At 54.6% G+C, this 99,627-nt stretch carries 107 protein-coding genes, 2 tRNA genes and 1 pseudogene; 82 read left to right on the plus strand and 28 right to left on the minus strand.

What is annotated here, in order from left to right:
* The 6 genes from FEE96_RS14940 to FEE96_RS14965 all read left to right on the plus strand — a co-directional run.
* A partial coding sequence (locus FEE96_RS14940) for an EF-Tu C-terminal domain-related protein (RefSeq protein ID WP_484237545.1) occupies nt 1-198 on the plus strand: 198 nt, incomplete at its 5' end.
* Nucleotides 199-507: 309 nt separating this feature from the next.
* On the plus strand, nt 508-996 hold the full coding sequence (locus FEE96_RS14945; protein ID WP_138163924.1) for a hypothetical protein: 489 nt from the start codon (nt 508-510) through the stop codon (nt 994-996).
* A 212-nt stretch (nt 997-1,208) separates the two neighbouring features.
* Complete coding sequence (gene rpsJ / locus FEE96_RS14950; RefSeq protein ID WP_127747095.1) at nt 1,209-1,523, plus strand: 30S ribosomal protein S10; 315 nt, start codon at nt 1,209-1,211, stop codon at nt 1,521-1,523.
* Between the two features lie 18 nt (nt 1,524-1,541).
* The gene (gene rplC / locus FEE96_RS14955; protein WP_138163925.1) at nt 1,542-2,267 is read left to right on the plus strand and encodes a 50S ribosomal protein L3; all 726 of its coding nucleotides are present in this window, start codon (nt 1,542-1,544) and stop codon (nt 2,265-2,267) included.
* Entirely contained in the window at nt 2,264-2,881 is a 618-nt protein-coding gene (gene rplD, locus FEE96_RS14960) for a 50S ribosomal protein L4 (protein WP_138163926.1), read from the plus strand. Before rplC ends, rplD begins: the two co-directional genes overlap by 4 nt.
* Nucleotides 2,878-3,174, plus strand: a complete 297-nt coding sequence (locus FEE96_RS14965) for a 50S ribosomal protein L23 (RefSeq protein WP_127747098.1) — start codon at nt 2,878-2,880, stop codon at nt 3,172-3,174. The genes rplD and FEE96_RS14965 overlap by 4 nt, the downstream gene beginning before the upstream one ends.
* Before the next feature lie 153 nt (nt 3,175-3,327).
* Here FEE96_RS14965 and FEE96_RS14970 read toward each other — a convergent pair whose 3' ends face one another.
* Nucleotides 3,328-4,566: a PAS domain-containing protein gene (locus FEE96_RS14970; RefSeq protein WP_138163927.1), complete on the minus strand. Its 1,239-nt coding sequence runs from the start codon at nt 4,564-4,566 to the stop codon at nt 3,328-3,330.
* Between the two features lie 315 nt (nt 4,567-4,881).
* On the opposite strand from FEE96_RS14970, the gene FEE96_RS14975 reads away from it, so the two are divergent.
* From FEE96_RS14975 to FEE96_RS15100, 25 genes are all read left to right on the plus strand, one after another.
* Entirely contained in the window at nt 4,882-5,793 is a 912-nt protein-coding gene (locus tag FEE96_RS14975; RefSeq protein ID WP_138163928.1) for a hypothetical protein, read from the plus strand.
* Between the two features lie 295 nt (nt 5,794-6,088).
* The gene (rplB, locus tag FEE96_RS14980; RefSeq protein ID WP_138163929.1) at nt 6,089-6,931 is read left to right on the plus strand and encodes a 50S ribosomal protein L2; all 843 of its coding nucleotides are present in this window, start codon (nt 6,089-6,091) and stop codon (nt 6,929-6,931) included.
* A 3-nt stretch (nt 6,932-6,934) separates the two neighbouring features.
* The gene (gene rpsS, locus FEE96_RS14985; RefSeq protein ID WP_138163930.1) at nt 6,935-7,213 is read left to right on the plus strand and encodes a 30S ribosomal protein S19; all 279 of its coding nucleotides are present in this window, start codon (nt 6,935-6,937) and stop codon (nt 7,211-7,213) included.
* Between the two features lie 3 nt (nt 7,214-7,216).
* Nucleotides 7,217-7,597: a 50S ribosomal protein L22 gene (gene rplV / locus FEE96_RS14990; protein ID WP_138163931.1), complete on the plus strand. Its 381-nt coding sequence runs from the start codon at nt 7,217-7,219 to the stop codon at nt 7,595-7,597.
* Nucleotides 7,597-8,304: a 30S ribosomal protein S3 gene (rpsC, locus tag FEE96_RS14995; protein WP_138163932.1), complete on the plus strand. Its 708-nt coding sequence runs from the start codon at nt 7,597-7,599 to the stop codon at nt 8,302-8,304. Before rplV ends, rpsC begins: the two co-directional genes overlap by 1 nt.
* Before the next feature lie 14 nt (nt 8,305-8,318).
* On the plus strand, nt 8,319-8,732 hold the full coding sequence (rplP, locus tag FEE96_RS15000; protein WP_138163933.1) for a 50S ribosomal protein L16: 414 nt from the start codon (nt 8,319-8,321) through the stop codon (nt 8,730-8,732).
* Between the two features lie 143 nt (nt 8,733-8,875).
* Complete coding sequence (locus FEE96_RS15005) at nt 8,876-9,217, plus strand: RidA family protein (RefSeq protein WP_138163934.1); 342 nt, start codon at nt 8,876-8,878, stop codon at nt 9,215-9,217.
* Between the two features lie 238 nt (nt 9,218-9,455).
* Nucleotides 9,456-11,855 carry a CHASE3 domain-containing protein gene (locus FEE96_RS15010; protein WP_138163935.1) on the plus strand — a complete coding sequence of 800 codons (2,400 nt, stop codon included), beginning with the start codon at nt 9,456-9,458 and terminating at the stop codon, nt 11,853-11,855.
* Between the two features lie 104 nt (nt 11,856-11,959).
* Nucleotides 11,960-12,580, plus strand: coding sequence for a 2OG-Fe(II) oxygenase family protein (locus FEE96_RS15015; protein WP_138163936.1), 621 nt, complete (start codon nt 11,960-11,962; stop codon nt 12,578-12,580).
* Nucleotides 12,581-14,156: 1,576 nt separating this feature from the next.
* Entirely contained in the window at nt 14,157-14,357 is a 201-nt protein-coding gene (gene rpmC, locus FEE96_RS15025) for a 50S ribosomal protein L29 (protein WP_138163937.1), read from the plus strand.
* A gap of 11 nt (nt 14,358-14,368) precedes the next feature.
* Nucleotides 14,369-14,599, plus strand: coding sequence for a 30S ribosomal protein S17 (gene rpsQ / locus FEE96_RS15030; RefSeq protein WP_113821508.1), 231 nt, complete (start codon nt 14,369-14,371; stop codon nt 14,597-14,599).
* A 99-nt stretch (nt 14,600-14,698) separates the two neighbouring features.
* A complete protein-coding gene (gene rplN, locus FEE96_RS15035) occupies nt 14,699-15,067 on the plus strand; it encodes a 50S ribosomal protein L14 (RefSeq protein WP_138163938.1) in 369 nt (122 codons plus the stop codon).
* Nucleotides 15,068-15,069: 2 nt separating this feature from the next.
* Nucleotides 15,070-15,381, plus strand: coding sequence for a 50S ribosomal protein L24 (gene rplX, locus FEE96_RS15040; protein WP_138163939.1), 312 nt, complete (start codon nt 15,070-15,072; stop codon nt 15,379-15,381).
* Nucleotides 15,374-15,937 carry a 50S ribosomal protein L5 gene (gene rplE / locus FEE96_RS15045; RefSeq protein ID WP_138163940.1) on the plus strand — a complete coding sequence of 188 codons (564 nt, stop codon included), beginning with the start codon at nt 15,374-15,376 and terminating at the stop codon, nt 15,935-15,937. Before rplX ends, rplE begins: the two co-directional genes overlap by 8 nt.
* Before the next feature lie 18 nt (nt 15,938-15,955).
* Complete coding sequence (gene rpsN / locus FEE96_RS15050; RefSeq protein ID WP_138163941.1) at nt 15,956-16,261, plus strand: 30S ribosomal protein S14; 306 nt, start codon at nt 15,956-15,958, stop codon at nt 16,259-16,261.
* A 13-nt stretch (nt 16,262-16,274) separates the two neighbouring features.
* Complete coding sequence (gene rpsH, locus FEE96_RS15055; RefSeq protein ID WP_138163942.1) at nt 16,275-16,667, plus strand: 30S ribosomal protein S8; 393 nt, start codon at nt 16,275-16,277, stop codon at nt 16,665-16,667.
* Nucleotides 16,668-16,679: 12 nt separating this feature from the next.
* Nucleotides 16,680-17,213, plus strand: a complete 534-nt coding sequence (gene rplF / locus FEE96_RS15060) for a 50S ribosomal protein L6 (protein ID WP_138163943.1) — start codon at nt 16,680-16,682, stop codon at nt 17,211-17,213.
* 11 nt (nt 17,214-17,224) lie between these two features.
* On the plus strand, nt 17,225-17,584 hold the full coding sequence (gene rplR, locus FEE96_RS15065; RefSeq protein WP_138163944.1) for a 50S ribosomal protein L18: 360 nt from the start codon (nt 17,225-17,227) through the stop codon (nt 17,582-17,584).
* Between the two features lie 112 nt (nt 17,585-17,696).
* Nucleotides 17,697-18,272: a 30S ribosomal protein S5 gene (gene rpsE / locus FEE96_RS15070; protein ID WP_138163945.1), complete on the plus strand. Its 576-nt coding sequence runs from the start codon at nt 17,697-17,699 to the stop codon at nt 18,270-18,272.
* A gap of 12 nt (nt 18,273-18,284) precedes the next feature.
* Complete coding sequence (gene rpmD, locus FEE96_RS15075; RefSeq protein WP_138163946.1) at nt 18,285-18,473, plus strand: 50S ribosomal protein L30; 189 nt, start codon at nt 18,285-18,287, stop codon at nt 18,471-18,473.
* Nucleotides 18,474-18,617: 144 nt separating this feature from the next.
* Entirely contained in the window at nt 18,618-19,226 is a 609-nt protein-coding gene (locus FEE96_RS15080) for a 2-hydroxychromene-2-carboxylate isomerase (RefSeq protein ID WP_138163947.1), read from the plus strand.
* A gap of 58 nt (nt 19,227-19,284) precedes the next feature.
* The gene (locus FEE96_RS15085) at nt 19,285-19,704 is read left to right on the plus strand and encodes an MAPEG family protein (RefSeq protein ID WP_158980065.1); all 420 of its coding nucleotides are present in this window, start codon (nt 19,285-19,287) and stop codon (nt 19,702-19,704) included.
* 167 nt (nt 19,705-19,871) lie between these two features.
* Nucleotides 19,872-20,087, plus strand: a complete 216-nt coding sequence (locus tag FEE96_RS15090) for a DUF1127 domain-containing protein (RefSeq protein WP_212744775.1) — start codon at nt 19,872-19,874, stop codon at nt 20,085-20,087.
* 249 nt (nt 20,088-20,336) lie between these two features.
* Nucleotides 20,337-20,552: a DUF1127 domain-containing protein gene (locus tag FEE96_RS15095; RefSeq protein WP_138163950.1), complete on the plus strand. Its 216-nt coding sequence runs from the start codon at nt 20,337-20,339 to the stop codon at nt 20,550-20,552.
* Between the two features lie 162 nt (nt 20,553-20,714).
* Nucleotides 20,715-21,713: a Gfo/Idh/MocA family protein gene (locus FEE96_RS15100; protein ID WP_138163951.1), complete on the plus strand. Its 999-nt coding sequence runs from the start codon at nt 20,715-20,717 to the stop codon at nt 21,711-21,713.
* A 1,001-nt stretch (nt 21,714-22,714) separates the two neighbouring features.
* Here FEE96_RS15100 and FEE96_RS15105 read toward each other — a convergent pair.
* A complete protein-coding gene (locus FEE96_RS15105) occupies nt 22,715-23,191 on the minus strand; it encodes an SMI1/KNR4 family protein (protein WP_138163952.1) in 477 nt (158 codons plus the stop codon).
* A 232-nt stretch (nt 23,192-23,423) separates the two neighbouring features.
* Here FEE96_RS15105 and rplO point away from each other — a divergent pair, with 232 nt between their 5' ends.
* From rplO to FEE96_RS15205, 20 genes are all read left to right on the plus strand, one after another.
* Nucleotides 23,424-23,897 carry a 50S ribosomal protein L15 gene (gene rplO / locus FEE96_RS15110; RefSeq protein WP_138163953.1) on the plus strand — a complete coding sequence of 158 codons (474 nt, stop codon included), beginning with the start codon at nt 23,424-23,426 and terminating at the stop codon, nt 23,895-23,897.
* A gap of 112 nt (nt 23,898-24,009) precedes the next feature.
* Nucleotides 24,010-25,374, plus strand: a complete 1,365-nt coding sequence (gene secY, locus FEE96_RS15115) for a preprotein translocase subunit SecY (RefSeq protein ID WP_138163954.1) — start codon at nt 24,010-24,012, stop codon at nt 25,372-25,374.
* Nucleotides 25,371-26,012: an adenylate kinase gene (locus tag FEE96_RS15120; protein ID WP_138163955.1), complete on the plus strand. Its 642-nt coding sequence runs from the start codon at nt 25,371-25,373 to the stop codon at nt 26,010-26,012. Before secY ends, FEE96_RS15120 begins: the two co-directional genes overlap by 4 nt.
* A 74-nt stretch (nt 26,013-26,086) precedes the next feature.
* Complete coding sequence (locus FEE96_RS15125; RefSeq protein WP_138163956.1) at nt 26,087-26,467, plus strand: hypothetical protein; 381 nt, start codon at nt 26,087-26,089, stop codon at nt 26,465-26,467.
* Nucleotides 26,468-26,638: 171 nt separating this feature from the next.
* A complete protein-coding gene (locus FEE96_RS15130; protein ID WP_138163957.1) occupies nt 26,639-27,193 on the plus strand; it encodes a hypothetical protein in 555 nt (184 codons plus the stop codon).
* A gap of 508 nt (nt 27,194-27,701) precedes the next feature.
* The gene (gene rpsM, locus FEE96_RS15135) at nt 27,702-28,070 is read left to right on the plus strand and encodes a 30S ribosomal protein S13 (protein ID WP_138163958.1); all 369 of its coding nucleotides are present in this window, start codon (nt 27,702-27,704) and stop codon (nt 28,068-28,070) included.
* A 15-nt stretch (nt 28,071-28,085) separates the two neighbouring features.
* A complete protein-coding gene (rpsK, locus tag FEE96_RS15140; protein ID WP_138163959.1) occupies nt 28,086-28,475 on the plus strand; it encodes a 30S ribosomal protein S11 in 390 nt (129 codons plus the stop codon).
* Between the two features lie 117 nt (nt 28,476-28,592).
* Nucleotides 28,593-29,609: a DNA-directed RNA polymerase subunit alpha gene (locus tag FEE96_RS15145; protein ID WP_138163960.1), complete on the plus strand. Its 1,017-nt coding sequence runs from the start codon at nt 28,593-28,595 to the stop codon at nt 29,607-29,609.
* Nucleotides 29,610-29,756: 147 nt separating this feature from the next.
* The gene (gene rplQ / locus FEE96_RS15150) at nt 29,757-30,179 is read left to right on the plus strand and encodes a 50S ribosomal protein L17 (protein ID WP_138163961.1); all 423 of its coding nucleotides are present in this window, start codon (nt 29,757-29,759) and stop codon (nt 30,177-30,179) included.
* 440 nt (nt 30,180-30,619) lie between these two features.
* Nucleotides 30,620-31,438, plus strand: coding sequence for a GFA family protein (locus tag FEE96_RS15155; protein ID WP_425467325.1), 819 nt, complete (start codon nt 30,620-30,622; stop codon nt 31,436-31,438).
* Between the two features lie 188 nt (nt 31,439-31,626).
* On the plus strand, nt 31,627-33,012 hold the full coding sequence (locus tag FEE96_RS15160; protein ID WP_138163963.1) for a trypsin-like peptidase domain-containing protein: 1,386 nt from the start codon (nt 31,627-31,629) through the stop codon (nt 33,010-33,012).
* Nucleotides 33,013-33,014: 2 nt separating this feature from the next.
* Nucleotides 33,015-34,328 carry a replication-associated recombination protein A gene (locus tag FEE96_RS15165; protein ID WP_138163964.1) on the plus strand — a complete coding sequence of 438 codons (1,314 nt, stop codon included), beginning with the start codon at nt 33,015-33,017 and terminating at the stop codon, nt 34,326-34,328.
* Between the two features lie 114 nt (nt 34,329-34,442).
* Nucleotides 34,443-34,823 carry a fluoride efflux transporter CrcB gene (gene crcB / locus FEE96_RS15170; RefSeq protein WP_138163965.1) on the plus strand — a complete coding sequence of 127 codons (381 nt, stop codon included), beginning with the start codon at nt 34,443-34,445 and terminating at the stop codon, nt 34,821-34,823.
* Nucleotides 34,820-35,863: an RluA family pseudouridine synthase gene (locus FEE96_RS15175; RefSeq protein ID WP_138163966.1), complete on the plus strand. Its 1,044-nt coding sequence runs from the start codon at nt 34,820-34,822 to the stop codon at nt 35,861-35,863. The genes crcB and FEE96_RS15175 overlap by 4 nt, the downstream gene beginning before the upstream one ends.
* A complete protein-coding gene (locus FEE96_RS15180; RefSeq protein WP_138163967.1) occupies nt 35,860-36,528 on the plus strand; it encodes an HAD-IA family hydrolase in 669 nt (222 codons plus the stop codon). The genes FEE96_RS15175 and FEE96_RS15180 overlap by 4 nt, the downstream gene beginning before the upstream one ends.
* Before the next feature lie 3 nt (nt 36,529-36,531).
* Nucleotides 36,532-37,236 (plus strand): ATP12 family chaperone protein, encoded by a 705-nt coding sequence (locus tag FEE96_RS15185; RefSeq protein ID WP_138163968.1) that lies wholly within the window; start codon nt 36,532-36,534, stop codon nt 37,234-37,236.
* Between the two features lie 233 nt (nt 37,237-37,469).
* Nucleotides 37,470-38,486: an amino acid ABC transporter substrate-binding protein gene (locus FEE96_RS15190; RefSeq protein ID WP_138163969.1), complete on the plus strand. Its 1,017-nt coding sequence runs from the start codon at nt 37,470-37,472 to the stop codon at nt 38,484-38,486.
* Nucleotides 38,487-38,613: 127 nt separating this feature from the next.
* Entirely contained in the window at nt 38,614-39,882 is a 1,269-nt protein-coding gene (locus FEE96_RS15195; protein WP_138163970.1) for an amino acid ABC transporter permease, read from the plus strand.
* Nucleotide 39,883: 1 nt separating this feature from the next.
* The gene (locus FEE96_RS15200; protein ID WP_138163971.1) at nt 39,884-41,191 is read left to right on the plus strand and encodes an amino acid ABC transporter permease; all 1,308 of its coding nucleotides are present in this window, start codon (nt 39,884-39,886) and stop codon (nt 41,189-41,191) included.
* Nucleotides 41,192-41,203: 12 nt separating this feature from the next.
* On the plus strand, nt 41,204-41,995 hold the full coding sequence (locus FEE96_RS15205) for an amino acid ABC transporter ATP-binding protein (protein WP_138163972.1): 792 nt from the start codon (nt 41,204-41,206) through the stop codon (nt 41,993-41,995).
* Nucleotides 41,996-42,057: 62 nt separating this feature from the next.
* Here FEE96_RS15205 and FEE96_RS15210 read toward each other — a convergent pair whose 3' ends face one another.
* The 5 genes from FEE96_RS15210 to argB form a co-directional block, all read right to left on the minus strand.
* Nucleotides 42,058-42,486 carry a GNAT family N-acetyltransferase gene (locus FEE96_RS15210; protein WP_138163973.1) on the minus strand — a complete coding sequence of 143 codons (429 nt, stop codon included), beginning with the start codon at nt 42,484-42,486 and terminating at the stop codon, nt 42,058-42,060.
* 222 nt (nt 42,487-42,708) lie between these two features.
* A complete protein-coding gene (locus FEE96_RS15215; protein ID WP_138163974.1) occupies nt 42,709-43,206 on the minus strand; it encodes a SixA phosphatase family protein in 498 nt (165 codons plus the stop codon).
* Nucleotides 43,203-43,850, minus strand: a complete 648-nt coding sequence (locus tag FEE96_RS15220; protein ID WP_138163975.1) for a ferredoxin — start codon at nt 43,848-43,850, stop codon at nt 43,203-43,205. Before FEE96_RS15220 ends, FEE96_RS15215 begins: the two co-directional genes overlap by 4 nt.
* Nucleotides 43,847-44,641: a sterol desaturase family protein gene (locus FEE96_RS15225; RefSeq protein WP_138164031.1), complete on the minus strand. Its 795-nt coding sequence runs from the start codon at nt 44,639-44,641 to the stop codon at nt 43,847-43,849. Before FEE96_RS15225 ends, FEE96_RS15220 begins: the two co-directional genes overlap by 4 nt.
* Nucleotides 44,642-44,742: 101 nt before the next feature.
* Nucleotides 44,743-45,606: an acetylglutamate kinase gene (argB, locus tag FEE96_RS15230; RefSeq protein ID WP_138163976.1), complete on the minus strand. Its 864-nt coding sequence runs from the start codon at nt 45,604-45,606 to the stop codon at nt 44,743-44,745.
* Nucleotides 45,607-45,726: 120 nt separating this feature from the next.
* On the opposite strand from argB, the gene FEE96_RS15235 reads away from it, so the two are divergent.
* Nucleotides 45,727-46,455 carry an SDR family NAD(P)-dependent oxidoreductase gene (locus FEE96_RS15235; protein ID WP_138163977.1) on the plus strand — a complete coding sequence of 243 codons (729 nt, stop codon included), beginning with the start codon at nt 45,727-45,729 and terminating at the stop codon, nt 46,453-46,455.
* Nucleotides 46,456-46,520: 65 nt separating this feature from the next.
* On the plus strand, nt 46,521-47,165 hold the full coding sequence (locus tag FEE96_RS15240) for a hypothetical protein (protein WP_138163978.1): 645 nt from the start codon (nt 46,521-46,523) through the stop codon (nt 47,163-47,165).
* Between the two features lie 96 nt (nt 47,166-47,261).
* Here the strand turns inward: FEE96_RS15240 and FEE96_RS15245 are convergent, their stop codons facing one another.
* The 7 genes from FEE96_RS15245 to ttcA all read right to left on the minus strand — a co-directional run bounded on the left by FEE96_RS15245 (nt 47,262) and on the right by ttcA (nt 54,933).
* Nucleotides 47,262-48,662, minus strand: coding sequence for a PepSY-associated TM helix domain-containing protein (locus tag FEE96_RS15245; protein ID WP_138163979.1), 1,401 nt, complete (start codon nt 48,660-48,662; stop codon nt 47,262-47,264).
* 77 nt (nt 48,663-48,739) lie between these two features.
* Nucleotides 48,740-49,057, minus strand: coding sequence for a DUF2946 family protein (locus FEE96_RS15250; protein WP_171021729.1), 318 nt, complete (start codon nt 49,055-49,057; stop codon nt 48,740-48,742).
* 42 nt (nt 49,058-49,099) lie between these two features.
* Nucleotides 49,100-49,750: a ribosome biogenesis GTP-binding protein YihA/YsxC gene (gene yihA, locus FEE96_RS15255; protein WP_138163980.1), complete on the minus strand. Its 651-nt coding sequence runs from the start codon at nt 49,748-49,750 to the stop codon at nt 49,100-49,102.
* Nucleotides 49,750-50,487 carry an MOSC domain-containing protein gene (locus FEE96_RS15260; protein WP_138163981.1) on the minus strand — a complete coding sequence of 246 codons (738 nt, stop codon included), beginning with the start codon at nt 50,485-50,487 and terminating at the stop codon, nt 49,750-49,752. Before FEE96_RS15260 ends, yihA begins: the two co-directional genes overlap by 1 nt.
* A complete protein-coding gene (gene yidC / locus FEE96_RS15265; RefSeq protein WP_138163982.1) occupies nt 50,484-52,298 on the minus strand; it encodes a membrane protein insertase YidC in 1,815 nt (604 codons plus the stop codon). Before yidC ends, FEE96_RS15260 begins: the two co-directional genes overlap by 4 nt.
* 123 nt (nt 52,299-52,421) lie before the next feature.
* The gene (locus FEE96_RS15270) at nt 52,422-53,939 is read right to left on the minus strand and encodes a putative bifunctional diguanylate cyclase/phosphodiesterase (RefSeq protein ID WP_246079465.1); all 1,518 of its coding nucleotides are present in this window, start codon (nt 53,937-53,939) and stop codon (nt 52,422-52,424) included.
* 97 nt (nt 53,940-54,036) lie between these two features.
* The gene (gene ttcA / locus FEE96_RS15275) at nt 54,037-54,933 is read right to left on the minus strand and encodes a tRNA 2-thiocytidine(32) synthetase TtcA (RefSeq protein WP_138163984.1); all 897 of its coding nucleotides are present in this window, start codon (nt 54,931-54,933) and stop codon (nt 54,037-54,039) included.
* Nucleotides 54,934-55,124: 191 nt separating this feature from the next.
* Here ttcA and FEE96_RS15280 point away from each other — a divergent pair, with 191 nt between their 5' ends.
* Together FEE96_RS15280 and FEE96_RS15285 are read left to right on the plus strand one after the other, a co-directional pair.
* Nucleotides 55,125-55,616, plus strand: coding sequence for a plastocyanin/azurin family copper-binding protein (locus FEE96_RS15280; protein WP_138163985.1), 492 nt, complete (start codon nt 55,125-55,127; stop codon nt 55,614-55,616).
* 167 nt (nt 55,617-55,783) lie between these two features.
* Complete coding sequence (locus tag FEE96_RS15285) at nt 55,784-56,530, plus strand: glycosyltransferase family 25 protein (RefSeq protein ID WP_171021725.1); 747 nt, start codon at nt 55,784-55,786, stop codon at nt 56,528-56,530.
* Here FEE96_RS15285 and yidD read toward each other — a convergent pair.
* The 3 genes and pseudogenes from yidD to rpmH all read right to left on the minus strand — a co-directional run bounded on the left by yidD (nt 56,527) and on the right by rpmH (nt 57,398).
* The gene (yidD, locus tag FEE96_RS15290) at nt 56,527-56,769 is read right to left on the minus strand and encodes a membrane protein insertion efficiency factor YidD (RefSeq protein ID WP_138163987.1); all 243 of its coding nucleotides are present in this window, start codon (nt 56,767-56,769) and stop codon (nt 56,527-56,529) included. The genes FEE96_RS15285 and yidD overlap by 4 nt on opposite strands.
* A 40-nt stretch (nt 56,770-56,809) precedes the next feature.
* Nucleotides 56,810-57,247: pseudogene (gene rnpA, locus FEE96_RS15295) on the minus strand (ribonuclease P protein component).
* Nucleotides 57,248-57,263: 16 nt separating this feature from the next.
* On the minus strand, nt 57,264-57,398 hold the full coding sequence (gene rpmH / locus FEE96_RS15300; protein ID WP_127747158.1) for a 50S ribosomal protein L34: 135 nt from the start codon (nt 57,396-57,398) through the stop codon (nt 57,264-57,266).
* 337 nt (nt 57,399-57,735) lie between these two features.
* Here rpmH and FEE96_RS15305 point away from each other — a divergent pair, with 337 nt between their 5' ends.
* The 5 genes from FEE96_RS15305 (at nt 57,736) to rpiB (ending at nt 62,051) form a co-directional block, all read left to right on the plus strand.
* Nucleotides 57,736-58,473, plus strand: coding sequence for a TVP38/TMEM64 family protein (locus FEE96_RS15305; protein ID WP_138163989.1), 738 nt, complete (start codon nt 57,736-57,738; stop codon nt 58,471-58,473).
* Nucleotides 58,470-59,888 (plus strand): dihydrolipoyl dehydrogenase family protein, encoded by a 1,419-nt coding sequence (locus tag FEE96_RS15310; RefSeq protein WP_138163990.1) that lies wholly within the window; start codon nt 58,470-58,472, stop codon nt 59,886-59,888. Before FEE96_RS15305 ends, FEE96_RS15310 begins: the two co-directional genes overlap by 4 nt.
* A gap of 15 nt (nt 59,889-59,903) precedes the next feature.
* Nucleotides 59,904-61,289 (plus strand): sensor histidine kinase, encoded by a 1,386-nt coding sequence (locus tag FEE96_RS15315; protein WP_138163991.1) that lies wholly within the window; start codon nt 59,904-59,906, stop codon nt 61,287-61,289.
* A 54-nt stretch (nt 61,290-61,343) separates the two neighbouring features.
* Nucleotides 61,344-61,420 (plus strand) — tRNA-Arg (locus tag FEE96_RS15320).
* A 190-nt stretch (nt 61,421-61,610) separates the two neighbouring features.
* The gene (gene rpiB, locus FEE96_RS15325; protein WP_138163992.1) at nt 61,611-62,051 is read left to right on the plus strand and encodes a ribose 5-phosphate isomerase B; all 441 of its coding nucleotides are present in this window, start codon (nt 61,611-61,613) and stop codon (nt 62,049-62,051) included.
* 117 nt (nt 62,052-62,168) lie between these two features.
* Here rpiB and FEE96_RS15330 read toward each other — a convergent pair whose 3' ends face one another.
* The 3 genes from FEE96_RS15330 to FEE96_RS15340 form a co-directional block, all read right to left on the minus strand.
* The gene (locus tag FEE96_RS15330) at nt 62,169-62,654 is read right to left on the minus strand and encodes a GNAT family N-acetyltransferase (RefSeq protein WP_138163993.1); all 486 of its coding nucleotides are present in this window, start codon (nt 62,652-62,654) and stop codon (nt 62,169-62,171) included.
* Between the two features lie 136 nt (nt 62,655-62,790).
* Entirely contained in the window at nt 62,791-63,651 is an 861-nt protein-coding gene (locus FEE96_RS15335; RefSeq protein ID WP_138163994.1) for a GNAT family N-acetyltransferase, read from the minus strand.
* 9 nt (nt 63,652-63,660) lie between these two features.
* On the minus strand, nt 63,661-64,425 hold the full coding sequence (locus tag FEE96_RS15340; RefSeq protein WP_138163995.1) for a polysaccharide deacetylase family protein: 765 nt from the start codon (nt 64,423-64,425) through the stop codon (nt 63,661-63,663).
* A 184-nt stretch (nt 64,426-64,609) separates the two neighbouring features.
* On the opposite strand from FEE96_RS15340, the gene FEE96_RS15345 reads away from it, so the two are divergent.
* Nucleotides 64,610-64,686, plus strand: a tRNA-Arg gene (locus FEE96_RS15345).
* A 75-nt stretch (nt 64,687-64,761) separates the two neighbouring features.
* Here the strand turns inward: FEE96_RS15345 and FEE96_RS15350 are convergent.
* On the minus strand, nt 64,762-65,673 hold the full coding sequence (locus FEE96_RS15350) for a LysR substrate-binding domain-containing protein (RefSeq protein WP_138163996.1): 912 nt from the start codon (nt 65,671-65,673) through the stop codon (nt 64,762-64,764).
* A 136-nt stretch (nt 65,674-65,809) separates the two neighbouring features.
* Here FEE96_RS15350 and FEE96_RS15355 point away from each other — a divergent pair, with 136 nt between their 5' ends.
* The 6 genes from FEE96_RS15355 to FEE96_RS15380 are packed head-to-tail and all read left to right on the plus strand — an operon-like array spanning nt 65,810 to nt 73,397.
* Nucleotides 65,810-67,036, plus strand: coding sequence for a CaiB/BaiF CoA transferase family protein (locus FEE96_RS15355; RefSeq protein WP_212744776.1), 1,227 nt, complete (start codon nt 65,810-65,812; stop codon nt 67,034-67,036).
* A gap of 26 nt (nt 67,037-67,062) precedes the next feature.
* Nucleotides 67,063-68,244: a 3-sulfinopropanoyl-CoA desulfinase gene (acdA, locus tag FEE96_RS15360; protein ID WP_138163997.1), complete on the plus strand. Its 1,182-nt coding sequence runs from the start codon at nt 67,063-67,065 to the stop codon at nt 68,242-68,244.
* A gap of 25 nt (nt 68,245-68,269) precedes the next feature.
* Complete coding sequence (locus tag FEE96_RS15365) at nt 68,270-69,595, plus strand: tetratricopeptide repeat protein (protein ID WP_138163998.1); 1,326 nt, start codon at nt 68,270-68,272, stop codon at nt 69,593-69,595.
* 24 nt (nt 69,596-69,619) lie between these two features.
* Nucleotides 69,620-70,624 carry a YeiH family protein gene (locus tag FEE96_RS15370; RefSeq protein ID WP_138163999.1) on the plus strand — a complete coding sequence of 335 codons (1,005 nt, stop codon included), beginning with the start codon at nt 69,620-69,622 and terminating at the stop codon, nt 70,622-70,624.
* A 32-nt stretch (nt 70,625-70,656) separates the two neighbouring features.
* Complete coding sequence (gene gabT / locus FEE96_RS15375) at nt 70,657-71,943, plus strand: 4-aminobutyrate--2-oxoglutarate transaminase (RefSeq protein ID WP_138164000.1); 1,287 nt, start codon at nt 70,657-70,659, stop codon at nt 71,941-71,943.
* Complete coding sequence (locus tag FEE96_RS15380) at nt 71,940-73,397, plus strand: NAD-dependent succinate-semialdehyde dehydrogenase (RefSeq protein ID WP_171021726.1); 1,458 nt, start codon at nt 71,940-71,942, stop codon at nt 73,395-73,397. The genes gabT and FEE96_RS15380 overlap by 4 nt, the downstream gene beginning before the upstream one ends.
* Nucleotides 73,398-73,414: 17 nt before the next feature.
* Here the strand turns inward: FEE96_RS15380 and FEE96_RS15385 are convergent, their stop codons facing one another.
* Genes FEE96_RS15385 through FEE96_RS15395 form a run of 3 tightly spaced genes read right to left on the minus strand, consistent with a single transcriptional unit; the run spans nt 73,415 to nt 76,440 of the window.
* Nucleotides 73,415-74,095 (minus strand): type 1 glutamine amidotransferase, encoded by a 681-nt coding sequence (locus FEE96_RS15385; protein ID WP_138164001.1) that lies wholly within the window; start codon nt 74,093-74,095, stop codon nt 73,415-73,417.
* Nucleotides 74,096-74,108: 13 nt separating this feature from the next.
* Nucleotides 74,109-75,173: a 2Fe-2S iron-sulfur cluster-binding protein gene (locus FEE96_RS15390; protein WP_138164002.1), complete on the minus strand. Its 1,065-nt coding sequence runs from the start codon at nt 75,171-75,173 to the stop codon at nt 74,109-74,111.
* A gap of 25 nt (nt 75,174-75,198) precedes the next feature.
* Entirely contained in the window at nt 75,199-76,440 is a 1,242-nt protein-coding gene (locus tag FEE96_RS15395) for a cytochrome P450 (RefSeq protein ID WP_138164003.1), read from the minus strand.
* Nucleotides 76,441-76,590: 150 nt separating this feature from the next.
* Here FEE96_RS15395 and FEE96_RS15400 point away from each other — a divergent pair, with 150 nt between their 5' ends.
* Both FEE96_RS15400 and FEE96_RS15405 read left to right on the plus strand, forming a co-directional pair.
* A complete protein-coding gene (locus FEE96_RS15400; RefSeq protein ID WP_138164004.1) occupies nt 76,591-77,400 on the plus strand; it encodes an alpha/beta fold hydrolase in 810 nt (269 codons plus the stop codon).
* A 4-nt stretch (nt 77,401-77,404) separates the two neighbouring features.
* Nucleotides 77,405-78,499, plus strand: a complete 1,095-nt coding sequence (locus FEE96_RS15405) for a Zn-dependent alcohol dehydrogenase (protein WP_138164005.1) — start codon at nt 77,405-77,407, stop codon at nt 78,497-78,499.
* On the opposite strand, the gene FEE96_RS15410 is transcribed toward FEE96_RS15405, so the two are convergent.
* Nucleotides 78,496-79,173, minus strand: a complete 678-nt coding sequence (locus FEE96_RS15410) for a GntR family transcriptional regulator (RefSeq protein ID WP_138164006.1) — start codon at nt 79,171-79,173, stop codon at nt 78,496-78,498. The two genes, FEE96_RS15405 and FEE96_RS15410, sit on opposite strands and share 4 nt — an antisense overlap.
* Before the next feature lie 172 nt (nt 79,174-79,345).
* On the opposite strand from FEE96_RS15410, the gene FEE96_RS15415 reads away from it, so the two are divergent.
* The 5 genes from FEE96_RS15415 to FEE96_RS15435 all read left to right on the plus strand — a co-directional run bounded on the left by FEE96_RS15415 (nt 79,346) and on the right by FEE96_RS15435 (nt 85,545).
* On the plus strand, nt 79,346-80,641 hold the full coding sequence (locus FEE96_RS15415) for a glutamine synthetase family protein (protein ID WP_212744777.1): 1,296 nt from the start codon (nt 79,346-79,348) through the stop codon (nt 80,639-80,641).
* 140 nt (nt 80,642-80,781) lie between these two features.
* Nucleotides 80,782-82,683 (plus strand): branched-chain amino acid ABC transporter ATP-binding protein/permease, encoded by a 1,902-nt coding sequence (locus FEE96_RS15420; RefSeq protein WP_138164007.1) that lies wholly within the window; start codon nt 80,782-80,784, stop codon nt 82,681-82,683.
* Nucleotides 82,684-82,723: 40 nt separating this feature from the next.
* Complete coding sequence (locus tag FEE96_RS15425) at nt 82,724-83,884, plus strand: ABC transporter substrate-binding protein (RefSeq protein ID WP_171021727.1); 1,161 nt, start codon at nt 82,724-82,726, stop codon at nt 83,882-83,884.
* Nucleotides 83,885-83,939: 55 nt separating this feature from the next.
* Nucleotides 83,940-84,656 carry an ABC transporter ATP-binding protein gene (locus tag FEE96_RS15430; RefSeq protein WP_138164009.1) on the plus strand — a complete coding sequence of 239 codons (717 nt, stop codon included), beginning with the start codon at nt 83,940-83,942 and terminating at the stop codon, nt 84,654-84,656.
* 1 nt (nt 84,657) lies between these two features.
* On the plus strand, nt 84,658-85,545 hold the full coding sequence (locus FEE96_RS15435) for a branched-chain amino acid ABC transporter permease (protein WP_138164010.1): 888 nt from the start codon (nt 84,658-84,660) through the stop codon (nt 85,543-85,545).
* 41 nt (nt 85,546-85,586) lie between these two features.
* On the opposite strand, the gene FEE96_RS15440 is transcribed toward FEE96_RS15435, so the two are convergent.
* Nucleotides 85,587-86,399: an IclR family transcriptional regulator gene (locus tag FEE96_RS15440; protein WP_138164011.1), complete on the minus strand. Its 813-nt coding sequence runs from the start codon at nt 86,397-86,399 to the stop codon at nt 85,587-85,589.
* A 431-nt stretch (nt 86,400-86,830) separates the two neighbouring features.
* Here FEE96_RS15440 and FEE96_RS23540 point away from each other — a divergent pair, with 431 nt between their 5' ends.
* On the plus strand, nt 86,831-89,566 hold the full coding sequence (locus tag FEE96_RS23540) for a methyl-accepting chemotaxis protein (protein WP_246079466.1): 2,736 nt from the start codon (nt 86,831-86,833) through the stop codon (nt 89,564-89,566).
* A 122-nt stretch (nt 89,567-89,688) separates the two neighbouring features.
* Here FEE96_RS23540 and FEE96_RS15450 read toward each other — a convergent pair whose 3' ends face one another.
* Nucleotides 89,689-90,198, minus strand: a complete 510-nt coding sequence (locus FEE96_RS15450; protein ID WP_138164012.1) for a TetR/AcrR family transcriptional regulator — start codon at nt 90,196-90,198, stop codon at nt 89,689-89,691.
* 97 nt (nt 90,199-90,295) lie between these two features.
* On the opposite strand from FEE96_RS15450, the gene FEE96_RS15455 reads away from it, so the two are divergent.
* The 7 genes from FEE96_RS15455 to FEE96_RS15485 all read left to right on the plus strand — a co-directional run bounded on the left by FEE96_RS15455 (nt 90,296) and on the right by FEE96_RS15485 (nt 98,283).
* A complete protein-coding gene (locus FEE96_RS15455) occupies nt 90,296-90,766 on the plus strand; it encodes a DUF2269 family protein (protein WP_138164013.1) in 471 nt (156 codons plus the stop codon).
* Nucleotides 90,767-90,879: 113 nt separating this feature from the next.
* On the plus strand, nt 90,880-91,455 hold the full coding sequence (locus tag FEE96_RS15460) for a DUF1295 domain-containing protein (protein ID WP_246079468.1): 576 nt from the start codon (nt 90,880-90,882) through the stop codon (nt 91,453-91,455).
* 218 nt (nt 91,456-91,673) lie between these two features.
* Nucleotides 91,674-92,426 carry a 5-oxoprolinase subunit B family protein gene (locus FEE96_RS15465; RefSeq protein WP_138164015.1) on the plus strand — a complete coding sequence of 251 codons (753 nt, stop codon included), beginning with the start codon at nt 91,674-91,676 and terminating at the stop codon, nt 92,424-92,426.
* Nucleotides 92,423-93,454, plus strand: coding sequence for a 5-oxoprolinase subunit C family protein (locus tag FEE96_RS15470; protein ID WP_138164016.1), 1,032 nt, complete (start codon nt 92,423-92,425; stop codon nt 93,452-93,454). Before FEE96_RS15465 ends, FEE96_RS15470 begins: the two co-directional genes overlap by 4 nt.
* Nucleotides 93,451-94,224: a LamB/YcsF family protein gene (locus FEE96_RS15475; RefSeq protein ID WP_138164017.1), complete on the plus strand. Its 774-nt coding sequence runs from the start codon at nt 93,451-93,453 to the stop codon at nt 94,222-94,224. The genes FEE96_RS15470 and FEE96_RS15475 overlap by 4 nt, the downstream gene beginning before the upstream one ends.
* 179 nt (nt 94,225-94,403) lie before the next feature.
* On the plus strand, nt 94,404-97,613 hold the full coding sequence (locus tag FEE96_RS15480; RefSeq protein ID WP_138164018.1) for a 2Fe-2S iron-sulfur cluster-binding protein: 3,210 nt from the start codon (nt 94,404-94,406) through the stop codon (nt 97,611-97,613).
* A 265-nt stretch (nt 97,614-97,878) separates the two neighbouring features.
* Entirely contained in the window at nt 97,879-98,283 is a 405-nt protein-coding gene (locus tag FEE96_RS15485; protein WP_138164019.1) for a (R)-mandelonitrile lyase, read from the plus strand.
* Here FEE96_RS15485 and eda read toward each other — a convergent pair.
* The gene (gene eda / locus FEE96_RS15490) at nt 98,262-98,927 is read right to left on the minus strand and encodes a bifunctional 4-hydroxy-2-oxoglutarate aldolase/2-dehydro-3-deoxy-phosphogluconate aldolase (protein WP_138164020.1); all 666 of its coding nucleotides are present in this window, start codon (nt 98,925-98,927) and stop codon (nt 98,262-98,264) included. The two genes, FEE96_RS15485 and eda, sit on opposite strands and share 22 nt — an antisense overlap.
* Nucleotides 98,928-99,627 lie beyond the last annotated feature (700 nt).

The following is a 99,627-nucleotide window of genomic DNA, read 5'->3' on the forward strand; positions in this document are numbered from 1 at the left end:
CAGTTCTACTTCCGGACTACAGACGTCACTGGTACCGTTGTTCTGCCCGAGGGCACAGAAATGGTGATGCCAGGCGACAACCTGAAGTTCAACGTTGAGCTGATCGCACCAATCGCGATGGAAACAGGCCTCCGCTTCGCGATCCGCGAAGGCGGCCGCACCGTTGGTGCTGGCGTTGTGTCAAAAATCGTCGAGTAATTTGACGTAGGGTGCGTGCTCGCACGCACCATTTGCCGCGACTATGAAAGGGCTGCCCCAGGGCGGCCCTTTTACTGTTTGTGGATTAGAACTAAAACATTTCTGCAGTGTCTCGCCCGGCGAAACGTCGGGCCGCGCCTGACCTTCCCCCCGGGAAGGCGCTTTGCACCTCCCCAAGGTCAGGCGCCGTTCTCTATACCGGGCCACTATCGTACAAGCTAAAGTAAGAGGGGGGTGGTCGGTAAATTGCCTTCCAAACTAGACATGTCTATACGGATATGGCGTGGTTACAAAGTCGGGTGGAAAATATTGAGCTACGATCTTTTTGTATTTGACCCGCAATTGGCACCAAGGGACCGCGTAGCGTTTATTCAATGGTATTTGGATCAAGTCGAAAACTGGCCAATTGATTGCGACACACTGGATCAAATGACGGGGAACCTGCCTCGCTTCTATGAGTTGTTGCGGAGAGAATTTCCTCCTTTAAATGGACCAGGGGCCTATGACTGGGATCGCTCCCAAGGCCTTCCTCAATCGAAGCCTTTCTGGCGAAAGTTGGTTGGACTAGATAGGGGTGTTTTTACGGTGCGCGGAGCAGCCATCGAGGACCGTGTTACCGAGTACAATTTTGCCAAACATTCTATATACTTGAACTTCGGTTGGTCCGTTTCGAACTCGGCTTGGAGCGGCGTTTTCAATGCGGCTTGTTCTGTTGGTGTCGGATTTTTCGAAGCCAGTGCCGAGAACCCGCCAATTATATATGATAGATCTGATTTTGATAGCGTACCCGGTCGTTAACCACGGACTTTGCATCTAAAGAAGAGAGTAGCATAGTGGGCAGCCCAATTTCCCCCTTGCCACATCCCCCCAACAGGCGTATAGCGCGCAAGTTCGCTTTATGTGAATAACCCGTCGGCAGGATTCGTTCCTGCCGTTTGGGTTTGAAGAGGGCCGGTGGAATGAGCCATCGGTCGTCCTATCAACTCCTTAGCCTCGAAAGGCTATAGATAATGCAAAGCCAAAATATCCGTATTCGGCTCAAGGCGTTTGACTATCGCGTTCTGGATTCCAGCACGCAAGAGATCGTCAACACAGCCAAGCGGACCGGCGCCTCAGTTCGTGGCCCGATCCCTTTGCCGAACAAGATTGAGAAGTTCACCGTTCTGCGTGGACCTCACGTTGATAAAAAATCGCGCGACCAGTTTGAGATCCGTACTCACAAGCGTCTGCTCGACATCATTGATCCGACCCCCCAGACCGTTGACGCGCTGATGAAGCTCGACCTCGCCGCTGGTGTGGACGTCGAGATCAAGTTGCAGTCATAAGATCGGAGGGTAAAACAAATGCGCTCTGGTATTATCGCTAAAAAAGTGGGCATGACCCGCTTGTTCATGGAAGACGGCAAGCAGATTCCTGTGACCGTTCTTCAGTTGGAAAACCTGCAGGTTGTTGCGCAGCGTACAGACGAGAAGGACGGCTACACTGCTGTTCAGCTTGGTGCTGGTGCTGCTAAGGCAAAACGCACGTCTCAGGCTATGCGCGGTCACTTCGCCGCTGCAATGGTTGAGCCTAAGCGCAAAGTCGCTGAGTTCCGCGTTTCCGCTGATGCCCTGATCGAAGTCGGCGCCGAAATTTCGGCCGAGCACTATCTGACAGGTCAAAAAGTTGACGTTTCCGGTACCTCGATTGGTAAAGGTTTCCAGGGTGCTATGAAGCGCTGGAACTTTGGTGGTCTGCGCGCGACACACGGTGTGTCTATCTCGCACCGTTCGCACGGTTCCACAGGTCAGTGTCAGGATCCCGGTAAGGTTTTCAAAGGCAAGAAGATGGCCGGTCACATGGGTGCTGCCCGTGTAACCACACAGAACCTGGAAGTCGTCAAAACTGACGCCGACCGTGGTCTGGTCTTCATCAAAGGCGCCGTTCCTGGCTCCAAAGGTGGTTGGGTCACTGTCAAAGACGCTGTTAAGAAGAAGGCCCCTGAGGGTCTGCCTTTCCCAGCAGGTCTGAAATCGGCAGCTGCCGAAGCTCCAGCAGAATCCGTTTCTGCGGAAGGTGGTGAAGCATGAAACTTGATGTAATCAATCTAGACGGCAGCACTGCCGGCAACATCGAGCTGGATGCCGCACTGTTCGGTCTCGAAGCACGCGCCGACATTCTGCACCGTGTGGTTCGCTGGCAGCGTAACAACGCGCAGGCCGGTACCCACAAGGTAAAGACCCGTTCGGAAGTGAACTACTCGACCAAGAAGATCTATCGTCAGAAAGGTACTGGCGGCGCGCGTCACGGTGCACGTTCTGCTCCGATCTTCCGCGGTGGTGGTGTTTACAAAGGTCCGGTTGTCCGTTCGCACGGCCACGAGCTGACCAAGAAGTTCCGTAAGCTGGGTCTGCGTCACGCACTGTCTGCCAAAATGGCTGCTGGTGAGCTGGTTGTGATCGATAACGCTGACACTGACGGCAAGACTGCTGCTCTGGCTAAACAGGTTGCTAACCTGGGCTGGAAACGCGCTCTGGTCATCGACGGCGCGACAGCCAACGAAGGCTTCCTGAAAGCTGCCAAAAACATCGAAGGTCTGGATATCCTGCCGTCGATGGGCGCAAACGTCTATGATATCCTCAAGCGTGACACTCTGGTGATCACCAAGGCAGGTATCGAAGCATTGGAGGCTCGCCTGAAATGAGCGCTAAAGCAGAACACTACGACGTAATCCGCAAGCCGATCATCACTGAAAAAGCCACCATGGCGTCCGAAAATGGCGCGGTTGTTTTTGAAGTTGCGATCGACAGCAACAAGCCAACCATCAAAGCCGCCGTTGAGGCGCTGTTTGGTGTGAAGGTTAAGGCTGTGAACACAAGCATCACTAAAGGTAAAGTGAAGCGGTTCCGCGGTGGCCTGGGCCGTCGCAAGGACGTCAAAAAGGCCTATGTTACCCTCGAAGAAGGTAACACAATCGACGTGTCCACTGGACTCTAAGATTGCTTGGATGAATTGAGAAAGGCCCTCGCTGTAAAGCGGGGGCCTTTTTCGTTTCTGGGCGGCTAGCGCGCGTGAGGCTTGGTGCCCTTTGGAGAGCGGCCACGATGCGCAGGTTGCACATCGCGGCCAGTGCTATGACTTCAACCTCTTTTACTCAGCTGGGTCTGCATCGAATTCGTGAGAGCTGATCTCATTGCTGAGAGCAACGATATTGTCCAGTTTTTCAGAGATGCGCGCCTGAAAAGCGCCAAGCTGATCGATGATGTCCGTTAACGTCTCTCCGGCCTCAGGCACGCGCGCGCTTTCGATTTTACACAATACGCGCGTTGAGCTAAGGCCAAGAAGGTGACGTTGCATAATACCGCAGGCATGTAAAATCCGTTCAGCTTCGGTTTTTACAACCCGTAGGTTGGCAAAGGCCTCGGTGTTGCGATCTTTGGATACCCTGTTCAGGATTTCACGTTCCGCATCTATATTCTCAGCGCCGTGGCCACGGCCTTCGCTTGTAAACTGATCCACGCACTCCCGCATGACTGCGGACAGGCAGCCGGTATACAGACAATTGTTGACGGCCCCTTTGATGCTGGAAAAGTTGCTCTTTTCTCCGACGACATGCTCGGCAAACCAATCCGACATGCTCTGTGACATGATGCCATAGTTTTGCGACAAGACTGTCACTGGCCCACCTGCGGGTTCGATGCGCGACGCAATGACCCGCAAGTTGTGCGGAATTGTGCGCATGGCTTCAAATTCCTGAATCAAACCTTCGCTCTGCTGCTTCAGTGTATCCGCCTTGTCCAGCATACTGCGCATTGCGACAATTGACGGGTCCTGTTTCTGCCGTAGTCCGGTGCTACGTGCCAGCAGCTCTGTACTTGCTGTGTGGGCAGCAAAATGGTGATATTTTTCAAAGCCAAGCTCTTTCAGCCGGGCCAAAAAGCGCTTACCGCTGGCTTCTGGAGTAAGGTTTTCAAGCTGTTCAGCTTCCAGGAGCGCCGCGTATTCTGACTGAATGGTTGCCAGCCAGGGGCTGCTGGGTTTGAAGCGGGCTGAGATGTAACCGCCCTTGCAGGGAACAACCATGGCATAGACCCAGTAGTTGAGCCCGTCCTTTGCTTTGTTTTGCACATAGGCGCCCATGCTGCGACCACGCTTGATCGTGTCCCAAAGCAGCCAGAATACGCCCTTTGGCATTTCAGGATGGCGAATTCTTTTGTGCGGGGCCCCAATGAGCTCATTCCACTCATATCCCGAAACACGACCAAAGATATTGTTCCCCGCCTGGATCACGCCGCGCTCATCCGTCCTGGAAAAAAAGCACTCGTGTAGCTCAAACGGTGCTTCGCCGGTGGCTGGACGGTTTTCGATTGTTCGGTCAATGAATGACATGTGAAATCCCACTTACTCAAATTGCTTCGGATTCAGAAAATCAGAACTATTCAAGTGTCTATTCGCGTTAGTTTTACGAAAGCTTTATGACGCAGAAATATTTCTTTGCAGATTAGGAATGTGATTATAGCGAACGGCAGGAGGGTAGCAGGAGGCCTCATGAGAGGCTGTTTTGGGCTTCGCATGCCGGCCCTCTGGCATGAGGCGCGCCCAGCGAGAAACAAAGGCGTAACCCGCCGCACCAGCGTCTGACAGCTTGCTATTCTTTGGGTTGTGCCAGTAGATTTAGCGAAGTTTTGAGAGATAGGACGGCAAATGAATTTTTTCGCCTCGATTTTTAATCGTACAAACCTAATAGCAAGTGGCTTCGGTGGCGCGTGCAGCGTCGTTGGTCTTCTTGTGGCACTTAATCAAGGTAGTATTGACAAAGCGGTTTCTGAAAATGTCGCCATAACGTCATTGAAGGAACAGTTAACAGCGCAACAAAGACAATTGGATGTGTTTGAGCGACGTCAAAGTGCTGCATTGGGCGAAGTTAAGAAAGAACAGGAGCTGTTACGGAGGGAGGCGTTGGTTTACGGCAGTGAACGAAATAAGATGGCGGTGCAGGAACTTAATGACCGGTTCGATGCGTTGGCGGTAAAAATTGAGACGCTGCCCAAAGTCGCTGGAGGTGGTGTAGATCCTATCGCGCTTGGTAAGGCCGTTGAGCAAGTCAAACTGGATTTGACAATAGAGTTTCAAAGGTGGCTTGCTGAGATGCCTGTGTCTGGGAATGCCGGAATTTCGGAGAGTGACGTCCAGCTTTTGCTTGGAAATGTTCGGGCGGAGCTGATGACTTCAGTTTCTTCAGCAATAGAGGCGAAATTTTCATCGCTTTCTCGCGCGGTTGGAGATGGGGTGCCTATAGCAACTAAACGACGTATCCACTTTGTAGAAAAGGACTGCGTCTATCTTCAGTCAATGCCAAAACAGTTCACTCAGAAATTCAGGCGGGGACAAGAGTTTTGCTGGGAACCTTCTCAACTTTGGTTTGAGATAACCAAAGTTGATTCCTACAGGTTCTATTTCCGTTATGTGGGTGGTGGCTCTTATGATTGCTACTATGAGCACGCTTGCTATATCGGTTCGGAGGAAGACGGTACGCGTTATAAAGTTCGAGTAGAGCAAATATATGAAAAAGACGCGATAGTTTTCGCCGAGGTCAACTTTTTGAAAATTGACTAAACAACAGCAAGTGACATCTATCCTGCAGATGTACCGTTTTTTGGTGAGTTGTCGTCTCGTTAGTGCTTGTCTCCCCATTGCCACCCCCCCCAAACCCTGCTACGTCGCTCCAATCATCTAGCCTCGGATTCGCTCCGGGGCTGTTGATTTTTGGATGGGGACCTTCGGGGCCTTATATCGATGGCCACCTCAGTAGTTGGGTTTCTGATGAAACGTTGCGAGCAGGGGGCTGAACATAGTCCAGGATGCCGGGAAAACTCGGTGCTTGGACACTGCTAAACGGAAGACAGAAAGCATGGCACTCAAGTCGTATAAACCGACGACGCCGGGCCAGCGTGGGCTGGTTCTGATCGACCGTTCGGAGCTTTGGAAAGGACGTCCCGTCAAGTCTCTCACTGAGGGTTTGACGAAATCGGGCGGCCGGAACAACACCGGACGGATTACCTCGCGCCGCCGTGGTGGCGGGGCAAAGCGCCTCTACCGGATCGTTGACTTTAAGCGTAACAAATTTGATGTTGCGGCGACCGTCGAGCGGATCGAATATGACCCGAACCGGACCGCATTCATCGCGCTGATCAAATATGAAGATGGCGAACAGAACTATATCTTGGCTCCACAGCGTCTTGCTGTTGGTGATCAGGTTATCGCCTCTGCTAAGGCCGACATCAAGCCGGGCAACACAATGCCATTCTCGGGCATGCCAATCGGTACCATCATTCACAACATCGAAATGAAGCCAGGCAAAGGCGGCCAGATCGCCCGTGCAGCTGGTACATATGCTCAGTTCGTTGGTCGTGACGGTGGCTACGCTCAGATCCGTTTGTCTTCGGGCGAACTGCGTCTGGTGCGTCAGGAATGTCTGGCAACAGTTGGTGCGGTGTCGAACCCCGACAACTCGAACCAGAACTTTGGTAAAGCTGGCCGTATGCGTCACAAGGGCGTTCGTCCCTCTGTGCGTGGTGTGGTCATGAACCCGGTCGACCACCCACACGGTGGTGGTGAAGGCCGGACTTCGGGTGGTCGTCACCCAGTGACCCCTTGGGGTAAGCCTACCAAAGGTGCTCGGACCCGTAACAAGAACAAAGCGTCAAGCAAGCTGATCATCCGCTCGCGTCACGCCAAGAAGAAGGGACGTTAATCTATGTCTCGCTCTGTATGGAAAGGCCCTTTTGTTGACGCTTATGTCCTCAAGAAGGCCGAAGCTGCTCGTGATTCGGGCCGCAAAGAAGTGATCAAGATCTGGTCGCGCCGTTCCACCATTCTGCCCCAGTTTGTGGGTCTGACCTTTGGTGTTTATAACGGTCGCAAGCATATCCCTGTGAACGTCTCGGAAGACATGATCGGTCAGAAGTTTGGTGAATATTCGCCAACTCGTACTTATCACGGTCACGCTGCTGACAAAAAAGCGAAGCGGAAATAAGTCATGGGTAAGGAAAAAAACCCCCGCCGCGTGGCAGACAACGAAGCAATGGCAAAACTGCGCATGCTCCGTACCAGCCCTCAGAAACTGAATCTGGTTGCTGGTCTGATCCGTGGCAAGAAAGTTGATAAGGCTCTGACCGAACTGACTTTCTCGAACAAGCGTGTTGCTCAGGACGTGAAAAAATGTCTTCAGTCGGCGATTGCCAATGCTGAAAACAACCACAACCTGGACGTAGACGAGCTGGTCGTCGCCGAGGCCTATGTGGGCAAAAACATGACTCTGAAGCGCGGTCGCCCGCGTGCTCGTGGTCGTTTCGGCAAGATCTTGAAGCCGTTTGCTGAGATCACCATCCTGGTGCGTCAAGTTGAGGAGCAGTCCTAATGGGTAATAAAGTCAATCCAATTGGCATGCGCCTCCAGGTCAACCGCACCTGGGACAGCCGCTGGTATGCTGACACCAAAGATTTCGGCGATCTTCTTCTGGAAGACCTGAAAATCCGCGACTTCATCAAAGAAGAGTGTAAGCAGGCTGGTATCTCTCGTGTGATCATCGAACGTCCGCACAAAAAGTGCCGCGTTACGATCCACACTGCGCGTCCTGGCGTCATCATCGGCAAAAAAGGTGCAGACATCGAAACTCTGCGCAAGAAAATTGCCAGCATGACCGATAGCGAACTGCACCTGAACATCGTTGAAGTCCGCAAGCCGGAACTCGATGCTGCTCTGGTTGGTGAGTCCATCGCACAGCAGCTGGAGCGCCGGGTGTCTTTCCGTCGCGCCATGAAGCGTTCGGTGCAGAACGCGATGCGCATGGGCGCCCTGGGTATCCGGGTCAACCTTGCGGGTCGTTTGGGTGGAGCAGAAATCGCGCGTACCGAATGGTACCGTGAGGGCCGCGTGCCTCTGCACACACTGCGTGCCGACATCGATTACGCACACGTCGAAGCAAAAACTGCTTATGGTATCATCGGGATCAAGACTTGGATCTTCAAAGGTGAGATCATGGAGCACGATCCGCAGGCACGTGACCGTAAAGCACAGGAACTCCAGGACGGCCCAGCACCTCGCGGTGCAGGCGGTCGTCGCTAAGGGGAACATGACAAATGCTTCAACCAAAGCGTACTAAATTCCGGAAGATGCACAAAGGCCGGATCAAGGGTGAAACCAAAGGTGGATCCGATCTGAACTTTGGCACTTTCGGCCTGAAAGCACTGCAGCCTGAGCGTATCACTGCACGTCAAATCGAAGCGGCTCGCCGCGCGATGACACGTCACATGAAACGTCAGGGCCGTGTTTGGATCCGTATCTTCCCGGACACTCCAGTGACCTCGAAGCCTACCGAAGTCCGTATGGGTAAAGGTAAGGGTTCCGTAGATTTCTGGGCAGCCAAGGTTCGTCCTGGCCGCGTCTTGTTCGAAATCGACGGTGTTGACGATGTTGTTGCACGCGAGGCCCTGCGCCTGGCAGCGATGAAATTGCCAATCAAAACACGCGTCGTGGTTCGCGAAGACTGGTAAGCTCTTACCGATCTGAAAATTTAGAAGCCCCTGCTGATTTTTCAGCGGGGGCTTTTTCTGTTGCTGGAGTAAAAAAATGTTGAAGCGCAGGCCGAACAGGGGCACCTGCAGTCAACAGAAACCAACACCGCAAGGAGAGTGTCATGATTGAACGCATCGAAACCGGGGTCCGATCCTCAAAAATCGTCAAACACAATGGCGTTGCTTATATCACCGGCCAAGTGGGCGAGGGGGCAACAATTCAGGAACAGACCGAAGAATGTCTGCGTCGGCTAGAGGCTCTATTGATTCAGGCCGGATCGTCGAGATCGCAAATGCTGCGCGCAACAATCTGGCTGGCGGATATGAGCGATTTCGCCGGTTTGAATGAAGTCTGGAATGCCTGGGTTCCCGAAGGCGATGCGCCTGCACGCGCTTGTGGTGAGGCAAAACTGGCGAGAGCGGAGCTGAAAGTCGAAATAATTGTGGATGCTGCTTACGACTAACGACCCAGCACATTTGCCTAAGTACTGGCCCCCGCTCATTATTTGGCGGGGGCCTTTTGGATTACATGGGGCAGTTATACGGCCGAGCCTTTGCATCGTTGCTGGAGTTTCCACGGCACAAACGATGATTTTTACCAATATGCCGCAGGTTGAGGGCTGCCAATACCGCATCACTGCACGGGATATTAAGTTTCATGTGGTCTAGCTCAGGAAACCTATTCCAAAGAGGATCCTGGAAATGACCATTAAAGCAAAGAAGTTACCTCGACGCTTTTCGCTTACGAATCTGAAAACTAAGTCCAAAGTTATTTCGGTGGCTCTATTTCCTTTGATCTTGATCGCTGCCGTTGGGGTCATCACGATGATCAACCTGGCACGGATGGAAGAATCTTCGCGTCTGGTTGACCACACTCAGATTGTTCTGGGGGAGTCGCGGTCCATCATTGCCTCGGCAGTTGATATGGAAACCGGCCTGCGTGGATATCTTCTTGCTGGGAAAGACGCGTTTTTGGATCCCTATAATATCGGACAAGCCCAGGCCTATGAAACACTGGCCAGCTTGCGGGAAACGGTGAGTGATAATCCTCGTCAGGTTACTCGGCTGGAGGAAGCCGAGGCAGCCCTAAGAGGCTGGCAAACTGAGGTGGCAGAACAGGCAATCGCACTGCGTCGTGATATCGGTGATGCACTGACAATGAACGACATGGCCGCCGAAGTTAAGCAAGCCAAGGGTAAGGTGTTCTTTGATGATTTCAGGATCCGGATCACCAGCTTTATCGAGGCGGAACAGGCATTGCTGGCAACACGGAAAGAAAAAATAGATGGCATCATCAATAGCCCGTTTATTAACGCTGTTGCTATTTCCGAAGGTCTTGAGCGGGTCGAGCATACATACTCTGTGATCGAGACGGCAAAAGATGTCTTGGCTGCTGCAGTGGACATGGAAACCGGGATGCGTGGGTTCCTGCTGTCCGGTGATGAAGCTTTCTTGACTCCATATACTGCTGGCATTGCCCGGATGGAAAAACTGGTGGGCGAACTTGCTGAAACAGTAAGCGACAACCCGGAACAGGTTCAGCGCATAACAGGCGCGGGTGAGCTTATTTCCGAATGGCGCAGCACAGTTGTAGAACCTACACTCGACATGCGCCGCGAAATTGGCGATGCGCAGACCATGGATGATATGGCTGATCTGGTGGCTGAGGGACGCGGGAAAACATACTTTGATGGGTTCCGTGGAATCATGGCTGATTTCCAAGCTGAAGAGCAGGGGCTGATGGACACGCGCCGGGCTGCAAGCGAGCAGACATCAGCGACGACCAAAACCTTGATCCCAAGCGCAATTGGAGTGGCGATCGTTATTGGCGCCATGCTGGCATTCGTCATCGGCTCAAGCATTGCCAAGGCAATCAAGAACATCACGGTGTCCATGCGTGGTCTGGCTGATGGTAACAATGCCGTTGAAATTAGGGGTCAGAGCCGCGGCGACGAGGTTGGCGAAATGGCGCGAGCTCTCGAAGTGTTCCGCGATTCACTGGTTGAGATGCAGGAAGCAGAGCAGAGGAAGGCCGAGGGCCGTGACGCAGAACTGGGGCAAATGGTCAAAGAACTCAGCAATCGCTTGTCGCTGCTGTCTCAGGGCAAACTGACCGTACAAATTCAAGAGAACTTCCCTGAAGGCTATGAACAGCTCCGTGAGGACTTCAACACAACCGTCTCTAACTTGCACGGCATCGTAGAACAGGTTGTTGAAACCTCTGGCAGCATTCGCAGTGGTGCAGATGAGATCAGCCATGCCTCTGATGATCTGTCGCAGCGTACAGAAAGCCAGGCCGCAACACTCGAGCAAACAGCCGCCGCATTGGATGAGCTGACAGCATCTGTGAAGTCAGCAGCTGAGGGCGCCCGTCATGTCGAAACGACTATGGGTGATGCAGGCACCGAAGCGGAACGCAGCGGTGAAGTTGTGCAAAATGCTGTGGCTGCGATGACTGAGATTGAAAACTCTTCTCGTCATATCTCTCAGATTATCTCGGTGATTGATGACATCGCGTTCCAGACTAACCTTTTGGCCCTGAATGCCGGGGTTGAGGCTGCGCGGGCTGGTGAAGCAGGTCGTGGGTTTGCGGTGGTCGCCAGCGAAGTTCGCGCTCTGGCGCAACGTTCTTCGGATGCCGCGATGGAGATCAAGACGCTGATTGATGACAGCTCCAAGCAGGTGGATCGGGGAGTTGAACTGGTCGGTAATGCTGGTTCGGCCCTAGGCAGCATTGTGACGCAGGTCGGTCACATTACCACGCTGGTGTCTGAAATCGCCGAAGGCGCATCTGAGCAGTCTACGGGTCTCAATGAGATCAACATCGGCATGACGCAGCTGGATCAGGTGACACAGCAAAATGCGGCCATGGTGGAAGAGGCAACCGCAGCGGGTCATTTGTTGAAATCCGATGCGACCAAGCTTGCCCAGTTGATGGAGCACTTTGAAACTTCTGGGCATAGTACCGCAAACACCAGCCCGGTCGCGGCAATGCCATCCGCGCATGGGACTGGTGATCTGGATGACGATTGGTCCATGGATGCCGGACCTGAAGCTGCCGCAACAGGCACCGAAGGCAAAGCCGTTTGGCAGGATTTCTGATCTTACTATGGTGGCCCCTGAATTTGGGACCACCAGCCCAACAGGGCTGATATCCCTCAACGCGACCTCTCGCCCTATGCGGTGACCTGAGGTATGACGTTGGCATGTCACACATTGAATCGCTTTTCGCCACCCGCCTGTACCGCGCCGCCCTGTCTGAACACGGGGTCAAGATCGACGCGGATGAATTAGAAAACTCCTGCATTGTCATCGCCAATGATGACGAAGCCGGTCAGGACTGGTGCGAGGAAAACGCCTATCCCGGCTATACCTCTTATGCTTCGCTGACCGATCTGCCCTGGCGCTTCCCGATCTTTGCCGATCTGGTCAAAGTGCTGGATCAGCACGTCGCCGAGTTTGCCAAGGATCTGCAGTTCGACCTGGACGGCCGCGCTTTGGTACTCGAAGATCTGTGGATCAACATCCTGCCCGAGGGCGGCATGCACGCCAGCCACATCCATCCACATTCCGTCATCAGCGGCACCACCTATGTTGCCATGCCAGAGGATACCAGCGCGCTGAAACTGGAAGATCCCCGGTCTGCAATGATGATGGCCTCGCCCATCCGCACCAAAGACGCCCGCCGCGAGCTGCAACCGTTTATCTACATGAAGCCCGATGTCGGCGATGTATTGCTGTGGGAAAGCTGGCTGCGCCACGAGGTGCCGATGAACATGTCCGAAGATGATCGGATTTCGGTAAGCTTTAACTATCGATGGGAGTGAGGCCTGTCGACATTCAAAGAGAAAGGGTCTGTTCTGTAATGTCAATTCAAGACTACGTGCCTCTCCAGTTGGAAGAAGGCGAGCAGGTTGTTCAGACTATTCGTGGCCGTGTTTCACCGAGCATTTCAGATCTTACACTGATAGTCCTGTTCTCTCCAACTCTCATGCTTGTCATTTGGTTGTCTTTGCACCGTTTGTTTCGTCCTGTGAATTATATCCTCACGACAAGGCGTGTTCTTGTCATGGAACCTCAGAGCGTCGTCGATGAGATGGCCATAAAAGACATTCAACGTATCAGAACGCTGCGCAACGCTATGATGATACAGAGCTCTTCTGGCCCCCTTTGGCTGTCAAGGCTGTCAAGGCTGCCAGATGCCTGGCAGTTCGAAGCGACATTGGAGAAGGTAAGGAAGCTCAATTAGAGGGTATGCTACGAGCGGCACATCAGGGCCGAACCAATTTGAAAATCACGAGCTTGGTGATTTAATTGAGGAATTCACCACAATGATCGGGTCACGTCCTGCGCAAGACACTACACTGGAAGAAGAGCTGCTGTTCCATCTCAAGGGTTGGTTCAAGCAAGGTAAGGTTTTGTGGGTATTGGGGGTTTAGAGTTCTATGATCAGCAACGACAACTCAACTTTGATTGCCGCTTTGGACAAACTCGCAGCTACTCTTCGGGCAAGCGGGGGAGATTTCTGGGCAATAGAGCTGAAAGAGGCGATTGAGGAACTGGAGAGTTCCCCAAGTCAGGGCCTGCGGCGTACAAAGCGGTTATCTGAACACATGTCTGCAAAGCAATCCTTGACCCATGGGGCTAACAGTTTCACAAACCGGAGTATCTCCGAGCAAGTACAGAGGCTTGAAGATATCCTGCGGGGGTAGCTGTTTGCCGTGCCCTCTAGGCTTCATCGCCCAAGCTGGATTCAGAATACAGACAGAAGCAATTCGTTTCGGAGAAGTACCATCGACTACGCAAAATTGACCCGATTGGCTGAATCGGTCCGTAAAGAAGGACCTCTCCTTGTTGAGGCCCTCAAATATGAGCGGGATTTCCGCAATAGAAACAGCGAAGAGTTATCTCCGGCTGCGAAACAGTTCTGGTCTCGGGTGGGATTGGGTAAAGTTAATCAGCTGTTTCAAGTTCTGGACGATTTGGGGGATTTCCAGTGGCGCTATTGTCAGCCTCGAGCGCTGCTTAAGCTAGGCCATAACCCCGGTCCGGACATGATCGAGGAGACAAGGTTGGCACAAGAGGTGTTGCGAGTTTTCATTCCTGATATTCCGGATGAGGTAATGACGAGCCTCTCTGGTCGATTTATGCACGACATTAGGTGATGGTTCGAACTTGCAAACGAAATGCGTAATTCGAAAGATTACTGGACTGAGTGTCCATCCCAACGTTCCCTCTTGCCCCCACCCCCACACTCCCCTATAGGGACCCATCGCTAACCCCTATTCCTATCGGAATCAGGGCAAGGTGATTCTTTTCTGCATTTCGGTGCAGGTGACATAACCCACCAGGTGCGAGGTTACCCAACAGGGGCCTTCTGGTGCTTTGGAAAGGACTTAGGCTATGAACGCCAAGGATCTTCGCGAAAAATCCGCGGATGAACTCCGCGATGAACTCGCAAACCTGAAGAAAGAAAGCTTTAACCTGCGCTTTCAACAGGCCACCGGTCAGCTGGAAAACACATCAGGTATCAAAGCGGCTCGCCGTAACGCTGCCCGTGTTAAGACCATTCTGAACCAAAAAGCTGCAGCTGCAGCTGAATAAGGAGCGACACGATGCCCAAACGTATTCTCACTGGCACCGTGACCAGCGACGCCAACGCCCAGACCGTAACTGTCTCGGTTGAACGCCGCTTCACGCACCCTGTTCTGAAGAAAACCATCCGTAAGTCCAAAAAATATCGGGCCCACGATGAGAAGAACGTTTTCAAAGTAGGTGACTCAGTTCGCATCATCGAATGCGCACCTAAGTCGAAAACGAAACGCTGGGAAGTTCTGGAAGCTTAAGAGCCTTTAGAACCCTTAACCGACAGACATCCCAGTTTGTCGAAACCCTGGGAACGCCATGGCACGCATCGCCAGTTTCCATAGGTCGGGAGAAACCAAATGATCCAGATGCAAACTAACCTGGATGTTGCTGATAACTCAGGCGCTCGCCGAGTCCAGTGCATCAAGGTTCTGGGTGGTTCTAAGCGTAAGTACGCATCCGTAGGCGACGTTATTGTCGTTTCGGTTAAAGAAGCCATCCCACGTGGTCGCGTTAAAAAGGGTGATGTCCGCAAGGCCGTCGTCGTTCGCACCGCCAAAGAAGTTCGCCGCGCAGACGGTACTGCTATTCGTTTTGATAGCAACGCTGCTGTGATCCTGAACAACGCCAATGAGCCCGTAGGTACTCGTATCTTTGGCCCAGTTGTTCGTGAACTGCGTGCCAAGAACTTCATGAAAATCATCTCGCTTGCTCCGGAGGTGCTGTAACAATGGCTGCTAAACTCCGTAAAGGTGACAAAGTCATCGTGCTGGCTGGCAAAGACAAAGGCAAAGAAGGCGTTATCGCCTCCGTTGACCCGTCTGCTGGTAAAGCTGTTGTTGAAGGTGTGAACATGGCGATCCGCCACACACGTCAGACACAGACTGACCAGGGTGGCCGTCTGCCCAAAGCACTGCCGATCCAGCTGTCAAACCTGGCATTCCTGGACGCAAATGGCAAAGCAACTCGCGTTGGCTTCCGTACCGAAGGCGACAAGAAAGTGCGTTTTGCAAAAACTACAGGGGACGTGATCGATGCTTGATAACGCTGCTTACACCCCGCGCCTGAAGACCTTCTACAAAGAGTCCGTTCGCGGCACTCTGAAAGAGGAATTCGGCTACAAGAACGAAATGATGATCCCTAAGCTGGATAAGATCGTTCTGAACATTGGTTGTGGCCGTGCCGCAGTCCGTGACAGCAAGAAGGCAAAGTCGGCTCAGGCTGATCTGACCCTGATTTCTGGCCAGAAAGCTCTGACCACTATCGCCAAGACTTCCATTGCTGGCTTCCGCGTTCGCGAAGGCATGCCAATGGGTGCCAAGGTGACACTGCGCGGCGACCGGATGTATGACTTCCTGGATCGTCTGATCACCATCGCAATGCCTCGTATCCGCGATTTCCGCGGCGTATCTGGCAAATCTTTCGACGGTCGTGGCAACTACGCCATGGGCCTGAAAGAGCACCTCGTGTTCCCAGAAATCGATTTTGATAAAATCGACGAAAACTGGGGCATGGATATTGTGATCGCTACGACCGCTTCGAATGACGCGGAAGCCAAGGCGCTGTTGAAAGCTCTCAACATGCCCTTCAATTCGTAAGCGCGGGAAGGAATAGACATGGCTAAGAAAAGCATGATCGAACGCGAGAAAAAGCGGGAACGTCTGGTAGCAAAATATGCTGCGAAACGTGCCGAGCTTAAAGAGATCGCGAGTGACCAGTCCAAGCCTATGGAAGAGCGCTTTGCTGCGCGTCTGAAATTGGCAAAATTGCCGCGCAATAGCTCGGCTACACGTTTGCACAACCGTTGCCAGCTGACCGGCCGTCCTCACGCTTACTACCGTAAGCTGAAGGTAAGCCGGATCGCGCTGCGGGACCTTGGCTCTTCGGGCCAGATCCCCGGCATGGTGAAGTCGAGCTGGTAAGGGAGAGACAGATATGAACGATCCTATCGCAGATATGCTCACCCGGATCCGTAACTCTTCGTTGCGCGGCAAATCCACAGTCTCGACCCCAGCTTCCAAGCTGCGGGCCTGGGTTCTGGACGTGCTGACTGACGAAGGTTACATCCGTGGCTACGAAGCATCCACTGGTGCAGATGGCCACCCGGCTATCGAAATCAGCCTGAAGTACTACGATGGCGAACCTGTCATTCGCGAGCTGAAGCGGGTTTCAAAACCTGGTCGTCGCGTTTACATGGGCGTCAATGACATTCCATCCGTCCGTCAGGGCCTGGGTGTGTCGATTGTCTCCACTCCTCGGGGTGTGATGTCGGACGCAAAAGCACGTGCAGCCAACGTTGGCGGCGAAGTGCTCTGCACCGTCTTCTAAGGAGGTCAATCAATGTCTCGTATTGGTAAAAAACCGGTTACGCTGCCTGCAGGTGTTACTGCATCGGTGTCCGGTCAGACCATCGAAGTTAAGGGCCCGAAAGGGACTCGTAGCTTCAAAGCCACTGACGATGTGACTCTCTCGGTCGAAGATAACGTTGTCTCCATCACGCCACGCGGCATGTCCAAACGGGCACGTCAGCAGTGGGGCATGTCCCGCACCATGGTTGCCAATCTGGTAACTGGGGTCACCACCGGCTTCAAAAAAGAGCTGGAGATCCAGGGTGTTGGTTACCGGGCACAGATGCAGGGCAACACCCTGAAGCTGAACCTGGGCCTGTCTCACGATGTGGAATACGTAGCACCTGAGGGTGTCACTGTTACCTCCCCTAAGCCAACTATCATCTTTGTCGAAGGCATTGATGACCAGGCTGTAGGTCAGGTCGCGGCGAACATCCGTGCATGGCGTAAGCCCGAGCCCTACAAGGGCAAAGGTATTCGCTACAAGGGTGAATTCGTCTTCCGCAAAGAAGGCAAGAAGAAGTAAGGACCAGCACAATGGCAAACAGCAAAAGAACCCTGTTTCTGAAGCGCCGCTTGCGCGTCCGGAACAAACTGCGCCGCGTGAACGCTGGACGTCTTCGTCTTTCTGTTCACCGTTCGAACAAGAACATCAGCGTTCAGCTGATCGACGACGTTCGTGGCGTTACAATGGCTTCTGCCTCGACCCTGGAAAAAGATCTGGGTTTCGTCGGCAAGAACAACATCGAAGCAGCTTCCAAAGTGGGTACGGTTATTGCCGAACGCGCCAAGAAAGCCGGTGTTGAAGAAGCTTATTTTGATCGCGGTGGCTTCCTGTACCACGGTAAAGTGAAGGCCCTGGCCGACGCTGCCCGTGAAGGTGGTCTCAAGATCTAAACGTTGCGGGCGGTGCATTTTGCTCCGCCCCGATAATCCGGGGGTCCCCAGTGATGGGGGCTCACCAGGATTGGATATTAGGCGCATATGCGCCGGATGAAAGGAATGCCTCATGGCAAGAGATGACAACCGCCGCGGCGGCCGTCGCGATCGCGACGAAACACCAGAATTCGCAGATCGCCTAGTCGCGATCAACCGCGTTTCCAAAACCGTTAAAGGTGGTAAGCGCTTTGGTTTTGCAGCTCTCGTAGTTGTAGGCGACCAAAAAGGCCGCGTTGGCTTTGGTAAAGGTAAAGCGAAAGAGGTCCCTGAGGCCATTCGTAAAGCCACCGAGCAGGCCAAGCGTCAGATGATCCGCGTTCAACTGCGTGAAGGTCGGACACTGCACCACGACATGGAAGGCCGTCACGGCGCCGGTAAAGTGGTTATGCGGACTGCACCTGAAGGTACTGGTATCATCGCCGGTGGTCCAATGCGTGCTGTTTTCGAAATGCTTGGCGTCAAAGACGTTGTTTCGAAGTCGATTGGTTCGCAGAACCCTTACAACATGATCCGTGCAACCATGGACGGCCTCCGCAAAGAGTCCAGCCCACGTTCGGTTGCTCAGCGTCGTGGTAAGAAAGTTGCCGACATCCTGCCTAAGCGGGACGAAGCACCAGCAGCGGCACCTGCCGAAGCTGAAGCTTAAGGAGATCGGAAGATGGCTAAAACTATCGTTGTAAAGCAGATCGGTTCTCCGATCCGTCGTCCCGCCAAACAGCGTGCTACGCTGGTTGGTCTGGGTCTGAACAAGATGCACAAGACACGTGAGCTGGAAGACACTCCTTCGGTTCGCGGCATGGTGAACAAGATTTCACACATGGTCGAGATCATCGAAGAAAAAGGCTAAGTCCTTTTCCTTGAAGACAGCGAAAACGCCTCCGGCTCTGCCGGGGGCTTTTTTGTTTGGAAGTTGGCTATGTGGATAAGAATAAGCTGACAGGGTTTCCCGTTACAGGTACTTACAGGGAATTCACTTCAGGGAATTTGCCACATGCCCAGCATCGAATATTTCTATTCTGCCCATTCCGCCTATGCCTATCTGGGCGCCCAAAAGCTGGCTCAAATCTGCGCGGATTATGGTTGCACGGTGCTGCACCGGCCGATTTACCTCAGCCCCGTCATCGAGGCCGCAGGGTCACAACCCTTTGCTGCACGTACCAAGGCGCACGCCGACTATTTCTTTGGCCGCGAAATTGAACGCTGGGCAGAATATCGGGGTGTTGATATGATCGACTACCGTCCCACTCATCATGACAATCCGCTGACACTGTCAAATGGTCTGATCATCGCAGCCGCCGAAGCCTGGGCACCGGTGGACCAACTGTCCTATGCGATACTCAAGGCGCATTGGGTGAAGGATGCCGATATTGCAGATGCGGCAACTCTGGCGGGACTGGTCACTGACTTGGGTTTGGATGCAGATAGCTTGCTGACCGCAGCATTGTCAGCCCCAATTCAAGCCCTGCATGAGCAATATACCCAAGAGGCTATGACCCGCAGCGTCTTTGGCTCACCCACCTATATTCTGGACGGTGACATGTTCTATGGGCAGGACCGGTTGGAGTTGATCGAACACGCGCTGTCGAAAAGATCGGCTTGACGGAACAGGGCAGGGGTGCTCTCTATTTAACCAAATCATTAAATAGATGGAGTGCCCAATGCCCGAACTTGTAGCAGCCTATTCAGTTGCCCTTATTTCCCTGCTGGTCTTTGTTCTAGTTGTTCTGCTGCAGTCTGCGCTGGTGGGCGCGGCCAAGGCCAAGGCAAACATGACCCCGGGCAGCAACCCCGAACCGGACTACGACAATTCCGTTTACCGGCTGAACCGAAGCCATCAAAACGGCATTGAGATCATGCCTGCCGTCGCCGTCGGGGTGTTCGCCTGTATCCTCACCGGGGTTTCTGCCTGGTGGGTCAACTTGCTGATGGTGCTGTTTCTGGTTTTGCGGCTGATCTACGTCCTGATCTATGCGCAGAACGTTGGCAAGGCGACCCAAGGCGCACGTACTTTTGTGTTTGTCGCGGGATGGGCGATGGTTGTAGCGCTGTGTGTTCTGTCAATCTTGGCGCTGGTCTGAATTTCGTGAGGTACGCAGAACCAACAGCAGGCCGGGATCTATGTTTCAGACGCATAGCGGCAAGACCGTGATGTGCGTTGTTTGCGCTGACATCTGTCCCTATTTTAGGTCGACAAATGACAGAAGCTGCCGGTCAATGCGGATCGGCCGAATAGATGGACGAACCAATGGAATATGCAATCCCCTCGCAAAGTGCCACCATGAACCTGAGTGGCCGCTTTCAAGCCATTCTGGCGAACGTACGTGCTGCCCGGGTTCGTAAGGCTGCGTTCAATCGCGCCTATGCCGAGTTGCAAAGCTTAACAGAAGACGAGCTGATCGAATTTGGTATGCACCGCTCAGATCTGGCCGAAATTGCCCGTCAACAGGTTGAAGCCGACTGAACCTTAGGCCGATGAACGGTGCGTGCTAGCACGCACCCTGCGACATGACGATGCGCCCGCGGGAAACCGGGGGCGTTTTGCATTTTCTCACCTTTTACAAGGCTGGGCTTTGCATGTCGTCAGTGCATAGCGGCTTGACCGAACTGGCATTTGTGGAGTGCACCATAGATGGCGTATTTAAAATGCAGCTTAACAAGGCACACATACAGTACCGGGGAATGGGTCTCGGTAAAGAGTAAGGACAATAACATGGCTCACGCAATCAATTCCGCTTCTACTGGCTTTAACCTGATCGCACGCATCCGTGGGTTCTTTGAGGCTGCCGCAACATCCTGGGTTCAGGCCAGCGAATATAAGCGTACTTACACAGAGCTGGATAAGCTGACAGGCCGTGAACTGGCCGACATTGGTGTTCGCCGCTGCGATATCGCCGAAATCTCCCGTATCCACGTATACGGCAAGTAATTCCCGAATTCATTCGACCCTTTTCCTCCTCCCTTGGGTTTGAGTGACCAGAAACGCCTCCGCACCGCGGGGGCGTTTTCTGTTACTAGGCCGTGACGTTAGATTTGCCTTCTGTTGCGGCTGCCTCTAGCTCTGGTTGCTCGCAACAAAGGAGCGCGTGATATGCTACGCTGGGCTGTTCTGGGAACAGGGTTTATCTCCAACGCGGTGGCGACAGCCATCCAGCAAAGTGACGGGTCAGAGCTATGGACCGTCGCTGGGCGGAACCCGGATGCTGTGCAGGCGTTTCAGCGCCAATACCAGATTCCCAACCACTCTATCGGTTACGAAGGCGCACTCAGTGACCCAAATGTCGATGTGGTCTATATCGGCCTGCCCAACCATGTACATTACACACTGACTGCGCAGGGCGCCGCCAATGGTAAGGCGGTCCTGAGTGAGAAGTCGCTGACCACCACCATGGATCAGGCCCACCAGCTGGTCACTGCAGTACAGAGCCACAATACTTTCTTCGTTGAGGGCTTAATGTATCTGGCCCATCCGCTGTATCAACGTCTGCTAGAGGTGCTGCTGGACGGTCGCCTAGGCGAGCTGCGCGCCATCCAGGGGTTTTACGCCGCTGATATCTGGCAGGTGACCAATCCGTTGGGGCGCGGCACCCTGTACAATCTTGGCTGTTACCCCACCTCGCTGATGCATCTGGTGGTGCAGACCATGTGCGGCGAGGAGATGTTTGCCACCCGCCGCCTGAGCGGCTTTGGCAATGTCTCGGACCACGACGGTACCATCTGCGACGCGGCTGTGACCGCCCGGTTTGGCAATGGTGTGCTGGCCAGTCTACACTCCACCGACAGCTACGGCATGGCGCATGGCTTTACCATCAGCGGCAGCAAGGGCGTGTTGCGGGTCGTCACCAATCCGTGGCTGCCCGTGCCCGGCGCGAACCACCTGCAGTGGTGCCCCTATGACGGCGCGGTTGAGGACATCTATGTCGAAACCGGGTATGATGCCTTCTATCACCAGATCAAAATGGTCGAACAGAACCTCTCCCAAAACCGGACCGAGGCACAGCGCCCGTCGCCCCGCCTGCAGGATTCGGTCGAGATCATGGCGTTCCTGACCGAGTGGGAGGCCCTGTGCCTGAACGGGGCTGCGGATTAACCCTGTTGCGCAGCCAGCGGACGCCCTGCTCAGGAAACTGAAACCGTCGAGCTGTAGTTTCCTAATTGATCGCGATCTAGCCGGGCTTGGCACCCCGGCCACACCCGGAGCCTGGCCCTCGTAAAGAAGGGGGCGCAACTGAACCGTTCCTTGCACGGGGCATTCCCCCGTCTGCATCCACCCCGGCGGCGCCGCCACTCCTATCCGGCCCACCCGTTTGATACAGAATGACAGAAACCGACAGGGCAGGGGCCTTGGCGGCTGAAGGCGCTCGCCTATCAGGTTTGCCAAGGGCAAACCCGCGCCTGACCTTCCCCCCGGGAAGGCGCTTTGCACCTCCCCAAGGTCAGGCGCTGATTGTGGTAGTGTTTTAGGCTTGTGGATGTTGGATTCACGGGTCTAAATCTCAATATTCGGATCTGCGATCTATTTATTGAAAGAGGGCTGTCTTTTGGCACGGCGACGAGACTTAAAGAATGTTTCTTACGGTTTTTTGGGTTTTGTTTTTAGTCGAAATTTTGACGTTGATGGGTATTGCGGTCTTGGAAAGCTCTACCAGCTAGCGAACGGTCTTGAGGGGAAGGTTGTTCATCTTGATGTCATGCCTGACCCACAAGGCGATTGTGGGTCCTTGGTTTCGTATAGTGAGTTCTTTTCATACTGGCTTGGCCAAAAAATGAACAAATTGGATCTGCCGCTCGATTGGGTGACGTCAGCGGAACTTACGATTCGGTTCAATGTTCCCTCAGATCTACCGTTGAAGGTAAGCAAGAATTTGCGAGTTAACGCGGAATATGCAGTTGGAGACATTGTAACTGCTGAATTGGTGCTCATCTCCGACTATGGAAAAGAGTACACAGCGTCGGCTAGTGGACGCTGTGTCAAATTTAATAGCTTGCTCAATTCTTCGCTGAGGAGAGGCCGAGAAGACCGGGGGCCAAAACTAAAAAAGCTAGGCGCTTTGCACCTCCCCAAGGTCAGGCGCTAGGATTGGTTATTGTCTACGGAAGGTAGAACCCCAGAAACGTGTCAAAAGAACGGGCCAGTCTTTCTGTTTCATTGAAGTCGTGATCCCAAAAGTAAACCGAAGCATCTGGAACAGAGTGTTGACCCAGTTCGCGCATATCGAAACAAATGTTGTTTCCAAGGCTATCGATTAGGAATGGTAGCAAGAAGACTGGCATTCCCATATCACGCCAGATCAAAGCGTCGCGGATTTCTTCTGGTGAAAGAAAGCTATTCAAGTGCGGACGGTTTACGCCCAACAGGACATCTGCAAGAGAAATATTGTCGTCTATCCACTCCCAGAGCTTAATCGTTGGGTTTGGCAACCCAACTTCAAGAATTTGGCTCCGGTAACTGAGTGGAAAGGCCGCGCCCACCTCAGTCTCCAATTCGGAAAGCTCGACTTCAGAAACGCTTTCAGGCTGATAGTTCGGGTGACTCCAAGCCTCGTGAAATCTTGCTAAAGTGCCCACTCAATTCTTGCTCGATCAATCAATTTTCTCCCACCCTGTGTGAAACCTGTGGGTATTGCAACAGCAACCAAGGACGCGGCACATTGCACTAGCAAGCCAAGTCACTTGATCCCCACTCCCAACAGGTCTATAGGCACCCGGTGGCCATCCGGGTCACGAGAATCAAAATCACTATATGCCGTGGTTGGCCCGAATTCGCTTCGTGGGTCACATCCGGCCAAGGAGAAGCGATATGAGACTTAACGAACTGAGCGACAACCCAGGCGCAACCAAAAAACGCAAGCGCGTTGGCCGTGGTCCGGGTTCCGGCACCGGTAAAATGGGTGGCCGTGGTATCAAAGGTCAAAAATCCCGTTCGGGTGTTGCGATTAAAGGTTTTGAAGGCGGTCAGATGCCTTTGTACCAGCGTCTGCCAAAGCGTGGCTTCAGCAAGCCAAACCGCAAGGCATTTGCAGTCATCAACCTGGGCCTGATCCAGAAATTCATCGACCTCGGCAAACTTGACGCTGCATCGATCACCGAAGATTCGCTGGTCGAATCGGGTGTTGTTCGTCGCAAGCTGGACGGTGTCCGTGTTCTGGCCAAAGGCGAAATCACTGCCAAAGCCAACATCTCTGTTACCGGCGCGTCGAAATCCGCTGTTGAAGCAGTAGAAAAAGCAGGCGGTGCCCTGACACTGGTCGCAAAAGCAGCTGCAGCTGAGTAAGCCCTTGTGAGCGGCAACAATGCCGCTTACATAGTCTCCAGTTTTCCAATTGACGCCGCCCGAGCCGGAAAACGGCTCCGGGCGGCGTTTTCGCAATAAAGAGACCTTTTTCATGGTATCAGCAGCAGAACAAATGGCGGCGAACACCAGCTGGTCCGCGCTTGGCAAAGCGACAGACCTGCGCAATCGCATCCTGTTCACACTCGCCCTTTTGATTGTCTACCGTTTGGGCACATTCATTCCGGTTCCGGGCATCGACACACTCGCCCTGCGCGATTTCATGGAGCAGGCCGGCCAGGGTATTGGTGGCATGGTCTCCATGTTTACCGGTGGCGCCCTTGGTCGTATGGGTATTTTCGCCCTCGGCATCATGCCCTATATCTCGGCTTCGATTATCATCCAGTTGTTGACCTCGATGGTCCCGTCGCTGGAGCAGTTGAAGAAAGAAGGCGAGCAGGGCCGCAAGAAGATCAACCAGTACACCCGGTTTGGCACCGTGGCGCTGGCCACAGCCCAATCTTATGGTCTGGCCGTGTCGCTTGAGGCTGGTGAACTGGCAACCGACCCCGGCATGTATTTCCGTCTGGCCTGCATGATCACCCTTGTTGGTGGCACCATGTTCCTGATGTGGTTGGGTGAACAGATTACCCAACGTGGTCTGGGCAACGGTATCTCGCTGATCATCTTTGTTGGTATCATCGCCGAAGTTCCTGCTGCTCTTGCTCAGTTCTTTGCCTCTGGTCGGTCCGGTGCTATCAGCCCGGCGGTCATCGTGATGGTTCTTATCATGGTTGTCGCAATCATCATGTTTGTGGTGTTCATGGAACGGGCCTTGCGTAAGGTGCACATTCAGTACCCACGCCGTCAGGTTGGCATGAAAGTCTATGACGGTGGCTCTTCGCATCTGCCGGTCAAAGTGAACCCAGCAGGCGTGATCCCGGCCATCTTTGCCAGCTCGCTGTTGTTGCTGCCGACCACCATCTCGACCTTCTCGTCCGGTGCGACAAGTGGCCCGGTGATGTCCTGGCTGCTGGCCAACTTTGGCCCCGGTCAGCCACTGTACCTGTTGTTCTTTGTGTCGATGATCGTGTTCTTCGCCTACTTCTATACCTTCAACGTGTCGTTCAAACCTGAAGAGGTCGCCGACAACCTGAAGAACCAGAACGGCTTTGTTCCCGGTATCCGTCCAGGTAAGAAAACTGCCGAGTATCTTGAGTACGTCGTCAACCGCGTGTTGGTTCTGGGCTCGGGCTATCTGGTGCTTGTTATGCTGCTGCCAGAAATCCTGCGCGGACAGTTTGCCATCCCGTTCTACTTCGGTGGTACATCGGTTCTGATTGTGGTCTCTGTGACTATGGACACCATTCAGCAGGCGCAAAGCCATCTGTTGGCACATCAGTACGAAGGTCTGATCGAGAAAAGCCAGTTGGGTCGCAAAAGCAAAAAGCGCGGTAAGCGCGGGCCAGCGCGCCGATGAATATTATCCTTCTTGGACCACCGGGTGCCGGCAAAGGCACCCAAGCGCGCCATTTGGTTGACACCCGTGGAATGTTACAGCTCAGCACCGGAGATATGCTGCGCGATGCCAAGTCCAGCGGTACTGAGATGGGTAAGAAAGTCGCGGCCATTATGGATGCCGGCAAGTTGGTCACGGACGAGATCGTCATTGGCCTGATCGAAGAGAAGCTGTCCGCCGAATCTGGTGCCGGTTTCATCTTCGACGGCTTCCCACGTACACTTGCTCAGGCTGATGCGCTGTCTGCTTTACTCGCCAAACTTGGTCAGTCACTGCACACAGTGATCGAAATGCGGGTCGACGACGATGCGCTGGTTAAGCGGATCACCGGTCGCTTTACCTGTGGCGATTGCGGTGAGGTTTATCACGACGAAACCAAACCAACGGCTGAGGACGGCAAATGTGACAACTGCGGGAGTACCAACATGGTGCGGCGCGCAGATGACAACGAAGACAGCCTGCGCACCCGTTTGATGGAATACTACAAAAAGACCTCGCCGCTGATTGGCTATTACTATGCCAAGGGCGACCTGCGTCCCGTCAATGGTCTGGCTGACATCACCGAAGTGCAAAAGTCGATCGAGGCCATTCTGGGCTGATCAACGCATTGGTAGGTTGATAACCAATTGGGGCTAGGACTTTCCTAGCCCTTTTTGATTCAGGAACCCAATTTATGCCAATTCGTCCCGCTCTTTGTATTGCCGCCCTTTGTGTTGCCGCCCTGGGCGTATCAGCTCAGGTCCTTGTTGATGACATGCGTGCCTGTGCAATGATGGAGGAGGAGCATGGCTTGCTTGATTTCGCGAGCGAAGGCGGGCTGATCCTGGACCCATATGGTTTCAACTCGATGGAGCTTAATTGCCTGTTTTCACCGGAGCTGACCTTCAACTGGGACAGCTACCAAGTCTCAACTCATATGGGGCAGTGCGAGTATCCTGGTCCAGACTATGAACCCAAGCTGTTCACCTTTGTGATGAACAATGAGGAGCCCGGGGTGGTGAAGCTGTATGACGGATCAGATGAGCCGACCCGGTTCTATTCCTGTACGGATTGATTTGGCGCGATAACGAAAAAAAGTGGTAACTGGTGCTCATGGGATAAATAGCGTTGAAACTTCAAGGCAGACCGCTTTCAGCGATGCTTGGAAGGTGGAGCAGAAAATGGCTCGGAACTACGCATCGGATTAGGGAATTGTCATGGTCCACTTTGTCTATAGGCTATGCCGATGACCGAAATAAGAACCTTGCTAAACTTAGATAGGTGGACTGACCTGAACTGTAGTGCTGGTGGCTTTACTGCGCTTGGTCGCCCAGATATTGCGCCGCGGGCTGTCGACATTTCCGTCAACAAGCCACTTGACCCCACAAATTTGAAGGAACTTGTCAAGTTCGCTCGACCAGTTCCGAGGGCCCCAATCGAAGAGCTCTTTGGCCTTTGCAACGGTGTGATGGTTGGAAGATACGTGTTTAATGTGTTTGGAGTGCTCGATAAAACTGGAGGCGGAGGACATGCGCATATTCCGTTGGATACCAATGTCCCCAACCTTTATGGACGCCCGGAAGAGCTTGATGAAGAGCTGCTCATTCTCGCAAAAAGTACTGAGATTACGGCGCCATCCGGTAAGAGTTCTAATTTCTTTCATTTTATAGACACCTTTGGGAAAATTTCCGTCTCTGATTCAGAGAACCTTTTGAAACCGGTTCGAACATTTGACGACGTCACAAAGTGGCTTTGTTCTGAGTTTGAAAGAGCAGTTTCCGGCTTCGAGGCGAGTGGTTAGGCTGCAATCTGCAGGCTCTACGCCCAACTCTCTGAATTAAAGTGGAACTACTGAAACGATCGGCGTCGCCTAGGCTAGCCTTCACTTTGCAGCACGCGCGATATTCAATTTTCACTGGGACGGCAATCAAATCTCACCGACAAGGGGCCACTACGAAGAACCCGGTCCCTAAATCGTGCTCACCATGTTTGCCTTTAGGATGACCCCGGCGCTGTCACTCTGTAGGAAGGATCAGATGAGCCGACGGTGTTCCATTCCTGCGCGAACTGACTCTATCTGATTGGTTGCGCTAGCAATGATCTGTAGCGTCAATCAAAAGGTGGGTTGACGATCCTTAAAATACCTCATACCCAAGCCCATCCCTACGGGGAATCAATTCCTGTGGGTGGGTTTAACTCATCTGCAAAACTACCTCGAAAATACTGGGCCAAACGGCGTTACTGCCAGGGTCTAGTGTTGTGAAAAAAGGTTCCGGTACTACGGAACCGCAACAAAAGGAACGTATAACGTGGCACGTATTGCCGGCGTAAACATCCCGACTGCAAAGCGGGTTCCAATCGCCCTTACCTATATCACCGGAATCGGTAACACCACGGCTCAGGCCATTTGCGAGGCCGTAGGCATCGAAATGACTCGTCGTGTTAATGAACTGACCGACGCCGAAGTTCTGAAAATTCGCGAGCACATCGACGCCAACGTCGAAGTCGAAGGCGACCTGCGCCGCGAAACAACCATGAACATCAAACGTCTGATGGATCTGGGTTGCTACCGTGGCCTGCGTCACCGTCGTAACTTGCCTGTTCGTGGTCAGCGGACCCACACCAACGCTCGTACTCGCAAAGGCCCTGCACGGGCTATTGCTGGTAAGAAGAAGTAAGGGAGGGTTTGATCAATGGCACGCGAAAAGACTCGTACGAAGAAAAAAGAGCGCAAGAACATCGCCTCCGGCGTTGCTCACGTTAACAGCTCGTTCAACAACACCAAGATCCTTATCTCGGATGTTCAAGGTAACGCAATTTCCTGGTCTTCGGCTGGTACCTGCGGCTTCAAAGGCTCGCGGAAATCCACACCGTACGCCGCTCAGCTGGCTGCAGAAGATGCAGGCAAAAAAGCTCAGGAACATGGTGTTAAAACTCTGGAAGTCGAAGTTCAGGGCCCCGGTGGCGGTCGTGAATCCGCGCTGCGCGCTTTGGCAGCAATCGGCTTCAACATCACATCGATCCGTGATGTAACTCCGATGGCACACAATGGTTGCCGTCCGCCGAAGCGCCGCCGCGTCTAAGCGACACAATTTATCGCTGGGGTCCTGTGTTTTTTGCATGGGCCCCAGTTTGTCATTAGAAACCTCGGGCGCCTGAACCTACCGGACATGGGGTACAGGCAGGAATGGAGGGAACGCATGATCCATAAGAATTGGGCAGAACTGATCAAGCCGACACAGCTTGAAGTTAAGCCGGGCAACGACCCAGCACGCCAGGCGACAGTTGTCGCTGAGCCGCTGGAACGTGGTTTTGGTCTGACCCTGGGCAACGCCCTGCGCCGTATTCTGATGAGCTCGCTGCAAGGCGCCGCCATCACATCCGTACAGATCGATAACGTTCTGCACGAATTTTCCAGCGTTGCCGGTGTGCGTGAAGACGTCACCGACATCATTCTGAACCTCAAAGGCGTTTGCCTGCGGATGGAAGTCGAAGGCCCTAAGCGTCTGTCGATTAATGCCAAAGGCCCAGCTGTTGTGACTGCTGGTGACATCTCTGAGTCCGCTGGTATCGAGATCCTGAACCGCGACCATGTGATCTGTCACCTGGACGACGGCGCTGATCTGTTCATGGAACTGACTGTGAACACTGGCAATGGTTATGTTTCGGCTGAGAAGAACAAGCCGGAAGATGCACCTATCGGCCTGATCCCGATCGACGCGATCTACTCGCCGGTCAAAAAAGTTTCGTACGACGTTCAGCCGACCCGCGAAGGTCAGGTTCTGGACTATGACAAACTGACCATGAAGATTGATACCGATGGTTCGATCACGCCGGATGACGCTGTCGCTTTTGCTGCGCGTATCCTGCAGGATCAGCTGTCGATCTTCGTGAACTTCGACGAGCCAGAGTCGGCATCGCGTCAGGACGAAGACGATGGTCTCGAGTTCAACCCGCTTCTGCTGAAGAAAGTGGACGAACTGGAACTGTCTGTTCGTTCGGCAAACTGTCTGAAGAACGACAACATTGTCTACATCGGCGATCTGATCCAGAAAACCGAAGCAGAAATGCTGCGTACTCCAAACTTCGGCCGCAAGTCGCTGAACGAGATCAAAGAAGTGCTTTCGGGCATGGGTCTGCATCTCGGCATGGACGTCGAGGACTGGCCACCGGACAACATCGAAGATCTGGCGAAAAAGTTCGAAGACTCGTTCTAATAGGGCTGGTCAAGAGATTGGAGAGGGCGTAAAGCCCTCTCCGCAATGCCCACAATGGTGGGGAAGACTGGGCAATATTGCCCCAAGGAGAGGGACTGACCCGCATCGGTCTCCAGACAAAGCAAAACCTGAAGAAGGAATTCGAAAATGCGTCATAAACGTGGTTATCGCCGCCTGAATCGTACACATGAGCACCGTAAAGCTCTGTTCTCGAACATGGCTGGCTCGCTCATCGAGCACGAGCAGATCAAGACAACTCTGCCAAAAGCAAAAGAATTGCGTCCAATCATCGAAAAGATGATCACGCTGGCAAAACGTGGCGATCTGCACGCCCGTCGTCAGGCCGCATCCAAGCTGAAAGAAGACCAGTACGTCAGCAAATTGTTCGACATCCTGGGCCCACGCTACAAGGACCGTCAGGGCGGATATGTCCGCGTTCTGAAAGCTGGTTTCCGTTATGGTGACATGGCACCGATGGCGATCATCGAATTTGTTGACCGCGACCGCGACGCCAAAGGCGCAGCCGACAAGGCGCGTGTTGCAGCTGCAGAAGTTGCTGCCGAAGAATAAAACCGCCGGATCTTAGATCCTGTGCGTCGAGAGCCCTCGTTCCATCCGGAGCGGGGGCTTTTTGTTTGGTCGATTGCAGGGATGACCAGACAAAATGAACGGAAAATAATCAAATGCCAGCAGGCACCGTAGCATTTGTGCCAAGGGATGCTGCTCCGATTTATGGAAATGTGCTAAACTATCGATTGGGTTACAAACACAAGCAATTGAAGCGGGCGTCTTTTATGGTTGGAGTATCTCAAAGAAGGTTGGCTGCAATCCTATTTGCGGACATCGTTGGCTATAGCAAATTGATGGGCAAGGACGAAGCAGGGACCCTGGAGGCCCTGCAAAGCTTGCAGTTCAGTCTGTTCAATCCGTAGATAGGTCAGCACAGCGGCAGAGTTGCCAAACTGTTAGGTGACGGAATTCTGGTGGAATTCAAAAGTGTCCTTAACGCAGTGGAATGTGCCCTTGCCATCCAGCGCGGCATGATTTCGCTTAAGACCAATGACCACGGAGAGCGCCAGATCAAGCTTCGTATTGGCGTCAACTTGGGTGAAGTGCTCATCGATGGAGACGAAATTTACGGCGATGGGATCAACGTTGCTTCGCGACTGCAGGAATTGGCTGATCCGGATGGTATCTGTATCTCCAGCTCTGTTTTTGGACATATTGATGGTGCGATTGACCATGGTTTTTCAGATGCAGGAGCATATCAGCTCAAAAATATTGTGAAGGCCGTCAGGGTTTTTAAATACAGTCCTGCCCCCTTGGGTGGGCATCAGGAAAGGGCATTCAGACCCTTCATTGACTTGCCCGTCGCAGAGAAACCACTGGTGACTGGCGGCTGTCTTTGCGGCCAGGTGCGTTACGAGGTGTCCGAAAAAGCGCTCGGCTCGATGCTCTGTCATTGCCGAATGTGCCAGAGGTTCTCAGGGGCCCCCATGCTCGAAGGCACCACCTTCCCAGTTGGGGCCTTTCGGCTGACAAAGGGCCGAGTCAAAATCTACCAATCATCGTTGATTGCGGAACGGGGGTTCTGCGCGAAATGCGGCTCTCCGATCCTCTATCAAGGCCGGATCGGGTATTGGACGAACTGGATTGTTGTCACTACCGGCAGTTTTGATGAGCCGGAAAACTATCCTCCGACGTATCATCTTAGCACCGAAAGCAGGCTCCCTTGGCTCAATGTTGTGGATGATTTACCGCAGACCACATGCAGGGATTCACCTAGCTTGGTCGAAGCATACAGAGCTGTCGGCCAAGACGTGCCTTGAGCCCAGAGCGCTGGTTACTTCGCGCAGCCGGAAAAGCGTGGTAGATCAAGTTCTAAACAGCAGACCTACACGACGTAGACCATTGCCCCAGAGCAGCTACGTCCCTGATTGCTGTTTCAACCGGAGGCACGCTTGCAATTGCGAGACACCCCACGCATATCCTTGGGACAAGAACAGTTGGAGCCAAAATGATCCGCGCAACCCTTATAGCCCTCGTTGTAGCCGCCGCATCGCCGTTGACCGCCGAGACAAGAGTCCCGATGTCTCAGGCTGAGATCAGTCTTGGCTTTGCGCCACTGGTGAAAGAAGCCGCGCCAGCGGTTGTGAACATCTATGCCAAGATCGTTACTCAGGAACGTCAGCGTACGCCGTTCTCTAACGATCCGTTTTTCGACGATTTTTTCCGGGGACTTTCGCAGCCACAGCAGCGTGTACAGAACTCGCTGGGGTCAGGGGTGATCCTTTCGGATGATGGTATCGTGGTGTCAAACTATCATGTGGTGGGGATGGCGACTGAAATCCGTGTGGTGACCACAGATCGGCGCGAGTATAACGCCCGCGTCATTCTGTCGGACAAGGCAAGCGATCTGGCGATCCTTCAGCTGGACGATGCTGAAGACCTTCCTTTCCTGGAGCTGCGCAACAGTGACCAGGTTGAGGTGGGGGAACTGGCACTGGCCATCGGTAACCCCTTTGGGGTTGGGCAAACTGTCAGCAGTGGCATCATTTCCGGTCTGGCGCGCACCGGCACCGCTACGGGTGAAGGGTTTGGCTATTACCTGCAAACCGATGCGGCGATCAATCCGGGCAACTCTGGCGGCGCGTTGATTGACGTCAATGGCGATCTGATCGGCATCAATACCCGAATTCTGAGCCGGTCGGGTGGGTCCAATGGTATTGGGTTCGCTATTCCAGCCAATTTGGTTGGCGAAATTGTCCATCAGGCCCGAAGCGGAACTGAAGAGTTCAAGCGACCCTGGGCAGGCATGTCGGGGCAGCCCGTAGATGCAGATCTTGCGGCATCGCTGGGCATGACCTTACCCGAAGGCATGGTGATTTCGGATCTGCATTCCGCCAGTCCGTTTGTAGAGGCCGGGTTCAAAGTTGGGGATGTGATTTCCATGGTGGATGGCCAAGTGGTCAACTCGCCCTCAGAGATGGCGTTTCGCATGTCGGTTGCCGGTATGGGCAGTACGGCTCAGGTCACCCGCTTGCGGGGCACTGACAAGGACGTCCTTGACGTTCAGATGATGGCAGCGCCCAATTCGCCGCCAGCCGCACCAATCCAGTTGGGCGAGAATACCCCGCTCCCGGGTTTGACGGTGGCGCGGATCAATCCTGATGTCATTTTTCGCATGGGGCTGGCTCTCAATGCAGAAGGCATCGTCATCACCGACCCTGGCCAGCACGGTGCACGGGCGGGGCTGCGTCCCGGTGATGTCTTGCTGGCAATCAACGGCAATGAAGTGGTTGAGACTACCGAAGTCCCACAGTTTTTAAGTGAGTCCGGTCGACGGTTGAAACTGAACTTGCAGCGCGGCGGTCAGCGGTTGAACCTGCGGTTCCGGCTATAACCATGGCAGATCTCTTCGACAGTGACACTGCCCAACCTGATCGGCCTGAACCCAAACGGCCTTTGGCTGATCGGCTGCGGCCCAAAAGCTTAGCGCAGGTCATTGGGCAGGAGCAGGTCTTGGGGGCAGAGGCGCCGCTGGGTGTCATGTTGGCGTCTGGTTCACTGTCGTCTTTGATTTTCTGGGGCCCACCGGGCGTGGGTAAGACCACCATTGCACGTTTGCTGGCGGATGAGACTGATCTGCACTTTGTTCAGATCAGCGCGATTTTCAGCGGTGTTGCTGATTTGAAGAAAGTGTTCGAAGCGGCCAAAATCCGGCGTCAGAACGGGCGCGGAACCCTGCTGTTTGTCGATGAGGTGCACAGGTTCAACAAAGCCCAGCAAGACGGGTTCCTGCCCCATATGGAAGATGGCACCATCCTGCTTGTTGGGGCCACCACCGAGAACCCCAGCTTTGAGCTCAACGCCGCGCTGCTCAGCCGGTCGCAAGTTCTGGTGTTGGAACGTCTGTCCCTGGTGGATCTGGAGCTGATGACCCAGCGGGCCGAACAGGAATTGGGTCGCGCATTGCCACTGGATGCAGATGCGCGTGATGCGTTGCAGGAAATGGCAGATGGGGATGGCCGGTCGTTGCTGAACCTGATCGAACAGGTCTCCGCGTGGAAGGTGGACAAGCCGCTGAACCGGGATGCACTGGCAACCCGGTTGATGCGGCGGGCGGCAAAATTCGATAAATCAGGGGACGAGCACTACAATTTGATCTCTGCCCTGCACAAATCCATTCGCGGATCAGACCCGGACGCAGCGCTTTATTGGTTAGGGCGGATGTTAGAAGGCGGAGAGGACCCGCGGTTTCTGGCCCGTCGACTAACCATGATGTCGACCGAAGATATCGGTCTGGCGGATCCACAGGCAAACACTGTCTGCCTGAACGCCTGGCAAACCTACGAGCGGCTGGGGAGCCCCGAAGGCGAGTTGGCACTGGCCAATGCGGCAGTTTATCTGGCCTTGGCGCCAAAATCGAATGCGGTCTATGTCGGCATAAAGGCCGCGCGCAGACTGGCCAAACAGACCGGCAGCGCGCCGCCGCCGAAACATATTATGAATGCGCCGACCAAACTGATGGCCGAGCAGGGATATGGCGATGGCTATGCCTATGATCATGATGCCGAGGATGGGTTTTCCGGGCAGAACTATTTCCCGGACGGGGTAAAGCACCCGCTACTGTATCAACCGGTTGAGCGGGGTTTTGAGCGCGAGTTGAAGCGACGCGTGGATTATTTTGCCAAACTACGGGCGCAACGCAACAGTTAGAGGTGCGTGCCAGCACGCACCCTACGCCAGTTGCTGTTGGATCTGTTAAGCCCTGCGTTTGGTGCAAAGCCGGCAAAACTTGACATCTTGGTCTTCACACGCGAGAGACCGCCAATGTTTTATACAGTGTTACATGTGGCCCTTGGGGGTGCAATCGGAGCGGCGTGCCGTTATATGGCCGGTCTGGGGATGATCCGGCTGCTGGGCCATCATCCGTTTCCGGTTGCGGTGTTGACGGTGAATGTTGTCGGCTCGTTCCTGATGGGAGCCTTTGTGGTCTTTGCTGCACATCGCGGCCTGACCCATTTCAGCCCGTTTGTGATGACCGGGCTGTTGGGTGGGTTTACGACGTTTTCGGCGTTTTCGCTGGAAACTGTTACCCTGATGGAGCGTGGCGCGTTTGGCTATGCTGCACTGTATGTATCGATGTCAGTGATTTTGTCGGTGACGGGATTGTTTCTTGGCCTGATGGCCGCAAAAGGGGTGCTGGCATGAGTGGCGTTCAAAAGATTATCGTTTCGGACGAGGACACTGATCAGCGGTTAGACCGCTGGCTGCGTCGACTGTTTCCACATGTTAGCCAGGGCCGCATCGAAAAGATGTGCCGCAAGGGCGATCTGCGCGTCGACAGCGGCCGGGTGAAGCCTTCGACACGGGTTGTTGCAGGGCAGACCGTTCGGGTGCCGCCGCTGCCAGCCAGCGATCATCGCCCCAACGAGACCCAGCGCCGGATCTCGGATGCGGATATCAAGATGATCCAGTCCTGTGTGATCTACCGCGACGACCATGTGATAGCGCTGAACAAGCCACATGGTTTGGCCGTGCAGGGGGGCAGCGGCCAAAGCCGCCACGTGGATGGATTAGCCGAAGCACTGAAATTCGGATATGAAGAAAAACCCCGTCTTGTGCATCGCTTGGACAAAGATACTTCGGGTGTTTTGCTGCTGGCACGTGACCGGCTGTCGGCTAAGGCACTTACTGCTTCGTTCCGGCACCGTGAGACTCGTAAAGTGTATTGGTCAGTGGTTGCAGGGGTTCCGCATCCCAAACTTGGGATGATTAAAACCGGGCTGGTCAAGGCGCATGGGCACGGTCCAGGCGGCGAAGGTGAGAAGATGTACAACATCCACCCGCGTGATATTGATGACACCCCTGGCGCTAAGAAGGCGATTACGGACTATGTTGTGCTGGAGGCCGCAGGCAAACGGGCTGCATGGATGGCGTTGAGCCCCGTCACCGGGCGCACCCACCAATTGCGGGCCCATATGGGTGAACTGGGTCATCCGATTGTTGGTGATGGCAAGTATGGTGGATCAGGCCAAGAAAACCTCGGCGATGGCTGGGGCTCGCAACTGGGTGACGAAATTTCAAAGAAGCTGCACCTGCACGCGCGTAGCATCAAAATCGAACACCCCTCGAACAGGTCGGTTCTACACATTACTGCGCCACTGCCTCAGCACATGCAGGACACCTGGGACTATTTCCAGTGGGATCCAAAGGATGTGCCGGACGATCCCTTTGAGGAGCTGGAATGAGCACAGACCTGCGACTGGTTTTGTTCGATATGGATGGAACTCTGGTAGATAGCCAGGGCGCCATCACCGGCGCAATGGCCGAGGCCTTTGCCGAGGTTGGGCATGTTGCCCCGACGCGGGACGCGGTCCTTTCCATCATTGGGCTATCGCTGGATCTGGCGATGGCGGAACTGGCTCCTGGCGCTGATGGACCTACCCTGGATGCCTTGGTGGAGGGTTACAAATCCTCCTACATGAGGGCGCGTAAGGCTGGCGGTCAGGCGCATTCACCATTGTATCCGGGCACTCTGGATATGCTGGCAGCGTTGAACGCAGTGCCGGAGTACCTGTTGGGTGTGGCCACTGGAAAGTCACAACGCGGGTTGGAAGCGGTGGTCGCTGCACATGAGTTGACCAGTTTTGTGACCCGGCAGTCTGCTGACCACCACCCATCGAAACCGCATCCTTCAATGGTTTTGACGGCCATGGCGGAAACAGGGGTCGCGCCGGAACATACCGTGATGATTGGCGACACCAGTTATGACATCGACATGGGCCGTACCGCCGGGGTTCACACCATTGCTGTGGACTGGGGGTATCACCCTGCTGACCAGCTGAATGCCGATTACACCATCAACAGCTTTGCCGAACTGGCACCGCTTTTACAAAGACTTTGGAAGGCCTGAACCATGAGTGCATGGAAGCAAAAGCGATTCTGGGAACAGGTTCAGGTGATCGAAGCCGCAGATGGGTTCACTGTGGAGCTGGATGGTCGCGCTGTTAAAACGCCAGCCAAAGCAGGGCTGTTTCTGCCGTCTCGTGCTATGGCTGAAGCCATCGCAGTGGAATGGGAGGCCCAGAAAGAGGCGGTAAATCCGAATACGATGCCCTGTACCCGGTCAGCCAATGCAGCCATCGACAAAGTGCGAATCCAGCACGCGGAAGTGGCCGACATGTTGGCCGATTATGGTGATTCCGACCTGCTGTGTTACCGGGCAGAGACGCCCCGGGAGCTGGTCTCACGTCAAAATGATCTTTGGGATCCTGCACTGGATTGGGCCGAATCGGCCCTAGGTGTTCGGCTGCTTAAACGGCAGGGGTTGCTTCATAAACGGCAGGAGGCCGAGGCATTACAAACTCTCCGTGCAAAAGTTCATGCGCTTTCCGCATTTCAATTGGCTGCCTTTCACGATTTGGTCAGCATGTCCGGATCGCTGATTCTGGGATTTGCTGCGGCTGAAAACTGGCGCAGTGTAGGTGAGATCTGGACACTGTCGCGGTTGGATGAACTGTGGCAGGAAGAGCAATGGGGGCCGGACGATGAGGCCCAGGCTGAGGCTGAAATTAAGCGGCAGGCCTTTTTACATGCCAAAAGATTTTACGATTTTTGTTGACCTGAAGGGCTTTTTCAGTCGTGAGCGCAATTTTCAATAAATGACTGCGATTGGAGCGCAAGTTCGTAATCCGACCATCGAAAATCATGATCCTGCACTTGACGTTTGTTGATGAATAAGCCCAAAGTTAGCAACGAATTGGGGAAATACCCTAGTTCACACTCATTTTCGACATTGCTGGTGTCGGGAAATAAACCGCCATCTAAGGCGGGAATATCAGGAAGAGGTAAAAAATGAAAAAGACTGTACTTTTAGGTGCGCTGACTGTAGCCGGCCTGGCTGCTGGCGCAGCCGCTGCTGGCACACTTGACGATGTCAAAGCCCGCGGCACACTGAACTGTGGTGTGACCACAGGTCTGGTTGGTTTTGCTGCTCCAGACGCCAATGGCGAATGGGCTGGCTTTGATGTTTCCATCTGCCGTGCCGTTGCTGCTGCGGTTCTGGGTGACTCCAAGGCTGTTGAGTTTGTTCCAACCACTGGTAAGACACGCTTCACCGCGCTGGCTTCTGGCGAAATCGACATGCTGGCTCGTAACACCACATGGACCTTCTCGCGCGATGTTGACCTGAAGTTCGAATTCACTGGTGTGAACTACTATGACGGCCAAGGCTTCATGGTTCCAAAAGAGCTGGGTGTTTCCTCGGCCAAGGAACTGGACGGCGCAACCGTTTGTATCCAGACTGGTACCACAACCGAGCTGAACCTGGCCGACTTCTTCCGTGCCAACAACATCAGCTACGAGCCGGTTCCAATCGAAACCAACGCTGAAGCACAGCAGCAGTACCTTGCCGGTGCTTGCGACGTGTACACAACCGACGCTTCGGGTCTGGCCGCAACACGCGCCACATTTGACGATCCGGCTGGCCACGTTCTGCTGCCAGAAATCATCTCCAAAGAGCCTCTCGGCCCGCTGGTTCGCCACGGCGACCACGAGTGGGGCGACGTTGTTCGCTGGACACTGAACGCTCTGGTTTCGGCTGAAGAGCTGGGTGTGACATCGGCAAACATCGCTGAAATGTCTGCTGGTTCCAACAACCCAGAAATCAACCGTTTGCTGGGCTCCGAAGGCACACTGGGCGAAATGATGGGTCTGGACGCTGACTGGGCGAAAAGCGCTGTCATGGCTGGTGGCAACTACGGTGAGATCTTTGCCAAGAACATCGGTGAAGAAACTCCTGTTGGTCTGGCACGTGGCCTGAACGCACAGTGGACAAACGGCGGCCTGCTGTACTCGCCTCCGTTCCGCTAAGAACCGCAAGGTTAAGGGCGCAGGTAATCCCTGCGCCCTTTTCCTATCTGCAATACGAACTCGATCAACAGGAGTGAGGGGAAACCTCACCCGGATAAGATCGAGGGAGTCACGGGGATCATAAAACATGACAACTCTCTCGGACCCACCGCAGGAGTCGTTTCGGCTGTCCCAGCTGATCTACGACACGCGGTACAGGTCGATGACCATCCAGATCATTGCTCTGATCGGATTTCTCCTTCTACTGGGCTGGCTTTTCGGTAATACCGCACAAAACCTGGCTGACCTTGGTAAAGAGCCAAGCTTTCGATTCCTAAGTGAACCGGCTGGCTACGACATCAACCAGCGCCTGCTGGAATATAATTCACAAGATACTCACCTGCGTGCAGCCTTTGTTGGCTTGCTGAACACGCTGGTGGTGGCCGTGCTTGGCTGTATTACGGCGACCATTCTGGGTGTGACGATCGGTGTTCTGCGCCTGTCCAGCAACTGGGTCGTTTCAAAACTGATGATGATCTACGTGGAAACCTTCCGCAACGTACCTGTGTTGCTATGGATCGTTTTTGTTATGGCAATCATGATCGAAACCATGCCTGCGCCACGCGCGTTCAAAGGGGAAAACCCGGCGTCGTCGATGATGCTGAACGATAGCGTGGCTGTGACCAACCGTGGTGTCTATATTCCCGAACCACTGTTTACGAATACACTGGGCGATGTTCACCTGTTTGGTGCCGCCAGCATGCGGTTTGATGTCAGCCTGGATCTGCTGGCATTGATGCTTGTGCTGGGTGCAAGCCTGTGGGGCGCCTCGTGGTTCCGCAAACGGGCGGACAAAATTCAAGAAGTGACAGGGGATCGTCCCAAGACCTGGCATGTACGCCTTGGCTTGATTGTCATTCCGACCGCTGTCCTGCTGTATGTTTTGGGCTTTCATTTGGGATACCCCGAGCTGAAGGGCTTTAACTTTAAAGGTGGCACGCACTTCCGGAACTCGTTGATCGCACTTTGGTTGGCATTGTCTCTGTACACAGCAGCCTTCATCGCTGAAATCGTGCGGGCCGGTATCATGGCCATCGACCACGGTCAGAGTGAGGCAGCAGCGGCGCTGGGACTACGTCCAAACCGGACTATGAAACTGGTGATCCTGCCACAAGCGCTACGCGTGATCGTCCCTCCGATGATTTCGAACTATCTGAACCTGACCAAAAACAGCTCTCTGGCGATTGCGGTGGGGTATATGGATCTTACGGGAACCTTGATGGGCATTACATTGAACCAGACCGGCCGCGAGCTGGAAACGGTTCTGTTGACGATGTTGATTTACCTGGCCATCAGTCTGAGCATCTCAGCGGTGATGAACATGTACAACAATCGCGTCAAAATGGTGGAGCGGTAATATGAGCGATATTTCATTTGTTCGCACAGAAATGCTGCCGGAACAGGATCCGCCAGCCTCTGAAGTTGGAGCCTTGGGCTGGGCAAAGCACAACCTGTTTTCAGGTGCCATGAACTCAGCCCTGACAGTGTTTTCCATTTTGGGTATCTACTATGTTCTGGCGGCTCTAGTGCCCTGGGCCTGGTCGCCAACATGGAACGCAACGTCGCTGGCCGGCTGTCGTGAAATCCTGCATGATCTCGGCCGTGATGGCCATTTCTCCGGCGCGTGCTGGGGGGTGATCAATGACCGTTGGGTTCAGCTGTTCATGGGGTTCTACCCGCCTGAACATTACTGGCGGCCTATCGCAGCCTTCATTCTGCTGGGCGTGGCGCTTTCTCCAGTGCTGTTTTCCGATCAGGTGCCAGCCAAGTTGATCTGGTTCACTGGCTTGTATCCGTTCCTGATGCCTTGGTTGCTATGGGGCGGATCTATCTGGGTTCCCCTGATGGTTCTGGCTGGATTTGTCATTGCTTATGCAGCGTATCGGTTCGTCTTAGACAAGATGAGCGAGCTGATTGCGCTGATAGTGGCAGTTCTTGTTGCGGTTGTCTGGTGGCTGTTCCTGATGGGGCCAATTGCCGAGTTTGTCTTCAATATCATTCCGATTGGTATGGAAGCGGTTGGCAGTCGTAAGTTTGGTGGCATGATGCTGTCACTGACCATCGGCGTTGTTGCGATTGGCTTTTCGCTGCCGATTGGTGTGGTACTGGCGCTGGGTCGTCAGTCCGATCTTCTGATCGTCAAGGCACTATGTGTTGGGTTCATTGAATTCATCCGGGGTGTTCCGCTGATCACGCTGCTGTTTGTTGCGTCGACCTTGCTGAACATCTTTATGCCTCCGGGGACCAACTTTGACATCATTATGCGGGTCATCATCATGGCCACCCTGTTTGCCTCTGCCTATATGGCCGAAGTGATCCGGGGCGGTTTGGCGGCTCTTCCTACCGGACAATATGAGGGTGCAGACAGTCTGGGCCTGGATTATTGGCAGGCTCAGCGGCTGATCATCATGCCGCAGGCGCTGAAAATCTCTATTCCTGGGATTGTTAGTACCTTTATCGGGTTGTTCAAAGACACCACACTGGTGTCGGTGATTGGCCTGTTGGACCCGCTAGGACTGTCCAATGGTATCCGCGCAAACGCAGAGTGGAACGGTGTCGTGTGGGAGCTTTACGGCTTTATCGCACTGATGTTCTTTGTCTTCTGTTTTTCCATGTCTCGTTATTCCATGTATCTGGAGCGTAAGCTTCAGACTGGCCATCGTTAAGGAGTTCAACACATGTCTGAACTTGCTACTTCTCGCACTATCGATCGTTCCAAGATGGAGGTCTCTGATGAGATCGCGATTGATATCAATGCCATGAACAAGTGGTACGGGTCGTTTCACGTGCTGCGTGACATCAACCTGACCGTCAACCAAGGCGAACGGATTGTGATCGCCGGGCCTTCGGGCTCGGGGAAATCAACCCTGATCCGCTGTCTGAACGCGCTGGAAGAACACCAGCAGGGCAAGATCACTGTGGATGGGACCGTTCTGTCGAACGATCTGAAAAACATCGACAAGATCCGCCGTGAAGTGGGAATGGTGTTTCAGCACTTTAACCTGTTCCCGCATCTGACGATCCTGGAAAACCTGACTTTGGCTCCGATCTGGGTGCGTAAAACACCTAAGAAAGAAGCTGAAGAAACGGCGATGCACTTCCTTGAGAAGGTGAAGATCCCCGAACAGGCTGGTAAGTACCCCGGTCAGTTGTCTGGTGGTCAGCAGCAGCGTGTGGCGATTGCCCGCTCGCTGTGCATGAAGCCGCGGATCATGTTGTTTGATGAACCAACTTCTGCGCTGGACCCTGAGATGATCAAAGAGGTGCTCGACACCATGATCGAACTCGCAGAAGAAGGCATGACCATGCTCTGCGTGACCCACGAGATGGGCTTTGCCCGTCAGGTGGCGAACCGCGTTATCTTTATGGATGCGGGTCAGATTGTGGAGCAGAACGAACCAGAAGAGTTCTTCAACAACCCACAAAGCGAACGCACCAAACTGTTCCTGAGCCAGATTCTAGGTCACTAAACCAAATCTGTTTCTAATAAATCGGCCCCCGGAAAACCGGGGGCCTTTTTCGTTGTGTTGGGTCAGCTTGGCGTGAACATCAGTTCCAGCACCTTGTGACCAAAGAAGGGATCCATCTTTTCGATGCCTTCAACAAAACCGTAGCTCTGGTAAAAGCGGCGCCCAATGGGGTTGTCCGTAAAGACTTCGAGCCGCAGTTCCCCTTTCAGGTCTACAGCCTTGTCCATCAGGGCTTTGCCAATACGCTTCCCATGATGGCTCGGCCTTACAAACAGGCCACCGACCTCATTTTCCATCAGTGCGATAAAGCCAACGGCTTGGTCATCGCTGACAGCAATGTAGGTTTCCGCAATATCCAGAAAATGGTCGCGTATCATTGCCTCAGCCTGATCCAGCTGGTCATGCGTTAGAAACGGATGAGCCAGACTACTGGATTCGCGCCAGATAGAAAGCACAGCGGTTTTGTCGTTGGGGTGGTAGGGTCTGATCATTGTCAGAGTATCCTTTAGAGATTGCCACAGGGGCAACATGTCTTGAATCTATGAGATGGGTACACTCAGCAATTCACCTGCCAGTGATCGGCGGGTGGTATTTTGATAAGCGATACAGGGACCAACATTGGCCCCAAATTCAACGGGACATAAAATCTCCAGGACTGTCACGGGTCGCATAACAGAAGAGATCTGGGTATTTCAAGCAGTGTTGGGCTTCGGTCAGGCGGCTTCCAGCTCGCGCGGTACTATAAAGTCCACTAGGTGCCCGCAGTTCCAGTCCAGCTCACTCCAGCTATCAATATCAAACTGAACAACCGAAGTTGCTCCGGTCGGGTAGTTGAAGAACCGCGGGTGGTCCGGAGCAAGTTTTGCAATTTCGCGTGCAAACGAGCCGATACCGGGATTATGCGCGAGTATCATGGTGCAGGGGCGTTCTGCCTCTCTGAGAACCTGTAGAATGATGTCGGCATTTGCGTGGTACAACCGTTCTACGAACACCGCTGGCGCGCCCAAGTCCATCCGTTCATAGGTTTCGCGTGTGCGCTGGGATGGGGAGGAAATCACCTGATCAGGCACATGCCCGTTTTGCTTTAACCACAGCCCTAATGCTGTAGCTGACTGGCGCCCCCGCTTGTTCAAAGGGCGGGCATGATCGCTGGGCGCGGATGTGTCCCATGCAGATTTGGCGTGGCGGGTGAGAATCAGAGTACAAGTCATCGCGCGTGAAAGTACCTCATATGATGTGCGGTTTGGTCGAATAGTCGGTTGGCGCCATCGCTTAGCGGGCACGCCCGTCTGGCAAGGCAGCCACGGGACAGGCACTCTTTGCCGTCTGCCGTGTCCAGATAGTCATGACAAACTGCCAGTTCATAGGGGCCTCCGTCAACCATTGCGTTCACTGGGCAACTGGTCAGGCAGGGCTTTGCCGCGCAACTGTCGCAAGGGGAATGGATGAGCGGAGGTGCCGGAATGCTCAGTTTGGTATCAAAATGCAGTGTGCCGCGATACGAAATCAACATTCCGACCTGATCATGCACCAGCATTTTGGATGGCGACGTGAAGGCACGGCCCGACTGAAGGGCCCATTGAATAAAGGGCGGGTAGGGTGGCCCGTCCGAGGGGAAACTGCATGTGGCGTTCAACTTTTTTGCAAGCTGGCCGATGACCCGTGCAGACCACCGGTCAACCGGGTCTGCCTGACCATCGAGATACTCAGCCGATGTCGTAAAGCAGGGCCAAAAGTTTTCACCTGTGCCAAGCAGAACAATGGTTTGCCCATACTGGCAGTCACTGGGATGAAGCCCACCCATCAGGATCAGCCCATGTGGTGCAATCGCAGCCTCAATTTCCTCAAAGGTCATTTGCGACGAAAGGGCAGGCAGAGGCTCCACCAAAGTTTGGTGGGTTGATCATCGCGCCATTGCAAACCGACCTTCATCGCGTCGTGCCCCTCTTTTGGCTGCGGAACATAGGTTCCAAACATCTTGTCCCAAATGGATAGGGCAAATCCATAGTTGCTGTCGTGCTCGGTGCGACGGGTCGAGTGGTGAACGCGGTGCATGTCGGGCGTGACCAGAACCAAACGCACCAAGCGGTCGAGCGTCAGCGGAAGACGCAGGTTAGAATGGTTGAACAAGGCCGTACCATTGAGCAGGATTTCAAACACGACCACGGCGATTGCCGTTGGACCCAACAGGTAGATCAACCCAATCTTCAGCACCATGGACAGCGCAATTTCCGCCGGGTGAAACCGAACGGCGGTGGTGACATCCATATCAAGGTCAGCGTGGTGCACCCGGTGCAGGCGCCACAGCAGCGGGACCTTGTGGGTGATCAGATGTTGCAGCCAGATTGCAAAGTCTAGGAACAGCACTGCAAGGGTGAATTCAAGCCAGGCAGGCAGTTCAACCGCATTGAACAGGCCCCAGCCCTTTGTCTGTGCATCCAGTGCCGCCCCGACGGCCAGCAAGGGTAGCCCAAATGCCACTGCGCGCAGGGTCAGTGTGTTGAGAACCGTGATTGAGAGGTTGGTGAACCAACGGTTGGCGCGTGGCTGCTGGCGGGCGCGGCGCGGCGCCAGGTGCTCGGCACAGGCAAATACTGCGAACAGCCCCAAGAAAATGCCAAGACGGAGTGTGGTTTCGTTTTCCATGCATTCAGAAAGGCGCATATGAAAGTCAAACGCAAGTCTGGATAATACACGTTGCTGTCAGGTTGTAGCTAAGGGCGGGGCGTAAACCCCGCCTTTCTGTACTAGTCAGGCCGGATCATCGATCCAGCGCCGTGGAGTGTAAACAGCTCCAGCAGGACCGAGTTTTGGACTCGTCCATCCACGATGGTACAGGCCCGCACACCGTTGCGAACCGCCTGCAAAGCGGTTTCGGTTTTGGGGATCATGCCACCGGCAATGACGCCGCTGCGGGTCATCGCTTCCACATCCGTGGCTTTCAACTCCGTAACCACATCGCCCTCGGCATTTTTAACACCCGCTACATCCGTCAGGAGCAGTAACCGGTCCGCCTTGAGCGCGGAGGCCACTGCGCCTGCTGCAGTGTCACCATTGATGTTAAAAGTCTCACCCTCACGGCCCGCACCAATCGGGGCAATCACCGGGATCATGTCCTTTTCGAACAAGTGATGCAGAACCGAGGCATCCATGTCTGCCGGGGTGCCAACAAAACCCAGATCAGGATTGGTCTGATCGCAGGTGATCAGGTTGGCGTCTTTGCCGGACAGGCCAACACCCATGCCACCCTGACGGTTGATCGCTTGTACAATGCGTTTATTGACCAGGCCGGACAGCACCATTTCCACCACTTCCATGGTGGCTTTGTCGGTGACGCGCTTACCACCCACAAACTCGGATTTGATTTCCAGCTTGTCCAGCATGGCGTTGATCATTGGACCACCGCCATGAACAATCACCGGGTTTACGCCGACTTGTCGCAGCAGAACCATGTCACGAGCAAAAGTATCCATTGCTTCGTCGCTGCCCATGGCGTGACCGCCAAGTTTGACGACGACAATAGCCCCATCGTAGCGCTGCAAATAGGGCAGTGCGCTGGACAATGTGGCGGCGGTGGCAATCCAATCGCGGTTCATGTGCTGTTTCTTCATCGCTTGGGGTCCCTTTGACGGCTTCTGTTACGCGGTTCTGCCCCCGCTGCCAAGTGTAGCGTTGCAGCTGGGGGCCGCAGTGATAGGGTTGGCTGGAAATTCAAAGCTGAGGACCGGCTAATGCGCCAAAAGACAATGTTGCTGACCGGAGCCAGCCGGGGCATAGGACATGCCACCGTGCGCCGTTTTAATAGCGAAGGCTGGCGGGTGATCACCTGCTCGCGCCATCCGTTCCCCGTGGAATGCCCCTGGGGGGGCGGACAGGAAAACCACGTACAGGTTGATCTGGGGGATCCGGCAGGCACCATCAATGCGGTTGGTATAATTCAGGACCTGTTGGACGGGCCGCTGGATGCGCTGGTCAACAACGCCGGGATTTCGCCCAAAGGTCCAAATGGCGAACGGTTGAGCACGCTGGACACCGATCTGATGGACTGGGGCAAGGTGTTCCACGTCAACTTCTTTGCATCCGTCGTGCTGGCACGCGGGTTAAAAGATGAACTGGCCGCCGCCAAAGGTTCAGTTGTCAACGTGACGTCAATCGCGGGCAGTCGGGTGCATCCATTCGCTGGCGCCGCCTATGCCACCTCCAAGGCCGCGCTGGCGGCGCTGACGCGTGAAATGGCGCATGACTTTGGCCCGCTTGGCGTGCGGGTCAATGCGATCGCGCCAGGAGAAGTGGAAACTGCGATTCTATCGCCAGGCACAGACAAGATCGTCAGGAAGTTGCCAATGCAGCGATTGGGCCAGCCAGAGGAAGTCGCAGCCGCGATCTTCTTCCTGTGTTCAAACGACAGTTCCTACATCTCTGGTGCCGAGATTGAGGTGAATGGAGCGCAGCACGTTTAACATCTTGATTTTGGGTCAGGCTCAATAGATTTTTTATCAGCCGATAGAGGTGTGGAGTAGCAGATTTGTTTTTTCGATTTTTTGGCTGCTTGCTGGCCGTCATTTTGGCTGGCTGCCAAACCCAGATGCCGGAAGGGTTTGCGAGTGAGCTTTTTCCTGCCACCGCTAATGTTAGCGAGAATGAGCGGCGTTTTTATGGCGATTGGTTTGGACGCCACTTGTTTGCAATGAACGAGGCTGGACTTGGGGACGCGGAGTTGTCCACTGATGAAGTAATGATCATCCGGTTACTGGTTTTGCCAAGCTTTGACACACCTACCGTCGTTCGGTTGACGTTGAAACAAGATGGAAGCGGCCTGTTTGTTCAGAAAACATCAACCGGCACAGGAGGCTATGAACCTGGGCGTTTGGATGAGGTGGTCGAGGGGGACATGTCAGTGGAAACAGGTTCCCGGATAGAAGCCATGGTGGCAGATTTTGGGGTCTTTGGCGGCGCGCTTCCCTTCAGAGCTGAGAACCCGGGTGAGACAGTTCAGCTGGATGGAACCGTTGTGGCGTTGGAGTTTCGCAAGCTTGACAAATTCGTGGTGGCGCAACGGACTGAGCTTGAGGTGCAGGGGGAACCGGAACTTGCCAAGCTGATTGCGGAAATCGCAGCTGCAAGTGGCGACAACCCGTTGACCAAAGAAATTTGGAATCCACACCCCTAGCAGCATAAGGCCGCTAGGGGTGTCGCGCATGTTTAGCAACAATGCGTCACACTTATTGAGGACTGGCGGGACACAAGGCCAGCCCCCACTTACATTTTATGACAATGCGCGTTTTACGGCTGGGATGGTCCCCAGGATCAGCACATCAAAGGCCAGCACAGCCAGCAAGGTCAGGCCAACCAAGGGGAAGGCCAGCGAGGTGACGATGCAGATCAGTGCAGCGCCTTTCCAAAGCGGAAGGTCCGCTGGTGCCGGAGGGGCGGCAAGACGGCCAGCGCCAGAGGGTCGGCGTTTGATCCACATCACCACGCCTGACACGGAGACAAAAATCACTGACAGGCAGAACACAGTGTTCAGGATGAGGTTCCACAACCCCATGTCGCCTTCGTGCAGCGCAATCCCAACGGCCATGCTTTTACCCATCAACGAATAGTCCGCAAAGCCAATATCGGCGAGGATCTTGCCGGTGTGCTGATCAATGTGAACAGTCCGGTCGCAGGTCGGGCAATCGCTGTCATTGCTCATGCTGTCTTGGTTGAGGGTCCAGACACCTGTTTCGCCACTGGGAAAATTGATCCGGAAACGTCCTTCATAGCCAAGCGCGCGCCCTAGCATGGCAATGCTATCGACGGTGGCAGGTACATCTGCGGGCAGGCCTTCTATGCCAGCATCAGAGCCAGACTCGGGCATCAGGGTTTGTTCCAGCGCCCAGGGAACATCCTTGATCGCGCCATGGTTCATATTGGCGTGAGTGTCGTCGGACAGCGGCACGTTCTCCCATTTCTCGGCAGGGAAGCTGCTCCAGGCCTGCACAAGTTTTTCACCCCAAATGCCAGTCCAGGACAGTCCGGACAGCAGGAACAACACTAAGACCAGTGAGATGTAGAACGCCGTCACCGCATGCAGGCTTTTCCATAGCGCGCGACCACGGGCCGCCAGATCCGGGACCAGAACGGCGCGTAGTCCGGTTGTGCGAGGCCACCAAAGGTACAGGCCTGTCAGGACCAGAACGATGCCCAATCCAGCGGCAATTTCAATCAAACGATCGCCGGTGTCCCCGATCAGAAGCGTGCCGTGAATGTCGTTGGCGAAGTCGTACCATCCAGCCTGGCGCACCCAGGAAGCGATCACTGTGGCATCATAGGGGTTTACTGCAACCAGATGCTGAACGCCTTCGGATTTGACACGAAATACAGAGGCACGATCAGCTTGTGCTGCGCCGATCCATTCCACCAGCGTGGCGACGGGCAAGGCGTTAAGCGCTGCCTGTGATTGTTGCTCAAGACTGAGCGCAACTCCGGTTGGGGTCACGGAAATATGCTCTCCATCACGACCCGAGAAAACCGCGATATACATCATCACCAAGCCGGTGACGGCCAGCATGATCAGGAAGGGGATAACATATAGGCCAGCGTAAAAGTGCCAGCGCCAGACGGTGAAGTAGAATTTTTCAGATAGCGATCGGGCTGGACCCGTGGTTTGGCTGTCGGTTGCCATTGGATGGTCTCTCCATATCGGAACAGGTGCCGGTCGCCTTGGACGCCGGACAAAAAGAATTTGGAATGTTCAGAAAATCAGGAGAGTGCGGGCGGGCCGCGGGCATCGTAGCGCCAGTGGAACCCGGCGGTGTAATGGGTAAAGGGCTGGTCGTCCCAGCGGGCGGCAAGGAATGTGCCAAGTGTCAGAGCCGGGTCTGACACAGGGATCAGAGCGGCCGTCGTCAGAGAAAAGAACGGGCAGCTGCGATCGTCCATCTGTTCGGCGGGGGCCGTGTCTCCACCCAGATCGACCCACTGTTCTTGGGTGCCGTCGGTGGTACAGATTACCAGCAGTACTTTGCCGTCATGACTGGTTGCAGGCATCCAGCCAGCCGGGATCATCCCGGCTAGCATGATTGCCACCAACACCAGATATGACAGCAAGCGCCCCACAGGTTAGACTAAGCCAACTATGATCGAGCGCAGGGTGGCAATGCCATCGCCCTTTTCGGACGAGGTCAGCACCATTTCGGGATAAGCGGCCGGGTGGTTTGCCAGCTTGCTGCGTACTTGATCCAGCATCCGTGCCATGTCTTTTTCTTTGACCTTGTCGGCCTTGGTCAGCACGCACTGGAACGTCACAGCGGAACTGTCGAGCAGCGACATGATCTCTTCGTCCACTGGTTTGACCCCGTGGCGGGCGTCAATCAGCACGAAGGCCCGGCGCAGAGTTTGGCGGCCGGACAGATATTGTTTCAGCAGGCGTTGCCACTTTTCGACCACGGGCAGCGGCGCGTTGGCATAGCCATAGCCGGGGAGGTCGACCAGATAGTGGTCAGGCCCCTGGGTGAAATAGTTGATTTCCTGCGTGCGGCCCGGCGTGTTCGACGCCCGTGCCAGACCTTTGGTGCCGGTCAGCGCGTTGATCAGGCTGGACTTGCCAACATTGGAACGGCCTGCAAAACAGACCTCCATCCGGTCGGCTGGTGGCAGGCCGGACATGGCCACAACACCTTTGACAAACTCGGATTCGCCGGCAAACATCTTGCGGCCCTTTTCCGTTGTGAAGTCATCGGGCGTTTCGGCTAGGGTAAATTGGATTTGCATCAGAGCACCTCGAGTGTGTCGCCAAGGGCGACATCACCATCATTTTGGACGACGGCAAGAATGCCGAAATCAGTATGACCCCAGTGTTCACGTAGGGCCTTAAGTGTGTTGGCGTCGCGTTCGCCTGTGTCCGGGTTGGCTTCGGTGGCGCGGCAACGGGTGATCCGGTCGATCACCTTCAGGCGGGCACCACCAATCTTCAACTCTTGGTCCACCCAATCAAATTCTTCGAAAGGAGTGGAGCCGTCAATCCAGAGATTTCCGCGGAACCGGCGGGGATCAAGGTTCTGACCAAGTTTGTCCCCCAGTGCGTTCAGCGACGCCAGGGACATGATAGAGATTGCCGAAACGTCTGCGTCTGCCATGCCACCCTTGGGTGATTTGATCAGCGTATGGGGAGCAGGACGTTCGGAGGGATAGATCGATGTGATCCAGTCGACCAGTTTGGCGCTGTCCGCAGAGGGATCGATGGTGAGATCATCCTGTTTAGGATGTCTCAGCGTGATCAGGTCACCATCAGTGACAGCAGTTACAGCCATCAGTTCTGGTCCGAAACAGCCACGAGCGAAGTTGCGGCAGTGTTGCCACTCGCCAGTATCCGTGGCTTTCCCGGTCAACAATGCCCAAGCTCTATCCAAAGGCAAAGGCCCGCCTTCATTCAGGCGGACCTCTGTAAGTGGTTCGGCCCCGATCCCTTTGATCGGGTGCCGCCACATCTGTGCAATTTTGCTTGTCATTTTTTATCCGTCTTAGGCGTTTTCTTAAAGCCCGACTTGATATTGCCGAAAATGTCCGGGGTATAACCCTGACTGCGCATGATCAGATATTGCTGAGTGAACGTGATCGTGTTGTTGGCGATCCAGTAGACAACCAGACCCGACGCAAACCCGCCCAGCATGAACATGAACACCCATGGCATCCAGGCAAAGATCATCTGCTGAGTTGGGTCAGTGGGGGCAGGGTTCAGCTTTTGCTGCAGGAACATCGAGATACCCAGCAACAGCGGCAGAATACCGATGAAGACTAGTGCCACAATGGTTCCTGCTTCTGGTCCAGCCCAAGGTAGGACGCCAAACAGGTTCATGATCGAGGTTGGGTCAGGTGCACTGAGATCCTGGAAGGGACCAAAGAACGGTGCGTGACGCAGTTCGATTGTGACAAAAATCACCTTGTACAGCGAGAAGAAGATCGGGATCTGCAGCAGGATTGGCAGGCAGCCCGCAGCGGGGTTTACCTTTTCCTTCTTGTACAGCTCCATCATGCCTTTCTGAACCGCCTGACGGTCGTCGCCGGCTTTCTTCTTCAGCTCTTCCATCTGCGGCTGCAGTTCCTTCATCTTCGCCATCGAGACGTAGGATTTGTAAGCCAGCGGGAATAGGATTGCCTTGATGATCAGGGTCAGGCCGATGATCGACCAACCCATGTTGCCAATCAGTTGGTTCAGGTTGTGCAGCAACCAGAAGATCGGCTTGGTCAGCATGAAGAACCAGCCCCAGTCGATGCTGTCGATGAATCCAGCAACGCCACCTGCTTCGTATTCGCGGATGGTGGCCCATTCCTTGGCACCGGCAAACAGCTGCGTGGTGACTTCGGAAGATTGGCCGGCTGCAAGGGTGACGGTCGGCAGCACGATGTCTGTTTGATAGATATCGCGGCGGTCGTCGTATTTGGCGATAGATTTGAACGCTTGGCCTGATTCTGGGATCAGTGTCGACATCCAGAAGTGATCAGTGAAGCCAATCCAGCCACTTTCGGCAACCTGGGTGACCTCAGCCTTGCCTTCACGTGGGTCCACGTCGAAATCAGGCATGCTGCTGTAATCGGTTTCTGTCAGCTCGCCATCTGCCATGCCAACAACACCTTCGTGCAGGATGAAGAAGTTCTTCAGCTCTGCCGGCTCACCGTGACGCGCAAGGGTGCCATAGGGCGCCAGCGCAACGGTGCTGTCCGAGGTGTTTTCAACCGATTGGGTGACTTCGAACATATAGTCTTCGTCGATGGCGATGGTGCGCGAGAAGGTCAGGCCTTTGCCGTTGTCCCAGGTCATGGTGACCGGGGTGTCTGGGGTCAGTGTGTTGTCGCCCTGTGGCTGCCAGATGGTATTGGCACCCGGAACCTCGTCCGGTGCTAGACCTGCACCCGGAGCCCAGCCATAGAGCGCGTAGTAAGCGCCCGGCTCTCCCACTGGGGACAGCATTTTGACGATTTCGGCGTCATCTTCGATCGAGACGCGGTAATCTTTCAGCGACAGATCGTCGATGCGGCCACCCTGCAGCGAGATGCTGCCGGACAGGCGAGGTGTGTCGATGTCGATACGGGGTGCCTTGGGCGCTTCGGCCTCGGCAGTCTGTGCCGTCGCGGCGGCATCAGTAGCTGCAGTGCCACCAACCACTGGGGCGCCGGCGGTATCGCCTGTTGCCACAGTTTCGTTCACCGCAGGCTCAACGACGGGTGCCGGCTCTGGTGGTGGGAAAAAGGTATACCAACCAAGAATCACCAAAAAGCTGAGGACGGTCGCGAGTATTAGATTTTTGTTCTGGTCGTCCATTTGGGACTGCCACCTTGTACAGGGAATGACAGGGTGTGGTTCAACAGAGATGGACCCCAAAGGTCAAGCAGATTCGGGAGGATCGGGGCGTCAATACGCCCCAATTGGTAAATTCAGCCGCTGTTAGCTGCGCTGTTTGCCAATTGCGGGGGCGTCCTGCAGTTTTGCCTGATGGGCAGTGATCCAGTCCAGTGTCTGGTCAAATGGCATCGGGCGACCAATGCCAAAGCCCTGCACATGGTCACAGCCAAGCTGCGCCAACAGCGCGTGTTCGCCCACGGTTTCCACACCTTCGGCCAGGGTTTCCAGCTCCAGCCGCTCGGCCATCGTCAGAATGGCACCGATCAGTTTTTGCTGTTCCGGGTCGCGATCAGCTTTCATCACAAAAGACCGGTCGATTTTGATGCGCGAGATGTTGAAGCGGCGTACCGAGGCAATCGAGGCATGGCCTGTGCCGAAGTCATCCAGATCAATCTGGCAGCCCAGAGTTCCAAGGCCAGAGATATTGCGGGTGATCACATCATCGGGGGAATCGCTGACAACAGTTTCAAGGATTTCAACCGAGAGCCGTTCCGGAGCCAGATCAAACCGTTCCATTTCCCATTTGACGCGGTCCACCAGACCAGGGTTCTGCAATTCATCAGTAGCAAAGTTGACACCAACGGTAGGGACATCCACTCCGGCGGCATCCCAGGCCTTAAGAGCCGTCAGCGCGTGATACAGCATTACCTGGCTGAGACGTTCCATCAATCCAGCCTCTTCCAAGGCAGGCAGGAAGGTGGAGGGCGGGATCATGCCATGTACAGGGTGCGACCAGCGGGCCAGTGCCTCAAATCCAGTTACTTTACCGGTGTCGGTTGAAATCTGCGGCTGGAACCAGGGCTGAATTTGACCACCTTCCAGTGCTGTGGCGGCATCTTCACGCAGATCGCTGCGCGCCTTGGTGCGGCGGTGAATGTCGGCGCTATAGGCACGAATACCTGATGGTCCGTTATGCTGCGCATCGCCCAACGCGGCGGTGGAGGCTGATAACCAGTCCGAGGGACTGTTTCCTGGGGCGCGGTTACGCATGCAGAAGCCAACCGAACAGGACAGGTAAATCGAGGCGCCATCCAGCGAAATGGGCTCTTCTAGTGCGGCCTGCAACCGGCCGGCCAGTTGCACGGTGAGCTCAAGGTCTAGCTGTTGTACCGGCATCAGGCAGATTCCGAATTTACTATCGCCAATCCGGGCAACGGTGTCGTTGTCACGAAGTGTCGCAACGATTCGTTCGCCGCAACGTTGCAACGCCGCATCTCCGGCGGATTGACCATGCCGCGTGACCAGTTCCTTGTATTCGTCAATTTCCAAAACCAGGGTGGCAGATCTCAGGCCGGTGTCATCGGTGCCGTAGTAGACCCGCTCAAGCTCCATTTCGAAACCTTCACGCAACAACATGCCAGTGACGCTATCACGCGGAATGTATGACATCTTGGAATTGCCAAAAGCACCCATGGCGGCAAACACGATCGGTAGCCCCAGTGCGACACTCAGCAATGCAACCTCACCGCCCAGCCAGAACATGGCAAGGGTCAGTGCTGGTATAAATGCAAGAACCGGAGGGCCAAGCAGGACCGGAGCGATCTTGCTACGAATTCGCATCAGTCGACCTGAATTCGGATTGAGCATGAAATGACCTTTCGCCTAAACGCACCTTACGCGCTAATAGGAGAATAGGGTCGTTGGTCTGACTCGACCGTTAACGCAGGACGGGAATTTCACCGAAATTTGTATCGGATTCGGTTTTTTTTCGTTCCAGACCCAAGAAATCAAATAATTTGGGGTCCAACAGGTGCGAAGGGCGGGCATTCATCAGAGCGCGGAACATCACTTGGCGGCGCCCGGGACTGTTTGATTCCCATCCATCGAGAATCTGTTTGACCTGCTGACGCTGCAACCCGTCCTGACTGCCACACAGATCACAGGGGATGATCGGATAGTTCATTGAACGGGCAAACTTTTCACAATCAGCCTCGGCGACATGCGCCAGGGGTCTGTAAACAAACAGATCGCCCTCTTCATTAATCAACTTGGGGGGCATCGTGGCCAAACGACCGCCATGAAACAGGTTCATGAAAAAGGTTTCCAGAATGTCATCCCGGTGATGGCCCAGCACCACAGCAGAACACCCTTCTTCGCGGGCAACACGGTACAGGTTACCCCGGCGCAGGCGCGAGCACAGCGCACAGAACGTGCGACCAGCTGGAACCTTGTCCATCACCACGCTGTAGGTGTCCTGATATTCGATTCGGTGCGGCACGCCCATTTTTTCGAGAAATTCAGGCAAAACAGTTGCCGGAAATCCGGGTTGCCCCTGATCCAGGTTGCAGGCCAAAAGATCAACCGGCAGTAGTCCGCGCCATTTCAGCTCATACAGGACTGCCAGCAAGGTATAACTGTCTTTACCGCCAGACAGGCAGACCAGCCACTTCTGCGGCTTGGCATCCGGGTCGCGGGCACCTTGTTCGATCATACCGTACTGTTCAATAGCCTCGCGTGTATAGCGCACAATACGCTTGCGCAGCTTTTTGAACCCGGTGGTCGAGGGAGCGCCGGCAAACAGCGGGTGGATATCGTCAAGGTCTGTATCAAGCATGTCGGCCCCCTAGCGTTTGGGGGGCGTTTTGCCAAGAAAAAACCAGCTTGGGTAGGTCTTACTTCCACAAAGCTGCACTACGGTTGTTGGTGTTGAGTTGAGCTAGCGCAAGGTCGATCAGTTTATGGCTGTGCTAGCCAGTCGCAACAGCAGTGCAATCCTGCGTTTGTGTCCGTGTTCAGGTGACCCTTATGAAACGAATTTCTTCTTATCTGTTTTTGATGGCTTTTGCAGCTGCCCCGGTCTTGGCCGAGAACATCACTGTCGATCTCTCACAGGGGATGAAACACGATGTGAACCAGGTCACCGACCCGATGGCGACAGCGGCGACGGGTATGTTTCGCTTTGATCCACCGCTGGTTCAGCTTGAGCCAGGTGAAGCCCTGGTGTTTCTGAATAGCCGTGGTCAGCACACCGTTCATTCGGTGCCACAACTTTGGCCTGCGGACAGAGATCCGGTTGCCATTTCCAACAAGCCGAGGGTCGAAGTGCAATTCGACGAACCGGGCGTCTATGGGCTGCGCTGCAACCGGCACGGGCAATACGGTATGGCCATGCTTGTTGTTGTTGGCGACGGCGGTGGGGTGACCAGTATTGATGCAGAAGTTGAAGAGATGCGGGCGCATAAGAAGGAAAAACAAGCGTTTCTTGATCTGTTTGCTGCGCATCTAGCTGGCAACTGAGCCAACCCTCTTATCCATGATTGCTCAGGGTGATCCGAGGCGAGCAGTGCCCAGAAATGCGGTGCACTGTACCCGTGTGGGACTGGCCGCTATCCGGATGGGACCTACGTCTTGTTCGGGGAAGTACTTACTCTGGTTTTGCAACTGCGTTACATACGAGGCCAAGCATGAGTGAGAAGCAAACAAGCCGCGCCGCATTGTTGAATGCCTTTGACAAAGTGTTTGTTATCAATCTGCCAAACCGCAAAGATCGACGGCTCGGTATCGATCAACAGCTGAAATCAGTGGGGTTGGGGTTGGGGCACCCGGATGTGTGTCTTTTTCCTGCAGTCAGACCCAGACGCAAACTTGGCTTTCCATCCATTGGCACGCGCGGCTGTTTTCTGAGCCACATTGGGGTTTTGGAACAAGCGATATCGATGAATTTGAAACGATTTCTGGTGCTGGAAGATGACGCGGATTTTTCAGACAACTTCTCGCTTCGGTTCAGAGAGGTGTCGCGATACTTGAAGCAAATTGATTGGGATATGGTCTATGGGCATATGCCAGCGGGGGTCCCAAAGCCCGATTTCAAACAAAGAATGCGAATCGCATTGGTCGCGCCGGATGCCGCAATTGAATGTTTGCATTTCTATGGGGTTTCCGGGCGGTGCGCGGTAAAGGCATTGCCCTACCTGAAGAACATTCTGCAGCGCCCTGCTGGCGATCCGCGTGGCGGCGCGATGCATGTTGATGGTGCCTACTCCTGGTTTCGCAAAAGTCATCCGGAATTGGTGACAGTGGCGGTTGACCCGCCGCTAGCTGTGCAGCGCCCCTCACGGTCCGACATTCATGACCTGCAGTGGTTTGACCGTCAAAAGTTGCTTCGACCAATGACTAATTTAGCGCGCCGTCTAAAACGGAGTGTTGCTTAGGGCGCTGGTGGGTCGTTCTTATCAGGGACAGGATCATAGCCATCGCGTCCTAAGGGGTGACAACGCCCGATACGTTTGGCGGCCAGCCAGCTGCCCTTGAACGCACCATGCTTTTCAAGGGCTTCTAGCGCGTAGGCCGAACATGTCGGTTGATAACGGCAGTTGAAGCCAACCCAGGGGCTGAAGATCAGCCGATAGGCCCGTACGGGCAGGGCGATGATATGGGCCAGCGGGTTCATGAGAGGATAAATAGGGGCGCCAACAGGAACAGGAAAGAGATCAGCGGTGAATTTTCTTCAACGCATAGAGGAAATCGCCCTGCAGGTCTTCAAAAGGCCGATTGGCGGTTTCCTTGGCGCGTCCGATCAGAACATAGTCCCAACCGGGCAGGCCATGCTCGGCCAGATTTAGCCGCGCTACTTCACGCAACCGACGTTTGGCACGATTGCGGGCCACGGCATTGCCGACTTTCTTGGAACAGGTAAACCCAACCCGAATCCCATCACCATCGCCGCGATTGCGACCCTGCACCATCATGCCTTTGCTGCCTTGCCGACGGGCGCGGGCAGCAGCAAGGAATTCGCTGCGTTTGGAGAGTACCTGCATATTGACCTATGGCAATTGAAAGAGGCGATGGACAAACGGAAACCGCCGGAGGCGTTTCCCAAGGGTGGCAATGCCATCCGTGGGGGCCTCCGGCGGTCTAAAATCCGTCAGAAAACTGAGTGCGCGTTTATGCGCTCAGCTCTTTGCGGCCGTGTGCACGACGTGCATTCAGGATCTTGCGGCCTGCCTTAGTGGCCATGCGCGCACGAAAACCGTGGCGACGTTTACGAACCAGGTTCGAAGGCTGAAAGGTGCGTTTCATCGCTCCGGTCTCCATCTATTTATGTCGAAGGCATACAAAAGCCCCCGAGGTGTCTATCTCGAACCCGGTCATTAGAAGGGATTGGCGGGCGAGTCAAACCCTGTGAGGTGGGTTTTCGGTCGGATCGCTATTTTTTTGACTTTTTGGATTGGGGTGAAGGATGGTTTGCGGAGGTTGCGGTGTCAATCGGCATCAGGAAGGGCGGGGGCGGACCAGTTTCTGAAACCATTCTCACAAATCTGCTGGCTGTGATCACTGAGCCGTGATTTCTCTGTACCTGTACTCGCCTCATCCACATTTTGAGCATAGCAGGGGACAAACGGAGACCAAATTGCCAATGACTGAAACGAGTAACACGCCCAAACGCTCCATTTTGCGCCATCTGCCATTGTTGGTCGTGCTGGTGGTTGCGGTGATCGGTGCCTTTACCCTGCGCGATTATCTGAGCTTTGACACCCTGCGTGACAATCGCGAATCGCTGTTGGCTTACCGCGATCAGAATTTTGCGGGCCTCGTTGTGCTGTTCCTTGCAGTTTACATAACCATCGTAGCCTTTTCGCTCCCGGGGGCGGCTGTTGCATCGGTGACGGGTGGGTTCTTGTTTGGACTGGCCGCAGGTACCTTGTTCAACGTCTCGGCGGCGACTATCGGCGCGGCAGCAATTTTTACGGCAGCGCGGCTGGGGCTGGGCGACCTGCTGGCGGCGAAGCTGGAAGCGTCTGAAGGACGAATGCAAAAGTTCAAAACCGGATTGCGGGAAAATGAGGTGCCGGTGCTGCTGCTGATCAGGCTGGTGCCTGCGGTGCCATTCTTTGTCGCCAATTTGTTGCCCGCACTGGTTGGGGTCAGGTTTCGAACCTTTTTGTGGACCACCGCGCTGGGCATCATTCCCGGTGCTATAGTCTTTACCTGGATTGGCGTAGGGCTTGGCGAGGTGTTCGATAGGGGGGGCGATCCGGACCTGTCTCTGTTGTGGGAGCCTCATATCATTGGGCCAATTTTGGCGCTCTGTGCCCTTGCAACACTGCCGATCATTATTAACTCGATCCGTAGCAAGAAAGAGGCCCGAGGATGACAGATATCGAATGTGACCTGCTTGTTATTGGTGCCGGGTCCGGTGGGCTGTCAGTTGCCGCAGGTGCCAGCCAGATGGGGGCCGATGTGGTGCTGCTGGAAGGCCACAAGATGGGTGGCGATTGCCTGAACTATGGCTGTGTGCCTTCCAAGGCGCTGCTAGCCAGCGCCAAAGCCGCTTATGGGCAGAACAACACCGCAGCCTTAGGCGTCGCAGATCAAGTGCCGCAGGTGAGCTATGCGGCTGCAATGGACCATGTCCAAGGCGTGATTAGATCCATAGAGCCGATGGACAGTCAGGACCGGTTCGAAAGTTTTGGCGTGCGGGTGATCCGGGAGTTCGGCCATTTCATCTCTCCGACGCAGGTACAGGCAGGGGAGCAGGTGATAACCGCGCGTCGTGTAGTGATCGCGACGGGGTCTTCACCGCTTGTGCCACCAATCCCTGGTCTGGCGGATGTGCCTTATGAGACAAATGAGACCCTGTTTGATCAGCGGACAAAGCCAGATCACCTGTTGATCATTGGCGGTGGTCCGATTGGCATGGAAATGGCTCAGGCGCATGTCCGGCTGGGCTGCAAAGTCACCGTCATCGAAGCTGCAAGAGCGCTGGGCAAAGATGATCCCGAACTGGCAAAGATCGTTCTGGATAGCCTTCGCGATGAAGGTGTCGAGATTGCCGAGGGCGCACTGGTGAGCAAAGTGCGCGGCACGGCTGGGGCAATTGAGGTTGAAACCAAGGATGGGAGTATCTTCAAAGGGTCGCATTTGCTGATGGCGGTCGGGCGCAAAGCCAATACCGACCGCTTAAACCTAGAGGCTGCAGGCATCGCAACTCACCGGACAGGCATTCAGGTCGACGACGAGCTGCGCACCAGCAACAAACGCGTCTATGCGATTGGCGACGTGGCGGGTGGGATGCAGTTCACTCATGTGGCCGGGTATCAAGCCGGGGTCATCATACGATCCGTCCTATTTGGGCTGCCATCACGCGCGAAAACTGACCACATCCCCTGGACCACCTATACCGACCCTGAATTGGCGCAGGTGGGGATGACGGAACGTCAGGCGCGAGATGTCTATGGGGCCAAACTCGAGGTTATCCGATTCGACTACCTGCATAACGACCGGGCCATGGCAGAGCGTAAGACCAAAGGGTTTATCAAGGTGATGGTGGCCAAAGGACGACCCGTTGGGGCCTCGATTGTTGGGCATCAAGCGGGCGAGTTGATCAGCACCTGGTCGCTGGCTCTGGCCAACAGGTTGAAGATGAGCCAGATTGCGGCGATGGTGGCGCCCTATCCGACGATTGGCGAGATCAACAAACGTGTAGCTGGGGCCTATTTCTCGCCGCGGCTTTTTGATAGTCAATTCGTTAAACCCGCGGTCCAGTTTGTACAGCGCTGGATTCCCTGAGCCAGAAAGGCCGCAATGCTGAATTCGCTCTCAGGCCGATTTCTGATCCTGACCACGATTTTCGTGATGTTGGCAGAAATTCTGATTTTTGTGCCGTCGATCGCCCGGTTTCGTGAGGATTACCTGCTGGCGCGTCTGGAGCGGGCGCAGATCGCATCGCTGGCATTACTGGCGGATGATATGCTGGAAACGGCCCTAGAGGCCGAACTGCTGGAAAACGCAGGGGTGTTCAACGTGGTGCTGCGGCGTGATGAAATGCGCCAGTTGATGCTATCCTCACCTATCCCACAACCCATCGACGAGACATACGATCTGCGGATGGCGAGTCCGGTTGTTCTGATCAAGGATGCAATGGTCCGTTTGGTGACTCCGGGCAATCAGGTCGTCCGCGTAATCGGTGCGCCAGTGCGTGAGGCTGGTTTGCTGATTGAGGTCACGATGGAGACTGCACCGCTGCGGATGGCAATGCTGGATTACGGGGTGCGAATCCTGGTGCTGTCGGCTGTGATTTCGGTGTTCACGGCGTTGCTGTTGTTTGTCGCGGTGAGGGCCATTTTGGTCAAGCCTATCAAAGTGGTGGTGGGGTATATGCAGCGCTATGCTGCTGCCCCCGAAGACGCCCGTGGTATTATCCATCCCAGCGCCGGTGTGACGGAACTGCGCGAAGCTGAAGAAGCCTTGTTGCAGTTGCAGACAGAACTAACCCAGGCGCTAAAGCAAAAGGAACGGCTGGCGCAATTGGGCGAGGCGGTGGCCAAGGTCAGCCATGACCTGCGCAATATCCTGACATCAGCACAGCTGTTCACCGACCGGATTGAGATGAGTGAAGACCCCTTGGTTCGACGTTTGGCGCCTAAACTGGTGAACTCGATCACCCGCGCGGTGTCATTGTGTGAGGGAACATTGGCCTTTGGACGCGCAGAAGAACCCGCCCCAACGCTGACCATGGTGAATTTGTGCGAAGTGGTTGATGATCTGGTCGAAGCGGAACGGGTGACGCTGGGCGATGATAAGGTCGTCATTGTCAGCGAGGTTCCGGCGGATCTGGTGGTGCGCGCCGACCCCGAACAGATTTATCGCATTGTGATGAACCTGGCGCGCAATGCCAGGCAGGCGATCACTGCCACTGGCAATGCGGGAACGGTGACAATCTCGGCCTTTGAAGATAGCGACGCCTGGTGGATCAGTATCAGTGATACCGGGCCGGGGCTGCCCAAGCGGGCACGGGAGAATCTGTTCACTCCGTTTCAAGGAGGCGCCCGCAAAGGTGGGTCGGGGTTGGGGTTGGCAATTGCAGCCGAGTTGAGCCGGGGCCATGGGGGATCCGTCAGCCTGCGTCAGACCGGTCCCGAGGGCACCATTTTTGATGTTTGCCTGCCCAAAGGGGATGGCACCATTTAAATTCGTTTTTGGGGTTGCTCATTTCCGCCGCTCAGATTACATCCCGCCCTTAGTGGACCGATAGCTCAGCTGGATAGAGTACCTGACTACGAATCAGGGGGTCGGGGGTTCGAATCCTCCTCGGTCCGCCACTTTCCAATTTCGAATGCAAATGACGGCCGGTTTTTCCGGGTTGATTTATGCCAGCCTGTATCATTCGGTGGTTAGATCTTTGCGCAGCCTATGCTACCATCCAAAAACCGGAAAATTGATACAACAAAGATCACCTGATGCAATTGGGCCAAGACGTTAAGTTGCATTGGGAAACAGGACATCTTCCCCATGACAGACAGCAAACGCATCGTCCTCTCCAGCGATCACGCCGCCATTCAGCTCCGACAGGTCGTTGCAGATCATATCGCGGCAAAAGGCTGGGACGTGGTTGATATTGGACCAACCACGCCTGAAAGCACACACTACCCCATACATGGTAAAGCAGCCGCGCAGCAGGTCGCGTCTGGTGACTGCCGGTTTGGTATCATCCTGTGTGGCACGGGTCAGGGAATCATGATGGCAGCAAATAAAGTGGAAGGCATCCGTTGCGGCGTCTGCTCTGACACCTTCTCGGCCAGCATGATCCGCCAGCATAATGATGCCAACATGCTGTCGATTGGCGTGCGCGTGGTCGGAGAAGGGCTGGCGCTCGACATCGTGGATGCATTCCTCACTGCCGAGTTTGAAGGCGGGCGGCATGCAACACGTGTGGATATGATTGAAGAGTAAGTTTTCGACAGTTCATAAGCAGAAAGGAGCAATAGGGCCCGGCAATTTGGGCGCTATTGCTTCCTGCTTCTCGAAGGATGTGGTGTTGCGTTTGCGGCAAAGTGCCTGAAAGCAGTGCTACAGAGTGTTCAGGCGGTATTTCAGAAACCGCGCGCCAGCATATTCGGTCTCTTCAACAAACTGGGCGCCCAGTCGGGTGAGGGCACCGAGATTTTTGCGGGATGGCGGCAAGAGGAATGTCACAAATGGTATTCTTGGATCTGCCTTTGCGATCTTAAGTGCCTTCTTTGAAATGCGCCCCCCCAAACCAAAGCTTTGGGGTCTTAGAACCAGACCAAAGTCCCATTCATCCGCTTCTTTCTGAAATCCACCCCAGCCGACATATGCGCCATTGCAAAGAATGGCCCAATGGCCAAGCCCATCGCGTTGCCAGCATTGTTCTTTGGCGGCAACAAAATCCGCGACGGTTTTGTGATCCCAGTCAAACGTCAGCAAGGGCATATGTTCAGCCACACGGGGATCGGACATATGTGCAATTATGTCGTCGGCAGAGACGCCAGGTAGACGCACAAAAGTGATTTCTCGTTCAGAAGTTTGGGTCATTTCAATCTTCTAGATAATAATTCCTGACCTGTAGTTCGTATAGCCCCACCTTTTGCGGTCAAGTCTTCTACCTGACCATCAGCGGACACTTCTTCGTGTAACTGGCCGCAAGGGGGGCAACATGTAGGAAAAACAGTCAGTACAGCTTCATTCCAAGCAGGACGACCTCTGAATAAAGGTGGTCGATGTCTTCTGGTGACATGCGGTTTGGGGTGTAGAACCGCGGTACTGCAAACTCCTCGGTCATGTCAGGGGTTACATCGGCAGGCAGTAGGCGGCGGTCAACCGATAGAATCGCGCGATCCTGCGGTAGCAGGCTGTCGGCAATGGCGCGGACGTTGCGGGCAAAGAGCGTGCGGTTGCCGAGGTACATGGCCTCATATGTGACGTAGTCGTCATGTTTCTGCTTGATCGATAAAATGACGACACAGGGCCCGTCAGGGGTTTCTACGATGAGTGGGGTTAGGTCGAGTCCTTCGTGATCGCGCAGCACGCGCAGGTCTTTGGCGCCGAGGGTTTCGGCGCGCGCAAGCGGTTCGCCGTGGACCGGGAGCGGCGGTGCTGTCACTGCGCGCGGATGCCAGATCAAGCGGGTGGTATCCAGTTCCACCAGACCGGCGCTTTTGACGGCGTGAACAGCACCGGGGGAGCTGGTGAAGTCGGTCACTGTAGTGTCAGCGCGGGCGGTGGCCAGGTCGATCATGCGGCGGCCAATGCCGGTGCCCCGGTATGGCTTTAGAAGGTACCATGAGGTCATATTGGCGGTAACACGTAGGCCGTGATCGGTCGGGCGCTGGGCGGTGATCAGGCCCAGAACGCCGACCAGTTTTCCATTGTCCCGTACAGTGACGGCACAGGGATCATCGGGGCGTCCCCAGCGACCATCCAATATCGCCCGCCAGCCATCCATTGACCATTTTGCGCGTGGAAACACCTGTTGCATGAACTGCGCGATCTCTTCGCGTTCTTCCGGTCTGGCATAGGTGATATCGATCATGAGGCAGGCCTATTGTTGGTCAAGAAACGAAGACAGTCGAATCCACTCGCTAGCCCCGTTGTGGGTGAGGCGCTCTAGCAGCTGGTCGGTGAAGGTCCAAACTATATCGTCCGTTTGCAGGTGGTGGGTTGAAAGCCCGGTTGGCTCAGTTTTGTCCACCAGCCCGGTACGGCGCTGCACCAGATGTTCGACCACACCTTCAAGGGTGGCTTCGGTGCCGCGGAATTTCGGCCCCTGTTTCCAGCGGATTGGATCGAAGTGAATGTTGACCTGAGTTACGCCAGCAACGGGCGAGGGGGACTTGCGGGCGTGACAGGTTGAAAGCAGCCGGTAGCCAAGATCCGGGAAATGGGCAACGGTCTTGTCAGCTATCCGGTTCCATGGAGCAGCGAAACCGGGCAGCAAGTTGGGGATCTGAGCTTGAACCAGACGTTGCCACCCGTCCTTCAGGTCACGCAATTGCAGATCGATATCACGGTGCTCGCCCACTTCGGACGCTCGGGCACCGAAGGGTTCGTTGTTCACATGTGCAAAGCCATGTTGCAGTACATAGGTATCGGTTGCATGGTTTAGGCGGTTGGCCAGCGCAGGACCGACAGATTTTGGCACAACTGCGAGGTGAATTGGTACGCTGTGTCGCTGGGCCAGTGCTAAAAGAGTATCCAGAGCAGGAGATGGGGATTCTGCGTCATCATCGCGCCACCAAAACGTCGGAGTGACCCCAGCCGCGTGCCAAATGCTGAGTTCCATTTCCAAATCGGACCAAGTAGCCATAGCTGGATTGCATTCCTTATCAATTGCATGGAGACAACCAATTGCGGAGGTCTGCGTTGTTGTGCCTGACACTTTAGGAGGAGTGCAGCAAGCCCAGCCACTCAACAGGGTTGGCCCCAAGGTGATTTTGACAAAATTTTGGGGTTGCGCCTGTCTCATGCTGCCACTAAACCCCGCAAACAGTGGACCGATAGCTCAGCTGGATAGAGTACCTGACTACGAATCAGGGGGTCGGGGGTTCGAATCCTCCTCGGTCCGCCACTTCCCCCCTTTTGTGTTGACTTCACCACCTTGAATGTTGCCGTTTTGTTAGCCCGGCGGTCTACCCTTGGGCTATCAAATTTTCGGCGCGTCGGTGATTGCGTTCTGGGCATCGGGGCCTGAACTGATGACGTTTTGAAAGGCATCAAACAGGGCGTCGGACAGTCGGCGTCGTGGATTGTTGTTGCGATCCAGCATGATCAGTTTACGCGCGAGATCCTGAGAGCCAAAATCGCGGACGGTCAGATCGGGTCGGTCCTTTGGTGCACACATTTGCTGGGGTACAACTGAAATCCCAATACCGTGTCGGACCAGCGATTCCACCGCTTCCAGTGCGCTGACCTCCATGGCTGATTCCACATGGATCTTGCGGTCGAGAATATGACGTTCGATCTGCTGGCCAGCCCAGGTCTGGCGATTAAACCAGATGAACTGGTAATTGGCGAAGAGCTCTTTTTCGGTCATGTTTTGCGCTGATTTTGGGGCCAGCAACTGCAATGGTTCCGTGCAGATGACCTGAGCCCTTAGATTGGCCAGAGGGCGATCGGGTTCTGTGACCACAGCCATATCCAAATCACGGTTGCGCACTTGTTGGGCCAGATCAGCCGAAAGCCCGGTTTTGATCTTGATATGCAATTTTGGGTGGGCGGCGCGCAGGCTGGCAATTGCGGGGGGGACCAGGTTCACAAGAGTTGAAGGGACAACCCCCATGGTGATTGACCCAATAAGCGTTTCTTCATGGGTTAACGACTTGATATCGTCAACTATTTCGAAAATTTTCTGCGCGTGTTCAACTAGTGCAATGCCACGATCTGTCAGGACAGGCGGACGTTTTTTGCGATCAACCAGAGTGATTTGCAGCTCATCTTCCAGTGTCTTGATATGCACGCTGACGGCCGAATGGCTCAGGCCCATTGCTTCGCCAGCCGCCACAAAGGTTGGGTATTGAGATACGGCGACAACTGTCCTCAAGAAACGGAGGTTCATGGCGAGTCCTTTGTTACTATTTCGAACACTATAATCGCTAATTTATCGCTTTTCTACATGTTTTCTCATCGGTATCGTTGGCCCAAGTTGAAATGGGTCCACAAAATGGGCCGCATATTTTTGGACGAGGCGCGGTGTGGTAAACAGGGTTCAATCAATCGAAAAACCTACAGGGCCGCTGGCCGGGCTGCGAATTCTGGACCTTAGCCGCATCTTGGCTGGGCCGTACTGTACGCAGCTTTTGGGTGATATGGGGGCTGATGTCATCAAGGTCGAACGCCCTGGTGCCGGTGACGATACCCGCAGTTGGGGGCCGCCTTATGTAACGGATGCGACAGGTGTCGCTAGCAGCGAAAGTGCTTATTACCTGTCGGCCAACCGCAACAAGCGGTCGATTGCAGTGGATATTGCCACCGCTGAAGGTTTGGCGATCGTGAAGGAGCTGCTTGGCACCTGTGATGTGCTGGTTGAAAACTTCAAGGTTGGCGGATTGGCGCGTTATGGGCTGTCTTACGATGACTTGCAGGCCGAGCATCCGGGGCTGGTCTATTGTTCGATCACAGGGTTTGGGCAGGCAGGCCCTAACGCGCATCGCGCCGGATATGATCTGCTGGCCCAGGGGTTTGGTGGCATCATGAGCCTGACAGGTGTTCCCGAGGGCGAGCCGATGAAAGTTGGTGTTGGGATCTGTGATGTGATGACCGGTATGTATGCAGCGACATCTATCCTGGCAGCGTTGCGGCACCGTGATGCAACCGGAGAAGGCCAGCAGATTGATCTTGCGCTGGTGGATGTGCAAACCTCTTGGCTGGTCAATGAGGGCACCAATTATCTGTTGTCAGGGGAGCTGCCGCAGCGTCGTGGTAATCAACACCCGAACATAGTTCCTTATCAGGTGTTCGAGGTCAGTGATGGCCATGTCATTGTGGCGGTGGGCAATGACGGGCAATTTGCCCGGTTCTGTACCATTCTGGGCTGTCCGGATCTGGCTGCGGACCCGCATTATGCGACCAACCCGTCGCGACTGGAAAATCGCGAGGCTCTGATTGCTCTGCTGACACCATTGCTGCGGCAGCAACAGCAAACCCCGTTGTTGACAGCAATGGAGGCGCGTGGCGTGCCGGGCGGTCCGATTAATCAACTGGATCAGGTGTTTGACAGTGATCAGGTGCGGGCACGGGACATGAAAGTGTCGATGCAGCACCCCAAATCAGGCACCGGGACCGTCGACTTGATCGGCAATCCTGCGAAGTTTTCCAAAACGCCTGTGACCTATCGCCGGGCGCCGCCGTTGTGTGGCGCAGACAGCGAAGAAATCTTGGATGAGATGGCAGAGCTGAGATCTGCCGCTGCCTCCGCCTGAGCCGTAACGAATTGAGGAAGCCTACCGTGTTTGACTTAACCGACGACCAAAAAGCGCTGCAACAAGCAGCCAAAGCCCTGTCTGACGGCCATGTTCGGGACCGTGCCGCTGATGTTGACAGCAGTGAAGACTATCCTTGGGATACCGTTGAAAAGCTGACCGAGGCCGGTTTCATGGGGATGACGATCCCCACTGAGTTTGGTGGTCGGGGATTGAGCTACTTTGACGCCGTGCTGGTGATTGAGCAGATGGCCCGCAATTGCGGTGTCACCGCGCGGATTGTGGTTGAGGCCAACATGGGCGGTGTCGGTGCGATCATGGGCTATGGCTCGGACGCACAAAAGAAACTGGCCGCATCTTATGTGCTGGCAGGTGACAAGCCGGCGATTTGCATTACCGAACCAGGCGCGGGTAGTGCTGCGACGGAAATGGCGACCACCGCGGTGAAAACGGATGGTGGTTATGTTCTGAATGGCCAGAAGCATTGGATCACCGGGGGCGGGGTCTCCAAGTTGCATCTGGTGTTTGCTCGGGTCATCGACGATGGCAAAGATCTGGGGATTGGCGGTTTTATCGCGCTTCGTGATGACACCGAGGGCCTGAAAATTGGCGCCCGTGAATATGCGATGGGGCTGCGAGGCATCCCGGAGACCGAGATCCTGTTTGAGGACATGTTTGTCCCGGACGAGCATGTGATCCAGTTGCCGCAGGGGTTTAAGCGCGGATTTGCAGCGCTGATGAGCGCCTATAATGGCCAGCGTGTTGGCGCAGCAACCGTGGCACATGGGATTGCGCAGGGCGCCTTTGAACGAGCAGTGGAGTTTGCCAAGGATCGCGAGCAGTTTGGCCGTCCAATTGCAGAATTCCAGGGGTTACAATGGATGATAGCCGACATGGAAATCGGCCTGAGTGCAGCCCAAGCCCTGATCTACAAAGCAGCCAAAAGCGGCGGCACAGGCTATCCCGACAAAAACGCGGCAGCGCAGGCCAAAGTTTTTGCAGCTGAAAATGCCGTCACCGTGACCAATACAGCGTTGCAGATTTTTGGCGCGCGCGGGTACGGCCGCAGTCTGCCAATGGAGCGCATGGTGCGTGATGCACGAATGTTCACCATCGGTGGCGGCACCGCGCAGATGCTGCGCAATCAGGTCGCAAGTGCAGTGCTGGACATGAAACTACCGCAGACCCGCAACGGCTATCGCGGCTGAGCCTACCCAAAATTTGGAGAATAAGATGATTTTGCACGATGGCTTTGGTGCGCCTGTTTCACATCATAACCAGGCTGCGATAGATGCATTTACACAGGCCGCGGTACGCCTGTTGGAATATGCACCTGCCCCAGGCACGATGATCAAGGCGGTTCTGAAAACGGACCCCGATTTCATTATGGCCCGGTGTTTCCTGGCGGGCATGTATCTGATCTCCAGCGACAAACGAAAACAGGTTCATTTGCGGGCTGAATACGATGTTCTGGTTGGATTGGCGGACAAGGCCAATGCGCGTGAATTGGGGCATATTCAGGCGATGGCCTTGTGGCTGAGCGGTGATTTCTATGCTGCGTCACAAGCCTATGCGGATATCCTTTTGCATTGTCCACGTGATCTGTGTGCTTTGCAGTTTGGTCATCAGGTCGATTTCCTTCTGGGACAGGCCAGTTCGTGTCGGGACCGGCCAACACGGGTGATGGCGCAATGGAGTGAGGCGGATCCTGAGTACTCCTTTGTGCTTGGTATGTCGGCCTTTGGTCTGGAGGAGTGCGGCCACTATCCGCAGGCAGAAGCAGCGGCGCTAAAGGCGGTATCGTTGAACCCAGCTGATACTTGGAGTGTACATGCACTGGCGCATTGCTATGAAATGCAGGGCAAGGTCGATGAAGGGCTTGGCTTTATGGAGCGTTGTGAGGCGCATTGGGGCGGCGACAGTTACATGTCGATCCACAATCGCTGGCACCAGCAGTTGTACTGGTTGGAGCAGTGTGAATTTGATCGCGCCTTGGCGGCTCATGATGAATATATGCTGGTCACCGACCGCTCTGAACTGATGGATGTGCATGATTCAGCCGCGCTGTTGTGGCGGTTGAACATGGATGGTGTCGATACGGGGGACCGTTGGGGCAATGTTGCGGATCAGTATGCCAAGGTCCTAGATCAAGCCTATATGCCGTTCACAGATCTGCATGCGATGATGGCCTTTACCGCCGCCGGCCGGGATGTAGAGGCCGACGCGCTAATTGCGGCGCTGGAGGCCAATCAAGAGGGTGGCAGTACCAGTTCAATTGTGATCCGGACCGCTGGTTTGCCGATTGTCAGAGGGCTGCAGGCCTTTGGGCGTGGTGACTATGAAAAGGCCAAAGGTTTGCTGTCGGGTGCGCGTCATTCGGCGCATCTGTTTGGCGGATCCATTGCGCAACGCGATGTCATCAATCTGACCCTGATCGAGGCTGCCTCGCGTAGTGGTGACAGGGCAATGGTTGAAGGGCTTATTGCGGAACGCAGTGTGTTGAAACACGAAACCCCCCTCACAGATTTTTTCCGCAATCGCGCTGCCGCTGCTGCGTAATCCCAATTGGGCGAAGGAAATCGGATGTTATCTAATCTGCAGTCGCGGATCCAAGAGGTGATCCCGGGGGTCGTGCTGAGTTCAACTGTGGCTATGGCAGCTATGTTTCTGGCCACGCAATACACCGCCCCAGTGATGCTGTTTGCGCTGCTTCTGGGCATGGCGTTCAATTTTGTCGACCGTGACGGAAAATTCATCGCAGGTATCAATTTTATGTCCCGCACGGTGCTGCGGGTCGGGGTGGCGCTGTTGGGCGCGCGGATCACCTTTGCCCAGATATTGGAGCTTGGGCCATATGCGGTGCTGATTGTTTTGGTCAGTTTGGTCAGTACTATTGGCATTGGTCTTCTGACGGCCCGGCTTATCGGTCGCACCCTATCCTTTGGCGTTCTGACTGGAGGCGCTGTGGGCATCTGTGGGGCTTCAGCCGCCTTGGCATTGACCTCGGTATTGCCGAAAGGCGAGGGCGGCATTGTCGAGCGGGATACTGTTTTTACGGTGGTGGCAGTGACGGTGTTTAGCACCGTTGCCATGATAACCTATCCCATGTTCACCCAGCTTGCTGGTATGTCCGATCAGGTCGCAGGCATCTTTTTGGGGGCAACGATCCATGACGTGGCTCAGGTGGTGGGCGCTGGCTATACGGTGTCAGAGCAGACAGGCGACATTGCAACGGTGATCAAACTGCTGCGGGTTGCGATGTTGGTGCCGGTGATCGGTCTTGTCGTGCTGTTTGGCCTGCGTGCATGCAAAGGTGCGCCGCGTGGATCGGTTCCTGTGCCCTGGTTCCTGTTTGGCTTTGTCGCGCTGGCGACCCTGAATTCGTTGGGTGTCATTCCGGTCGCTACAGCCTTGGTGTTTTCGGATGCCTCTAAATGGGCTTTGGTTGGTGCGATTGCGGCCCTGGGGATGAAAACCCTGCTGGGTGAGATCGTCACCGTTGGACCGCGCGCACTGGCCATCGTCTTGATTGAAACGCTGTGGATCGCCGGTTTTGTCTGGCTGCTTACCCGCGCTTTACCGCTTTGAATTTGCAACGTCCTGATATCCGGAGACCAAACATGCCTGATACCAATAGCAACCTGACGGCCCGCCGGGCCAATGCCATTCCCCGTGGCGTTGGCTTGATGAACCCGGTTTTTGCTGCACGCGCCGAAAACGCCGAAGTTTGGGACGTCGAAGGTCGCCGCTATATCGATTTTGCGGCTGGAATTGCGGTGGTCAATACCGGCCACCGGCACCCAAAAGTAGTGCAGGCGATTACGGCGCAGTTGGAGGGTTTTACCCATACCTGCCACCATGTCTTGCCTTACACCTCCTACGTGACGCTGGCAGAGCGGTTGAACCTGTTGGTTCCTGGCGATTTTGCCAAGAAAACCTGTTTTGTGACCACAGGTGCTGAAGCTGTGGAAAACGCGGTCAAAATCGCCCGCGCCCGTACTGGACGTGACGCGGTGATTGCTTTTGGTGGTGGGTTTCACGGTCGCACCTATATGGGCATGTCGCTGACAGGCAAAGTGGCACCCTATCGTGCGGGATTTGGCAGCATGATGGGCGACACCTATCATGTGCCCTTTCCAACCGCGCAAAACGGGATTTCGGCTGAGGCCGCACTTGCGGCGGTGCGCAGCGTGTTTCAAACGGATCTCGACCCATCGCGAGCGGCTGCAATCATCATTGAGCCGGTGCAGGGCGAGGGCGGTTTCAACATCGCGCCAAAGGCGTTGATGACAGGGTTGCGAGAGCTCTGCGATGAATATGGGATCTTGTTGATCGCTGATGAAATTCAAACTGGATTTGGTCGCACTGGCCAGATGTTTGCGATGGAGCACTTTGGCGTTGCGGCTGATTTGACATGTATGGCCAAGGGGCTGGCCGGGGGGATGCCGCTGGCCGCTGTCACGGGGCGTGCCGAGGTTATGGATGCACCTACTCCGGGAGGTTTGGGCGGGACATACGGCGGCAATCCATTGGCGATTGCATCAGCACTTGCAGTGCTGGATGTGCTGGATGAAGAACAATTGTGCCAGCGCGCTAGCAAGTTGGGGGCTGATTTGATGGCGTTTTTGCGGGACCTTCAATCCGATGTGCCTGAACTTGGCGATGTGCGTGGGCTTGGGTTTATGGTGGCGGCTGAGTTTGTAACGGCTGAGGGCACGCCAAACCCTGAGATGGCGCAACGGGTCAAAGCCAGGGCAATGGCCCGTGGGCTGATCCTGTTGACTTGTGGCGTTGGCGGCAATGTCATCCGTTTTCTGGCACCGCTGACAATTCCTGATGTGGTCTTTGCCGAAGCGCTGGGCATTCTGAGTGACGTGATCCATGCAGCGCGGGAGGCGGGAGAATGATCCACTTGCAAGACAAAGCGTTGTTTCGCCAGCAGGCATTCCTAAATGGCGACTGGGTTGAGGCCTCTGATGGGGCGGTGATTGCGGTTCATGATCCGGCCACCGGCGAAGAAATTGGAACGGTTCCTGATTTGGGTGTAGCAGAGACCAAAGCGGCGATTGCGGCGGCTGAAATTGCGCAAAAAGATTGGGCAGCCCGAACCGCCGGAGAACGGGCAGCCGTGTTGCGGCACTGGTACGACCTGATGATGGCGCACCGTGAAGATCTGGCTCTGATCCTGACCAGAGAAATGGGTAAACCGCTGGCAGAGGCATTGGGGGAAGTGACCTATGGCGCTGGGTTTATCCAGTGGTTTGCCGAAGAAGCACGGCGGGTTTACGGGGAAACCATCCCCGGCCATCAACCGGACAAACGGCTTATGGTGATTAAGCAGCCAGTGGGTGTTGTGGCGGCGATTACGCCGTGGAACTTTCCCAATGCGATGATCACCCGCAAGGTTGCGCCTGCGCTGGCGGCGGGCTGTGCGGTGGTTCTAAAACCTGCCTCCGAAACCCCGTTCTCGGCTCTGGCGATGGCAGAACTGGCGGTGCGGGCCGGTTTGCCCAAGGGGCTGTTGAACATAGTCACCGGGTGCGATGCCGCAGCCATTGGGGGTGAGATGTGTGCCAATCCGATAGTGCGCAAACTGACTTTTACCGGTTCAACCGGCGTTGGCAAAATCCTGATGCGGCAATGTGCCGATACGGTCAAAAAGCTCAGCCTTGAGCTTGGCGGCAATGCGCCGTTTATTGTGTTTGATGATGCCAATCTGAACGCGGCAGTCGAGGGCGCAATGATCGCCAAGTTCCGCAACAACGGACAAACCTGTGTCTGCGCCAACCGGATCTATGTGCAAGATGGTGTCTATGATGCCTTTGCTGAAAAGCTGACACAGGCCGTTGCCGACATCAAAGTTGGTAATGGGGTGCAGGATGGGGTGACTACCGGTCCCTTGATTGATGCCCGTGCGGTGGTCAAGGTAAGCGCCCATATATCAGACGCCACCAGCAAAGGTGCGCGGGTGCTGACGGGGGGCGCTCGACATGAGCTGGGGGGAAGCTTTTTCCAGCCCACGGTACTGGGAGATGTGACGCGTGACATGGCAATTGCCTGCGAAGAAACCTTTGGCCCGATTGCGCCGCTGTTTCGCTTTGACACAGTTGAAGACGTGATTGCGCAGGCCAATGACACCGAATTTGGTCTTGCCTCATATTTCTATGCGCGTGACTTGCCACGGGTCTGGCAGGTGGCAGAAGCGCTGGAATACGGCATGGTTGGTGTAAACACTGGGTTGATTTCAACAGAAGTCGCCCCCTTTGGTGGTATCAAACAATCCGGCCTTGGCCGTGAAGGTGCGCGTCAGGGGCTCGAGGATTATCTTGAAACGAAATACATCTGTTTAGGTGGTATTTAGGGCGATCTCAGGACGCGTTAAATGCTGCGCGTCCTGAAAAACCCAGCGATCTGATTAGCCAATATAGCGGTGCTGAGCGGTTGGTCATAGGCAAGCTTGGCGGCTTCGATCAATTCTGGGGGGAGGACGTCGCGGCGATAGTCTGCCAGATCGCGACCAAATTCTGCGCTGAACTCAGGATGTGCCTGTACCGTAAAAGCGCGGTTTTCATAGGTGATAAAGGCGTTTTTGCAAAAGGGTGACCCACCGGCTGCCCGTGCGCCTTGTGGCAGTTTGGTAACCTGATCCTGATGCCAGGCGACAACACCCAGATCTGTGCCATCCGCCATCTGGTAAGATTGATTGCCGATCGACCACCCCTGATCAAAGCGTTCAACTGTGCCACCTAGGGCCAAGGCCAGAATCTGGTGACCAAAGCAAATGCCGACAATTGGGCGGTCTGCTGCATAGGTCTCGCGTAGGAAATTCACCAACTCAGAAATCCATGGCAGATCTTCGTAAGCTGAGTGTTTGGAGCCTGTGATCAGCCAACCGTCAGCGGCATCCGGGCTGGGAGGGAAGATACCATCGACCACATTCCAAGTCTGAAACTCAAACTCTTTTCCCGCCAGTAACTTGTGGAACATGGCGTCAAAATCACCGTGCTTGTCGATCAAGGACTCGGCTGTGTGGCCTGTCTGCAAAATACCAATTTTCATTATTTAGTCCTGATTAGATGTCCAGAGTCACGTCGCCCTTGGGCACCGCACAGCACAAAAGGGCAAACCCAGTAGCTGGGCGTTCCATCGGCTCTTCGGGGTATTCGACTTCGCCTGATGTTACTCTTGTTTTGCAGGTGTCGCAGGTACCAGCCCGGCAGCTGTAATCTGCCATCACACCATGCTCTTCGGCCAGCTCCAGCAAGTTGGGAATATCCGGATCCCAAGCCACCTGCATCCCGGATTGAGCAAATGTGATCTGTGGCATGTTGGCGGCCTGCGGTGTGGGGGCTGATTTAGGTCGTGTTGATTTTAGCAGCGTGGCTGGGCCGAAAAACTCATAGTGGATAAGGTCTTCGTCGACATCCAACGACAAAAGCAGCGCGTACATCGCTTTCATAAAAGCGCCGGGACCGCAGAGATAATATTCAGCGGGGGTCTTTGGCATCAACTGCTGCAACAGGGCGCGGGTGACAAAACCACTGCTATCATAACCGCCGTCCTGCGGCCGTGGGTTGGCATAGCAGATATGGCTGGCCAGCTTGTCAAAACTGGATTGTAAATCACGTACTTCCTGTCCAAGCGCATGGACGCCACCATGTTCGCAAGCGTGAATAAACACCGTTTCGCGGCTGCCCTGCGCTGCAAGTGCCTGCAACATGGCCAGCAATGGGGTCTGACCGACGCCACCGCTGAGCAAAACCACCGGCCGATCCGAGGTCTGGTTCAAGGCAAACTTGCCAGCGGGACCATAGGCGGTGACGGTGTCACCTTCGCTGAGCTTGTCATGAAAATAGCTGGATGCAATTCCGGGTGGTACATCTTTGCCATTGGGTGCGGTTTCATGTTTGATCGTAACGCGCAATCCATCGATGCTGCGCTGCGAGATACTGTATTCTCGCTTCACCGGAGCACCCTGTTCATCGGGTACGGTGAAGACCAGATAGTCCCCAGGGACAAAATCGGGGCAGGCGCCAGTTGATGGGTTTAGATAGAACGACACTATGTTGTCGGACTCGGTCTGTTTGCGGGTGATGGTATAGTCCCGGGTTTGTGGGATCGCGCGGTTGGGCTGCATCTGCGCCTCCTGTAATTGGGTGAAATTAGTCGAGGCGGACGATCAGTTTTTCGATGCCATTCACAAAGTTGGAGTGGACGTATTCGGGTGGCTCGGCCAAGGAGACCTTCATGTCGCGTGTCAGGATTTCCTCAAGCAGGATACGTAATTCAATGCGCGCCAAACCTGCACCTAGGCAGGTGTGGACGCCGCCACCGCCATAGCCGATGTGGGGCATTTTGGGACGGTTAACATCATAGTCGAGCGGTGCGTCGAACCGGGCTTCGTCGAAATTTCCGCTGGCGTACCACATCACAACTTTTTCGCCCTTTTTAACCGGGGTTCCCGATAGCACGGTGTCGCAGGTTGCGGTGCGGCGAAAGTAGAGGATAGGCGATGCCACCCGGACGATCTCTTCCACGGCCCCATCGATCAGATCCGGGTTGTCCTTGAGATTGGCAAAAATATCGGGATTGTCCACCATCTGTATCACCAGATTGGACATTGCTGACCGGGTGGTTTCATTGCCGGCGAAAATCAGCAGGCGAAAGAAGTTCGTGAATTCTGCTTCGGTCAGTTTTTCACCATCGACTTCGGCGTTGATCAGTTTGGTGACAAGATCATCCTGCGGTTCAGCCCGGCGTCTGTTGCCAAGATCGCGGGCGTAGTTGTCCAGTGCAAAGGCTGCGGGACTTTCAAATGGCAGGAACCGAAGCGGAGTGGTGTTGCCGTAGGCATTGGGATCAAGCGGTTTGTTCGCGGTGCCAGCAACCAGATGATCCGTCAATTCAATCATGTAGTTACGGTCTTCTTCCGGCACACCCAGCATGTCACAGATGATGCTGATCGGAATTGGCTTGGCAATTTTTTCGACCCAGTCCCCGCCGCCCTCAACCACCAGATCATCCAGCAGTGCCGAAGCGCGTTGGCGAACAATGGGTTCAAAAAGCCGGAGGTTTTTGGGGATAAAGCCAGGGTTGACCAAGCGCCGTAACCGGCTGTGGTTGGGCGGGTCCATGTCAATCATCGAGGCGCGTGCCTCCAGGCAGTCGTCGGGCACTGTATAGATCTGGATGTGGCCAGTGGCTGAACTAAAAGTCTCGGGGTGGCGAGAGACTTCAACGATATCTTCAAATCGGGTCACCGCCCAAAATCCATCTTCACCTTGTAACGGGTTCCAGCTCAGCCCGGGTTGTTTGCGGATTTCTGCAAACACCTGATGGGGAATGCCTGCATCGTAAAGCGCCGGGTCCGATAGGTCGGTTTGGGTGAGGCTGCGATCTGACAATGGACAATTTCCTTTCCGGCATGATTGTTAATTCGTGAATACTGGATTCATTGTATTCTGTATACAAAAATCTTGTGAACTTGATTTTGCTATGTCAGTACTGGCGGTGACAAAAGGTGACTTTTGGATGTGGAAAAGGAGCGTGGTGTGATGCAAGGTTATATAATTGTTGAAGAAAAGAGACCGATCTGCTGGCAAGAGGTCGGAGCCGGTGCCCCGATCATCTTTCTGCATGCTATGGCAGGGTCGCGGACGGCTTGGGCGCCTCAGTTTGAGTATTTTGCGCCGCACTATCGTTGTATCGCCTGGGATATGCCCGGTTTTGGACTGTCCGCAGCCTTGCCTGATGGTGCGCAGATGGCTGAGGTTACAAACAGCCTGAAAGGCTTTGTCACTCAGACGTTGGGGCTAACCTCGGCGCATTTTGTTGGCCTGTCAGTTGGCGGAATGATCTTACAGCACTTCGCAGCAGAAGAGCCGGAACTGGTCCGATCTCTGACGATTATGGACAGCTCGCCAAAGTTTGGACTGGGTGGCGATATGAGCCCTGAGGATTTTATGCAGCCAATCTTGTCAGACTTAGCGGATGGTACTTCGGTGCGGGCGTTTTCGGATGCCATGATCAAAGCGATAACCGGGCCGAGCTGCCGCCCTCAGATTATTGATGCAGCGATCGGCGCAATGGCGCGGGCACAGTTGGCTGGGCTGGTACTGACCACTCGGTTGATAGGCAACCATGATGCGATGAGTGTTTTGGGCCATATCAAAGCGCCGACATTGGTAATGGTGGGCGCTGATGATGCGGATACGCCAGTCAGCTATGCCGAGGAGATTGCTCAGACCATCAAAGGTGCTCAGCTAGAGATCATTCCAGACGCCGGTCATCTTTCGAATCTAGAAAACCCCGAGGTCGTGAATGCGGTGCTCGCGGGTTTTCTTGCCGCGCAAGCGGGGGAGTGAGTTGATGAAGGCTGCTATATTTCACACTGCGGGTGCGCCGCTAGAGATTGAGACCATCACCCTTGGAAATCCGGGCCACAATGAAGTGCTGGTTGAAGTTGCTGCCACTGGATTGTGCCACACGGATTTGCATTTCATGCAGGGCCATCTTCCGCTACAGGCCCCCGCTATTTTGGGCCATGAAACTGCGGGTATCGTGCGTGCTGTTGGAGCAGGGGTCAGCTATATGAAGCCCGGCGATCATGTTATCGGCTGTTTGTCGGCGTTTTGTGGTTGTTGCCACATGTGCCTGTCGGGAAACCCGTCGATCTGTGAAGATCAACCTGCAATTAACCGCAGCGAAGAAGAGCCGCCTCGTTTGCAGCAAAAGGACACCAAGGTTCAGCAGTTCATGAACCTGTCTGCCTTTGCTGATCATATGTTGGTGCATGAACATGCATTGGCAAAGATTGATCCGGCGATGCCCTTGGACAAGGCAGCGCTGATTGGCTGTGGCGTGACTACGGGTGTTGGCGCGGTGATGCGAACCGCACAGGTCGAAGTGGGGAGTTCAGTGGTGGTGATCGGCTGCGGTGCGGTTGGGTTGAATGCCATTCAGGGCGCCAGGCTGGCTGGAGCGTTGAACATCATAGCGGTTGATATCAATGTTGGCCGCCTGGACATGGCTCGCAACTTTGGTGCTACGCATGTGATCAACTCGTCTTTGGATGACGCGGTTGATCAGGTGATGCAGATCACCGCTGGCAAAGGGGTGGAATACGCATTCGAAGCGGTTGGTCATCCGGATCTCGCACGCAATGGCTTTATGATGTTGCGAAAAAATGGACTGTTGGTGCTGATTGGTCTGATGTCTGCTGACACCGAGGTTTCTTTGCCATTTCACCAGTTCATTGCGCAGCGAAAGGTCATGGGCTGTGACATGGGGTCAAACCGGTTTCGGAGCGATATGCAGGTGATGGTTCAATTCTATCTCGATGGTAGGCTGAATCTGGATGATATGCTGACAGGGCGGTTGCCCCTTTCGCAAATCAACGATGGCTTTGCGGCCATGCAGCGCGGTGAGGGGCTGCGCACGATTATTGATTTTTCAATGAGCTAGGAGGCGGACGGCGCGTCCTTCATGCAGGCCAGCTGAAGATCTAGGCCGGTATGAATATGGGCGCGCATCGCTGCCTCTGACTCGGCGGGGGTACCATTGCGCAAAACATCACATAGCGCGTGGTGTTCCCCGAGTGATAATTGCAGATCCGCGCTGGGGATCAGCGAGAACATATGCAGTGAAAAGCCACGGTTCCACATCTGGTCGAACATATCGAGCAAGTAGCGGTTTTGGGTGCGCTCAACAAATGCGCGGTGGATTTTCCGGTTGGCGTCATATAATTCGGCTGCCGTCTCTAGGTCGCGGCCTTCTTCAAAACTGATGATCGCGTCAATCTGCTGGAAAGTTCGGGTGTTGGCGGCCTCGCTCAGCAGCCGGGCTGAGTACCCTTCGATGGCAGCGCGGGTCTCATAGATGAAGCGCACTTCCTCATGGCTGACTTTGCGGATGTAAAATCCACCCCGACCAGCAATTTCAAGGATACCTTCTTGTTCAAGCCGCAAAAGCGCCTCGCGGACCGGCGTGCGGCTAATGTCGAGTTCGGCCGCTAGCTTTTCCTGTACGATCTTTCGATCCGGATCAATTTCCCCATTGGCGATGGCTTCTAGAATTTGAGCATAGGCCTCATCGGCGAGCCGAATCCGGGGGGTTTTGATCTTTTTGAAAGTAGTCATGAAAACACCTGTACAAGCGCGAATACTGTATTCTTTCTATCAACTTCGACGCCGTTCACAAGTGATATTGATGTTTTCGTGTTGTTACATTGAAAAAATAACAATTTGAAAATTACTGAACACTGTATACAAAAGATATATATACGCCGCTACATTTACCTGGGAGAGCCACGTGATCAAAGAAATTTACCCATTGCCCGAAGGCACCCATACCGTTGTACTTGGTGTTGGGGATGTGAACGGGTACATGCGTGGCAAGCGTATTCCAGCCACCCAGTGGGAGCGAACCTGTAAAGATGGCAATGCCATCATTGCCGCGATGTTTGCGTTGGATATGACCAGTGACGTTTGGGATACGCCTTATTGCAGCTTCGACAATGGCTATGTCGATATGCACATGTTCCCACTAAGCGCCCCTGTTGCCTGCCCATTCGAACCAGGTGTTGCAATCACTCTGGCCTATGCTGAGGGCATGGATCACCAGCCGGTGCCAATCGATCCGCGTGGCGCGTTGCTAAAGCAGGTCGAGCGCGCAGCTGCACTGGGGTATCAGGTGCAGGTCGGTACAGAATTGGAGTTCTACCTTTTGGATCCGGAAACCGGGCTGCCCACAATTCAGGGCAATCAGGTCTATGGCATCAATAGAATGGCAGAACTGGAGCATGTGCTGGGGCCGATCCGCGAGGATTTGACCGCGATGGGCATTCCGATTGAGCAATCGAATCCCGAATATGCGGCGGGGCAGGTCGAGGTGAACATTCGCTATGACGAAGCCGTTCTGGCCGCCGACCGTATCATTCTGTTCCGCGCCATGGTGAAGCAGGTCGCCGCAAAACATGGCTATCTTGCTACCTTTATGGCCAAGCCATTCATCGCTGAATCGGGAAGCGGTTTCCATACTCATTACTCCCTGTGGAAAGACGGCAAAAACGCCTTTGCCCATGATGGCAAGATCAACCAAACGGGTTTGGCGTTTGTCGCGGGATTGCAAAACCGTATGGTCGAGATGTCCCTGGCGGGGTCGACCACCCCCAACGCCTATAAGCGGCGCCAGCCTTATACATTCTGCCCGGTGAACAACAGCTGGGGGTATGACAACCGGACGGTTGGGTTAAGGGTGATCGAAGGCGGAGATTCTGCGGTGAGGGTCGAGAAACGCGATGCCTCGGCAGATGTGAACCCCTATTACCTGTTGGCCTGTGATATCGCGGCCGGGTTGGAAGGCATCGAAAACGGCAGTGAGCCCGGTCCTGTGACCAAGGGCGATGCTTATGCTGATAATCCTGCGGATATGTTGCCACTTACCCTTGATGAAGCTGTGGCGCAGGCCAAAAACTCCACTTTCATGTCAGAGGTCTACGGGCAGGACCGATTGGATATCGCCGTCAAGCAATCGGAACGTGAAATTGAGTTTGTTCGGCAACAGGTTACGGCAGTGGAGACGGAGCGATACCTGCGAAACCTGTAGAAACGGTTGCTGGCTACCGGTTTTCAACGACAGCAAACCGACGTGATTTAGTGTTACGTTTTATGGATGTAATTGAAGAATAATATCGCTTTTGTTGAATTATACGTGAATGTAGCGTGTGAGAAGACGAGGAGGGGCGCATGTCGCAAGTGGATCTGAATATGGCTTCGAGTGAGATCGCCGCAACGCATAAGGCGCGTTTGGACACGCGCGGGCGGCAATCCTTTTGGTCCGTTGTGATCATCGCCCCGGCTCTAAGCGCAGTCCTGTTGTTCTTTGCTGGTTTTGGGCTTGCCAATGACAGCTTGCTGAAACTGGCCACGATCAACGTGATTGCCGGGCTTGGGGTTGGGTTGTTCTGTGGCGGCACCGGGATCCTGTCTCTGGCCCATATTTCGTTCTTTGGAATCGGGGCCTATGTTGCATCCTGGTTCACCATTCCACCGGCTATCAAAGGCTTTCTGTTGCCTTCGATGCCGTTTGCCATTCAGCAGGCCGACTGGCCGTTGTGGCTGGCGCTGGTACCGGCTGTCGCGGCTGCGGTTCTGGTTGGATTGCTGACCGGAGTGGTGATGCGGCGGCTTCGCGATACTGCTGCGGTCATTGCCAGTTTTGGGTTTTTGATCATCTCCTATCTTCTTTTTATCGGGCTAAAGCCGCTGACCAATGGAAAGCAGTCGCTGTACAGCATTCCCAGAGACGCCCTTGGTTGGCCGTTGATCCTGGTTGCGTTGGTTGTGGCGCTGATTGTGGCCTATGCGGCCAAGGCGAGCATTGCCGGACGCAACGCCGAGGCCACCCGCGAAGATGAACAAGCCGCGCGTTCGATTGGTATCGTTTCAGACAACTCCATCCTGTTCTTATGGGTTGTCAGCGCCGCAATCATGGGGCTGGCCGGGGCCTTGTTTGTGCATGTCGTTGGAGTTGCGGCGCCGTCCGCCTTTTATCTGGATAAGACATTTGCCCTGATTGTTATGGTCATAATTGGTGGATACCGCTCGCTCACCGGGGCTGTTGTTGGTGCGGTCATTGTGACTTTCGCTGAGGAGGTTTTTAAGAAGACTGAAGAGTTTTTGGGCGGTTTCGCCGGTCAGGAGCTTATTGGCGGTATCATTATGCCACAGGTTTTTGGCTTAACCGCGCTGGCTTTTTCGGTGATGATCCTGCTGGTTCTATACTACCGGCCTGATGGTATCGCTGGCTATAAGGAAGTAGCGACACTGCCTTGGGTCCAGCGACGCTTGGATGGGTGGTTTGGCACGGCAAATTCCAACATCGCCCCTGCGCATTACCGAGTTTCGGAGACGGCCCGGCTTAAAACCGTAGATCTGCACAAAAGCTATGGTGGGTTTGTCGCCATGAGCGGCACCAACCTGGAAGTGAAGGCTGGACAGATTGTTGGACTGATTGGCCCTAATGGCGCCGGCAAAAGTACGTTCATCAATGTGATCACCGGTAACTTGTTTGCCACCAGCGGCTCGATCTCTCTGAATGATCAGGATGCGACGCTGTGGAGTGCTAACAAACTGGCGAAATCCGGCATGGGCCGCACATTTCAGAATATCCGGGTATTTGGCTCGTTGACCGTGCTGGAAAATGTCCTGACAGCGGTGAATGTCGCTCGGCCCGAGCTGGGTTCGGTTGTGGCAGAGGATAAGGCTCGTGCCTGGTTGCATGCCCTGAATCTGGATGCTGTGGCGCAAACATCGGCCGAGGCGCTGGCCTATGGGGATCAACGGCGATTAGAGATTGCCCGGGCTTTGGCTCTAGAGCCTGATTTCCTACTGCTTGATGAACCTGTCGCCGGGATGAACCATCAGGAAACCGAGGCATTGACTGCGCTGTTGCGGCAAGTAGTGGCCGATATCGGCTGTGGCATTCTGTTGGTCGAGCACGATCTGCCGATGGTGATGGCGCTGTGTGACCACATCTATGTCGTCAACAAAGGCGAACAGATTGCCGACGGAACACCGGCCGAAATACGCGCCGATCCAGTCGTGATCGAAGCCTACATCGGCCAAGAATTGGATGATCCTCACTAACAATAAAAACCAAGCAAGACATGCAATAAGGGAGAAGAGAATGTTCAGAAAAGCCATAGTGTCAGGGGCGCTGGTCGCCTCGCTAGCACTGCCAGCCATCGCCGAGGAATTTGTGATTGGGGCGGTGAACGCAAAAACCGGGTTCATGGCGTCTTATGACGCACCTTTCATGCAAGGCGTGTCGATGTTTGTTGCCGAGGCAAACGAACGCGGTGGTCTGGCTGGGCAATATCCCATTCGTTTGATCGAGCGCGATGACCGGTCGGACATTCAGCAATCCACCATCTCCACCTCGGAAATTCTGGCAGATGAAAAGCTGGATCTGTTCATCACCTCGGCGTTGGTTCCTTATGCTGTTTCCGCCGGAATGCAGGCCCTGTCGCAAGGCATGATGACGGCACACGGCATTGCATCGCAGCCAACCATCCCGGCGCGTCTGGGTGAGGGCAGCTTTCTGGTGATGATGTCGGATGCCCATATGGGCGCGGTGAACGCCAAATATGCCCTGGACGATCTGAGTGCAAAAACGGCCTATATCATCAGCTCCGACTTTGACCCGTTTACAGAATTCACGCCACTCTACTTCAAAGAAGTGTTTGAAGCGGGTGGAGGTAAGATTGTCGGCCATTCCGAATTTGCCTATGACCAGCAGGAGTTCTCTTCGATGGTGGCGGCGATTAAAGCCCTGCCAGAGCAGCCGGATGTCATAATGGGGATGACATTTGACAATGACTTCCCGATCTTCATCAACCAGCTGCGTGCTGCCGGGATCACCTCAACTTATCTGGGCACAGATGTTCTGGATCAGCCTGCCGTACGTGGCTTGGGTGAGGTCGTTGAAGGCGTGCATTACCTAACCATGGCAGCACCAAACGCCAGCGACGATGCTGCCTCTTTTGTTGATCGCTTCAAAGTGGCCTACGGTGGCGATGATAGCTTCTACCCGGCGATGGTTGGATATTCCTTCATGCGTCTGGTTGAGCAGGCCTCGATCAATGCGGGTAGCGGTGATGCCAAAGCCATTCGGGCTGCGTTTGCGGACTTAGAGGACGTAACGACCGAGATCGGCAGCGTAACGCTGAAAGGATACGGCGCCCTGCCGAACCTGCCAGTGCACATCATGCGGATCGAAGGTGGCGAAGGGGTTTATGTAAAATCCACTCTGCTGACCTCAGATGAGATCCCTGACTCCCGTATCTAAAGACAACCCTGTCCGCAGCGGCAAAGGTCGCTGCGGCTCGCTTTTGAGGTAAAATATGACCACCCCATTGCTTGAGGTTTCAAACCTGAATGTGTCCTACGGCCCAATTGCTGCGGTGCGCGGAATATCCTTTTGTGTGAACGCCGGTGAATTGGTTACGATCATTGGGGCCAATGGCGCTGGGAAGACGTCAACGCTAAACGCCATCACTGGCCTTGCGCCGGTGGCCTCCGGGACGATTTCCTTTGACGGCACTGATTTGCTGTCACTGCCCGTTGAACGCAAGGCACGGTTAGGTATTGGGGTGTCACCAGAAGGGCGCCGGGTATTTGGTGATCTGACGGTCCGCGAAAACCTGATCGCCGGTGGCATCAGCCTACCTGTGCGACAAGCAGAGGCCCGGATTGATACGCTGGTAGAGCGGTTCCCCATTCTCAAAGAGCGAATAGACCAAGAGTCAGGAACGCTGTCTGGCGGCGAGCAGCAGATGTTGGCCATTGCACGTGGGTTGATGACGTCACCCCGTTTTTTGATCCTTGATGAGCCCTCATTGGGGCTGGCGCCCAAAATTGTGTCGCAGGTGTTTGAGTTGGTGCAGCAACTGAATCAGGAAGGGGTGTCCATCCTATTGGTCGAACAGAACGTGCGCAAAAGTCTGGCCATTGCCCATCGCGCCTATGTGATGGAACTGGGCCAAATTGTCAGAGATGGGGATGCCAGCAGTCTGGCCGCGGACCCTACCATTCATCAAGCCTATCTGGGAGCCGCCTAATATGGATCAGGTCATTCAATTTGCGGTCTCTGTCCTCAGCCTAGGCGGCACCTATGCCTTGCTCGCTCTTGGCTTGGCGATTGTGTTCAGCTTGCTGGGGTTTCTAAATTTTGCCCATGGCGATCTGATGACTATCTGCGGCTACGGGTTGTACTTTTTGCTGCTAACGGGAGTTCCGTTTCTTGTGGCAGTCCCCATTGCAATCGCGCTGGCTGGTCTGGCGGCGGTGCTGATGGAGCGGATCGCTTTTCGGCCGCTGCGTGGCCGCAGCCCGATGTCGCTGTTGATAACGTCTTTTGCGGTTTCACTGGCTCTGCATGTCTGTTTTCAGATTTTCATCAGCCCCAAGTCCAAACCGGTTCCAATCCCAAACTTTCTGTCCGGCTATTTCACCTTTGGCGATATCTATGTCAGCAAAGCGCAGATCATTGCTATTGTGATATCAGTTGCTGCGCTGCTGCTTTTGAATGCGCTGCTGACCCGGACACGGATGGGCATTGCGCTGCGCGCCTCGGCAACGGATTTTGATGTTGCGCGGATCATGGGGATCAATGCCAATAAGGTCATCATGATCGCTTTTGCATTGTCGGGCATATTGGCGGGTATTGCTGCGGTGATCTGGATTGCGCAACGTGGTGCGGTCTATCCGGCGATGGGGTTGACCCCGATGATAAAGGCATTGATTGCCGTGATCATTGGCGGGCTCTCCAGTCCTAAAGGCGCACTGTACGGTGGGTTTCTACTCGGATTGCTTGAAAGCACATTCCTGTTTGTTCTGCCGGATGAATTTGTTTTGTACAGGGATGCGGCGGTTCTGATTGCGCTGATTTCATTTCTGATGCTGCGTCCAAATGGAATCGTTGCAAGAAACGCTGAGCCAATGCGGTAAGGGCAATGGGGCCGACCATAGCACCACTCTGGAGTACGCGGCTAATGCGTTTGCAACGGTTCCTCTTGGGCCGTTGTCATCGCGCTGGCGTTTGTTGTTTCAGCTTCTATGACGGAACAATGCTGGATTGCTGCCGAGGCCCGGATGGCCTGAGCCTGAAGCACCGGTAAGGCGCGGTTTTGGATGATGGGCGTGATACGTGCCGTGGGGCCAACAATGCCGATGCTGAAAATCGCCCCCAGCCGTTCCACATTGATCGGAACCGCCACGCTTGAGACACCTTCGTCTATCTCGCCCTCACACACCGCATAGCCATAGCGGCGCACCTGGTTCAGTTCACGCAGGATTTGTTCGCGGTCGACATGGGTATTGGCGTTGAACCGCAGTGGGTTGGCCTCTAGCAAGTCGTCCCGCAGCTCGGTCAGGATAAAGGCGGCAATGGCCTTGGCCGAAGAACAGGCATGCGCCGGGCGCGGACCAAGTCCCGGATAAATATAGGAAACCTTGGGGTCGCTTGGGGTTTCGACATGGATCAGATCAACGCGCCCACCACGGTAGCGCGCCAAAAAGGCGGTTTCGCCCAGATCCTTGACGGTCTGCATCAGCATCGCCGACACCGCATTGATCACATGGGCATCCGATTTGCCGGTCAGAGCGATTTTTACAAAGCGCATCCCCAGCACATAGCGACCACCACCTTCGGTCTCTTCGACAAATCCACAGTCAACCAGGGCGGCGACGTTTCGATAGATCGTCGCTTTGGGTAAGCCGGTCATGCTTATCAGATCTGTGATGCTTATTGGCGAAGGAGCGCCAGAAATCGCTTCCAGAAGGTGTATTAGCCGTTCTTGCATGATCTTCTCACAATTGGGACCTCATTGCCGTACATTGAGGTAAGCTGTTTTTGCAATGAAAATCCAGCCGTCTCGCAGTGTCTTGGTGCAGCAAAAGCGCTGAGTGGCATCCTCCCACACACCTGCGCCTTACAGTCCCACGGACCAAGGCTTGCTATGAGATTATTTTAATTGGAAATTCGTATAGCGCACTGTGTGAGCAATTTTAAACGTCTTTCCTTTCCTGCTTAGTATTTTTTAACTCTCTTATTCAATCATGCGAATGTAATTAAGTGGCGCGCTATTGAAAAGTTGGGATCTATTAATGCGTTTGGGTGAAATTCACCGAGCGGCCATGACAGGCCAATTCTAACCGCCATTCCGTTTAACAAGCTCCTCGTCTGTCCAGATTTTGGGCAGACCAATTGATATTTGGTAAGATCAGGTGACCTATGACAACGCAGTCTACTCTTTCCCCTAAACGCCGACGCATGCCGTTTTCCAGTGTTGGCGCCAAGATTACTCTGATCCTCTTAGCGTTGGGCGCTGCATCTGCTGCAATCGGTATCCTAGTGACACTGGTCTTTGATCGGGTGGCCACCGACATGGACACATTGGCCCAGAATAAGCTGCCACAACTTGAATTGAGCAGCAGCCTGATTGAAGCGGCGAGTCAAACCAAGGACGCAATGGCAGTAGTGCTTTTGGCTACTGGAGCTGACCAGCTTGCAACGGGTGCCGAAAATATTGCGGCCGCGACCGCCCAGTTAAACGAGAGCATAGCCTTGCTGCCTGAGGAGGCACGCGGGGGGTTTGAAGAAGATGCGCAAAACGCAGCCAGTACATTGGAAGCTCTGGTCGTTGCCCGCAAAAATGCCTTTCGCAACAAGGCTTCAATCGAGGCACGAACTGCTGTGTTGCAGCAACTGAGTGGCAGATTGCAGGCCACGCTGGCCGAGCTCGCGGCTGAGTCCTATTCGAGCTTGAAGACGCGTGGCGAAGAAACCATGTCGTCGATTGATGACACTCTGATTGACCTGGTTGAAAACCAATTTGCGATGCTTCAGTCGTTGCTGGAAGCGCGTTCCGAAGTGAATTTGCTGTCTGGAACCACATTGGCGATCGGCACCGCGCGCGAAGACGCAATGCGTTCAACGCTCAAAGATATTGCGCTGGCATCGCTCGGGCGCCTGTCAGAAATCATCGAAACGGTTAAGGCCAATGGTTCCATTGAATTGAATATGGAAGCCATCAACATGTCGGTTGATACCTTTCAGGCGGCAATCGGCAGCGGCATGTATCAGACAGATGCCGACAGGCAAGAAGTGTTGCGGGCGCGTATACGTATCAATACCGAGCTTTCAACAGCCGTAGAGGACATGGTGTTTGTTCTGTCGATTGCTGCTGAAGACGCAGGAATTGAAAATCGCGAAGCAATTCAGGGGTTGTTGGACAATGACGTTAGCTTTCTCAACAAGCTGGTAGAAATCAACAGCTGGATCAGCAGCTTTCAAGTTGCCGCACTGGATGTGGTTGTCGCTCCTGGCATTGCAGAAACCACTGCTGCGGCAGAGATGCTGCAACAGGCTGCTAAGGCTCTTAAAGACTACACCGATTTCAACGATGGCGGTCTTGAAGGGGATTTGTCCGTTATGATTGCATTGGCCAGCCCGAAAAAAGGGGTTCCGGCCTTTAAAACGGCATCGCTCGAAGCGGATGCTACGGCAGCTAAGGCTGCGACGGATACCGCTGAAGCCGTTCGCCAGATTTCCCAACATGCAACGGCTTTGGGCTCTGCTAGTCTGGTTGAAATTGCGGCAATGGCCAAAGAAGTTTCCGGCGACATTTCCGTTGCGCAGGAACAAATGCAATTGGCACTGATCGCTTCGGGTGTGGTGTTGGTACTGGCTATGATTCTTACGCGGGTGCTGGTTCAGCGACCTTTGGTCAAGATCAGCGCAACCACCGAGCGGCTGGCTGAAGGCGACCTTAGCCCGGTCAGCGGGTTCGACCGGGCGAGTGAAGAAATTTACCGCATTGCACGTGCGCTGTCTGTGTTCCGCGACGGGTTGGTTGAAAAAGAAGAGATGTCCAAAGCCGTTGAGGCCGAACGGCAAGAGCGGATGGCCGAACAGGAAGCAGCCGTTTCCGCGATTGGGTCCGGTCTGGAGCGCCTTTCAAAAGGGGATCTGACCGTGCGTATTGATGACGACATGAGCGAGGGTTATGCTAAGTTGCGGGATGACTTTAATCAGGCTCTGGACACATTGAAAACGACAGTCTTTGAGGTTGTTAGTGCGTCTGAAAGCATCCGCAATGGTGCCACTGAAATCAGTCACTCGTCAGACGATCTGTCGCGCCGGACCGAAAGCCAGGCCGCTACATTGGAACAAACCGCAGCGGCTCTGGATGAGATGACAGCGAGTGTTAAATCGGCAGCCAAAGGGGCAACCCGGGTTGAGACGATAATGGCAGAGGCTAAGACGGAGGCCGAGGAAAGCGGTTATGTTGTAAAAAATGCTGTTTCAGCGATGACCGAAATCGAAGATTCAGCGCGTCATATTAGCCAGATCATTGGGGTGATTGATGACATTTCGTTTCAGACCAATCTGCTGGCGTTGAACGCAGGCGTCGAAGCCGCCCGTGCTGGTGAAGCAGGTCGTGGGTTTGCTGTCGTCGCGTCCGAGGTTCGTGGGCTGGCGCAGCGGTCTTCTGATGCTGCAATGGAGATTAAAACGCTGATCAGTGATAGTTCGAAGCAGGTCGAGAAAGGCGTCGATCTGGTTGGGAAGGCTGGCGATGCGCTGACCAGTATCTTCGATCGCGTAAACAACATCTCTCAGATGGTTTCGGAAATTGCGGTTGGGGCTGCGGAACAATCTACCGGTTTGAACGAGATCAATATTGGTGTGACCCAATTGGATCAGGTGACGCAGCAAAATGCGGCAATGGTGGAAGAGGCAACAGCCGCCAGCCATTTGCTAAATACAGATGCAAACAAACTGTCCTCTCTGGTGGCCCATTTTAGTATCGATGCTGGTGCTCAGAGCCAGGTTTCCTATGACCCCGAGCAGGCGAATGAGGCGCCGACCCCCAACGCCCATTTCGATGACTGGGACACGCCGGATATTGAGATGGAACCCGTTAAGGTATCCGGCGGGGGGGACGACATCTGGCAGAACTTCTAGGTCCGCTGCACAAGTGAATTTGACGCAAGTACTGTATGTAAGGCCAGCCAATGCGCTGGCCTTTCTTATGTGCGCAATCAACTGCGCGGGTTGCCTGAACGGGCCTGGCTATTGGCGGGGGTTTATATGGAGCGAAGGTTTGATGATGCCGCCCATGTGCCGCCGGACAAGTGGTCTAACAGCAATGTGCCCATGATCATTGCCAGTGTTTCATCTGTCTTGCTGGCACCGACGATCGCTTCAACCATTTTGCGATAAGTCTCGATTGAGACCTGCATGGCCTCATTTTCAGCGATTTCGGCTTTGCTTTTGTTACGCAGATAATCAAAAAGAAGCGCCATTTCAGAGCCGAAATCGACCTGCATCACATTGATCAGTTGCTGAATTTGCTCCTGTTGAGTTGTGCTCTCGTTGAGCACGCCAACATCAACCTGGGACATTACCTGTTCCGTACAGGCAAGAAATAGCGACTCTTTGTTGGGGAAATAGTGATAGAGCGCGCTTTTTGAAACGCCAAGATATTCCGCGATGTTTCGCATGCTCCCCCCGGCATACCCGTGTTTTGAGAAGTATTTCGACGCACGAAGCGCCAGGTCTGCCCGGTGGGCAGCGTGGTCAACAATTTTGGGCATGTTCTATTTCGTCCTATTGGTCGAAAAAGCATTGACATCATTTTGACGAAGCGTCTACAGGTATTAAATAGTCCAAATGGACGAAAAAGAGTTTTAGATGTTTGACCCTTACCTTGTTGCCAAGCTAGTCCACATTTTCGCCATTTCGATAATGATAGGGGCGACCCTAATTAGTGGGCTCATCCATGGGCAGGCCAAAACCGCATCGCCGGTTGAGGCGGCAGGGTTGTTGCGGTGTGTTCTACGCGTCAACCGCCTGCTTATGGGGCCTTCACTTGCAGTGATCGTGCTGACTGGTTTTTGGATGGTGCATACCCTGGGGTATGATTTGCAGACCGGATGGATAGCGACTTCGGTCGGAATGAGCCTTGCTCTAATCCTAGCTTTTGTCGTTGGCGCCCGAGTTGAACATCGTTTGTTGTATATCGCTACTGCTGCCGCCGCTAAGGCAGACATGCGCCTTCCTAAATATTATCAGCGCGTGTTTTTGCAAGCCGTTCCAATTGGCTTGCTTGCGCTGATCTTGAGTCTGCTCACGCTCGCCCTAATGATCTTCAAACCCTTCTAAGGTATATTCCTATGTCAAATTCCGGCGGCATCAATCGAGACCACGACCGATCAACCGGTCCCAAACTGATCTTTGCTGTTTTGCATGGCGCCCTCGTTGCGGGGTGCCTCTGGTTGGCCTTCGGTGGGCTGGATTGGGTGGATGAGCCCAGGGCGCGCATTCTTGCCCTATGTGCTGTGCTGTACTGGTTGCGGCATCTGGTGACGCTGTTTGTCCTTTTGCAACGCCGCGTCGCGATGTCAGAAGTGTTGGGACTCTCCGTTTTTATTGGCGTGTTTGAAATTGGGTTCCTGGTTCTTGGCGCTGGAGTCGTTTCCGGAGTGCTGACCCCATTGGGAATGTTGGACTGGGTAGGCGCAGGGTTGGTTTTGCTTGGTTCATTTCTCAACACAGTGTCGGAACGGCAGCGATGGAAATGGAAGAGAAAACCGTCCTCCAAAGGACGGTGCTACACGGGTGGGCTGTTTGGTTATTCGATGCACATCAACTATTTCGGAGATACGGTGCTGTTCACCGGGTGGGCGATTCTTACCGCTTCGGCTTTTGCTTTAATCATACCCATTTTTGTGACTCTCGGTTTCGTCTTTTTCCATATCCCGCCATTGGATACTTACCTCGCCGGTCGCTATGGGGAAGAATTTAAGGCCTATGCTAAGCGAACGGCCAAATTTATTCCCTTCGTGTATTGAACCCAATTTGTGACATGGCAAAATTATTTCATGTTTAGCTTGATGAGCGGAGGACGCGTGAGCTGAGAACGCAGGCCAATCGCTGACGATGTTTTTGCAGATCGCCGCGTTGTCAGATGTTTGAGGAGAGGGTAACAACTCAGACAGCTGTGTTTCCCGTGTTGACAGTCCGTCGTTCGCACCGCAACGCTGGCGCCGCACTAAAAGGGAGCGCGGATATGGGCGTGCAAGAGTCATCAAACTTTCCCGTGATACGGACGGTTGGACTTCAGGGGTTGTTGGTAACATTCGCTGACAAGCTGAGTGAGCCATCGAACCGCGCGGCGCTGGCATTTCAAGGCGCGTTGGAACAGGGGTTGATGACGGGCGTGATTGAGACCTCTACCTCGCTGGCCTCGGTTTTTGTGCGGTTTGATCCGTCTGAATTGTCGCACGACGTTCTGCGAGAGCAGTTACAGGGGTTGCTGGCGGATCGTGATTGGTATGCGGCACCGCTGCCCGAGGGGCGCAGGTTCTGGCGGGTGCCTACTGTGTATGGCACCGATTTGGCCCCACAATTGGCTGAAGCAGCTGATGCCGCTGGGATGACTGAGGCGCAGGCAATTGACAGTCTAGGCTCAGCTAGAGTGCGGGTTCTCACCATAGGATTTGCCGCGTCGCAACCATATTTGGGCACATTGGGTGAAGAATGGGATCTGCCGCGTCAAACTGAACTGACGCCAATGGTACCACAGGGCGCATTGGTGCAGGCGATCCGACAGTTTGTGCTGTTCACAGCACCGGCCCCCACCGGGTGGCGTCATGTTGGGCAGACCGGCATGCGCCTGTTTCGGCCGGAAATGGAAGACCCCTTTGCGCTGCGGGCTGGGGACGAATTGATATTTGAACCGGTGGCGCGGGCTGACTTTCTGCGGTTGCGTGAGGATGATCCATTGAATGGCGGCGCCACTGTGTCGGAGATCGCATCATGAACGGGTTGAAAGTCTTAAGTGCAGGTCCCTTGATGTCCGTGCAGGACATGGGACGCCCGGGCCTGTTGGAACGCGGTATTTCGCAGGGTGGGGCGGCGGATGTCCTGGCGCTTGCAGAAGGTGCGGGGTTGCTAAGCCAAGGGGCAGGACTGGCCGCGCTGGAAATGGGTGGAATTGGCGGCACATTTGAAGCCGTCGGTACGCTCCGCATTGCCCTGACCGGAGCACCAATGACTGCTACGCTGGATGGCGTTGCGCTCACCTGGAATGCCTCACATCTGGTGGAGGCGGGGCAGAAGCTGGTGATCGGTGCCGCGCGTCGTGGAGTGTATGGCTATCTCCATTTGGGAGGCGGCATCGATACCGACCGTTTTCTGGGGTCACGTGCTGCGCATCTGACCGGGGGCATTGGGCAGGCGGTGACGGAAGGCGACCTGCTACCAGCGGGACAGGATGCCCAACGTGAGATAGGTCTGGGACTTGAAGTTGAAGACCGGTTTTCGGGCGGTGCCTTGCGAATTGTCAAAAGCTTTCAGTCGTCTCTGTTTGCAGATGATGTGCTGGCGCGGTTTGGGGATACTCAATTTAATCGGGGTGTTCGTGCCAATCGCATGGGTGTTGAAATGGTCTCGGATGGAGAGGGGTTTTCGGCTGCGGGACAGTTGAACATCTTATCTGAGGTGATTGTGCCGGGTGATGTCCAGATGACCGGAGACGGAAAACCATTTGTGCTACTGCGGGAGTGCCAGACAACTGGCGGCTATCCCCGTATTGGCACAGTGCTGCCATGTGATCTGGCGCGGGTGGCGCAGTCTGGAAACGGCGCAGCCTTGCAGTTTGACTGGGTGAGTTTGGAGGAGGGCCTAGCCATTCAGGCCAAGCATGATGCCTTTGTCAAATCGCTGCCGGGGCAATGCCAGCCGCTGATCCGTGATCCCTTGGATATGGCGGATTTGTTATCTTATCAATTGGTCGGTGGCGCTGTTTCAGCCAATGCTGACCCCTTCGAGAATGGAGAGAATACATGACCAAATCGGTCGATCTGAATGCCGATATGGGCGAAAGCTTTGGTCCCTGGAACATGGGAGATGACTCGGCGCTTTTGGACATCGTATCGTCGGCCAATGTCGCCTGTGGTTTTCACGCCGGCGATCCCGATGTGATGGCTGCGACCATGACCCGCGCAATGGAGTGCAACGTGGGTATTGGTTCGCATCCGGGTTTTGCTGACCTGCAGGGGTTTGGGCGGCGCAAGATGCAGCTGTCCAAAGATAACCTGAAAAACACGGTACGCTATCAGCTAGGCGCGTCTCGTGGGATGGCAGCGGCGCTGGGCGGGCAGGTGCGTCATCTGAAACTGCATGGGGCACTGGCCAATATGTCCAGCGTTGATGCGGACATGGCGCGCGCTTGCTATGAAGCCGCTTTGGAAGTCGACCCTGATATCATTATCATGGTTCTGGCCGCCACTGAGATGGAAAAAGTGGTGCGCGAGCTGGGATGCAATTGGGCGGGTGAGATTTTTGCAGATCGGGCTTACAATGATGATGCAACGCTGGTTGACAGATCCAAACCCGGCGCGGTGATCCATGATCCGGCAGTCGCAGGCCCTCGTATTCTGCAGATGGTGCAAGAGGGGGCCATTATCACAGAAAGCGGTAAGCGTATTGCAACTAACATTGATACGATCTGCTTGCATGGAGACACACCAACTGCTGTTGCGCTGGCAGGAGCCGTACGCAACAGTTTGACCGAAGGTGGCATAGAAATTGCACAGTTTTCCGGGCGGCGGGGCTGATATCTTTGCCCGGCCAATTGGCCGGGCTTCCCATATAATGATGAGTTTTCTCATATTGTTTCAATTGAAAACAGCATGTTGGATGTGATTTAGATAATATTGTATATTGGATGCTATCAAAGTGATTGTCTTGTGTAGTACAAGGCTGCAACCATCACTGACCACCAGGATCCTTAGCAATGACTTTTCAGTTCTTTTCGGACAAAAATCGCCCAGTCCATTTAGGGCCTTTTCCGCTGGAACGACTTGCACGCGGAGTGATGCCGGAGCTGGCGGATGTGCCAGGGTTTCAGCCGTTGGATTTTCGCCGTCCAAATTTACCTGCGTCGATCGTCAATGCGATGGGCGAATATCAGGCAATGATGGATGCAATCCGCGATGGCATGGTCAATAAGGCCCGTGCCGAATGTCCCGATGATCCGCAGGAGCGCGCTGAGCATATCAAAGGCTTTGGCTATTTCTCCGATGCTTCGATGGTTGGCATTGGCCCAATGCCTGCCTCGGCCCGGTTGGATCAGCCGTATCGCAATCCTGATATTGATCGTTTGGCCGGAGATCTAAAAACTCGCCAGACCAAAACGCTGGCGGCAGGCATCGATGTCATTATGGCCGATCTGAAGGAGGCCATGAGCGCACCGCCCACCACCATTGGCGACCATTCGCGCTCCGTTGTGTTCCTGTACGACATGCCCCGTGATCCAAGAGCGGATGAACAAGGGTGTGAGTGGCTGGTCGATGCACAACAGCACCGGGCTTGTTTGCGTGCCAGCGAAACTGCGGTGGTGTTGGCCAATTATATCCGGTTGTTGGGTTGGGACGCCAAGGCGCATACGGGCACCTCGTCGGATGTGGATTTAAATCAGTTGGTGGTGGCGGCTGGGCTGGCCACAGTTGAAGACGGACAGCTGGTGAACCCTTATCTGGGGACACGTTTTGGCGTGGCGGTGGTTACGACAGATTTTGATCTGACAATGGATCAACCTCTGCTGCCAATGGATCAGCAACCAATGATGAAGGTCAAGGGGCCGCGCTGGTGGGTTGGACTTGGCTCGCAACGCTCGGCGCTAAATTTGGACCCCTTTAAAAAGCGCGACTATAAGGATGGAGCACATCCGTTTGAGACGCTGAAACGGGTTGAAGATCCAACAACCTATATCGACGAAGCCCGTGTGGCGCGGGTGCCGAAACGCGCCGACATGTTTGCCCGCGCGCAGTTTGGAGATATGGGCAAAGGTAATCAAAAGGCCGCCACAGGTGGCTTTTATGTGCGCAAAGCGGCGCCCTCGATGGCGCAGCGGCGGATGCTGGGGGCCTTTGTTCTTCTGCAAGATGGTGCCGGGGGCGGTGGGTCGCGTCCAACAGATGCCTCACGCAATGCGGCGAACATAAAGGCGACCAGCTACTGGCTGGGTGTCGATGCCGTTGGGATCAGCCGCTGCCCGGACTGGACGTGGTACAGCCATGATGCCACCGGCGAAGCGATCGTGCCTGAACATGACCAGGCGATCAGCATGATCATTGATCAAGGGTTTGAAACAACCGACGCGACCTCCGGGGATGACTGGATCGCCGTTGCGCAATCGATGCGCGCCTATTTGCGGTTTTCGCTGTTGGGCGGGGTGATCGCGCGTCAAATTCGCAATCTTGGATTTAAAGCCAAAGCGCATACGGTGATGGACGGCGAGGTGTTGCAGCCTCCGTTGTTGTTGCTCGCGGGATTGGGTGAAGTGAGCCGAATTGGTGAAGTGATCCTGAACCCATTTCTTGGGCCTCGATTGAAATCGGGTGTGGTGACCACAGACATGCCACTGGCACATGATCTGCCGATCGATTTTGGCCTGCAACGGTTCTGCGAGAGCTGCAATAAATGCGCGCGTGAATGCCCGTCTGGGGCGATCACGGCCGGACCCAAACGGATGTTCAATGGCTATGAGATCTGGAAAAGCGACAGCCAGAAGTGCACCACCTACCGAATTACCACTCCTGGTGGAGCGATGTGCGGTCGCTGCATGAAAACTTGCCCCTGGAACCTTGAGGGGCTGTTTTCTGAAAAACCTTTCCGCTGGGCCGCTATGAATTTGCCAAAAACAGCTCCGGCTTTGGCCAAGTTGGACGATATAGTCGGCAACGGTGAGATGAACGCTGTCAAAAAGTGGTGGTGGGATCTGGAAATGGAAGAGGACGGCGGTTATCGCCCGACCCGCAATCCAGTGAACGCACGCGCGCTGCAAAAGGATCTGAAGTTAAAGTTTGAAGACCAGACTTTGGCTGTCTACCCGGCCAATCTGGCGCCGCACCCCTGGCCTTATCCTTTCCCAATGGACCGTGAGGCCGGCATCGAGGCCTATCAGGCGATGGTCACAGCAGAAGAGTACAAAGCACGCCGGACTGCGGGTGAAACCGGGGAATGGGATCACATTTATAGCAGTGACAGTGACAGCCCGGTTCTGAGGGTCGAGGTTTCTAAGGTCGAAGAGATGAGCCCGGATGTCACCAAGTATGAATTCAGTAGCCTGGACGGATCGGAGCTTCCGGAATGGACTGCCGGTGCACATCTGGACATTGTCGTCGCGCCCGAATTCCTGCGTCAGTACTCAATGTCGGGTGACCCGGCTGACCGCAGCAAATACCAGATTGGTGTTCTGCGAGAAGATCAGGGCCGGGGTGGGTCGGCGCTTCTGCACCGGATCTTTGCTCAGGGACGAAAGATTTTCATCTCCAAGCCGATCAACCATTTTCCGGTTGTGGAGGGGAGCAAGAGCTTTTTGATGGGGGGCGGCATTGGTGTTACCCCGATGATAGCGATGGCGCATCAGTTGTATGCGCAGGGCAGGGCGTTTGAGCTGCATTATTCAGTCTCAAGCCGCGCCGGTGCTGGCTATCTGGAAGACCTAGCGGCGATGCCCTGGGCGCAAAACGTCAAAGTGCATGTTTCGGACGAAGGAACCCGCGCTGATCTGGATGCGGTGCTGGCCGGATACCGTGAAGGCTGGCATGTCTACACCTGTGGTCCAGATCGGTACATGGATGGGGTCATGCAGGCTGCTGAACGGCAGGGGTTTGTCGAAGAGGCACGGCATCTGGAGTATTTTTCAGTGCCAGATCTACCAGAGTATGAGAATTATGATTTCACCTTGAAACTGGCCAAGTCGGGGCGCGAATTTGTTGTGCCTGCGGACAAAACCGCAACCGATGTGTTGGCAGAGAATGGTGTACAGGTGGATGTGAAATGCGCCGACGGCATCTGTGGGGTCTGTAAATGTGGTTTGATTTCGGGTGAGGTCGAACATCGCGATTTTGTTCTGTCCAAGGCACAACGTGAGGTCGCGGTGGTTCTGTGTCAATCACGAGCAGCCCAAAAGGACGGTGTAATGGTTGTTGACCTGTAATTCCGATTCCATCGGTTGGGTTAACCGGGGCAACGGCACCCATATTGTTTGAGTTTCTGCGTTATTCGTCGAGAGCGCACCTAGGGATGTATTGTAGTCCATAGGTGTGTCTTAAAACCGGCTCTGCGTGTTTTGCTTTTTGCTGAGCTGGGGGTTGCGAATGTAAGTGCAGGTTTACCTGACTTGACAGATTATACTCTTGCCCCGACTGTCAGCAAAATTGAGTGCCTGCATATTTTCGAGTGAAATCAGTTTTGAGAGCAACATGGAACTAATTCCGGCCAACGAAAGACAAACCCAAAAAAGCGACCGAAGCTGGTTTACTGGCGAAGTTTGGCTAGAGACTATAAATCTAGCCCCAGCACCTGCCAGGCACCGGGCTGTTCATGTGACATTTGAAGCTGGCGCCCGTACGGCTTGGCATAGTCACCCGTTGGGACAGACAATATATGTGGTCGAAGGGGTCGGTGTCATTGGCACCCGGGATGCGTTGCCGAGAGTAATACGCGCCGGGGACTCTGTCTGGCTTCCTCCTGGGGAAGAGCATTGGCATGGTGCCGCTCCAGATGAAAAAATGAAGCACATTTCAATTCAAGAAGCCGAAAGCGGCTTTGTCACCACTTGGATGGAACACGTTGCTGAAGAGGACTATTCGACCTTAGCGGAATGATGTTCGTCATTGGCTGCTGATCTGTGGTGGCCATTGTTCAATTGACGCGCTTGGTGTGCCAGTTGACGGATGTCGCCCCAGAGTTCCGCTTTTTGCAACTCTAACGGGGCTGGCCAACTGCCACTTACACAGGCCACATTCACCAGTTCCAAGTATTCATGTGCGTTGGATTGGGAAATCCCTCCGGTTGGGCAAAAATGTATCTGTGGAAATGGGGCGCCGAGTGCTTTCAGTGTTGCAACCCCACCTGTCGCGGCGGCGGGAAAGAACTTTATGAGATCAAATCCCCGATCCAGCAGCTGCATAATCTCACTGGCTGTGGCTGCACCTGGTAGCAGTGGAAACCCATGTTCCTTGCAACAATCGATCAAACTGTGGGCGAATCCGGGAGAGGTGGCGAAAGTCGCACCAGCCTGAAGAGCCTCCATGGCGTGCTTGGCGGTCATGACGTTCCCGGCTCCAATTGTTGCGCCAGGGACGCGGGCCATTAAAGACATTGCTTGCAAGGCGACCGGAGTGCGTAGAGCGACCTCCAGAACAGGCAGGCCTCCTGCGACCAAGGCTTCCGCTAACGGTACCGCATGGGCGAGATCCTCAATAACCAACACAGGGATGACCGGTGCCTGACGGCAGATCATATGCATTGAAGGTACCGCATTGGGTCGCTGCTTAGGGCTCGGCTGTAGTGTCGGCTGGGACGACGGCACGATCATATCTGATCACCGGTTATAGTCAGCTGTGCGAGTATCCGGAGGGCCGGGCAAGAAATTCGGGCGCATTCTTTGAGGTTTAGGTGCTCGGGACATGCAAAGCTGTCGGTTGTTTCCTGGGGGCGTGGTGTCGCCATTGCTTGGGTCATGGTTTGGATTACCTTTGTATCAGGATTTAGGGCGTGCGTGGGAAAGGTAAATGCCCGAACGTCATTGTCGATATCTTGCTCTGGTGGGTTGGTTCTAAAGCTGCTGGCCTTCTACCTTAGTCTGAGGGGGCAGCGAGTTGGACGGCTTGGCGAGATGCATATTGTTGAATTGGCATGGAGCTGTTTCAACGACTCGCGATGAATCATCGTGCTTTAGTGGTCTGAGTGGTTTCGACTACTATATCTGGATGTTTTGCTCGAACTTGTAGTCACTGTTGCTTAACCCTTGTTGGCCTGAGCAAAACCAAAAGCCTAGAAAGCGCACTATTTTCTGAGTAATTCATTTGTTTTCAGCATGTTATAAGAAAAACTCAAAAAGGTAGATTTAGCGCTTGCGGGTTTGGTTGGATAACCCTAGAACCCCCCTTACCGGCGGCGCTGAGGCGCTGCTAGAGACGCTTCGGAGAGACGGAGGGACACGCTGG

Source organism: Parasedimentitalea maritima (assembly GCF_005771405.1).
GTDB classification, from domain to species: Bacteria; Pseudomonadota; Alphaproteobacteria; order Rhodobacterales; family Rhodobacteraceae; genus Parasedimentitalea; species Parasedimentitalea maritima.

What these genes read in the sequence shown, in the direction of transcription:
- FEE96_RS15465 (WP_138164015.1), top strand. Translation starts at nt 91,674, where the DNA reads ATGGGCGTGCAAGAGTCATCAAACTTTCCCGTGATACGGACGGTTGGA.
- FEE96_RS15205 (WP_138163972.1), top strand. Translation starts at nt 41,204, where the DNA reads ATGTCTGAACTTGCTACTTCTCGCACTATCGATCGTTCCAAGATGGAG.
- rplQ (WP_138163961.1), top strand. Translation starts at nt 29,757, where the DNA reads ATGCGTCATAAACGTGGTTATCGCCGCCTGAATCGTACACATGAGCAC.
- FEE96_RS15280 (WP_138163985.1), top strand. Translation starts at nt 55,125, where the DNA reads ATGAAACGAATTTCTTCTTATCTGTTTTTGATGGCTTTTGCAGCTGCC.
- FEE96_RS15380 (WP_171021726.1), top strand. Translation starts at nt 71,940, where the DNA reads ATGATCCACTTGCAAGACAAAGCGTTGTTTCGCCAGCAGGCATTCCTA.
- rpsJ (WP_127747095.1), top strand. Translation starts at nt 1,209, where the DNA reads ATGCAAAGCCAAAATATCCGTATTCGGCTCAAGGCGTTTGACTATCGC.
- FEE96_RS14965 (WP_127747098.1), top strand. Translation starts at nt 2,878, where the DNA reads ATGAGCGCTAAAGCAGAACACTACGACGTAATCCGCAAGCCGATCATC.
- FEE96_RS15385 (WP_138164001.1), bottom strand. Translation starts at nt 74,095, where the DNA reads ATGAAAATTGGTATTTTGCAGACAGGCCACACAGCCGAGTCCTTGATC.
- FEE96_RS14970 (WP_138163927.1), bottom strand. Translation starts at nt 4,566, where the DNA reads ATGTCATTCATTGACCGAACAATCGAAAACCGTCCAGCCACCGGCGAA.
- rplP (WP_138163933.1), top strand. Translation starts at nt 8,319, where the DNA reads ATGCTTCAACCAAAGCGTACTAAATTCCGGAAGATGCACAAAGGCCGG.
- FEE96_RS15180 (WP_138163967.1), top strand. Translation starts at nt 35,860, where the DNA reads ATGAGCACAGACCTGCGACTGGTTTTGTTCGATATGGATGGAACTCTG.
- rpsQ (WP_113821508.1), top strand. Translation starts at nt 14,369, where the DNA reads ATGCCCAAACGTATTCTCACTGGCACCGTGACCAGCGACGCCAACGCC.
- FEE96_RS15195 (WP_138163970.1), top strand. Translation starts at nt 38,614, where the DNA reads ATGACAACTCTCTCGGACCCACCGCAGGAGTCGTTTCGGCTGTCCCAG.
- FEE96_RS15225 (WP_138164031.1), bottom strand. Translation starts at nt 44,641, where the DNA reads ATGGAAAACGAAACCACACTCCGTCTTGGCATTTTCTTGGGGCTGTTC.
- secY (WP_138163954.1), top strand. Translation starts at nt 24,010, where the DNA reads ATGGTATCAGCAGCAGAACAAATGGCGGCGAACACCAGCTGGTCCGCG.
- FEE96_RS15100 (WP_138163951.1), top strand. Translation starts at nt 20,715, where the DNA reads ATGCTACGCTGGGCTGTTCTGGGAACAGGGTTTATCTCCAACGCGGTG.
- FEE96_RS15125 (WP_138163956.1), top strand. Translation starts at nt 26,087, where the DNA reads ATGCCAATTCGTCCCGCTCTTTGTATTGCCGCCCTTTGTGTTGCCGCC.
- FEE96_RS15305 (WP_138163989.1), top strand. Translation starts at nt 57,736, where the DNA reads ATGACTGAAACGAGTAACACGCCCAAACGCTCCATTTTGCGCCATCTG.
- FEE96_RS15350 (WP_138163996.1), bottom strand. Translation starts at nt 65,673, where the DNA reads ATGAACCTCCGTTTCTTGAGGACAGTTGTCGCCGTATCTCAATACCCA.
- FEE96_RS15010 (WP_138163935.1), top strand. Translation starts at nt 9,456, where the DNA reads ATGACCATTAAAGCAAAGAAGTTACCTCGACGCTTTTCGCTTACGAAT.
- FEE96_RS15410 (WP_138164006.1), bottom strand. Translation starts at nt 79,173, where the DNA reads ATGACTACTTTCAAAAAGATCAAAACCCCCCGGATTCGGCTCGCCGAT.
- yihA (WP_138163980.1), bottom strand. Translation starts at nt 49,750, where the DNA reads ATGCAAATCCAATTTACCCTAGCCGAAACGCCCGATGACTTCACAACG.
- FEE96_RS15250 (WP_171021729.1), bottom strand. Translation starts at nt 49,057, where the DNA reads ATGCTAGCCGGGATGATCCCGGCTGGCTGGATGCCTGCAACCAGTCAT.
- eda (WP_138164020.1), bottom strand. Translation starts at nt 98,927, where the DNA reads ATGCATATGATCTGCCGTCAGGCACCGGTCATCCCTGTGTTGGTTATT.
- FEE96_RS15235 (WP_138163977.1), top strand. Translation starts at nt 45,727, where the DNA reads ATGCGCCAAAAGACAATGTTGCTGACCGGAGCCAGCCGGGGCATAGGA.
- rpiB (WP_138163992.1), top strand. Translation starts at nt 61,611, where the DNA reads ATGACAGACAGCAAACGCATCGTCCTCTCCAGCGATCACGCCGCCATT.
- rplX (WP_138163939.1), top strand. Translation starts at nt 15,070, where the DNA reads ATGGCTGCTAAACTCCGTAAAGGTGACAAAGTCATCGTGCTGGCTGGC.
- FEE96_RS15175 (WP_138163966.1), top strand. Translation starts at nt 34,820, where the DNA reads ATGAGTGGCGTTCAAAAGATTATCGTTTCGGACGAGGACACTGATCAG.
- rpmC (WP_138163937.1), top strand. Translation starts at nt 14,157, where the DNA reads ATGAACGCCAAGGATCTTCGCGAAAAATCCGCGGATGAACTCCGCGAT.
- FEE96_RS15315 (WP_138163991.1), top strand. Translation starts at nt 59,904, where the DNA reads ATGCTGAATTCGCTCTCAGGCCGATTTCTGATCCTGACCACGATTTTC.
- rplF (WP_138163943.1), top strand. Translation starts at nt 16,680, where the DNA reads ATGTCTCGTATTGGTAAAAAACCGGTTACGCTGCCTGCAGGTGTTACT.
- FEE96_RS15260 (WP_138163981.1), bottom strand. Translation starts at nt 50,487, where the DNA reads ATGACAAGCAAAATTGCACAGATGTGGCGGCACCCGATCAAAGGGATC.
- FEE96_RS15120 (WP_138163955.1), top strand. Translation starts at nt 25,371, where the DNA reads ATGAATATTATCCTTCTTGGACCACCGGGTGCCGGCAAAGGCACCCAA.
- rplB (WP_138163929.1), top strand. Translation starts at nt 6,089, where the DNA reads ATGGCACTCAAGTCGTATAAACCGACGACGCCGGGCCAGCGTGGGCTG.
- FEE96_RS15005 (WP_138163934.1), top strand. Translation starts at nt 8,876, where the DNA reads ATGATTGAACGCATCGAAACCGGGGTCCGATCCTCAAAAATCGTCAAA.
- rplN (WP_138163938.1), top strand. Translation starts at nt 14,699, where the DNA reads ATGATCCAGATGCAAACTAACCTGGATGTTGCTGATAACTCAGGCGCT.
- FEE96_RS15485 (WP_138164019.1), top strand. Translation starts at nt 97,879, where the DNA reads ATGGAACTAATTCCGGCCAACGAAAGACAAACCCAAAAAAGCGACCGA.
- FEE96_RS15390 (WP_138164002.1), bottom strand. Translation starts at nt 75,173, where the DNA reads ATGCAGCCCAACCGCGCGATCCCACAAACCCGGGACTATACCATCACC.
- ttcA (WP_138163984.1), bottom strand. Translation starts at nt 54,933, where the DNA reads ATGCTTGATACAGACCTTGACGATATCCACCCGCTGTTTGCCGGCGCT.
- argB (WP_138163976.1), bottom strand. Translation starts at nt 45,606, where the DNA reads ATGAAGAAACAGCACATGAACCGCGATTGGATTGCCACCGCCGCCACA.
- FEE96_RS15440 (WP_138164011.1), bottom strand. Translation starts at nt 86,399, where the DNA reads ATGCAAGAACGGCTAATACACCTTCTGGAAGCGATTTCTGGCGCTCCT.
- FEE96_RS15335 (WP_138163994.1), bottom strand. Translation starts at nt 63,651, where the DNA reads ATGATCGATATCACCTATGCCAGACCGGAAGAACGCGAAGAGATCGCG.
- rpsS (WP_138163930.1), top strand. Translation starts at nt 6,935, where the DNA reads ATGTCTCGCTCTGTATGGAAAGGCCCTTTTGTTGACGCTTATGTCCTC.
- FEE96_RS15080 (WP_138163947.1), top strand. Translation starts at nt 18,618, where the DNA reads ATGCCCAGCATCGAATATTTCTATTCTGCCCATTCCGCCTATGCCTAT.
- FEE96_RS15330 (WP_138163993.1), bottom strand. Translation starts at nt 62,654, where the DNA reads ATGACCCAAACTTCTGAACGAGAAATCACTTTTGTGCGTCTACCTGGC.
- FEE96_RS15310 (WP_138163990.1), top strand. Translation starts at nt 58,470, where the DNA reads ATGACAGATATCGAATGTGACCTGCTTGTTATTGGTGCCGGGTCCGGT.
- FEE96_RS15095 (WP_138163950.1), top strand. Translation starts at nt 20,337, where the DNA reads ATGGCTCACGCAATCAATTCCGCTTCTACTGGCTTTAACCTGATCGCA.
- rpmD (WP_138163946.1), top strand. Translation starts at nt 18,285, where the DNA reads ATGGCTAAAACTATCGTTGTAAAGCAGATCGGTTCTCCGATCCGTCGT.
- rpmH (WP_127747158.1), bottom strand. Translation starts at nt 57,398, where the DNA reads ATGAAACGCACCTTTCAGCCTTCGAACCTGGTTCGTAAACGTCGCCAC.
- rpsH (WP_138163942.1), top strand. Translation starts at nt 16,275, where the DNA reads ATGAACGATCCTATCGCAGATATGCTCACCCGGATCCGTAACTCTTCG.
- rplV (WP_138163931.1), top strand. Translation starts at nt 7,217, where the DNA reads ATGGGTAAGGAAAAAAACCCCCGCCGCGTGGCAGACAACGAAGCAATG.
- rplE (WP_138163940.1), top strand. Translation starts at nt 15,374, where the DNA reads ATGCTTGATAACGCTGCTTACACCCCGCGCCTGAAGACCTTCTACAAA.
- FEE96_RS14975 (WP_138163928.1), top strand. Translation starts at nt 4,882, where the DNA reads ATGAATTTTTTCGCCTCGATTTTTAATCGTACAAACCTAATAGCAAGT.
- rpsK (WP_138163959.1), top strand. Translation starts at nt 28,086, where the DNA reads ATGGCACGCGAAAAGACTCGTACGAAGAAAAAAGAGCGCAAGAACATC.
- FEE96_RS15085 (WP_158980065.1), top strand. Translation starts at nt 19,285, where the DNA reads ATGCCCGAACTTGTAGCAGCCTATTCAGTTGCCCTTATTTCCCTGCTG.
- FEE96_RS15165 (WP_138163964.1), top strand. Translation starts at nt 33,015, where the DNA reads ATGGCAGATCTCTTCGACAGTGACACTGCCCAACCTGATCGGCCTGAA.
- rplD (WP_138163926.1), top strand. Translation starts at nt 2,264, where the DNA reads ATGAAACTTGATGTAATCAATCTAGACGGCAGCACTGCCGGCAACATC.
- FEE96_RS15130 (WP_138163957.1), top strand. Translation starts at nt 26,639, where the DNA reads ATGACCGAAATAAGAACCTTGCTAAACTTAGATAGGTGGACTGACCTG.
- FEE96_RS23540 (WP_246079466.1), top strand. Translation starts at nt 86,831, where the DNA reads ATGACAACGCAGTCTACTCTTTCCCCTAAACGCCGACGCATGCCGTTT.
- FEE96_RS15405 (WP_138164005.1), top strand. Translation starts at nt 77,405, where the DNA reads ATGAAGGCTGCTATATTTCACACTGCGGGTGCGCCGCTAGAGATTGAG.
- FEE96_RS15420 (WP_138164007.1), top strand. Translation starts at nt 80,782, where the DNA reads ATGTCGCAAGTGGATCTGAATATGGCTTCGAGTGAGATCGCCGCAACG.
- FEE96_RS15480 (WP_138164018.1), top strand. Translation starts at nt 94,404, where the DNA reads ATGACTTTTCAGTTCTTTTCGGACAAAAATCGCCCAGTCCATTTAGGG.
- FEE96_RS15090 (WP_212744775.1), top strand. Translation starts at nt 19,872, where the DNA reads ATGGAATATGCAATCCCCTCGCAAAGTGCCACCATGAACCTGAGTGGC.
- crcB (WP_138163965.1), top strand. Translation starts at nt 34,443, where the DNA reads ATGTTTTATACAGTGTTACATGTGGCCCTTGGGGGTGCAATCGGAGCG.
- rplR (WP_138163944.1), top strand. Translation starts at nt 17,225, where the DNA reads ATGGCAAACAGCAAAAGAACCCTGTTTCTGAAGCGCCGCTTGCGCGTC.
- FEE96_RS15160 (WP_138163963.1), top strand. Translation starts at nt 31,627, where the DNA reads ATGATCCGCGCAACCCTTATAGCCCTCGTTGTAGCCGCCGCATCGCCG.
- FEE96_RS15185 (WP_138163968.1), top strand. Translation starts at nt 36,532, where the DNA reads ATGAGTGCATGGAAGCAAAAGCGATTCTGGGAACAGGTTCAGGTGATC.
- FEE96_RS15470 (WP_138164016.1), top strand. Translation starts at nt 92,423, where the DNA reads ATGAACGGGTTGAAAGTCTTAAGTGCAGGTCCCTTGATGTCCGTGCAG.
- FEE96_RS15270 (WP_246079465.1), bottom strand. Translation starts at nt 53,939, where the DNA reads ATGCGAATTCGTAGCAAGATCGCTCCGGTCCTGCTTGGCCCTCCGGTT.
- FEE96_RS15425 (WP_171021727.1), top strand. Translation starts at nt 82,724, where the DNA reads ATGTTCAGAAAAGCCATAGTGTCAGGGGCGCTGGTCGCCTCGCTAGCA.
- FEE96_RS15430 (WP_138164009.1), top strand. Translation starts at nt 83,940, where the DNA reads ATGACCACCCCATTGCTTGAGGTTTCAAACCTGAATGTGTCCTACGGC.
- FEE96_RS15400 (WP_138164004.1), top strand. Translation starts at nt 76,591, where the DNA reads ATGCAAGGTTATATAATTGTTGAAGAAAAGAGACCGATCTGCTGGCAA.
- rpsN (WP_138163941.1), top strand. Translation starts at nt 15,956, where the DNA reads ATGGCTAAGAAAAGCATGATCGAACGCGAGAAAAAGCGGGAACGTCTG.
- FEE96_RS15365 (WP_138163998.1), top strand. Translation starts at nt 68,270, where the DNA reads ATGATTTTGCACGATGGCTTTGGTGCGCCTGTTTCACATCATAACCAG.
- FEE96_RS15220 (WP_138163975.1), bottom strand. Translation starts at nt 43,850, where the DNA reads ATGACCTTTGAGGAAATTGAGGCTGCGATTGCACCACATGGGCTGATC.
- FEE96_RS15215 (WP_138163974.1), bottom strand. Translation starts at nt 43,206, where the DNA reads ATGACTTGTACTCTGATTCTCACCCGCCACGCCAAATCTGCATGGGAC.
- yidC (WP_138163982.1), bottom strand. Translation starts at nt 52,298, where the DNA reads ATGGACGACCAGAACAAAAATCTAATACTCGCGACCGTCCTCAGCTTT.
- rplC (WP_138163925.1), top strand. Translation starts at nt 1,542, where the DNA reads ATGCGCTCTGGTATTATCGCTAAAAAAGTGGGCATGACCCGCTTGTTC.
- FEE96_RS15145 (WP_138163960.1), top strand. Translation starts at nt 28,593, where the DNA reads ATGATCCATAAGAATTGGGCAGAACTGATCAAGCCGACACAGCTTGAA.
- FEE96_RS15015 (WP_138163936.1), top strand. Translation starts at nt 11,960, where the DNA reads ATGTCACACATTGAATCGCTTTTCGCCACCCGCCTGTACCGCGCCGCC.
- FEE96_RS15370 (WP_138163999.1), top strand. Translation starts at nt 69,620, where the DNA reads ATGTTATCTAATCTGCAGTCGCGGATCCAAGAGGTGATCCCGGGGGTC.
- FEE96_RS15435 (WP_138164010.1), top strand. Translation starts at nt 84,658, where the DNA reads ATGGATCAGGTCATTCAATTTGCGGTCTCTGTCCTCAGCCTAGGCGGC.
- rplO (WP_138163953.1), top strand. Translation starts at nt 23,424, where the DNA reads ATGAGACTTAACGAACTGAGCGACAACCCAGGCGCAACCAAAAAACGC.
- FEE96_RS15340 (WP_138163995.1), bottom strand. Translation starts at nt 64,425, where the DNA reads ATGGCTACTTGGTCCGATTTGGAAATGGAACTCAGCATTTGGCACGCG.
- FEE96_RS15245 (WP_138163979.1), bottom strand. Translation starts at nt 48,662, where the DNA reads ATGGCAACCGACAGCCAAACCACGGGTCCAGCCCGATCGCTATCTGAA.
- rpsC (WP_138163932.1), top strand. Translation starts at nt 7,597, where the DNA reads ATGGGTAATAAAGTCAATCCAATTGGCATGCGCCTCCAGGTCAACCGC.
- FEE96_RS15455 (WP_138164013.1), top strand. Translation starts at nt 90,296, where the DNA reads ATGTTTGACCCTTACCTTGTTGCCAAGCTAGTCCACATTTTCGCCATT.
- rpsE (WP_138163945.1), top strand. Translation starts at nt 17,697, where the DNA reads ATGGCAAGAGATGACAACCGCCGCGGCGGCCGTCGCGATCGCGACGAA.
- FEE96_RS15200 (WP_138163971.1), top strand. Translation starts at nt 39,884, where the DNA reads ATGAGCGATATTTCATTTGTTCGCACAGAAATGCTGCCGGAACAGGAT.
- gabT (WP_138164000.1), top strand. Translation starts at nt 70,657, where the DNA reads ATGCCTGATACCAATAGCAACCTGACGGCCCGCCGGGCCAATGCCATT.
- FEE96_RS15190 (WP_138163969.1), top strand. Translation starts at nt 37,470, where the DNA reads ATGAAAAAGACTGTACTTTTAGGTGCGCTGACTGTAGCCGGCCTGGCT.
- yidD (WP_138163987.1), bottom strand. Translation starts at nt 56,769, where the DNA reads ATGAACCCGCTGGCCCATATCATCGCCCTGCCCGTACGGGCCTATCGG.
- FEE96_RS15450 (WP_138164012.1), bottom strand. Translation starts at nt 90,198, where the DNA reads ATGCCCAAAATTGTTGACCACGCTGCCCACCGGGCAGACCTGGCGCTT.
- FEE96_RS15210 (WP_138163973.1), bottom strand. Translation starts at nt 42,486, where the DNA reads ATGATCAGACCCTACCACCCCAACGACAAAACCGCTGTGCTTTCTATC.
- FEE96_RS15285 (WP_171021725.1), top strand. Translation starts at nt 55,784, where the DNA reads ATGAGTGAGAAGCAAACAAGCCGCGCCGCATTGTTGAATGCCTTTGAC.
- FEE96_RS15475 (WP_138164017.1), top strand. Translation starts at nt 93,451, where the DNA reads ATGACCAAATCGGTCGATCTGAATGCCGATATGGGCGAAAGCTTTGGT.